The following is a 115,343-nucleotide window of genomic DNA, read 5'->3' as shown; positions in this document are numbered from 1 at the left end:
TCGTTTAGTGGCGGATGTGGCTGGCTGGCTGGCGCTGCATCCGGCTGAACCCCGCGCGCCGTGGTGCGAAAAGCTTACCTCGCTCGCAGCGCTTGCTTGGGAGCGCGTGCGTCTACAGCGTGATGAGTTCGGCGAAGCGCAGCTCGCACATCGTATTAGTGACTACTTACCAAACCAGGGGCAGCTTTTTCTCGGTAACAGCCTGGTGGTGCGGCTGGTGGATGCGCTGGCGCAACTGCCGGCAGGTTATCCGGTCTACAGTAACCGCGGCGCGAGCGGCATTGATGGCCTGCTCTCCACGGCGGCCGGGGTGCAGCGGGCCACCGCGCGCCCGACGCTGGCTATCGTCGGCGATCTCTCTGCGCTCTACGATCTTAACGCCCTCGCACTGCTGCGCCAGGCCTCCGCGCCTTTTGTGCTGCTGGTGGTCAATAACAACGGCGGCCAGATCTTCTCCCTGTTACCGACGCCGCCCGCCGAGCGCGAGCGCTTCTATCTGATGCCGCAGAATGTCCATTTCGATCATGCCGCCGCGATGTTCGATCTTCCTTACCATCGCCCGGAGAGTTGGGCGCAGCTGGAGCAGGCGCTGAGCGAGGCCTGGCATAAGCCGGGCGCGACGGTGATTGAGGTGGTAGTAAACGAGACGGATGGCGCGCAGACCCTGCAAAACCTTGTCGCGCAGGTCAGCCAGCTATGAGTTTACATGCAGAGATCCATGCCGGTCGACAGCCGCTGCCGTGGCTGGTTTTTCTGCACGGTTTTTCCGGTGATGGCCGCGAATGGCAGCCCGTCGGCGCAGCGCTGGCGGATTTCCCGCGTCTCTATCTCGACCTGCCTGGACATGGAGCATCTGCCACAACCTGTGTCGACTCCTTTACCGGGATGGATGCGCTGCTGCGATCGACGCTTAGTCGTTACAACATACTAAGTTACTGGCTGGTGGGGTACTCCCTCGGCGGCCGCATTGCGATGTTTCACGCTTGCCAGCAACCAACGGGGCTGCAGGGCATTATTATCGAAGGCGGCCACCCAGGTCTTGCCGATGAGCAGGCGCGCGTTGCGCGGCTGGAAGCGGATGCGCAGTGGTGTCAGCGCCTGCGTCACCAGCCGCTCAGCGAGGTGTTTGACGCCTGGTATCGCCAGCCGGTATTTGCCGCACTGACAGAGACAGAACGTGCGGCGCTGGTTGCGCTTCGTAGCCATAACGATGGCAATGCGCTGGCGCATATGCTGGCGGCGACGTCGCTGGGCCGCCAGCCCGATCTGCGTGCGGCGCTGCGTGACGCCACTTTTCCCGTTCACTATTTCTTTGGCGAACATGACCGTAAGTTTCGCGCGCTGGCGAGCGAAGTCGCACGCCACTGTTACGCCATTCCTGCCGCCGGGCACAACGCGCACCGGGAGAATCCCGCGGCCGTTGCTGCCCTGCTGGCGCGAATTCTGCCTCTTGAGATTAAGGACCGACCATGATCTACCCTGATGAAAAAGAACTCTATGCCGCCGTTGAGTGGCATGACTGCTCCGAAGGCTTTAGCGATATCCGCTATCAAAAATCCGCTGACGGCATCGCCAAAATCACTATCAACCGCCCGGAAGTGCGCAACGCGTTTCGTCCTGTCACGGTAAAAGAGATGATCCAGGCGCTGGCCGATGCGCGCTACGACGACAATATCGGGGTGATTATCCTGACCGGTGAAGGTGATAAAGCCTTCTGTGCCGGCGGCGATCAGAAGGTGCGCGGCGATTACGGCGGCTACCAGGATGACTCCGGTGTGCACCACCTCAACGTCCTCGATTTTCAGCGCCAGATCCGCACCTGCCCGAAACCGGTGGTGGCGATGGTGGCGGGCTACTCCATCGGTGGCGGCCATGTGCTGCATATGATGTGCGATCTCACCATCGCGGCGGAAAACGCGGTTTTCGGCCAGACCGGCCCGAAAGTCGGCTCCTTCGACGGCGGCTGGGGTGCGTCCTACATGGCGCGCATTGTCGGCCAGAAGAAAGCGCGCGAAATCTGGTTCCTCTGCCGCCAGTACGACGCGCAGCAGGCACTGGATATGGGTCTGGTCAACACCGTGGTGCCGTTAGCGGATCTGGAAAAAGAGACCGTGCGCTGGTGTCGTGAAATGTTGCAAAACAGCCCGATGGCGCTGCGCTGCCTGAAAGCAGCTCTGAACGCAGACTGCGACGGCCAGGCCGGGCTGCAGGAGCTGGCGGGCAACGCCACCATGCTCTTCTATATGACCGAAGAGGGTCAGGAGGGTCGCAACGCCTTCAACCAGAAGCGCCAGCCTGACTTCAGCAAATTTAAACGGAACCCGTAATGCGCCAGGCGCAGATCTACCGCTGGCAGATCCCGCTGGATGCAGGCGTGGTGCTGCGCGAGCGTCGGCTGAAAAGCCGTGACGGGCTCTTTATCCAGCTGCAGGAAAACGGTGGCGAAGGGTGGGGGGAGATTACCCCACTGCCTGGGTTCAGCGTTGAGACGCTCGATGAGGTGCAGCCTGCGGTGATAGCGTGGGTGCAAGCCTGGCGTGACGGCGCATCGCCCGCGCTGCCATCGCAACCCAGCGCGGCGTTTGGCCTGAGCTGTGCGCTGGCTGAACTGGCAGAGGAGTTGCCGCAGCCTGCCGACTACCGCGCGGCAATGCTCTGCACTGGCGATCCCGATGAGCTGTTTGCCGCACTCGCCGCGCTGCCCGGCGAGAAGCTGGCAAAAGTGAAGGTTGGTCTGTACGAAGCGGTGCGCGACGGCATGGTAGTTAATCTGCTACTGGAGTCGATCCCCGATCTGCGCCTGCGTCTGGATGCCAACCGCGCCTGGACGCCGCTCAAAGCCCGCCAGTTCGCTAAATATGTTGCACCTGCCAACCGCTCACGCATCGCTTTTCTGGAAGAGCCATGTCAGAGCCGCGAAGCGTCGCTGGCCTTTGCTGAGGAGACCGGCATCGCCATTGCCTGGGATGAGAGCCTGCGCGAGGCGGATTTCACCTTTACGCCTCAGCCGGGCGTCAGCGCGGTGGTGATCAAGCCGACTCTCACCGGCAGCCTGCAAAAAGTGGCGCAGCAGGTCGCGGCGGCACATGCGCTCGGCTTGACGGCGGTGATCAGCTCATCGCTGGAGTCGAGCCTCGGGCTAACGCAACTGGCGCGGATTGCCGCCTGGCTGACACCCGGTACCGTGCCTGGCCTTGATACGTTGCAGTTGATGACCGCACAACTAGTTCGCCGCTGGCCCGGCAGCGAACTGCCCTGCATCGCGGCGGCGGAACTGGACGCGTTACTATGATTTTCCCTGACTGGCCGTGGCGATACTGGCGCGAGCAGCGCGGCGACCAGCCTGCGCTGCGCTCAGATCAGCATACCCTGAGCTGGCAGCAGCTCTGTGCTGAGGTGGATGCGCTGGCAAGCGGCTTTGCCCGCCAGGGCGTCGGCGCGGGGGATGGCGTGATGCTGCGCGCGCGCAACCAGCCGCAGACGGTGCTCGCCTGGCTGGCGCTATTGCAGTGCGGCGCACGAGTGTTACCCATCAACCCGCAGCTTCCCGCCGCCTTGCTGGATGCGCTGCTGCCCGCCATGACCCTGCGCTTCGCCCTCGATCTGACCCCCGCGCCGCTGGCGCACGATTTTATCCCTCTGCGCTGCGCGCAAGCGCCGGGTGAGCATGCGGTTGCATGGCAGCCGCAGCGGCTGGCGTCGATGACGCTCACCTCCGGGTCAACCGGTTTGCCGAAAGCGGCGGTGCATACCTGCGCCGCCCATCTGGCGAGTGCGCAGGGCGTGCTCGCATTAATCCCCTTTAATAAGGAAGATGACTGGCTGCTTTCGCTGCCGCTGTTTCATGTCTCGGGGCAGGGCATTTTGTGGCGCTGGCTGTTGGCGGGCGCGCGCATGACGGTGCACGACAAGCTGCCGCTCGATCAGGCGCTGCGAGGCTGCAGCCATGCGTCGCTGGTGCCGACGCAGCTTTGGCGCCTGCTCAATGAGAATGCGCCGCTGTCGCTGAAAGCGGTGCTGCTTGGCGGCGCGGCCATTCCGGTCGAACTGACCGAACAGGCACGTGAGCGCGGCATCCGCTGCTGGTGCGGGTATGGTTTGACGGAGTTTGCCTCAACGGTGTGTGCAAAAGAGGCCGACGGCGCGCCGGATGTCGGTTATGCGTTGCCGGGGCGTGAGGTGAAGATTGTCGGCGAAGAGGTGTGGCTGCGTGCAGAGAGCCTCGCCGCAGGCTACTGGCGCAACGGCGCGTTGCTGCCCCTGCTTAACGATGCCGGCTGGTTTGCCACCCGCGATCGCGGCACGCTCCATGATGGGCGGCTTACTTTGCATGGCCGGCTGGATAACCTCTTTTTCAGCGGTGGCGAAGGCATTCAGCCTGAAGAGGTAGAGCGCGCCATCGCCCGTCATCCGCAGGTACAGCAGGTGTTTGTTGTGCCGGTTGATGATGTGGAGTTTGGGCAGCGCCCTGTCGCGGTAATTGAGTGCGAAAGCGAGGTCAATGCCGCGGACCTCAGCCACTGGGCGGCGGATAAGCTGGCGCGTTTTCAACAGCCGGTGCGCTGGCTGCCTCTGCCAGAGGAGCTTAAAAACGGCGGCATCAAAATCTCCCGCCGCGCCCTGCAAACATGGGTGAACCAGCAGCAGTGCTAATGCTGCAACTCTTTTTGCGAGCTGCCTCGACAGAGCGAAAGCCTGCGGCTGATATGCACTCAGAGTGTGGTAATTTGCGCTAAGGATGCAAAAGCCGAGCAGCAGCAAAAGGAGACGTTAATGAACATTGCACAATATCTTCGTGAGGAGGGGCTGGTTAAAGGTCTGGCTCAGGGGCGAGCCGAGGGCGTTCAGCAGGAAGCGATGCGCATCGCGAAAGTGATGCTGGAAAAGGGGATGGAGCCTGACGTTGTGGCCTCCCTGACCGGTATTCCGGTTGAGATGGTAGAGAAAGCCCGCCACTGACACGCTCCGGTGCAAGGCTTTTCGTCCTCAGGCCGAAAGCGTATTTGCCTCAGGCCGTGCATGCTATTAGGCGTTCTGCTGTCGGGAAAATAAGCGTACAATCAGACGCTTTGGGGCGCTGCCCCGTTTCGTGCGGAACGTGAAAATGAAAAAGTTAGCTCTATTAGGATGTGCTGGCATGTTGCTGGCCTCCGCCGGTGCGCAGGCGATTAGCCTGAATGGACAGATTGGTAAAGATTACAGCAGCCTCGGTTTCGGTCTGGGAACCGAAACCAGCGGTATCGCAGTCAGCGGTAACTGGGCGCATAGCGAAGATGATGGTGACACCGCAAGCCTTGGGCTCGGTTACAACCTGCCGCTCGGGCCGTTCCTGGCAACCGTGGGCGGTAAAGGCATCTATCTGAACCCGGATGAGGGCAGCGAAGGTTACGCCATCGCTGTCGGCGGCGGTTTGCAGTGGGAGATCGCCCGCAGCTTCAACATTTTCGGCGAGTATTACTACTCTCCGGACTCGCTCTCAAGCGGCGTCAAAGAGTACCAGGAAGCCAAGGCCGGTGCGCGTTATACCATTATGCGCCCGTTCACCGTCGAAGCCGGTTATCGCTACATTGAGATGGCAGGCAAAGATGGTCGCCGCGACAGCATTGTTGCGGATGGTCCTTATCTCGGCGCCAGCGCCAGCTTCTGATCCCCCGGCGCGGCAGCCGCCGCGCCCGTTTCCCCTCTTTAGTCTGCGCATGCGCTATAGTGTTTCAACCCCGATTGCAGGAGCGAACGATGTTAAATGTGGAGATGTTATCGACCGGCGATGAAGTGCTGCATGGCCAGATTGTCGATACCAATGCGGCCTGGCTGGCCGACGTATTTTTTAACCAGGGGTTGCCGTTAACGCGCCGCCATACCGTTGGCGATAACCTCGACGATTTAATTGCGATTTTGCGCGAGCGCAGCGAACAGGCCGATGTGCTGATCGTCAATGGCGGTCTTGGACCGACCAGCGATGATTTGAGCGCGCTGGCAGCAGCCACCGCCAAAGGCGAAACGCTGGTGCTGCACGACGCGTGGCTTAAGCAGATGGAGCGCTTTTTTACCGATCGCGGCCGCGTCATGGCACCCAGCAACCGCAAGCAGGCGGAGATCCCCGCCAGCGCCGAGCTGGTCGATAACCCGGTTGGCACCGCCTGCGGGTTTGCATTGCAGTTCAACCGCTGCCTGATGTTTTTTACCCCCGGCGTCCCCTCTGAATTTAAAGTGATGGTCGAGCAGGAGATCCTGCCGCGTCTGCGTGAGCGTTTCACTCTGCCGCAGCCGCCGGTCTGCCTGCGTTTGACCACCTTTGGTCGCTCCGAGAGCGATCTGGCAGAAAAACTCCAGCATCTCGATCTGCCGCCCGGCGTGGTGATGGGTTACCGCTCATCGATGCCGATTATCGAACTGAAACTGACCGGTCCGGCGGAGCAGCGTACGGCGATGGAAGCGCTGTGGCCGGAAGTGAAAAAAGTGGCGGGGGAAAGCCTGATTTTTGAAGGCACCGAGGGTTTACCGGCCGCGATTGCCTCCGCACTGCGCGAGCGTCAGCTGAGCCTGACTCTGAGCGAGCAGTTCACCAGCGGGCTTATCGCCTTGCAACTCTCCCGCGCCGGTGCGCCGCTGCTCGCCAGCGAAGTACTGCCGTCGCAGGCAGAAGCGCTGGCACAAACCGCGCGCTGGACAACCGAGTCACGCAACCGGCATCTCGCCGGGCTGGCGTTGACCGTTACCGGGCTGGAAGAGGATCACCTCAACTTTGCGCTGGCGACGCCGGAAGGCACCCGCGCCCTGCGGGTGAAGTTCAACAGCAGCCGCCACAGCCTGGCGGTGCGCCAGGAGGTCTGCGCGATGATGGCGCTTAATATCCTGCGCCGCTGGCTGGCGGGCAAAGATATCGCCAGCGATCACGGCTGGATTGCGGTGGTTGAAACCCTCGCTGTGGAATAAATCAACAGGAGAGGTGCTGGCGTTAGCCTAGTGCCCGCGCCAGCAGCGTAATGGGATGTTCGCAGGGTTTGCCGGTGGACATCTCAATCTGCCACTTGCAGGTCTCACAATCCGTTACCACCAGATCTGCACCGCTGGCCTCGATTTGCGCAAACAGCGGTGCGCCAATGGCCTGCGAGGTGGCGTAGTTCTCCCGCTTAAAGCCATAGGTGCCCGCGATGCCGCAGCAGGCAGAATCGAGCACCGTCAACTCTAAACCCGGAATGCGCCGCAGCAGATCCAGCGTGTAGTGCGTCCAGCCCATCTTCTCCATATGACACGGCGTGTGATAGACCACTTTCAGCGGCATCTCTCTGAGCCGCAGAGTGTGCCCCTCATCGAGCTGTCGCCAGATCCAGCGGGTGGCTAAATCAATATGTGTGCGCAGGTGGCTGTTATCGACCTCCAGCAGATGTGGATACTCGTCGCGCAGGGTGAAGGCGCAGGTGGAGGAGGTGGCGAGCACCTGCATTCCATCCATGCCAATCGCCTGCTCTAATGCATTGAGGTTGAACTGCGCCTGCTTTTTCGCCTTTGCGAAGTAGCCGTTGGCAATCAGCGGGACGCCGCAACACTTCTCACGCTGCAATAACTGCACGCCAATGCCCATCTGGTTCAGCACGCGGATCAGGTCTTTCCCTAGCTGCGGATGGTTGTAATTGACATAGCAGCCATGGAAAAACGCCACCTGCTCGCCGTAGGCACGCTGCTGCGGCGCCACGCTGCGATACCAGTGGCGAAACGTGCCGCCGCTGGCATATTTCGGCAGCGTGCGGTGATGATCGATTTTTAATGCTTTATCCAGCAACTGGCGCACCGGCTTCAGGGAAGTCGCGGCATTGACCAGCGGCGCGAGAGGCGTCGACAGGGTACCCATCAAATCCGTATGGCTGAGAATCGCATTACGTACCGACAGCGGTTTTGCCCCATGCTGCGCGCGGGCGCGCTGGATCAGATCGCCAATTTTCACCCCGGATGGGCATGCGGTTTCGCAGCGCTTGCAGTTGGTGCAATATTTCAGCGCATCGTCATACAGCGCGGCATCTTTCAGCCGCAGCCGCTCGCCATCCGGCCCCGCCTGTTTTGGCCCGGGGTAGGCGGGGTTAACCCGGCTTACCGGGCAGGCGGTGGTGCAGGCGGTACATTTGATACAGCTTTCGAAAGAGTTATGCATTAGGGTTTTCCTCCCTGATCGAGGATCTGCTGCGCGGCATGCAGCGCCGTCACGGCGCAAACACCGCCGCCGCAGCCCTGGGCGATGGCGTCATAGCCGCCAAGTAGCGAGCCGATCGCATAGAGATTTTCAAGCGGTTGCCCGTCGCGCAGACCACGAAGCTGTTCATCGGTGCGCACGCCAAACTGGTGCCATGGCTGCGGGGCAAAGAGATCGTCGCCATACCACTCCCGGCGCGAAGCGCTTTGCAGAACATCGAGATTGAACACCGCTTCGCGCACGCGATCGTGCCCGGCGACCAGCCCGTTACTGAAAAACCTGCCGCTGGCCAGCACAATATGGCGCGCGCGCAGCGGCAGATCGTCATGCTTGCGCGTCCAGAGCTGCGTTACCTGGCCGTGATTGATATCGGCGCGCAGTACCTCATCGCCTGGCATCCAGCTGCCGCCGCTGCGCGTAAACCGCTGCTGTAAGGCGTGCTGTAAGCGCATGCCCAGCACCGAAGGCGGTAGCGTGGCGATCAGCCGCAGCGGGCAGGCCAGATCTTCGCTCAACTGCGTAAACACTTTACTCTCCGTCAGACCAAAACAGGCGGGGAGCCACAGCATCTCGTAACGCGCACTCAGCGGTCGCAGGGCGGCGCAGAGATCGGCGTAATGTTCAGGACGATCGAGCTGGCGCGCGATGGTCACGGCGCGAAACTCGCTGGGGTTATCGCGAAGCGTGTCGAGAAGCGGGAGCGCAATCTCTTCAGCCCCGGCAGCAACACCGCGCTGGCGCAGCGCTTCCACCGCCAGTTCGGGCTGAAAGTCGAGAAAACCGCTGATGCCAATAACACCGACGCGCAGCCCCTGCGGTGGTTTCAACGCAATCTCTTGCGGGCTGAGCCACGCCCGGCGATAAGTGCCCAGCGGCGTGACGCGCAGGCGCGGCGTATCGACATCGCCCTGCATATTTAGCCCGCAGTCGGCGAGCAGAGTTTGGGTTTGCTGCGCATAGTGGCGCACGCGCTCAACGCCAAGCCGCGCATAGGGATGCTCGGGGTGATGATGTTGCAGATGCGAAATGGACTCTGTCAGCGTGCCGGCCGGTTTGCCCTCCGGCAGACGGGAGAGCAGATCGAGAGAGCCGGAAGAGAAGCTCAGCCCACTCTGGCCGCGGCTGACAATCGCGCAGCGCTGGCCGCTCTCACTCAGACGAATGCCGCACAGTAGTCCCGCCAGCCCGCCGCCGATAATCACCGTATCAAATCTCATCATCCTGCTCCTTCTCCAGCCCGCACAGCCCCTGGTAAACCCAGCGGGTAAACTCGCTTTCGCGCAGCGCATCGCCCCAGGCAATGGGTTTGATGCCCTTCCAGCGCTCGTTCAGAAACTCCGCCAGCTGCCTGCGCGCTTCGTTGTCGCGCGTGACATGCAGCCGGTTAAGCTGCCCGGCGGCGCGGCAGGCGCAGAGCTCGCCCTGGCAGGTGCCCATACCGACGCGGGTGCGGCGGCGCAGATCGAGCAGTGAGGTGACATTGAGGTTTTCCACCGCGTACTGCACTTCACCGGCGGTGACGGCTTCGCACTCACACACCAGGCTGCGGTTGTGTCGGTCGCTGGCGAGCCACGTCGGGGCACGATCGCCGTGACGGTAGACCGCTGAACCGCGCAGCGGCGTCGGCAGAGAGATGATCTTCTTCAGTGCCTCGTCTGGTGAACCCAGCGATCCCGGCAGCGCTTTTGTCGCCGTGGTGCAGGCTACGTTATGGTTGAGCTTGCGGCAGACGGCATCCGTTGCCCACTCAGCCATCAGGCGGTAGGTCATTAGCTTGCCGCCGGTAATGGTGATAAACCCCTCCAGCCCGTCGCGCGCAGCGTGGTCGAGCAGCACAATGCCGCGGCTGACGTTGCGCCCGCTGGGATCGTCATCGCTTGCCACCAGCGGACGCACGCCAGCATAGGCGCGCAGGATGCGCGTTTGCCCCATTACCGGCGCCAGTTTCTCCCCTTCGCGCAGCAGAATATCCACCTCATCCGCCGTGACGCGCACGTTATCGATATCGGCATAATCAATCTGCGTTGAAGTGGTACCAATCAGTGAAATGGTGTCGCCGGGCACAAGAATATCGGCGTCGGCAGGTTTGCGGCAGCGGTTGATGACATGCTGGTTAATGCGGTGATCGAGGATCAGCAGCGCGCCTTTTGCCGGGAACATGCGAATGCGCAAATCGGCATACTCCGCGATGCGCTGGCCCCAAATCCCGGCGGCATTGACCACTACCGGGGCATGCAGGTCGCGGATTTCACCGCTGGCGAGATGGCGCAGGCGCACGCCATACACCGTGTCGCCTGTGCGCAGCAGGCCGCAGACTTCGTGGCCGGTAAGGATTTTTGCACCGTGCTCGCGGGCATCAAGCATATTGCTGGCGGTCAGGCGGAAGGGGTCGACAGTGCCGTCCGGCACGCGCACCGCGCCGATAAGTTGCGGATTGACGCTCGGCTCCATGCGCCTGGCTTCCTGTGGACTAATGGCCTGCGCGGCAATCCCGGCGCGGGTGCAGGCATCAATGAAGTGTGCCTGGTAGCTCAGATCGTCTTCCGGCAGGGTGATAAATAGCCCGTCGGTCGCTTCAATACAGTGGCGGGCAATACGTTTGAGGATCTGGTTTTCGGCGATGCATTCACGCGCTGATTCGTTGTCGGTCACCGCATAACGCGCGCCGCTGTGCAGCAAACCGTGGTTGCGGCCGGTGGCACCGGTGGCAATGTCGTGGCGTTCGAGCAGAACAGCGCGCAGGCCGCGCAGGGCGCAATCACGGGCGATACCGGCACCCGTTGCGCCGCCGCCAATAATGATCACATCGTAGTCGTTTGAGTAGGGCACGGTCGTCTCCTGGCTGGTCGACGTTCTTTACCGACCATTTAGCCATACCCTTACTGTGGTTTGTTTGATATCGCGCATATACGAACAAGAAACGAAAGTGAAATGCACTTTTCCGCACGAAGTTAGAGCTTTGTCATATTTCTGTAACATTATATGTGGCATTTCGTTCTTTCTCGTCAAAACTTTCTCTACAATCCGCCGCGAACAACTCAAGCGATTTTCGTTTTCACTCATGACGCCTGATGTCATGACTTTTACCGTGCCACGGAGGCAGTTTATGTTGAGCATTTTCAAACCCGCCCCCCACCAGTCTCGCGTGCCCGACGCGCAGGTTGATCCTCTGTACCGCCGCTTACGGTGGCAAATCTTTCTGGGCATCTTCTTTGGCTACGCCGCCTACTATCTGGTGCGTAAGAACTTTGCGCTGGCGATGCCCTATCTGGTGGAGCAGGGCTTCTCGCGCGGCGATCTGGGCTTTGCGCTGTCGGGGATCTCAATTGCCTACGGCTTCTCAAAATTCATTATGGGCTCGGTGTCGGATCGCTCGAATCCGCGCGTCTTCCTGCCCGCTGGTCTGATCCTCGCAGCGGCAGTAATGCTGTTTATGGGCTTTGTACCGTGGGCCACCTCAAGCATTGCGGTGATGTTTGTGCTGCTGTTCCTCTGCGGCTGGTTCCAGGGGATGGGCTGGCCGCCGTGCGGACGCACGATGGTGCACTGGTGGTCGCAGAAGGAGCGCGGCAGCATTGTGTCGGTGTGGAACTGCGCCCATAACGTCGGCGGCGGTCTGCCTCCGCTGCTGTTCCTGCTGGGGATGGCGTGGTTTAACGACTGGCATGCGGCGCTCTATATGCCAGCCTTTGGTGCCATTCTGGTGGCGATTATCGCTTTCGCACTGATGCGCGATACGCCGCAATCCTGCGGCCTGCCGCCGATTGAAGAGTACAAAAACGACTACCCGGATGATTACAGCGACAAGCATGAAGAGGAGCTGACGGCGAAGCAGATCTTTATGCAGTACGTGCTGCCGAACAAGCTGCTGTGGTATATCGCCATCGCTAACGTCTTTGTCTATCTGCTGCGCTACGGCATCCTCGACTGGTCGCCGACCTACCTGAAAGAGGTGAAGCATTTCGCGCTGGATAAATCCTCCTGGGCCTACTTCCTCTATGAGTATGCGGGCATTCCCGGCACGCTGATCTGCGGCTGGATGTCGGACAAAGTCTTTAAGGGTAACCGCGGCGCGACCGGCGTCTTCTTTATGACGCTGGTGACCATCGCCACTATCGTTTACTGGCTCAACCCGGCGGGCAACCCGGGCGTGGATATGGCCTGCATGATTGTCATTGGCTTCCTGATTTATGGCCCGGTAATGCTGATTGGTCTGCACGCGCTGGAGCTGGCACCGAAGAAGGCGGCCGGTACCGCGGCGGGCTTTACCGGCCTGTTTGGCTACCTCGGTGGCTCGGTGGCGGCGAGCGCCATTGTTGGCTATACCGTCGATTTCTTCGGCTGGGATGGCGGTTTCATGGTGATGATTGGTGGCAGCGTGTTAGCGGTTCTGCTGCTGATCGTGGTGATGATTGGCGAAAAACGCCATCACGCTGACGTGCTTGCGCGTCGTCAATAACAGGAGATGTTATGAAATTGTCCTTTAGCCGCATTACGGCAGGCCTGCTGCTGGCGGGCCTGATGGCAGGCCAGGCGCTGGCCGCGGAGAAGCTGGTGATCGCCCATCGTGGCGCCAGCGGTTATCTGCCGGAGCATACGCTGCCCGCCAAAGCGATGGCCTATGCCCAGGGCGCGGATTATCTGGAGCAGGATCTGGTGATGACCAAAGATGATCGTCTGGTGGTGCTGCATGACCACTATCTCGATCGCGTCACCGATGTTGCTGAGCGTTTTCCCGACCGCGCCCGCAAAGATGGCCGCTATTACGCCATCGATTTCACGCTGGATGAGATCCGCTCGCTGAAATTCACCGAAGGGTTTGAGTTAAAGAACAGCAAGAAAGAGCAGGTTTTCCCGGGCCGTTTCCCGATGGGCAAATCCGATTTCCGTATTCATACCTTTGAAGAGGAGATTGAGTTTGTGCAGGGGCTGAACCACTCGACCGGCAAAGATATCGGGATCTACCCGGAGATCAAAGCCCCGTGGTTCCACCATCAGGAAGGGAAGGATATTGCGAAGGCGACCCTTGAGGTGCTGAAGAAGTATGGTTACAGCAGCAAGAAGGATAAGGTCTATTTGCAATGTTTCGACGCTGATGAACTTAAGCGCATCAAAAATGAGCTTGAGCCGAAGATGGGGATGGATCTCAATCTGGTGCAGCTGATTGCTTATACCAAATGGAATGAAACCCAGCAGAAGCAGCCGGACGGCAAATGGGTCAATTACGATTATGACTGGATGCTGAAACCCGGCGCGATGAAGCAGATTGCGCAGTACGCAGATGGTATCGGCCCCGATTACCATATGCTGGTGGCGGATGGTTCGAAGCCGGGCCACGTGCAGCTAACCGCAATGGTGAAAGAGGCGCATGCCAGCCATTTGCAGGTGCACCCGTTTACGGTGCGCGCCGATCAGCTGCCGCCGTATGCCACCGATGTGAATCAGCTTTATGAAGTGTTGTACCACCAGGCCGGGGTCGACGGGTTGTTTACCGATTTCCCCGATAAAGCGGTGCAGTTTTTAAAGCGTAAATAAGAGTGGAACCCGATAAGCGAAGTTGCCTGATGGCGCTTCGCTTATCAGGCCTACAAAGGATATCAGGCCTGGGAAGGATGAGTGTGCAGAAACTGTAGGCCGGGTAAACGCAGTGCCACCCGGCATTTTTTTACATCTCGATCTCGATATCGCCTTTCGCCCGGCAGCAGCAGGGCAAAATTTCCCCTTCGTTGATAAAGGCCAGCGGCTCGCTAATCCAGTCCACCTGGCCTGCTACCAGCCGACAGCGGCAGGAGCCGCAGTAGCCTTCACGGCACTGGTATTCAACTTCCACCTGCTGGGACTCCAGCGCCACCAGCAGGGAAGGGTGCTCTTCCTGGCAATGCACCTGCGTGCCGGAAAGGCGGAGCGTAACCCGGCTCATCACAGCTGGAAGTTGCTCAGATCGTCGGTATCGACCTGTGAGTCGATCTGCCCGACGAGGTAGGAACTCACTTCCACTTCCTGCGGCGCCACCTGCACGTTATCGGACACCAGCCAGGTGTTGATCCACGGAATCGGGTTGGAGCGGGTCTGGAATGGCAGATCAAGACCCACCGCCTGCATACGGATGTTGGTGATGTACTCAACATACTGGCAGAGGATATCTTTGTTCAGACCAATCATTGAGCCGCCGGAGAAGAGATACTCCGCCCACTCTTTCTCCTGCTGCGCCGCCTGCACAAACAGGTCGTAGCACTCTTTTTTGCACTCTTCGGCAATCTCCGCCATCTCCGGATCGTCAACCCCGGAGCGCAGCAGGTTCAGCATATGCTGGGTGCCGGTCAGGTGCAGGGCTTCATCGCGGGCAATCAGGCGGATGATTTTAGCGTTGCCTTCCATCAGTTCGCGCTCGGCGAAAGCGAAGGAGCAGGCGAAGCTGACATAGAAGCGAATCGCTTCCAGCGCGTTCACGCTCATCAGGCAGAGATAGAGCTTCTTCTTCAGTTCGCGCAGGCTGATGGTGACGGTTTTGCCGTTCACGCTATGGGTGCCTTCGCCCAGCAGATGCCAGTAGTTGGTCATCTCAATCAGCTCGTCATAGAAGGAGGAGATCCCTTCCGCGCGCTTGAGGATCTGCTCATTGGTGACGATATCGTCAAATACCACCGCCGGATCGTTAACGATATTGCGGATGATATGGGTGTAGGAGCGCGAGTGAATGGTTTCTGAAAACGCCCAGGTTTCAACCCAGGTTTCCAGCTCCGGAATGGAGATCAGCGGCAGCAACGCAACGTTCGGGCTACGACCCTGAATCGAGTCCAGCAGCGTCTGGTACTTCAGGTTGCTGATAAAGATATGCTTTTCATGTTCCGGCAGTGCCTGGAAGTCGATGCGATCGCGGGAAACATCAACTTCTTCCGGACGCCAGAAGAAGGAGAGTTGCTTTTCGATCAGCTTTTCGAAGATGTCATATTTTTGCTGGTCGTAGCGCGCCACGTTCACCGGCTGGCCAAAGAACATCGGCTCGAGCAGCTGATCGTTTTTCTTCTGAGAAAAGGTGGTGTATGCCATGAATGTGAGTCCTGTCTTGCGAAAAAAAGGGCGGGTTTCCCCGCCCCTTAGTTAGATCTTACATGCGCCGCTTTCGCAGCCATCGTCCTGGATAGAAGGGACCAGGTCATCCTGCGCATCTTCCGCGCCGTCGCGGGTGTTTTGATAGTAGAGCGTCTTCACACCAAATTTGTAGGCGGTCAGCAGGTCTTTCAGCAACTGCTGCATCGGCACCTTGCCCGACGGGAAGCGGGTCGGATCGTAGTTGGTGTTTGCTGAAATCGACTGGTCGATAAACTTCTGCATAATGCCGACCAGTTGCAGGTAGCCGTCGTTGTTCGGCATTTCCCACAGCAGCTCGTAGGCATCTTTCAGCTCTTCATAATCCGGCACCACCTGGCGCAGGATGCCATCTTTCGACGCTTTGATGCTCACGTGGCCGCGCGGCGGCTCAATGCCGTTGGTGGCGTTGGAGATCTGCGACGAGGTTTCAGACGGCATCAGGGCAGAGAGCGTCGAGTTACGCAGGCCGTGCGTGGTGATATCGTCACGCAGCGCTTCCCAGTTGTAGTGCAGCGGCTCGCTGGTAATGCCATCGAGATCCTTTTTATAGGTATCGATCGGCAGAATGCCTTTGGCGTAGGTGGTTTCGTTGAACCACGGACAGGCGCCTTGCTCTTTCGCCAGCTCGTTGGAGGCTTTCAGCAGCCAGTACTGAATTGCTTCGAAGGTCTGATGCGTCAGGTTGTTGGCGCTGCCGTCGGAGTAGCGCTTGCCGTTTTTCGCCAGCCAGTACGCGAAGTTGATCACGCCGATACCGAGGGTACGACGACCCATCGCGCCACGTTTTGCGGCCGGGATCGGGTAGTCCTGGTAATCAAGCAGGGCGTCAAGGGCGCGCACCGCAAGCGTAGCCAGCTCTTCCAGCTCGTCGAGATTCTTAATCGCACCAAGGTTAAAGGCAGAGAGCGTGCAGAGCGCGATCTCGCCATTTTCATCGTTAACGTCTTCCAGCGGCTTGGTCGGCAGAGCGATCTCAAGGCACAGGTTGGACTGACGCACCGGCGCAACAGCCGGATCGAACGGGCTGTGGGTGTTGCAGTGGTCGACGTTCTGGATGTAGATACGGCCGGTCGAGGCGCGTTCCTGCATCATCAGCGAGAAGAGCTCGACCGCTTTAATACGCTGTTTGCGGATGGAGTCATCTTTTTCGTACTGCGTGTACAGACGCTCGAACTCATCCTGATCGGCGAAGAAGGCGTCATAGAGGCCAGGCACGTCGGACGGGCTGAACAGGGTAATATCTTCACCTTTCAGCAGACGGGTATACATCAGTTTGTTGATCTGTACACCGTAGTCCATATGACGCACGCGGTTGCCTTCGACGCCGCGGTTGTTTTTCAGCACCAGCAGGCTTTCCACTTCCAGATGCCACATCGGGTAGAAGAGGGTTGCCGCGCCGCCGCGAACGCCGCCCTGCGAGCAGGATTTCACTGCGGTCTGGAAGTGTTTGTAGAACGGCACACAGCCGGTGTGGAACGCTTCACCGCCGCGGATCGGGCTGCCCAGCGCACGGATGCGACCGGCGTTGATGCCGATACCGGCGCGCTGGGAAACGTACTTCACAATCGCACTGGAGGTGGCGTTGATGGAGTCCAGGCTGTCGCCGCACTCGATCAGTACGCAGGAGCTGAACTGGCGCGTCGGCGTACGCACGCCGGACATGATCGGCGTCGGCAGCGAAATTTTGAAGGTCGAGACCGCGTCATAGAAACGCTTCACGTAGTCCAGACGGGTTTCGCGCGGGTAGTTAGAGAAGAGGCAGGCAGCAACCAGAATGTAGAGGAACTGCGCGCTCTCGTAGATTGCACCGGTGACGCGGTTCTGCACCAGGTACTTCCCTTCCAGCTGCTTAACGGCCGCGTAGGAGAAGTTCATATCACGCCAGTGATCAATAAAGCCGTCCATCTGCTGGAACTCTTCTTCGCTGTAGTCTTCCAGCAGATGATGATCGTATTTACCCAGCGCAACCATGTTCTTCACGTGGTCGAACAGCGCAGGCGGTTCAAACTGGCCGTAAGCTTTTTTACGCAGGTGGAAAATCGCCAGGCGCGCGGCAAGGTACTGATAATCCGGCGCATCGCGGGAGATAAGATCCGCAGCGGCTTTAATAATGGTCTCGTGGATATCGGAGGTTTTGATACCGTCGTAAAACTGAATATGTGAACGCAGCTCCACCTGAGAGATGGAAACGTTGCTCAACCCTTCTGCGGCCCAATCCAGTACTCGATGAATTTTGTCGAGATTGATGCGCTCAGTGCCACCATCACGCTTTGTCACCAGCAGACTCTGATTCATTTGCTTACCTGTCCGTGAAATAAAAGTATCCCCCGTATTATCCACAAATCAGCACTGTGACTAACTCTGTGGATAAATACTATATATAGGGGGTTTGCGATAAGAGAAACGCTATATGGTGAGTATTCTAGTAAGGATTCTTTTGAGTACAAGAGTTGATTTTGACGTTAACTTGAGGTTGCGAAAGCGTAATAAACGCTAAGTCCTCGTCGCATAAGGCTTGCAGAGGTTGTCAATAATCTGAAAAAAAAAATGAAATTTTGATCGAGTGCTGATTTCTTCGACGGCAGGGAAGATTGCGCGATTTGCGGCTGCGCAATCTTCATAACATTAACGCATGACGTTAGCGATTTTTCGCCGTTGTATGCAACATATAGTTAACATCAACGCCCGGTCCGAGGGTGAACTTATTCAGCAGCGGGTTAAAGTGTAACCCGGTGATGTGACGCTCCTGTAACACCGTATCGTCGATCCAGGTTAACAGTTCGGCAGGTTTGATAAACTTCTTCGCGTCGTGGGTGCCTTTCGGCACCATGCGCAGCACATACTCTGCGCCAACCACCGCCATCAGCCACGCTTTCCCGTTACGGTTGATGGTTGAGAAGAAGACGTGACCGCCGGGTTTCACAAGCTTTGCGCAGGCTCTGACCACCGATTGCGGGTCCGGCACGTGCTCCAGCATCTCCATACAGGTGACAACGTCGTAGCCCTGCGCCTGTTTTTCGGCATGCTCTTCGACCGTCTCCTGCACGTAGTCGACCTGCACGCCCGACTCCAGCGCGTGCAGACGCGCAACCTGCAACGGCTCCGCGCCCATATCCAGCCCGGTCACCTGCGCACCCTCTTTGGCCATGCTCTCGGCGAGAATACCGCCGCCGCAGCCGACATCCAGCACGCGTTTGCCAAACAGGCCGCCAGCATGTTCGGCGATATAGCCGAGGCGCAGCGGGTTAATACGGTGTAAAGGTTTAAATTCGCCTTCTGTGTCCCACCAGCGTGAAGCGACGGCTTCAAACTTGGCGATTTCTGCATGATCAACGTTCTGAGTAACCGACGGTTTTTCGGCATTCATGGGCGCATTTACTCCTCTCTCAATAAGACCTGTGAGTATATCAGGCCAACGGCATGAATAAACCTTTGCCGGGGTGTTATAGGTTTACCTGTATCAAACCGGTTGTGTTATAATTTGCGACCTTTGAATCCGGGATACAGTAGAGGGATAGCGGTTAGATGAGCGACCTTGCGAGAGAAATTACACCGGTTAACATCGAGGAAGAGCTGAAGAGCTCCTATCTGGACTATGCGATGTCGGTCATTGTTGGCCGTGCGCTTCCGGATGTCCGAGATGGCCTGAAACCGGTTCACCGTCGCGTACTTTACGCCATGAACGTATTGGGCAATGACTGGAATAAAGCCTACAAAAAATCTGCCCGTGTCGTTGGTGACGTAATCGGTAAGTACCATCCCCATGGTGATTCCGCGGTGTATGACACCATTGTTCGTATGGCACAGCCGTTTTCGCTGCGTTATATGCTGGTCGACGGCCAGGGGAACTTCGGTTCCATCGATGGCGACTCCGCCGCGGCAATGCGTTATACGGAAATCCGCCTGGCGAAGATCGCCCATGAGCTGATGGCCGATCTGGAAAAAGAGACCGTTGATTACGTTGATAACTACGACGGCACTGAGCGAATCCCAGATGTGATGCCAACCAAGATCCCGAACCTGCTGGTTAACGGCGCTTCCGGGATCGCTGTCGGTATGGCGACCAACATTCCGCCGCACAACCTGACGGAAGTGATCAACGGCTGCCTGGCCTATATCGATAATGAAGAGATCAGCATTGAAGAGCTGATGACCCATATTCCGGGGCCGGACTTCCCGACCGCCGCGATCATCAATGGTCGCCGTGGGATTGAAGAAGCCTACCGCACCGGTCGCGGCAAAATCTATATTCGCGCCCGCGCGGAAGTGGAAACCGACGCGAAAAACGGCCGCGAAACGATCATCGTGCATGAGATTCCCTACCAGGTGAACAAAGCGCGCCTGATCGAGAAGATTGCCGAGCTGGTCAAAGAGAAACGCGTTGAAGGTATCAGCGCGCTGCGCGATGAGTCTGATAAAGACGGTATGCGCATCGTGATTGAAGTGAAGCGCGATGCCGTCGGTGAAGTAGTGCTGAATAACCTCTACTCCCAGACGCAGCTGCAGGTCTCCTTCGGTATCAACATGGTTGCGCTGCACCATGGCCAGCCGAAGATCATGCCGCTGAAAGATATCCTGGCCGCGTTTGTGCGCCACCGCCGTGAAGTGGTGACGCGCCGTACTATTTTCGAACTGCGAAAAGCCCGTGACCGTGCGCACATCCTTGAAGCGCTTGCTGTTGCGCTGGCGAACATAGACCCGATCATTGAACTGATCCGTCGTGCGCCGACGCCGGCCGAAGCGAAAGCTGGCCTGATCGCGCAGCCGTGGGCTCTGGGCAACGTCTCTGCGATGCTGGAGCGTGCCGGTGATGACGCCGCGCGTCCTGAGTGGCTGGAGCCGGAGTTCGGTATTCGTGATGGTCAATACTACCTGACCGAACAGCAGGCACAGGCGATTCTGGATCTGCGTCTGCAGAAACTGACCGGCCTTGAGCATGAAAAACTGCTCGAAGAGTACAAAGAGCTGCTGGAGCAGATCGCTGAATTGCTGCACATCCTCGGTAGCGCTGAGCGCCTGATGGAAGTGATCCGCGAGGAGCTTGAGCTGGTTCGCGAGCAGTTTGGCGACGAGCGCCGCACCGAAATTACCGCTAACACCGCAGATATCAACATTGAAGACCTGATCAACCAGGAAGATGTTGTTGTAACGCTGTCGCATCAGGGCTACGTGAAGTATCAGCCGCTGACCGATTACGAAGCGCAGCGTCGCGGTGGGAAAGGGAAATCTGCCGCGCGCATTAAAGAAGAGGACTTCATCGACCGTCTGCTGGTGGCCAACACCCACGACACGATCCTCTGCTTCTCCAGCCGTGGCCGCCTCTACTGGATGAAGGTCTACCAGCTGCCGGAAGCGAGCCGTGGCGCGCGCGGTCGTCCGATCGTCAACCTGCTGCCGCTGGAGCCGAACGAGCGTATTACCGCCATTCTGCCGGTACGTGAATATGAAGAGGGCGTGAACGTCTTTATGGCGACCGCCAGCGGTACCGTGAAGAAAACCGCGCTCACCGAGTTTAGCCGTCCGCGCTCTGCCGGTATTATCGCCGTCAATCTGAACGAAGGCGATGAGCTGATTGGCGTAAACCTGACCGACGGCAGCGACGACGTGATGCTCTTCTCCGCTGCCGGTAAAGTGGTGCGCTTTAAAGAGAGCGCTGTGCGTGCGATGGGTCGTACCGCGACCGGCGTGCGCGGTATTCGCCTGGCGGAAAAAGACAGCGTAGTTTCGCTGATCGTGCCGCGCGGCGAAGGCGCAATCCTGACGGTGACGCAGAACGGTTACGGTAAACGTACTGCGGAAGCGGAGTACCCGACCAAATCCCGTGGTACGCAGGGCGTTATCTCTATCAAGGTAACCGAGCGTAACGGTTCCGTGGTCGGCGCGGTCCAGGTCGATGATTGCGATCAGATCATGATGATCACCGATGCCGGTACGCTGGTGCGTACGCGCGTGTCGGAGATCAGCGTGGTAGGTCGTAACACCCAGGGCGTGATCCTGATCCGCACCGCGGAAGATGAAAACGTAGTGGGTCTGCAGCGTGTCGCTGAGCCGGTGGATGATGAAGAGCTTGACTCCATCGACGGCAGCGTTGCGGAAGGCGATGAGGACATCGCGCCGGAAGTCGATACTGACGACGACGCGGCGGACGACGAAGACGCCGAATAACGCGTTATAAAGGGCCGGGTTTCCGGCCCTTTTTCATTGCCTTGCGGCATCTGCGATTTATCGCTACTTTAAGCACACTCTTTTTTAACTTCCTTGTGGCGGAGTTTCCCCAGGTTGAAATACCTCGTCTCTTTTCGCAGTACCCTGAAAGTCTCCCGCTATCTGTTCAGGGCGCTGGCGCTATTACTCTGGCTGTTAATTGCCTTTTTTTCCGTCTTTTACATCGTTAATGCCCTGCATGACAAAGAGTCGGAGATCCGCCAGGAGTTCAACCTCAGTTCCGATCAGGCGCAGCGCTATATTCAGCGCACCTCTGATGTGATGAAGGAGTTGAAGTATATTGCTGAAAATCGCCTGACGGCGGACAACGGCATCCTGACGTCGCGCTCCCGCGGCGATAAAACCGACGTGCCGGCCTTCTTGCCGCTCTTTCCTGATTCCGACTGCTCGGCGATGGGCAGCGCCTGGCGCGGCTCGCTGGAGTCGCTGGCGTGGTTTATGCGCTACTGGCGCGATAATTTCTCCGCGGCGTACGATCTGAACCGCGTCTTTTTGATTGGCAGCGACAACCTCTGTATGGCCGATTTCGGCCTGCGCGATATGCCGGTCGAGCGGGATGACACGCTGAAGAGCCTGCATGAGCGGATCGTCAAATACCGTAATGCGCCGCAGGATGAGCGCAGCAACAACGTCTACTGGATGAGCCAGGGGCCGCGCCCGGGCATCGGCTATTTCTACGCGCTGACGCCGGTCTATCTCGGCAACCGCCTGCAGGCGCTGCTTGGCACCGAGCAGTCGATCCGGATGGAGAACTTCTTCACGCCGGGTACGCTGCCGATGGGTGTCACCATTCTTGATGAGAATGGCCATACCTTGCTTTCGCTGACCGGGCAGGAGAATGGCATTACCGCCGATCCGCGCTGGCTGCAGGAGCGCTCCTGGTTTGGGTACACTTCCGGTTTCCGCGAGCTGATCCTCAAGAAGACGCTGCCGCCATCCTCCCTGAGCGTGGTCTACTCCGTGCCGGTGGACGTGGTGCTGGAGCGCATCCGCATGCTGATCCTCAACGCGGTGCTGCTTAATGTGCTGGTCGGGGTAGCGCTGTTTACCCTGGCGCGCCTCTATGAGCGGCGCATATTTATTCCGGCGGAGAACGATGCGCAGCGGCTTGAAGAGCATGAGCAGTTCAACCGTAAGATTGTCGCCTCTGCGCCGGTGGGGATCTGTATCCTGCGTACCCAGGATGGCACCAACATACTGAGTAACGAGCTGGCGCATAACTATCTCAATATGCTGACCCATGAGGATCGGCAGCGGCTGACGCAAATTATCTGCGGGCAGCAGGTTAACTTTGTCGATGTGTTAACCAGCAACAACACTAACCTGCAAATCAGCTTTGTGCATTCGCGCTATCGCAATGAGAACGTGGCGATCTGCGTGCTGGTGGATGTCTCCGCCCGCGTCAAAATGGAGGAGTCGCTGCAGGAGATGGCGCAGGCGGCGGAGCAGGCGAGCCAGTCGAAGTCGATGTTCCTTGCGACGGTCAGCCATGAGCTGCGCACGCCGCTGTACGGCATTATCGGTAACCTCGATCTGTTGCAGACCAAAGAGCTGCCGAAAGGGGTCGACCGACTGGTTACCGCGATGAACAACTCCTCGAGCCTGCTGCTGAAGATCATCAGCGATATTCTCGACTTCTCGAAAATTGAGTCTGAACAGCTGAAGATTGAGCCGCGCGAGTTCTCGCCGCGCGAAGTGATGAGCCATATCACCGCCAACTATCTGCCGCTGGTGGTGCGCAAACAGCTCGGGCTTTACTGCTTTATCGAGCCGGATGTGCCGCTGGCGATTAATGGCGATCCGATGCGCCTGCAACAGGTGATTTCTAACCTGTTAAGTAATGCGATTAAGTTCACCGATATGGGCTGCATCGTGCTGCATGTGCAGTGTGATATGGAGTATCTCAGCATTCGCGTGCGTGACACCGGGGTTGGTATTCCGGGCAAAGAGGTGGTGCGCTTATTCGATCCCTTCTTCCAGGTCGGCACCGGCGTACAGCGTAACTTCCAGGGCACCGGGCTGGGGCTGGCGATTTGTGAAAAGCTGGTCAACATGATGGATGGCGATATCGCCGTCGATACGGAGCCGGGCATGGGCAGCCAGTTCACCATCCGCATTCCGCTCTATAGCGCGGTGCCAACGGCGCAGGCCGACGTGGATGGGCTGGCGGAAACCTGCTGTTGGCTGGCGGTGCGCAACGCCTGGCTGTCGGAGTATCTGCATAACCTGCTGGAGTGGAATGGTATTCAGGTTAAACAGTATGACGGCCATGAGTTGGGCAATCAGGATACGCTGATCACCGACGATGAGCTGCCGCAGCCCTGGACCGGGCGCGCGGCGATCATCTTCTCCCGCCGACATATTGGTATTCCGCTTGAGCGCGCGCCGGGCGAGTGGCTGCACAGCGTCGCCTCGCCGCACGATCTGCTGGCGCTGCTGGGCCGTATCTATCGCGTTCAGGTGATTGAGCCACAGGCAGCTAACGCCTTAACATCGGATTCCGGTGAGATGGAGAATAACGAGGATATGATGATCCTCGTGGTGGACGATCATCCTATCAACCGCCGTCTGCTGGCCGATCAGCTGGGATCGCTTGGCTATCAATGTAAAACCGCCAATGACGGTGTCGATGCGCTCAATGTATTGAGTAAGAACCCGATCGATATTGTGCTCAGTGACGTGAACATGCCGAATATGGATGGTTACCGTCTGACGCAGCGCATACGCCAGCTTGGGCTGACGTTGCCGGTGATCGGCGTGACGGCGAACGCTCTGGCGGAAGAGAAGCAGCGCTGTCTGGAGTCGGGTATGGATAGCTGTCTGTCGAAGCCGGTAACGCTGGATGTGCTGAAGCAGACGCTGGCTGCATACGCCGCGCGGGTAAGAAAAAGCAGGAAGTAGGGCTAAGAAAAACGAACCCCGGCGAGTGCCGGGGTTACGGGGATTACTCTTTTTCCGTCTGGGTGAGCGTCACGGAAGAGAGGTAGTTCAGCAGGGCGATATCGTTATCGACACCCAGTTTCATCATCGCTGATTTCTTCTGGCTGCTGATGGTCTTAATGCTGCGGTTCAGCTTCTTGGCAATCTCCGTCACCAGGAAACCTTCTGCGAACAGGCGCAGCACTTCACTCTCTTTCGGCGACAGGCGTTTATCGCCATAACCACCGGCGCTGATCTTCTCCAGCAGACGGGAGACACTCTCCGGGGTGAACTTCTTACCCTTTTGCAGTGCCGCCAGCGCTTTCGGCAGATCGGTCGGCGCGCCCTGTTTCAGCACGATACCTTCGATATCGAGATCCAGAACGGCGCTGAGAATTGCCGGGTTATTATTCATGGTAAGCACAATAATCGACAGCGCCGGGAAGTGGCGCTTGATGTATTTGATCAGCGTAATGCCATCGCCGTATTTGTCGCCCGGCATTGACAGATCGGTGATCAATACATTGGCCTCAAGTTTCGGCAGGTTGTTGATAAGCGCTGTAGAGTCTTCAAATTCACCGACTACATTTACCCATTCGATCTGTTCAAGTGACTTGCGAATACCGAACAGTACAATCGGATGGTCATCGGCAATAATTACGTTCATATTGTTCATGTATTAGGCTACCTTGCTACAGCAAGCTTTTGACGTAAGCGTCAATGTCGCTGATGTAATTTTCTATGCCTGGAGCATCACTCTCGCGAATTAATTGCTCCAGCGTTTCACACAACTGCTTACCAGGTACCAGATTAAGCATGGCAAACACCCCCTTAAGGCGGTGGGCCGTCTGTGCCAGCGCAGCGAAATCGCGCGAAGCCGATTCAGTATACAACCTCTTAACATCATCGGGAACTGTGTCGACAAACAGCGCGTAATAGCCGCTGGCATGGAGTTCGGCATTCTCATCGCCGCCTAAAGGCGACTCCGTGACTTCCTCCTGCGCCAGCTGCTCCTCAATGAGCTGCAATATTGCTCCCTGCATTGCGTTGCTCATATTAAAATTGACGCGCAACTGGCCTGGACCAATTTTCCGCACGCCGACCTCATCATCGCTTAAAAGCAATCCTGAAGCTGTAAGATTTGACGGATTATCTGTTAAAAAGAGATCGTATTCTTGATTTGATAATCGTTCATCGGGCGAAATGCAGCTCGCCCCCCAATTCTCAAGCTGACGCACCACAATATTACGAATTTCGTTCGACGTAATATCAATCATCGCCACCACATCATCGAGCAATTTCTCTTCGCTCTCGCCCTGCTGCGCGCGTACGGCCATTTTCACATGCAGAGAGTAGCGGGTGCCGAGATCTTCACGCGCTTTAATATTGAGATGTCCGCCCAGTTTACGGGCCAACTGATCGCAAAGCCAGAAGGTGAGGGCATTTGCCTTGCCAAACTGATCGCCCTGCGTTTCGTTAAGGAACGGGAAGTGCAGATTATCAATCTCGCTGGCGTTAACGCCGACGCCGGTATCAAGGATGCGGAAGGTCAGCCGGTCATCTGCGGATTCGTCCATGCTCACTTCGAGGGTGATTTTGCCCATCTGCGTGGTGGTCACCGCATACTGAATCAGCAGCAACATGATGCGACGCAGCGCATCGCGATCGCCATGACGCTCCTCATTGGCCGGAAGATGGTTGTTGATAAGCAACTGCAACCCTTTACGCTTGATCACCGGCAGCACTTCCGGCACTACTTCATCAATCAGATCCTGAATGGAGAAGAGGGAAGAGGAGCCTTTCCAGGTATCATTCTCCAGCATGTTTGCCAGCTGGAGTTCATCCACAAGTTGCACCAGTCGGTCGGCGTGATCGGCAAGGCGGTTAGCTTCATTGCTCTCAATCGCCGCAGCGTCACTGGCCAGCGCTTTCACCGGCTGTTTGAGCGCCTCGGCGAGATTATTCATAAACGCCGCGCGACCCTGCTGGTTCTTCTCATACAGCCGTTGTGCCTGCTTGAGTTTCTTGTTGACCAGCACTTCACGATCCTGGTCGCGAATAATAAAGATCTGCGTACGCGACGCCACCTGGCTGCGGAACTGGCGGATCTCATAGAGCTCGTTGTTGATGGTCGCCTGGATCACGCCCTGGTGCTGATCCGCCATCGCAGTAATGTTCTGCAAATTGAGGTGCGGCAGCAGATGGTCGGCAATTTTATTACTCAGCACCGTGCGGTTGGCTTCCTGATCGTGAACCAGCAGACCCAGCGGCAGCAGAGAGACAATCTCTTCATTAAAGGCACGCAGCACGCGCAGCTCATTATTCGCGCCCGGTGTCGCGAGCGTATCGCTCTTGCGCCCCGGCATCTGGCGAAAGGTGGTGTAACCAAACAGCGCCAGCGCCAGCAGACCAATATTCAGCAGTAGCGGCAGCAGAACGTTTTGCAGGGTATCAAGCAGCAGTGTGCCGAACGGCACTTGCCACACCAGGCGTAAACCGGTGCCGTTTAGCGCAGAGGAAATCTCAATGCGCGAGCTGTTGAAGTTTACTGAGACGCTGTCGGTGTTCTCTTTATCCTGCGCGCGTGCGCTGCCCGGCGCGGTATCGGGATCGAGGCGGAAGCTGTCCAGCGTCATGCCGGGCGGAATCAAATCATTGATTGGCAGATCGAAGGCGACGACGGTCGCCAGATGGCCTGGCTGGTTAAAGGTGGTGCGCAGCGTAAAGTAGTGGCCATTCTGCCAGGCAAGACGGCGCAGCGAGGAGAAGCTTTCGCGCTCATCAAGGGCGTTCGCCTGCTGGAGCATCTCCGCGCGGCGGGTATCGACGATATTGCTGATCATCGAATCTTTAAAACCGGAGGTAAGATCCTTAAGCGGCAGCGTCGAGATAAGGATCATGCTGTTATCCTGGCCGTTAAGGTAGTACATCGACCACGGCACGGTTTCCGCGCCCCACAGCGTATCAAGATAGGTCGAAATGCGCTGGGTCATCTCCAGCGTCGAACTGTCATGGGAGCCGAAAATCAGCGCTTCTGTCTTGCGGCGCGGTTTTTCGAGGTAGTAGACGTCCTGCTTTAAACGCGTCTCCTGCAGCCCTTCACCGGAGGAGGCGGGGGCCGCAGCGATATTGTCGTAAATCTGCCAGGTCGCATAGCGCCAGATATCGATGCGCTTATGAATGGCATGGGTGGTATCAACAATTTGATAACTTTTGTCCTTCAGCCACGCGTTGACCGCGCTCTGGATCATCACGCCCATGGTGACCAGCAGGACAATAATCAATAAAAGGAAGTAACGGGTAATGTTGCCCGGTATCAGGGAAAATTTGCCAGGAATCATTGTGTCCGATTGACTCATTCGTGTGTGTAACCCGTTATGACAACACGGCTGATAACTTTCAGCCTGCGCTGAGACAATGTTGCTGCCATGCCGTTAGCGTCGCGTTTTGGGGGCCGCGGGCGTAAAGGTAGTGTGCTGCAGAGTAATGTTCAGCAGGCAGTATATCGGTAAATGGGTGAATTTCCAGACTCTCTTTTCAGGAAATGCCTGGGGAGTGCATGAATATGCATTCTTTACCTGAGGCGCAGGAAAAATGTACAGATGCGCAGCGCCGCCAGCCTATTTACCGTCTCGTCAGTAAAATATCGCACGAAATAACAAGATATTAACTTTCTAAATATGTTTAAGGATCAACTCTGGTACGATAATTGATTAATTAATAGTCATTACAAATGGCGACTATATAAATCTTAAGTATCAACTGATGTAAAGAAAGGTAAAAAAAAACCGAATGCAGGGCATCCGGTTTGAAGAGGGGTAAACAGACATTCAGATTCGAATGACGGTAATAAATAAAGTTAATGATGATAGCGTCGATTATTTTAGACACCAATTCTGCTTTCGGTTTGGCATTCAGTGCTCTCATTTTAAATTTTAGTAAGCTGCTGTTTTTATAGGTAAATAACTGTATTTCATCCGCTGTTTTTCTTATTTATTGGCTTTTAGTGCTTTCAAAAAGTTCCCGCAAAATTACAAATGGAAACATTTAGCTTTAGATATGAAACATCTTCAAAGTTTTCGTATCATATTCCTGTTGGATTATTTTTGATTTTTGCGCACAATGAATCGCCAGCTGATTTGAGGGTTAATCAGCATGCAGTGGCAATAAAAATGCATATAACAGAGGGTTAATAAAATGAAAGTTAAAGTTCTGTCCCTCCTGGTACCGGCTCTGCTGGTAGCGGGCGCAGCAAATGCGGCTGAAGTTTATAATAAAGACGGCAACAAATTAGATCTCTACGGTAAAGTAGACGGCCTGCACTATTTTTCTGACGACAACGGCTCCGATGGCGATAAGAGCTATGTACGTTTTGGCTTCAAGGGCGAAACCCAGGTTAACGACCAGGTAACCGGCTACGGTCAGTGGGAATACAACGTTCAGGCGAACAGCTCAGAAAATGAGAGCGATCAGGCATGGACCCGTCTGGCCTTCGCAGGTATCCGCGTAGCTAACACCGGTTCGTTCGACTACGGTCGTAACTACGGCATCATCTATGACGTGACCTCCTGGACCGACGTCCTGCCGGAGTTCGGCGGCGACACCTATGGCGCAGATAACTTCATGCAGTCTCGTGCCAACGGTGTAGCAACTTACCGTAACACCGACTTCTTCGGTCTGGTTGATGGCCTGAACTTTGCTCTGCAGTACCAGGGTAAAAACGGCAGCGTCAGCGGTGAAAACACCAATGGCCGTAGCCTGCTGGACCAGAACGGTGACGGTTACGGCGCGTCTCTGACCTACGATCTGGGCGAAGGCTTCAGCGTTGGTGGCGCAATGTCCTCCTCTAAACGTACTGCCGATCAGAACAGCATCAATGCGAACCTGTACGGTGACGGCGACCGCGCTGAAGTTTACAGCGGCGGCCTGAAATACGATGCCAACAACGTTTACCTGGCAGCACAGTATTCTCAGACTTACAACGCGACCCGTTTCGGTACCTCTAACGGCCGTACCCCAAGCTCTGCTTTCGGCTTTGCTAACAAAGCGCAGAACTTCGAAGTGGTTGCACAGTACCAGTTCGACTTCGGTCTGCGTCCATCCATCGCTTACCTGCAGTCCAAAGGTAAGGACATCACCAACAACACCGGTACTGCTAACTTCGGCGACCAGGATCTGGTGAAATATGTTGATGTTGGCGCGACTTACTACTTCAACAAAAACATGTCCACCTATGTTGATTACAAAATCAACCTGCTGGACGACAACACCTTTACCCGCGCGGCCGGTATTGCTACCGACGACATTGTTGGCCTGGGCCTGGTTTACCAGTTCTAAGTCTGCAACAACGCGTATTGAAGGGGGCCGCAAGGCCCCTTTTTTATTGCCTGTTTCGGGCAAATCCCTTTTTTCGTGTACGCTTGCGCCAGCAAGGAGATAACAACTATGGCGATCGCTTCTCTTCGTGCCGCGCTGATGGCGGCACTTTTTCTGTTAGCCGGCTGCGACACGGCAAGCCAGGCCACACCGACGGTGCTTGAAGGTAAAACCATGGGCACCTCCTGGCGCGTCAGCGTGGTGGATATCACGCCGCAGCAGGCGGCAGCACTACAAAAGAAAATCCAGGCGCAGCTTGATGGCGACGACTGGCTGATGTCGACCTGGAAAAAAGATTCAGCGCTGATGCGCTTTAACCGCAGCAGCAGCACCGCGCCGTGGCCGGTCAGCGAAGCGATGGCGGATATTGTCACCACCTCGCTGCGCGTCGGTAAAAAAACCGATGGCGTGATGGATATTACCGTTGGACCGCTGGTGAATTTATGGGGCTTTGGCCCCGATCAGCAGCCGGTCAAGACGCCAACGCAGGCGCAGATCGACGCGGCGAAAGCGCGTACCGGGCTGCAACATCTCACGGTAATCAATCGCGCCGGTGAACAGTTCCTGCAAAAAGATCTGCCCGATCTCTATGTCGATCTCTCGACGGTTGGCGAAGGTTACGCCGCCGATCATCTGTCGCACTTAATGGAACGAGAGGGGATTAGCCGCTATCTGGTCTCCGTCGGCGGCGCCCTGGTCAGCCGCGGGATGAATAGTAAAGGGCTACCGTGGCGTGTGGCGGTACAGAAGCCAACGGATCGCGAAAACGCCGTCGAGGCGGTGGTCGATATTAATGGCCACGGCATCAGCACCTCCGGCAGCTATCGCAACTACTATGAGCTGGACGGTAAACGCATCTCTCACGTCATCGATCCGCGCAGCGGGCGGCCAATCGATCACAAGCTGGTGTCGGTGACGGTGATCTCGCCAACCGCGCTGGAAGCGGATGCCTGGGATACGGGCCTGATGGTGCTCGGCCCTGAGCGGGCAAAAGAGGTAGTGACGCGCGAAGGGCTCGCGGTGATGATGATCATGAAGGAGGGGGATGGCTTCACGACCTGGATGTCGCCGCAGTTTTCCGCCTTCCTGGTGAAGGATAAAAATTAAAGCGCAAGATTGCGGGTGTTTGCGCGCGCGCTAACCGCCACAGTAAGGCTAAGCTTAGATAAGGAGCCTGCGATGAACAATGCGATGTTAACCGATGATCAATGCTGGCAGGCGGTGCTGGCGCGCGACCCGAACGCCGACGGTCAGTTTGTTTTCGCCGTGCTGACCACGGCGATTTTTTGCCGCCCCTCCTGCACAGCGCGGCGCGCCCTGCGCCAGAATGTGCGTTTCTATAAAGATGTCGCCAGTGCGCTGGAGGCGGGTTTTCGTCCCTGCAAACGCTGCCAGCCGGATAAAACACATCCGCAGCAGCAGCGTCTGGAGAAGGTCGCCGCCGCGTGCCGTTTGCTGGAGCAGGATCAACCCGTGACGCTGGCAGAGCTTGCTGCGGCGGTTGCCATGAGCCCTTATCATTTCCACCGTCTGTTTAAAGCGGTGACCGGCGTGACGCCAAAAGCGTGGCAGCAGGCGTTTCGCGCCCGGCGCTTACGCGAAACGTTGGCGAACAGCGAGACCATTACCGATGCGGTGCTGGCGGCCGGGTTCCCGGACAGCAGCAGCTACTATCGAAACGCGGATGCGGCGCTTGGCATGACCGCCCGCGCCTTTCGCCGCGGCGGCTCGTCCTGCCCGGTCTGGTTTACGCTGACGGACTGTACGCTGGGCCGCTGCCTGGTGGCGGAGAGCGAACGCGGGATCTGCGCCGTGCTCTTGGCCCAGAGTGATGACGCATTACTGGCGCAGCTCAGCAACCTGTTTCCACATGCCCGCCAGGCAGAAGATGATCCACAATTTACCGCGCGCGTGCAGCAGGTGGTTGCGCATATAGAGAGACCCGATTCGCCCTTTACCCTGCCGCTCGATTTACGCGGCACCGCGTTTCAGCTACAGGTGTGGCAAGCGCTGCGCCAGATCCCGGCAGGGGAGAGGGTCAGTTACCAGGCGCTGGCCCACGCCATCGGCAAGCCCGGCGCGGTCAGAGCCGTCGCCAGCGCCTGTGGGGCGAATAAGCTTGCGGTTATTGTTCCCTGCCATCGCGTGGTGCGCCAGAGCGGGGCACTCTCCGGCTACCGCTGGGGAGCCGAGCGCAAAGCGCAATTGCTGGCGCGCGAAGCTAATCAACAGGAGACCTGATGCTCGATCTGTTTGCCGATGAACAACCGTGGCAGGAGCCGCTGGCGCCGGGCGCCGTGGTACTGCGCCGCTTTGCCCTTGCGCACAGCGAGGCGCTGATGCGCGGTATCGCCGATGTGGTCAGCGTTGCACCGCTGCGCCATATGGTGACGCCCGGCGGTTACACCATGTCCGTTGCCATGACCAACTGTGGGCAGCTTGGCTGGACGACGGACAAGCGCGGCTATCTTTACGATGCCGCCGATCCGCAGACGCAGCGCCCGTGGCCCGCCATGCCGCAGGCCTTTGTGACGCTCTGCAATGCGGCTAGCGCCGCTGCCGGCTACCCCGATTTCCGCCCGGATGCCTGCCTTATCAACCGCTACGCACCGGGAGCCAAACTCTCGCTGCATCAGGATAAGGACGAGCCGGATCTGCGTGCGCCAATTGTCTCTGTTTCGCTCGGTCTGCCGGCAGTCTTCCAGTTCGGCGGGCTGAAACGCAGCGATGCGTTGCAGCGGCTGCTGCTGGAGCATGGCGATGTGGTGGTGTGGGGCGGGGAGTCGCGCCTCTTTTATCACGGCATTGCGCCACTGAAGCCGGGCTACCATCCGCTGACCGGCGAGTGTCGCTATAACCTCACTTTTCGCCAGGCAGGCAATAGCGAACAAAAATAAGAATTATTCTTGATGAAAACAGGTAGCCGTTTAAACTGCTGGCTGTTTTTATTGACCGGATACGCTTATGGAACTTCTCCTTCTTGTCTGGCGGCAGTATCGCTGGCCGTTTGTGGCGGTACTGGCGCTGTCGCTTGCCAGCGCGGCAATGGGCATCGGCCTTATTGCCTTTATTAACCAGCGCCTGATTGAATCTGTCGATCTCTCTGTTGCCGTGCTGCCGGAGTTCCTTGGCCTGCTGCTGCTGTTAATGGCCGTCACTCTCGGCTCGCAGCTGGCGCTGACAACACTGGGTCACCACTTTGTCTACCGCCTGCGTAGCGAATTTATCAAGCGTCTTCTGGATACGCCGATCGAGCGCATCGAACAGCTTGGCAGCGCCTCGCTGCTGGCCGGGCTGACCAGCGATGTGCGTAATATCACCATCGCCTTTGTGCGCCTGCCGGAACTGGTGCAGGGGATTATCCTCACCGTCGGCTCCTGCCTCTATCTCGCCATGCTCTCCGGCAAGATGTTGCTGATAACCGTGATCTGGATGGCGCTGACCATCTGGGGCGGGTTTATGCTGGTGTCGCGCGTCTATAGACATATGGCGACCCTGCGCGAGACGGAAGATAAGCTGTATGCCGATTTCCAGACGGTGCTTGAGGGGCGCAAAGAGCTTACGCTCAACCGCGAGCGCGCCGAGCATGTGTTTGAAAAGATGTACCTGCCGGATGCGCGCGAATATCGCCACCATATTATCCGCGCCGATACCTTCCACCTGAGTGCGGTGAACTGGTCAAACATCATGATGCTGGGCGCGATTGGCCTGGTGTTCTGGATGGCGAACGGGCTGGGCTGGGCGAATACCAATGTCGCGGCGACCTACTCGTTGACGCTGCTCTTTTTGCGCACGCCGCTGCTCTCCGCCGTGGGCGCGCTGCCAACGCTGCTCACCGCCCAGGTGGCGTTTCGCAAGCTCAAGCAGTTCGCGCTGGCACCTTATCGCCCGGAGTTTCCGCGCCCGCAGGCCTTCCCCGGCTGGCAAACCCTTGAGCTGCGCGATGTTACCTTTAAATATCAGGATAATGACTTTGCCATCGGGCCAATCAATATGACCCTCACGCGCGGCGAACTGGTGTTTCTGATTGGTGGCAACGGCAGCGGGAAATCGACGCTGGCGATGCTGCTGACCGGCCTCTATCAGCCGCTCTCCGGCGAGATCCTGCTCGATGGCAAACCGATGGCGCAGGATAAACCGGAAGATTACCGCAAGCTCTTCTCGGCGGTGTTTACCGATGTCTGGCTGTTTGACGAACTGCTTGGCCCCGAAGGGCAGCAGGCCGATCCGGCACTGGTGGCGAAGTGGCTGGAGCAGTTAAAGATGTCGCACAAGCTGGAACTGGAAAACGGCAAAATCCTCAACCTGAAGCTGTCGAAGGGGCAGAAGAAGCGCGTCGCGCTGCTGCTGGCGCTGGCGGAAGAGCGCGATATCCTGCTGCTGGATGAGTGGGCGGCAGATCAGGATCCGCACTTCAGGCGCGACTTCTATCAGGTGCTGTTGCCGCTGATGCAGCAGATGGGTAAAACCATCTTTGCCATCAGCCATGACGATCACTACTTTATTCACGCCGATCGCCTGCTGGAGATGCGCAATGGTCACTTAAGCGAGCTGGAAGGTGAAGAGCGTCAGCTCGCCTCCCGCGACGCCGTTTCCCGCACTGCGTAACAACAACGCTCCCTGCTGAACCGGGGAGCGTTGCCGTTTTTTTACCCAAACAACCGCACCGTTGAGCCTTTTTTTAGCACCTGGCGCTATGCTTAAGGCTATTCCGCCCGGATGAGAGGGCGCTTTCGATTCAGGATTGTCATGCCGGTTATTAAAAAGAACAGTGTCAAACTGCGCGAAGAAGAGCGCGCGCGCCTTATCTGGTTGCTCACCACTCATAAAGCCCTGACCGCCACGCTGTTGGGCGAAATCACGCTGGTAGAGCAGGTTAACAGTGAAGTGCTCGATCAGCACCTGCTCGAAGTACGCGCCCTCGCCGCACACCTGCCGCCGCCGGATCTGGCCGATACCCTCGAAGCGCTGCCGGTGGTTGAACGCCATGCGCTGTGGCGGGTGATTGAAGATGACAAGCGCGGCAAAGTGCTGCTCGAAGCCTCGGAAAATGTCTGGGACGATCTGATTGATGAGATGAGCGACCGCGCGCTGCTGGATGCGCTGGAAACCCTCAATATCGATGAGCAGATCTACCTGGTGCAGCACCTGCCGCGCAACCTGACCGGGCGCATGATGGCGACGCTGCCGCCGAAAGAGCGCGCGCGGGTGCGCCAGGTGATGCGCTATGGCAAAAACTGCGTCGGCGCGATCATGGAGTTTGAGGTGATCACCATCCGCGCGGAGGTGACGCTGGCCGCCGTTCAGCGCTACTTACGCCGTCTGGGAAAGATGCCGGAGAACACCGACAAGCTGTTTGTGGTCGATCGCGATAACCGCCTTGTTGGCGAACTGACGCTGCAAACTCTGCTGCTTAATGCCACCAGTCGTGAAGTGGGCGAGGTGATGGAGAGCGATCCCGTCACCTTCCTGCCGGAAGAGGAGGCGGAGCGTGTCGCGCGCACCTTTGAGCGTGACAACCTGCTCAGCGCAGCGGTGGTGGACGAGAACGGCATTCTGATGGGGCGGCTGACCGTCGATGAGATCCTCGACGTGGTCTATGAAGAGACCGATAACGATATGCGCCAGATGGGTGGCCTGAGTACCGAAGAGGATGTCTTCGCACCCGTCACCAAAGCGGTAAAGTCACGCTGGGCGTGGCTGGCGCTTAACCTCTGCACCGCCTTTATTGCCTCGCGGGTGATTGACGGTTTTGAACACACCATCTCGCAGTTGGTGGCACTGGCCTCGTTGATGCCGATTGTCGCCGGTATTGGCGGTAACACCGGCAATCAGACCATCACCATGATTGTGCGCGCGCTGGCGCTGCAAAACATTCAGCCGGGTAACTTCTCGTTTCTTATTCTGCGCGAAATGGGCGTGGCATTAATTAACGGCGTGGTGTGGGGCGGCTTAATGGGCTGCATCACCTGGTGGCTGTATGGCGACCCGGCGCTGGGCGGCGTGATGATGCTGGCGATGGTGCTTAACCTGCTGATGGCGGCATTAATGGGTGTGCTGATCCCGATGCTGATGATCCGGCTGGGGCGCGACCCGGCGGTCGGCTCCAGCGTGATGATCACCGCCATTACCGACACCGGCGGCTTCTTTATTTTTCTTGGTCTGGCGACGCTGTTTTTGCTGTAAACAGCGACTTTTCCCGCCACTTCGCTGGTGTTATCGCCAGCGTCACCACTCCGGCAACCACGCCAATCGCCAGGTTGCCGGTGCTGACGGTGGCAATCACCGTTATCACCATTACCACGCTCTCGACGAAAGGCGCCTGCTTCAGGGTGCCAGGCTTGAGGCTTCCCCAGTTAAAGGTCTTGAAGGCGACAATCGCCATAATCCCGGCCAGCACCACCATCGGGATTTTCGCCATCACCTCGCTTAACGCCGTAACCAGTAGCAGCAACACCAGCGCGGCGGCAACGGTTGAGAGGCGCGTGCGGCCTTTGCCCATCTCAACGTTAACGATGGTTTGACCAATCATCGCGCAGCCAGCAATGCCGCCGTAGAAACCGGCAAGGATATTGGCGATGCCAAGCCCGGTACTTTCGCGCCCTTTATTCGACGGCGTATGGGTTAAGTCATCAACCAGTTTGGCGGTCAGCAGCGACTCCATCAGCCCGACAAAGGCGATGCTCAGCGCGCAGGGCCAGATAATACTCAGCGTATGCAAATCAAACGGCACCAGCCATTCGGTCAACCCCGGCAGGCCGCCCTGCATCGGGCCTTCATCGCCGACGGTCGGTAATAGCTGACCGCTGAAGATGGTATAGGCGGTAAGCACGACAATCGCCACCAGCGGCGCGGGAACGCTTTTCAGCCAGCGCGGCAACCACAGCACAATCAGCAGCGTCAGGGCGAAGAGCGCCAGAATAAGCGGATTTTTGCTCCAGAAGTGCGGCACCTGGGCAAAGAAGATCAGAATACCGAGGGCGTTAACAAACCCCGTCATCACCGCATGGGGAATAAAGCGCAGCAGGCGCGCCATGCCGGTCAGGCCAAAGATTATCTGGATCACGCCTGCCAGTAATACCGCAGGCAAAATGTATTCCACACCGTTCTGGTTGACCATCGGACCGATAACCAGTGCGACTGACCCGGCAGCCGCCGTTACCATCGCCGGGCGACCGCCGAGAATGGACATCGCGAAGCAGAGCACCACCGAGGCGATCAGGCTCACTTTCGGGTCAACACCAGCAATCACCGAGAAGGAGATCACTTCCGGGATCAGCGCCAGCGCAGTGATCACACCGGCTAAAATTTCACGTGTAAACAGCTTCGGCGAGCGCAGTACGGCGCTTACCTGAGAAGAGGAGGGGGTAGTGTTGTCGGTCATAACATTCCGCAAGTGGAGAGTGCCATAGAAGCAGAGGCAAACGGCATCCATGCGTTTGGCAAAGCGCAGGATAATAGCAGATTTCCGCGTCAGGCGGGCAACAATTATTGTTAAAACTAATGCATAAAAGCAACTTATTAGTAACATTTATATAATTATTATTTAATGTTTAAACATTATTTAAATCTCGACTTTTAAGTGCTACGTTAGACGAGCTAACGACTTAACCCTCTATAAATGCGAATAAAGCAGCACTAAAAGTAAGGCAATATCATCATGAAAAGAATGACTGCCAGGCTGTTTTCGATGGCTGTCGGGCTTAATGCTGTCTCAAAAGCAGCAGATGCGTCCGCATCGAAAGAGCAGGAAACAGATGTGCTTTTAATCGGTGGTGGGATCATGAGTGCCACGTTGGGAACCTGGCTTTCGGATCTTGAACCGGACTGGTCAATTACGATGGTGGAGCGTCTCGACGCCCTGGCGCAAGAGAGTTCAAACGGCTGGAACAACGCCGGTACCGGGCATGCTGCCCTGATGGAACTCAACTACACCCCCCGCAGCGCGGACGGCTCTGTCAGCATTAAAAAAGCGATTGAGATCAACGAAGCGTTTCGCATCTCTCGCCAGTTCTGGGCGCACCAGGTAAAAAGCGGTGTGCTGCGCGACCCGCGCTCCTTTATCAATACCGTGCCGCATATGAGCCTCGTCTGGGGCGACGACAACGTCAACTTCCTGCGCGCGCGCTATAAAGCGTTGCAGCAGTGCTCCCTGTTTCGCGGCATGCGCTACTCCGAAGACCCTGAGCAGATCAAACAGTGGGCACCGCTGGTGATGGAAGGGCGCGATGCCACGCAAAAAATTGCCGCGACCCGCACAGAGATTGGCACTGATGTTAACTTTGGCGAGCTGACGCGCCAGATGATTGGCTCGTTGCAGAAGAAGGCGAACTTCGCCCTGCAACTGGCGACCGAAGTGCGCGGCTTAAAGCGTAATGCCGACCAGAGCTGGAGCGTGACGCTGCATAACCTGAACAGCGGCGCTGAGCAGGTGATCAAAGCGAAATTTATCTTTATCGGTGCCGGTGGCGCAGCGCTGAAGCTGTTACAGCAATCCGGCATTCCGGAAGCGGCCGATTACGCCGGTTTCCCGGTAGGCGGCCAGTTCCTGGTGGCGGAAGATCCGGCGGTGGTGAATCACCATCTGGCAAAAGTCTACGGTCAGGCGACCGTTGGCGCGCCGCCAATGTCGGTGCCGCATATCGATACGCGCATAATTGATGGCAAACGCGTGCTGCTCTTCGGGCCATTCGCCACCTTCTCGACGCGTTTTTTGAAAAACGGATCGCTGTGGGATCTGCTGCGCTCAACCAACTCATCCAATATTTTGCCGATGCTGACGGTCGGAATGACCAACTTCAGCCTGGTGAAATACCTGGTAAACCAGGTGCTGCAAAACGAGGATGACCGCTTTGATGCGCTGCGTGAATACTATCCGCTGGCGCAAAAAGAGGACTGGCGCTTGTGGCAGGCAGGGCAGCGGGTGCAGATTATCAAGCGCGAAGCCGGGAAAGGCGGCGTGCTGCGTCTGGGCACCGAAGTAGTCAGCGACAAAGAGGGCACCATTGCCGCGCTGCTTGGCGCGTCGCCGGGTGCCTCAACCGCAGCGCCGATCATGCTCGAGCTGATGGAGAAAGTGTTTACCGAGCGCTTCGCTTCAGAGGCCTGGCAAACCAAGCTGCGGGAGATTATTCCCTCGTTCGGTACCGAGCTGAATGGCAATATCGAAGCCGCTGACGCAGAGCTGCGCTACACCAGCGAAATCCTCGGTCTGAAGTGCGATGAATCGATGGTGGCGGACATTACCCCGCCGGTGCAGAAGCCGGTGACGCAACCGCATCACGACGATGAGCAGGTCGCGGATATCGCGCTGTAATGCAAACAATCCCGGTCAGATGGCCGGGATTGTTCATCTCTATTCCTGATCGTCACCGTAATAGAGCTTACCGATTTTAATCAGCGGTCGGCCCTGGGATTTACGGTGCAGGTTGCTGTCGCGCAGGGAGTAGACGCAGCCGCAGTACTCCTGCTGGTAGAAGCGCTCCCGTTTGCTGATCTCAATCATCCTTGCCGAGCCGCCCTGTTTGCGCCAGTTGTAATCCCAGTAAACCATCTCCGGATAGTGCCCCGCCGCGCGCTGGCCGCAGTCATTGATTTGCTGCATGTTTTTCCAGCGAGAAATGCCCAGCGAACTGCTGATGGCTTTGAAGCCGTGCTCATGGGCATAGAGCGCCGTGCGCTCAAAGCGCATATCAAAACACATTGTGCAGCGCACGCCGCGCTCAGGCTCCCACTCCATCCCTTTCGCCCGCTCGAACCAGTTGTCGGTATCGTAATCCGCATCGACAAAGGGCACGCCGTGCTTCTCAGCAAAGCGGATATTCTCCTCTTTGCGCAGTTCGTACTCTTTTTGCGGATGGATGTTCGGGTTATAGAAGAAGATGGTGTAGTCGATACCGGAAGCCTGGATCGCTTCCATCACTTCACCCGAGCAGGGCGCGCAGCAGGAGTGGAGCAGCAGTTTATCGGCCCCGTTGGGCAACTGGAGTTGTGGACGGTTTAAGTCGGACATAGGTTTCACTCATCATAACAGGCATGAATTTGTCTCTATGTTAACATCCTGATTACGAATTGCTTACCCGTTTACCGGAATAAAAGGGGTTTTGGCGGGCAAAAAAAAACAGCAAGTTAAAATAACTTGCTGTTTTTTCTCGTCTTGCCGGAATGAAGCAGGCAAGGCGGTGGGGAATTTTGGTCGGCACGAGAGGATTTGAACCTCCGACCCCTGACACCCCATGACAGTGCGCTACCAGGCTGCGCTACGTGCCGACATGTGGCGCTAATACTACCCGTTTCTTGCCTGATTGCAAGTACAGGGCAGGCTGAGTGATTCATAAATAATCAATCAGTTAGCGATAAACCGTTTTTCATCGGTCAGCACCTGCAGCAGTAAACTGAGCTGCGGTTTCTGATCGCGGATCTTCTCGCCCTGCGCATCCCAGGACTTATAGTTGCCGTTCTGATCGAGCACCAGCGTCATCTGCGGCGTGGTAATCGCCAGCGTATTGCTGTTAGCGGCGGTCACCCAGTTGTGGCGGCGCGTGGCGGTAAAGAGATCCTGACCCTGCGAATACTCATTAGCCGGCGTGCTGACATGCAGCAGACGCTGCATCAGAGTGGTCATCACATCCTGATGATCCGTCAGCCTGGTAATACGCTGCGCCGGCGTGCCCGGCCAGTGTACGACCAGCGGCACATGCAGGCGGCTGCGCGACCAGTCGAAGGTCGTGTCCTGTTGATTTGCCGGGATGCCGCGACCAGCGGTGATCACCACTACCGTGTTGTCCATTTTGCCGGAGGCGCGCAGCGCATCCAGCACGCGGGCAATCTGCGCATCGACATCGGCGGCAGCGCGGGTGTACTTACGTGCAAAGCCCGGTGTGTCGATGTCAAACGTCGCGGTACCGTTAAAGGAGACCCATGAGAACCAGCGGGTATCGTCCTGCGCATCATGGGACAGCCATTTGATCCACTGATCGGCCGTCTGCGCATCACTCTGGCTTTTCGCCGGCGGCAGCGAGAAATCTGACAGCAGCGCCTGGCGATTGAGCGGGCTGCTGAAGCCATCTGACGAGAAGAGACCCAGCTGATAACCCTGATGATTCAGTGCGGTGATCAGCGCGGGCGGAATGCGCGACGACATCACGCCATCCATATAGCTTGGCGAAATACCGTAGAAGAGGCCGAAGTAGCCATTATCCGCGTTATTCCCGGCGCTCATATGCTGGGTAAATTTAACATTCTGCCCGGCAAAGCTCGCCAGTTGCGGCATCTGTTTTTCATAACGGGCGTAGTTCAGCCCATCGACGGTAATCAGCAGCACATTCTGCCCGGAGCCCATATCGAGATAGCGCAGATCGCTTAACGGATACTGCACCGATACCGCTTCCGGATTGCCTTGCTCCACCAGGCGACGCTGGTAATCCTGCGCATCCAGCAGACCATGTTTTTCAAGGAAGCGGCGCGCGGTCATCGGGTAAGAGAGCGGCAGGTTGGCGCGCTGCATGGTGATCGGGCGATAGAAATTGGCGTCCGCCCAGATATACATCACGTGGGTGGCAATAAAGGAGACAAAAAAGAGGGCGGCCACCGGTTTGGCGAAGTGGCGGCGGCGCGTGAGGCTGCGCAGCTTCTGCCAGCTCCACGTCGCAAACAGCATCTCAATCAGCAAAATGACCGGCACGCTGATAAACATCAGCTGCCAGTCGCGGGCCATCTCGTTCTGATCGGGATTAATGACCAGTTCCCAGACCACCGGATTGAGGTGCAGGTGAAAACGGGTAAAGACTTCGCTGTCGATAAGCAGCAGCGTCATGCCTGCGGTGGCGAGGATCGCCGAGAGCACGCGCATCAGCCGCTGCGACATCACAATAAAGGTCAGCGGGAAGAGGATCAGCAGATAGGTGGCAAACACCACAAAGCTGAAGTGGCCCACCAGGCTCAGCCAGGAGTAAATACGCCCGGAAAGCGTGGTCGGCCAGTCGGCAACAAACAGGTAACGGCTACCGAGCACGATGGACAACAAAATGTTGAACAGCGCAAACCAGTGCCCCCAGCTCACCATCTGGGAGACTTTTTCACGGTAGCGTTGACGATTAGTCACCATAAACTGTTGTGATTTCCCTTAGTGCGCTTTGTCGTCGCCAATGGACGATTGCAGTGCCTTTGCGAAAGATGTCGCGATGGCCTGACGCTGCGCGGGGGCGACGCTGCTGTTAATCAGGTTGGTCACCATATTGCCCAGCACCATCAAAGAGAGGTCGGCCGGTGCTTTGTGTTTTTCCAGTACGTTGGCCAGCTCACTGAGCAGTTGTTCAACGTGTTCATCACTGTAGCGGGAGATTTGTGGCATAAATCGAAATCAGTCTGTTCATGAAAGGGCAACATCTTACCGTAGGAAGAGCTTTTTTTCTGCTTTTTTATCAGCAGTTGCACCGCGGCGTTGGTGGTGGTTGAATACCGCCGGTCAAAAAGGAGAGTTTATCATGAGTCTGGACATCAACCAGATTGCCCTGCACCAGCTTATCAAGCGCGATGAGCAAACCCTTGAGCTGGTGCTGCGCGATTCTTTGCTCGAACCCACCCCGCCCGTCGAAGAGATGGTGGCGGAACTGCACCGGGTCTATAGCGCAAAAAATAAAGCCTATGGCCTGTTTAATGAAGAGAGCGAGCTGGCACAGGCGCTGCGTCTGCAACGTCAGGGCGAAGAGGAGTTTCTCGCCTTCAGCCGCGCGGCGACCGGGCGCTTACGTGATGAACTGGCGAAATACCCTTTTGCCGACGGCGGTATTGTGCTGTTTTGCCACTACCGTTATCTGGCGGTGGAGTATCTGTTAGTGGCGGTGCTGAACAACTTAAGCAGCATGCGCGTCAATGAAAACCTCGATATCAGCTCGACGCATTATCTTGATATCAATCACGCCGATATCGTTGCGCGCGTCGACTTAACCGAGTGGGAAACTAACCCGGAGTCAACGCGTTACCTCACCTTCCTGAAAGGGCGGGTAGGGCGCAAGGTCGCGGACTTCTTTATGGATTTCCTTGGCGCCAGCGAAGGGCTGAACGCGAAAGCGCAGAACCGTGGGCTGCTGCAGGCAGTCGATGATTTTACTGCCCAGGCAGAGCTTGATAAATCCGAGCGTCAAACTGTGCGTCAGCAGGTCTACACCTACTGTAACGAGCAGTTGCAGGCGGGCGAGGAGATTGAGCTGGCGTCGCTCTCAAAAGAGCTGGCGGGCGTGAGCGAAGTGAGCTTTGAAGAGTTTACCGCAGGCCAGGGCTACGAGCTGGAAGAGAGCTTCCCGGCGGATCGCAGCACCCTGCGGCAGTTGACCAAATATGCCGGCAGCGGCGGCGGGTTGACCATCAATTTTGATGCGCTGCTGCTTGGCGAGCGTATCTTCTGGGATCCGGCTACCGACACGCTGACCATCAAAGGTACGCCGCCGAACCTGCGCGATCAGCTGCAGCGTCGGCTGAGCGGCGGAAAATAGGCCATAAAAAAACCCCGCCAGAGCGGGGTTTTTTCTTCAACTTGTCAGCGATTACGCGCGAACGAAGTCGATGTGAGTCAGTTTCGGCTTGAACGGGTGACGCTGAACAGCCTGAATCTTAACTTTAACTTCTTTGCCATCGAGAGCCAGGGTCAGAACGTCGCTGTAGAAACCAGGCTTAGTCTGCATGTTCCACACTTTGTCGTGATCCAGTTCGATAGCAACCGGCGCTTCAGTTCCACCGTAGACGATAGCCGGGAACTTGTTCGCGGTGCGCAGGCGGCGGCTCGCACCCTTACCCTGCTCATTACGTACTTCTGCGTTAATAGTAAACATTTGAATCTCTCTTAAATAAATCCTGTTACAGGCGACCCAGCAACAGGCAGATGATCGGCTTTGCGGATGCAAAAGCGGGCGGTATTCTATCCCCTAATGATTGATACAGCAATCAAAAGTGCGCTTAGCCGCGCAATTCATGCGCCCGGCGAAAGCGACCTTCGTAATCAAACACTTTTTCCCGCACCTGCCAGTACTGCCCTTTCATACGTGCGACGACAAAATCGGGGTGACGCAGCAGCGCCTGCTGGGCAACGATATCCGCCGCCACAATCCAGCGTAACGGCACGCCGGGCGTGCGCGTATGCGGGCGCATAAAGAGCTGCTCAAAGGCGGTGCGCTGCGCCGGGCTCTGCAGGCGAAAGCGCTCGCTGACATCGGCGCCATCTTCATCGTAATAGGTGATTTTCAGCCATTCGCCTTTCTCATCCGCGCCGTGCTGCAATGTCATGCCACTGCAACGTAGCACCAGCGCATCTTTCAGCTTCAGCGCGGCTTTCAGCATATCGTCCGGGTCGACGAGAATCGCATCGCAGCTGCGGCAGCGGCGCGCGGCGATATCATTCTCCGCATTGCAGTGCGGGCAGTTTTTAAAGCGGAAACGGTAATCGCACTGCTCGCGATGCCCTTCATCATCTTCAAACCAGCCCTGGCAACGGCGGCCAAAGTGCTCAATCAGCGTACCGTCAGCGGTGGTTTTACCCCAGAAAGTATTAGCGAAGCCGCAGCCCGGGCAGAAAACCTGCACCGGCACGTTATCGCTTTTGCCTTTCGGCGCGCCAATCTCCGGGGCGTAGAGATCGTGCGGGTTACCGGCGTAATCCAGAATCAGGCAGTCGGTTTTCCCCGGTGCCAGGCGCAGGCCGCGACCGACGATCTGCTGATAGAGGCTGACGGATTCCGTCGGGCGTAAAATGGCAATCAGATCGACATGCGGCGCATCAAAGCCGGTGGTCAGCACCGCGACGTTGACCAGAAAGCGGAACTGCTGCTGTTTGAAAGCCTCAATTAAGGCATCACGCTGCGGGCCGGGGGTTTCGCCGGTGATCAGCGCCGCGTCGTCCGCGGGCAGCAGGCCGGTGATCTCGCGGGCGTGCTCCACCGTGGCGGCAAAAATCATCGCCCCTTTGCGCGTCTGCGCAAACTCAACAATCTGGCTGACAATGTGCGGCGTAATGCGCTTCTGCTTCTTCAGTTCGCGGTTCAGCTCCGCTTCGCTGAACAGGCCGTTACTCTGCGTCTGTAAGCGGCTGAAATCGTACTGCACCACCGGCATATCCAGCCGCTCCGGCGGCGTCAGATAACCATGTTTAATCATATAGCGCAGCGGCAGTTCATAAATACAGTCGCGGAACAGCGCTTTTTCATCGCCGCGTACCATGCCGTGATAGTGAAAGCGGTAAATCCACCCTTTACCAAGACGGAAGGGGGTTGCCGTCAGGCCGAGCAGGCGAATGCGTGGATTCACCTCCTTCAGATGGGAAAGGATTTGCTGATACTGGCTGTCGTCGTCATCGCTGATGCGATGGCACTCATCCACCACCAGCAGGGAGAACTCACCCTGGAACTGATCAAGGTTGCGCGCCACCGACTGCACGCTGCCAAACACCACTTTGCCGTGGCTCTGCTTGCGCTTCAGCCCGGCGGCAAAAATATCTGCATCCAGCCCAAGGGCGATATATTTAGCGTGGTTCTGCGCAACCAGCTCTTTCACATGTGCCAGCACCAGCACGCGACCACGTGCCAGCCGCGCCAGCTCGGCAATCACCAGGCTTTTCCCGGCGCCGGTTGGCAGCACAATCACTGCGGGTTCAGCGTGTTGACGAAAATGGGCGAGGGTGGCATCCACCGCTTCGCGTTGGTAGGGGCGTAGCGTAAAAGTCATTGTCTCAACGGCGTTACAGATTGACGGCAGACAGTATGCCACGAAACTTTGCTTTAAGCGGTTTATGATGCTCGTTATACTTCAGGCTGTTCATCTCTTTTGTGGGCGCATTGCCCCCATTCAGCACCATACAGGCTAGAAAATTTCATGCGACTTGATAAGTTTATCGCTCAGCAGCTTGGCGTCAGCCGCGCCATTTCCGGGCGCGAAATCCGCGGCAGCCGTGTTACGGTCAATGGCGAGATCGTTCGCGATGCCGCCTTTAAACTGCAACCGGAACACGAGGTTGAGTACAACGGCAATACCCTCGTTCAGCAGACCGGCCCGCGCTACTTTATGTTGCATAAACCGGAAGGGTACGTCTGTTCTACCGAAGATCCCGATCACCCGACGGTGCTCTACTTCCTCGACGAACCGGTCGCGCACAAGCTTCACGCCGCCGGGCGTCTCGATATCGACACCACCGGTCTGGTGCTGATGACCGATGATGGCCAGTGGTCGCACCGCATTACCTCGCCGCGCCATCACTGCGAAAAGACCTACCTGGTGACGCTGGAGTCGCCGGTTGCAGAGGATACCGCTGACCAGTTCGCTCACGGCGTCCAGCTGCATAATGAAAAAGATCTCACCAAACCCGCCGTGCTGGAGGTGATTACGCCGACGCAGGTGCGCCTGACCATTAGCGAAGGACGCTATCATCAGGTGAAGCGCATGTTTGCCGCCGTGGGCAACCACGTGGTCGGCCTGCATCGCGAACGCATTGGTGGCATCCGTCTGGATGACGACCTGGCGCCGGGTGAGTACCGCGCGCTTACCGAGGATGAAATTGCCAGCGTTGGCATGCTCACCCGCTAACTTCAGGAGATTGCTGCCGTGACCAGCAGGCCACACTCATCACTGAGTATTGTCTTTATCCTTGGCCTGTTGGCCATGCTGATGCCGTTGTCGATTGATATGTATCTGCCCGCCTTGCCGGTGATTGCCGGGCAGTTCGGCGTACCGGCCGGCAGCGCGCAGATGACCCTGAGCAGCTATATTCTCGGCTTTGCCATCGGCCAGCTCTTCTATGGACCGATGGCAGACAGCATCGGGCGCAAGCCGGTGATCCTTGGCGGCACGCTGGTGTTCGCCGTGGCGGCGGTGGCCTGCGCATTGGCGCAGAGTATCGAGCAGCTTATCTTTATACGCTTTTTGCACGGCCTCGCCGCCGCGGCAGCCAGCGTGGTGATTAACGCCCTGATGCGTGATATCTACCCGCGCGAAGAGTTCTCACGCATGATGTCCTTTGTCATGCTGGTGACCACTATTGCGCCGCTGCTGGCGCCGATGATTGGCGGCGCGGTGCTGATATGGTTCAACTGGCACGCCATCTTCTGGATCCTCGCGCTGGCGGCGCTGCTGGCATCAGGGATGATCGCCTTTTTCATCCGCGAAACGCTGCCGGTAGAGAAGCGGCATAAGTTCCATTTCCGCACCACCCTTGGCAACTTTGCCTCGCTGTTTCGCCACAAACGCGTGCTCAGCTATATGCTCGCCAGCGGCTTCAGCTTTGCCGGGATGTTCTCCTTCCTCAGCGCCGGGCCGTTTGTCTATATCGAAATTAACCACGTCTCGCCGCAGGATTTTGGCTACTACTTTGCACTCAATATCGTCTTCCTGTTCATTCTGACCATTATCAACGGCCGCTTTGTGCGCCGGGTTGGCGCGCTGAATATGTTCCGCAGCGGGTTGTGGATCCAGTTTGTGATGGCGTTATGGATGGTGGTGACCGCGCTGCTCGGTGTTGGCTTCTGGGCGTTGGTGGTGGGTGTGGCGGCGTTTGTCGGCTGCGTCACGCTGGTGGCGTCGAACGCGATGGCGGTGATCCTCGACGAATTCCCGCATATGGCCGGCACCGCCTCATCGCTGGCGGGCACCTTCCGTTTTGGTATCGGGGCGATTGTTGGCGCGCTGCTGTCGCTCGCCACCTTCAACACCGCCTGGCCAATGATCTGGTCGATGACCTTCTGCGCCACCTGCTCGGTTCTCTTCTATCTCTATGCCAGCCGCACCAAAAAAGCGGCATAACCCCTCTCAACAGGGAGCGTAACCCGCTCCCTGCGTTGATGCATATCAAGCAAAAGCCGTTCTCTTTTTGGGCTTTTTGTTTCTTTTATGTAAAATCCTGTCGTGTAAAAAGTCACATCTTTGTAGTGAAAAAGGTTGAGTTAGATCTCATAAACGGGTACATATAGCCGAAAAGTTGGCCTGCCGACGCGTTCATAACATGCTGATAAAAGCGCGGCAAACCCACACACTACGCGGGGTGCAACCTTTTCTCTGCCACTGGCAGGATGAAATGTGAATAGTGTGTTAATCTAGATGTGAAATATTTGTGAAGTGAAAGTACTTCTGGGGAAAGAAAGTGAATACATTACAGCTCTCAATCATCCACCGTTTGCCCCAGTGCTATCGCTGGCGAGAGGGTTTTGCAGGTGCCAAAGTTGAACCGATTCCGCAAAATGGACATGCGGCGGATGACGCGCTGGTGGCATTAAAATTGCTCAGCCCGGACGGCGATAACGCCTGGCCGGTGATGCATAAACTCAGCCAGGCGCTCAGCGATATCGAAGTCGACTGCTCGGTGGTTGAGTGCGAAGGCGAGCCGTGCCTTTTCGTTCACAGCCAGGATGAGTTTGCCGCGACCTGCCGCCTGAAAAACTTCGGCGTCGCTATCGCGGAACCTTTCTCCAATTACAACCCGTTCTGAACCTCAGCTCAGCGACAGCAGCTGGCGTGTATACGCCTGCTGAGGTTCGTCAAACACCCGCCGACACTCGCCCTGTTCCACCACTTCACCCTGTTTAAGCACAATCACCTGGTGGCAGAGGGTGCGCACCAGATGCAGATCGTGACTGATAAAGATATAGGCCAGCCGGTGCGTCTGCTGAAGCGACTTCAGGAGCGCGAGGATCTGCGCCTGCACGGTGCGGTCCAGCGATGAGGTTGGTTCATCCACAATAATCAGCTCCGGCTTCATAATCAGCGCACGGGCAATGGCGATACGCTGGCGCTGGCCGCCGGAAAACTCCGCCGGATAACGCTGGCGTGTCTGCGCATCCAGCCCTACCTCCTGCATCACCTCGATCACCCGCTGCTCGCGGGCTTCGCGCGACAGCTCAGGCTGATGCACGCGTAGCCCCTCTTCGATAATCTGCTGCACATTGAGGCGCGGATTCAGCGCCGAATTGGGATCCTGAAACACCACCTGAATCCGGTGGCGCACCGGCAGCATCTGCTTGCGGTTCCACTTATGCAGCGGTTTGCCGTCGAACAGAATCGTGCCCTCGGCGTTGACCAGCCGCAGCAGCGCAAGGCCGGTGGTGCTTTTCCCGGAGCCGGATTCGCCCACCAGCCCCAGCGTTTCACCCGCTCGCAGGGTAAAGGAGATCCCTTTCACCACCGCGTTTTGCGCGACAACGCGGCGGAAAATGCCTTTACGCACCGGGAAGCTGACGCCGAGTTTCTCCACCTGCAACAGCGGCTGATCGACGGGCGGGAGCGGCACCGGCTCACCGTGCGGCTCGCTGTTGATCAGCTTTTGCGTATAGGGATGATTCGGCGCGCTGAACAGGGCTTGCGCACGGTTCTGCTCCACGCAGCGGCCGTTTTGCATCACCGCCACGTTATCCGCCAGCTTGCGCACAATGTTCAGGTTATGGGTGATAAACAGCAGCCCCATATTCAGCTCGTCGCGCAGCTCCCGCAGCAGGGTGAGGATCTGCGCCTGCACGGAGACGTCCAGCGCGGTGGTTGGTTCATCGGCAATTAGCAGCTCGGGGCGCGTCAACAGCGCCATGGCGATCATCACACGCTGGCGCTCGCCGCCGGAGAGCTGATGAGGGAAGTCGCTGAGGCGGCTACGCGCATTACGGATGCCGACGCGATCGAGGCAGTCGAGCATCTCGGCCCGCGCCGCTTCCCGGCTCATTCCCCGGTGCAGGGAGAGCACTTCATAGAGCTGCTTTTCCAGCGTATGCAGCGGGTTGAGAGAGACCATCGGCTCCTGAAAGATCATGGCGATCTTGTTGCCGCGCACGCCGCGCAGGGTGCGCTCGCTGGCATGCAGCAGGGATTCGCCATGAAACAGAATATCGCCTGCGGGATAGATCACCGGCGGCGAGGGGAGCAGGCGCAGGATCGACAGCGCGCTGACGCTCTTGCCGGAGCCGGACTCGCCCACCAGCGCCAGCGTTTCGCCCGCGTCAATGCGCAGGGAGAGATCCTCCACCACCGTGCGGGTCGTCGTCTGCTGGCGAAAGGCGATGGTTAACGCGTCAATAGTCAGTAACGGGGAAGCCATTTACACCGCCTTATTAGGATCAAACGCGTCGCGCACCGCTTCGCCGATAAAGATCAGCACCGACAGCAGCAGCGCCGTTGAGACGAACGCCGCGATGCCGAGCCACGGAGCCTGCAAATTATTTTTACCCTGCAGCAGCAGTTCGCCGAGAGACGGGGAGCCAAGCGGCAGCCCGAAACCAAGAAAATCGAGGGAGGTGAGGGTGCTGACCGAGCCGCTGAGAATAAAGGGGAAGAAGGTGAGCGTCGCCACCATCGCATTAGGCAGCATATGGCGCAGCATAATCGCGCCATCGCTGACGCCCATCGCCTGTGCGGCGCGGATATAGTCAAAATTACGCGTGCGCAGAAACTCGGCGCGCACCACGCTCACCAGCGTCATCCAGCCGAACAGCACGGTAATGCCGAGCAGCCACCAGAAGCCGGGCTGGATCACGCTTGAGAGCAAAATAATCAGAAACAGCGTCGGTAGCCCGGACCACACCTCAATAAAGCGCTGGCCGAAGAGATCGATCTTACCGCCGTAATAACCCTGCACGGCACCGACCACGATGCCGATGACGCTGGAGCAGAGCGTCAGCAGCAGGCCGAACAGCAAAGAGATGCGCGTGCCGTAGAGAATGCGCGCCAGCACATCGCCGCCGTTGGCGTCGGTGCCGAGCCAGTTTTGCGCTGACGGCGGAGAGGGGAAGGGCTGCGTGGTGGCGTAGTTAATGCTGCGTGCGCCGAAACGCACCGGCGCCCACAGCGCCCAGCCATGCTCGTTAAGCTGTTTTTGCAGCCACGGATCCTGGTAATCCGCCGGTGTGGCAAACGGGCCGCCAAAGTCGCTCTCGCTGTAGTTTTTCACCAGCGGCACAAACCACTCGCCATGATAGCGCACCAGCAGCGGCTTATCATTGGCGATCAGCTCCGAGCAGAGGCTTAAGACAAAAATCACGACAAAGATCCATAACGACCAGTATCCACGGCGGTTATGGCGAAAACGCGCCCAGCGCGCCTGGTTAACATAACTGAGTCTGAACATCAGCGCCCCTCGAAATCAATACGCGGATCGACCAGCGTATAAGTGATATCGCTGACAATATTCAGCAGCAGGCCGATAAGGGAGAAGATATAGAGCGTGCCGAACATCACCGGGTAATCCCGCGAGACGGTCGCTTCATAGCCCAGCAAGCCGAGACCGTTGAGGGAGAAGATCACCTCGATCATCAGCGAACCGGTAAAGAACATGCTGACAAAAGTCGCCGGGAAGCCGGCAATCACCAGCAGCATGGCGTTGCGAAAGACATGTTTACGCATGATATTGCGCTCGCTCACCCCTTTGGCGCGCGCCGTCACCACGTACTGCTTGCGGATCTCATCGAGAAAGGAGTTTTTGGTGAGCATCGTCAGCGCGGCAAAGCCGCCAATCACCGTCGCCAGCACCGGCAGGGTAATGTGCCAGAGATAATCAGCGGCCTGCTTATACCAGGGCAGCGTGGCGAAATCCGTCGACACCAGCCCGCGCAATGGGAAGAAGTCATAATAGCTGCCACCGGCGAAGAAGATGATCAGCAAAATGGCGAACAGAAACGGCGGAATGGCGTAGCCGACAATAATCAGCGCGCTGCTCCAGATATCAAACCGGCTGCCGCTGTAGACCGCTTTACGTATCCCAAGCGGAATCGACACCAGATAGATAATCAGCGTGCCCCACAGGCCAAGGGTGATGGAGACCGGCAGGCTCTCTTTGATCAGTTGCAGCACCGAGGCGCTGCGAAACAGGCTGTCGCCGAAATCGAAGCGTGCATAATCCCACAGCATCTTAAAGTAGCGCTCGGAGAGCGGTTTATCGAAGCCGTAGCGCTTTTTGATCTCCTCAATCACCTGCGGGTCGAGGCCGCGCCCGCCGCGATAGTGGCTATCGTTGGTCAGCGCATCACCGACCCCGGTGCGCGCATGGCCTGCACCCATACCGCCATCACCTGTGCCGGGCAGCCGCCCCTGATCGCCAAACTCAATGGCGGCAATCGCCTGATCGACCGGGCCGCCGGGCGCAATCTGCACGATAAAAAAGTTGATGGTAATAATCGCCCACAGGGTGGGGATCAGCAGCAGTAAGCGGCGAATGAGATAAGCACCCATCCCGTCTCCTTAACGTCTGGCGGCGGGCAGTTTCGCCGCCTTGTTTACGTCATACCACCAGGTATCAAACCCAATTGAGTAGACGGGGCGAATGCCGGGCATGGAGAACTTGTCCCAGTACGCAAGGCGATCGGCCGCCATATACCACATCGGCAGCATGTAATAGTTCCACGTCAGCACGCGATCCAGCGCGCGTCCGAGCGGCAACAGCTTCTCTTTGTTCCCCTGCCAGCGGGCAATCTGTTCAAGCAGAGTGTCGATAGCGGGGTTTTTTACCCCGGGCGCATTGTAGGAGGAGTCGATATAAGCGGAACCCCAGGAGATTTGCAGGTCGCCGCTCGGCCACGGCTGCGCGCGCCACAGACGCGGCATCATGTCGTAATCGCGGCTGCGCATGCGGTTGGTCGCCTGTGAGTTATCCACCTGGCGTAACTCCATGGTGATGCCGAGCCGGGCGAGATTGTGCTGGAAGGGCAGCACCCATTGCACATTTCCGCCGGAGGGGAGCAGCAGTTCAAAAACAAAGGGCTTGCCGGTTTTGGCATTCACCCGCTGCTGATTTTTCAGCACCCAGCCCGCATCGTTCAGCAGCTTATCGGCTTTCAGCAGGTTCTGGCGATCGTAGCCGTCGCCGCTTGAGGTGGGCGGGGAGTAGATCTGCGTAAAGACTTCAGGCGGGATCTGATCTTTTAACGGTGCCAGCAACGTTAGCTCGTCGGCATCCGGGTAGTTACGCGCGGCATATTCTGTGTTGATAAAGTAGCTGTCCGCCCGGCTGTAAGCACCATAAAACAGGGCTTTGTTCATCCACTCGAAGTCGAAGGCCAGCGAGACCGCTTCACGTACCCGCCGGTCGGCGAACACCGGGCGCTGGATATTAAACGCCAGCCAGCGCGCATCCTGCGCCGAGTGGTTGGTCTGTTCATCTTTAACAATATAGCCGCGCGCGAAATTGGTGCCGATATAGCGCGTGGCCCAGTTTTTCGGGCTATCTTCGCTGCGCAGATCGTAAGATCCGGCTTTAAACGCCTCAAAGGCGACATTGTCGTCGAGATAGTAGTCATAGCGAATATTGTTGAAGTTCCAGCGGCCGCGGTTGACCGGCAGGTCGGCAGCCCAGTAATCGCGCACGCGGGTATAGGCAATATACTGCCCCATACGCCAGCTGCTGATGCGATAAGGCCCGCTGCTCAACGGCGGGCGGGCAAGCGGCTCGCTAAGGTTATGATCTTTCCAGAACTTCTCCGGCATCACCGGCAGCGTCAGCAGGCTGAGCATATCCTCTTTGCCCGGCTTCGCCAGCTCAATGCGCACGGTCAATGGCGAAATGGCTTTTACCGTCGTGCCTTTATAGACAATGCGAAACTGCGGCACCCCCTGAGTCATAAACTTCTGGAAGGTGAAGGCGACATCGCTGGCGCGGATAGGCGAGCCGTCATGGAAGCGGGCGCGGGGATTGAGTGAGATCTCCATCCACGAGAAGTCATCAGCATAGCGTGTGGTTTCGGCAATCAGCGGATAGTAGCTGCCAGGCTCATCGTCGGAGGTGGTAAACAGGGCGTCGTACAGCGCATCGGTGCGCACCGCCGGGTTGCCGCGCAGGGCGAAACGGTTGAAGTTATCAAAGGTGCCGATATTGGCGAGCGTCACGTTACCGCCTTTCGGCGCAGCAGGGTTCACATAATCAAAATGGGAAAAATTAACGGCGTATTTCGGTTCGCCGATAATCGCAAAGCTGTCACTCTCTTTAATGGTCTGCGCCTGGCAGGCGAGGGCGATAAACGCCAGTAACAGAGCAACAATGCGCACACACTTCATTTGCTGGATCCCTTTTACCGCAATGCGACGGAGGCGTGAATTTTTCTGTTTGAATAATAGGGGAGGGATCGGCGGTTGTGAACTCTTTCCGCCTACAGCCGGGCAGTAAATGTCGGCGGTCGCCAGTCGATAAACTGCTGTAGCGTCATCGGGCGACTAAAAAAGTAGCCCTGCAGGTAGTGCACGCCGCGATCGCGCAGCCAGCGCACCTGCTCCGGCGTCTCCACCCCTTCCGCCACGGTGCGCATATTGAGCCGTTTCGCCAGCGTCAGCACGGCGTCAAGCACCGGTGAGGTGACGGTCTCCGTGCCGATGGCGTTAACAAAACCGCGATCGATCTTCAGGAAATCGAGGGTGAAGCGCTCAAGGTAGATCAGCGCGCTATGACCGGTGCCGAAATCATCAATGGCGATCTCAAACCCTTCATCATGCAGCCACTGGAAGATCTTATTGACCTCATCATGGTTGAGCATATCGCGCTCGGTGATCTCCAGCACCACGCTGAAGTGGTGAGGGGGAAGCGAGAGGGCAAACTGCTGCATATCTTCTTTAAAGCTCGGCGCATGCAGATGACCGGGCGCAATATTGATGCCCATTTTGACCCCTTCCGGTAGCAGCGTTTTTAAAACCGGCGCATCGCGGGCGATAAGCTTAAACAGGTGCAGGGTCAGCGGCACAATTAACTGCTGCGCCTCGGCAAAATGAATAAAAGCATCGGGCGGGATTTCGCCGGCGGTCGGGTGCTTCCAGCGCATTAATACTTCAAAACCGGTCACTTTTAACTCCGCGCCGCTCACCACCGGCTGGTAAACAACGTAAAACTGGTCGCGCTTAATTGCCGTGAGGATCTCCCGGCCGGGGCGCAGATGTATCGCGAGCATCGCAGCGCTCAGCAAACCGGCAAGCATACCGACAGTGGCACCCAACAGCAGTGCGAACTGCAGATCTTCCACTCGCCATTTATCGGCGTAGAGGTAGAGCCTGACCGGCGAGCCTTCAACCTGCACGCTCAGGTAGGGCGTTTGATGCAGAGTACTTAACAGCAGTGGTCTGCCTGAAAAGGTGGTCAGCGCGCGATCGCCGATACCGAGCGCAAGGCCGTTAAGATCGGGCATCTGCGTGGTGTAAAGCATATAGGGCGCGAGGTTGATATTGAGCGTGGCGAGCACGCCACGGTTATCGAGCAGCGGGCTGCGAAACCAGAGCGCAATCACCGGTTGCGTCGGCATCATCGGCGTACCGGGTAAAATCACCATATCGGTAGTTTTATTAATATCGATACCTGGAATCAGCCGTTTCATCGGCTCATCCATATCGCCGGTAGCCGATGAACAGTAGGCGTGCTGATCTTTTACCAACAGAAAGGCGCGCACATTCTGGCTGAAGGCGGCTTTCGAGGTAAGTTCGCTGGCAGCCTCTTCGCAGCTGTTGAGCGTAAGCGGGTGCAGCGATTCTGCCGCGGTGCGGATAGTGCTGAAGTAACTGGCATAAGAAGCCTGAATGCTGCTCAGCAGGGTATCGTAGCGCGCTTCACGTTTTTGCTGCTCCAGCCAGAACTGAATACCGCCGACCAGCAGGGCGACAAGCGCGCCGGTCAGCAGGCTGATAAGCACAACGCGTCGATTAACGGTGACGTTACGGGTAAGCATGATGCTGAGCCTATGTGAGCGGTTCATCATATTTCGCCTATAAAGCGGGGGATATAAGCGAAATAAAACCCGGAAAGTTTCGTATAGCATATTGCAGGCACAAAAAAACACCGCCGAAGCAGTGTTTTTTATAACTTTACGCCAGCCAAGGGTAACTGGCATAAAGCGATTAGCTGCGTGTCAGGATCCGTCGCGCTTCGTTATAGCGCTTCTTCCAGTATGGCTCATCAAGGTTGGAAATCATCACACCACTGCTGGTGGAGGCATGAACGAATTGGTTATTACCAATATAAATGCCGACATGACGTCCGGTAGAGCCTGCGCGGAAGAGAACCAGATCGCCGGTGCGCAGACTGGTGCGCGAAATAGACTTACCGGTTTCCTGCTGTTCCCAGGTGGAACGCGGCAGCTCTAAACCAAACTGTTCGCGGAAGGTGCGCTGCACAAAGCCAGAACAGTCGATGCCTTTCTTGGTGTCGCCGCCGAGACGGTAGCGAACGCCTTTCCAACTTGCATACTGATCCATAAGCCGGTTTTTAACATCCAGATTACGTACCAGGTTTTCAAATTCATCCTGAGAGGCTTGCAGTGAAGAGCTATCTTCGGGCACAGCATGCGTCTCAGGATGCATATTCTTGGCGGTATTTGTTGAACAAGCTGAAAGCAGAACCGCTACTGCGATCGCGGGTATCGCCCGCACGATATATCTCAAGATCGGCTGAGACTTGACCATGTTGCTTATTTTCCCTTGAAGTCCTTAACGATAATATCGTTATGAAAAATGCTAAACGCAGCGAGATTAATTATCTGAATGTTTCAAGACAAATACTCGAGCCAGAATTTGTGGCGAGACGCACAAATTACCGCGCAGAGAGTAAAAGAGCACTCTTTGCGACAAGACGGACCGAGGTTACCTGAACATCTAATGCAAGGCGAGTGCTTTTCATCACTTTTTTATAAGAAATTGTGATACAGAAAGTGAATTCATGCGTTTGGTCAATAAATGGACAAATAAAGAGAAATAGCAGGCAAAATGCTCTTTTTAAAGGCGATTGAGTTGGCTAAAAAGTGACACAATCAGGCATCCGCCGGGAATTTACATTAAGGACGCTAATGATCGCCTCTTCCCGGCGGCGCTAAATGTTACTTAAGTGTTTAAATTTTGTTTTTCCCAGGCAAATAGCGATCAAATAACGCCACGATCTTATCGCTCAGTGGCGTCATCAGACACCAGGGCAGGCCAATCAACACCGCAGAGAGTGAACCGACGGCAATATCCGTAAACCAGTGCGCGCCAATCATTACCCGGGGGAAAGCAAATATGACAAATATAAGGATCCCGATGGCGAATGCTTTTTTACCGAAATAACGCAGCATCACCGAGGCAAAAATCAGCAGCATCATTCCGTGGTCGCCCGGGAAGCTATCTTTCGAGGCATCTTTCGTCGGGAAGTTGAGCAGATCGCTCACCCGATAGGTGTCGGTAAAGGAGATCGACGGGCTGGCGCGCTTCACCGGCATCATATGCTGCGCAAGCTGGTTGATCACCAGTGCCAGCAGCAGCATGGTCAGGCCAATCATCACCACACGCCGACGTCCGGCCGGATCTGCCGGCAGCCAGAAAGAGAGCATCAGACAGCCCATTGCCACCAGCGAACAGGCATCAAACGCGCGGTTGTTAGTGAGCGCCACAAACCATAAGTAGGCGCGATTCTCCGCCAGCCCATGGTTGAAAAAGTGAAAAATCGCTGAATCCAGCGGGAACCAGAAACCATGATTCACCGGCAGATACCAGGAGAAAAACAGCGCGAGGCCAGCAGCATTCAGCAGCACGATGAGAGGCAGTCGGGTTTTCATTTTGCAGGCTCTTTTAGGTTTAAGGGACGCCACGGTAGTCCGGCTAACTTAAACGAAGCTTCAACAACGCTGATTGAAGCGTGTTCCAGTCAGCCTCGCTGTCGGTGATTAACTCTATCCGGCTATCGGGCGGCGCAACGTTTTGCGTCTCAATATGCAAATCCTGACCCTGACGGTTTACGCGCAGCAACCCTTCGGGAATACGCATTACCCCTTTTACCCGCGACACTGGCGCAAGCCGCGCCCACTCCAGCAGGCCAATGGTGTCGAAAACCGTATCGGCATCGAAAATCCAGCCGCAGGCATGGTGCCCCTGGCCACTATTCAAATTGCGACGCCAGCGCTGATGCGCCGGTAAACTCAGTGCCGCCAGCCCCTTTTTCTCACCGTGCGCGTGATCGTGCGCGGCGCTCTCTGGCAGGGCGCGCAGATTACGGCGCGGTTGGTCGAGCAGGCTGCCGTCAATCGCTCCCTGCGTAGCGTTCACCCGCAGGCGATCGCCGCCAAACTCAGCCCACCATGCCTCAAATGTCTGCTGGCTCTCGGCGCTGGCGCGATCCTCTTTATTAGCAACGATAATATCCGCTGCCGCTAACTGGTCGCGGAAGTTCTCATTGTTCAGCGCTTTCTCATCGAGCAGCTGGCGCGGGTCGAGCAGGCAGAGCGTAGCGCGCAGATCGATCCACGGCTCGTAGACCGGGGCGGTAAGCATATCGAGGATCTGCTTCGGGTGGCCCAGCCCGGTCGGCTCAATCAGCAGGCGATCGGGTTTGCCCTGGCGCAGCAGGGTGTTGAGACCGACCTGCATAGGCAGGCCGTTGACGCAGCACATGCAGCCGCCGGGGATCTCTTTAAGCAGCGCGCCGCTGTCGCTGAGCAGGGCACCATCAATGCCGACTTCGCCAAACTCATTCACCAGCACCGCCCACTTCTCCTGCGGATCTTTATGGGCCAGCAAATGCAGAATGGAGGTGGTTTTGCCGCTTCCGAGAAAGCCGGTAATCAGATTGGTCTTCGTCACAGGAACTCCGCGTCATCAAAAAGCACAAGCGGACAATCCTGGCGAAAAAAAGCCAAAAAGAGAAGAGCGCGGACGGCGCATCGCACTATCCGTCCGCGTTGAGGGCAAAAAATGTTAAGGGTTGACCGCCTGCTGCACCGCGCCGTGTGCGCCGAGGGTCTCAATAGCGCGCCAGGCCTGGCTGACGGCATCGACAAACACCGGGTTATGCGGCAGATCGTTACCGAAGATCTCTTTCAGCGTCAGCAGCGCCGTCACGCGCTCGTCGCTGCTGCTGGTCTCAACGATGGCACGGATTTTATCCGCCAGCGGATCGCGAATATCAATGGTCTCGCCCGCATCATCGACGCCGCTGACATAGCGCATCCAGCCCGCGACGCCGAGCGCCAGCAGCGGCCAGTCGCTCTGGCGCTGAAGATGAATACGGATCCCATCCAGCAGGCGCTGCGGCAGCTTCTGGCTGCCATCCATCGCAATCTGCCAGGTGCGGTGTTTCAGCGCCGGGTTAGCAAAGCGCTCAAGCAGGCTGTCGGCATAGGCATTGAGATTGACGCCTTTGATGCGCAGCGTTGGCGCTTGCTCATTGAGCATCAGCTGGCGCGCTGCCTCCCGGAAGGCCGCGTCCTGCATACACTCATTAATATGGGCAAACCCGGCGAGATAACCTAAATAGGCGAGGAAGGAGTGGCTGCCGTTAAGCATGCGCAGCTTCATCTGCTCCCACGGCTGCACATCTTCCACCAGCTGCACGCCTGCCGTTTCCCACGCCGGACGCCCGGCGACAAAGTTATCTTCTATTACCCACTGAATAAATGGCTCGCAGCTGATGGCGCAGGGATCGAAGACGCCGATTACGTCGGCAATCTCCGCCAGCGACTCGTCGGTCGCCGCCGGGACAATGCGATCGACCATGGTGGCCGGGAAGCTGACATGCTCCGCTATCCACTGTGCCAGCTCCGGCGAGCGGGTTTGCGCCATCCCGAGCACGGCGTTTTTCACCACGTGGCCGTTGTCAGGAATGTTGTCACAGGAGAGCACGGTAAAGGGCGGCAGCCCGCGTTCGCGGCGGCGGTGCAGGGCTTCTACCAGAATGCCCGGTGCGGAGTGCGGCTCGTGCGGGTATTTCAGATCGTGCTCAATACGCGGCTGGGTGAGATCAAGTTCACCGCTGGCCGGATCGATGCAGTAACCCTTTTCGGTGATGGTCAGGGAGACAATCGCCACCTGCGGCTCGCAGAACTTCTCAATAATCGCCGCCAGCGTGTCGAGTTTGGCATTCAGGCACTCGTTGACCGCGCCAATAATAATCGGCTTATTTCCGTCCGCGCCTTTCTCCAGCACCGTATAAAGATGTTCCTGCTCGCGCAGCTGCGACATTAAAACATCGCCGCTAAACAGGCTGATTTCGCAAATGCCCCAGTCGCCTCCTTGCGCATTCAGCACCCGGTCGGTTAATAACGCCTGATGGGCGCGGTGAAAGGCACCAAAACCGAAGTGAACGATGCGCGAACGGAGCTGGCTGCGATCGTACTGAGGCTGTTGCACCGAAGCGGGCAGCATGGCGGAGGCAATTGTTTTCATCTCTATACACCTGATTAACCAATAATTAACAATAGCAGTGTAAAGTTATATGACAGCAAAAAGAATTGGTATGCCTTAAATATCCGGGGAATGTGAGCTGGATCAATCATTGCTGTGGCAGGATTTGACCGCTTTCCATAAGCATGTATGGTAGTCGTCATGTTTCACGCGGTATTGGTATAACAACTTTTTTGAGGGGAAGACGATGGAACAAACCTGGCGTTGGTATGGGCCGAACGATCCGGTTTCTCTTGATGATGTTCGTCAGGCAGGCGCGACCGGCGTGGTCACCGCTCTGCACCACATTCCGAACGGCCAGGTGTGGCCGGTGGAAGAGATCAAAGCCCGCCAGGCCCTGCTGGCTGAAAAGGGGCTTTACTGGTCCGTTGTCGAAAGTATCCCGGTACATGAAGAGATCAAAACCCACTCCGGCGACTGCGACAAATGGATTGCCAACTATCAGCAGAGCATTCGTAACCTCGCCGCCTGCGGGATTGATACCGTCTGCTACAACTTTATGCCGATCCTCGACTGGACGCGCACCGACCTGGAATACCAGTTGCCGGATGGTTCACGCGCGCTGCGCTTCGACCAGATAGCCTTTGCCGCGTTTGAGCTGCATATTCTTAAACGCGAAGGGGCGCAGGCCGATTACAGCGAAGAGGAGCAGCGCCAGGCGCAGGCCTATTTCAATGCGATGAGCGATGCGGAAGTGGAAAAGCTGACGCGCAATATCATTGCCGGTCTGCCGGGGGCGGAAGAGGGCTATACGCTGGATCAGTTTCGCGCGCGTCTGGCGGAGTATGACGGCATCGACAAAGCACAGCTGCGCGAAAATATGGCCTGTTTCCTGCGCGCCATTGTGCCGGTGGCGCAGGAAGTGGGCGTGCGGCTGGCGGTTCACCCGGACGATCCGCCGCGTCCAATCCTCGGTCTGCCGCGCATTGTCTCCACCATTGAAGATATGCAGTGGCTGAAAGAGGCGGTGGACAGCATCAACAACGGCTTCACCATGTGTACCGGCTCCTACGGCGTGCGGGCGGATAACGATCTGGTGCGGATGATCGAGACCTTCGGCGATCGCATTCACTTCACCCATCTGCGCGCCACCTGCCGCGAAGAGAACCCGAAAACCTTCCACGAAGCGGCGCACCTGCAGGGCGATGTGGATATGGTGTCAGTGGTGGCGGCAATCCTTAGCGAAGAGCAGCGTCGTAAGAAAGCAGGCGATCTGCGCCCGATCCCGTTCCGCCCGGATCACGGTCACCAGATGCTTGACGATCTGCATAAGAAAACCAACCCCGGTTACTCGGCGATTGGCCGCCTGAAAGGGATGGCGGAAGTGCGCGGCGTTGAGCTGGCGCTGAAGAAGACGCTGTTCCGCGACCTGCTGTAATAGCCGCGGGTAAATGCTCTGCTCGCTTTTGCGGGCGAAAAAAAAGCCTCCATGCGGAGGCTTTTTTATTTAATCAGCGCGGCCCATATAGCGGCGCTCTTCAATATGAATGCGGATCTTCTCGCCGGTGGTCAGGTACTCCGGCACCTGCACCACCAGGCCAGTGTTCAGCGTGGCAGGCTTGGTACGGGAGCTGGCAGATGCGCCTTTGATGCCCGGTGCGGTTTCAACGATTTCGAGATCCACGGTCTGCGGCAGCTCGAGCGCCAGCAGCTGGCCATCCCACAGCAGCACCTGCATATCCGGCATGCCACCTTCCGGAATAAACAGCAGCTCATCTTCAATCTGATCTTTGGTAAAGGTATAGGGCGTGTAATCTTCTTTATCCATGAAGACATATTCGTTGCCGTCTACATAGGAGAAGTCAACGAAACGGCGGTTCAGGGAGACGGTATCAACAATGTCGTCGCCTTTAAACGCTCTTCAACTTTCAGGCCGGTGCGGACATCAGCAAAGCGCATTTATACAGCGTTGCTGCGCCACGGGCGCCGTGACTGAATATCAATGCTTTACAATCAGCAGCTTGCCGTTGTAGCCATACCTTTTTTGATTTCGTTCGCTCCTTGGCATTGCCCAGGTTCCTGTAAAAAAGAAATTCACCACAAATATCGCGACAAACTACTCGCGAGGGCCTTTCAGGCAAGGGGAATTGCTGAGTTTTGCGTTGCATGGGTAAAAGATGATAGCGTGCCCGGCAGCGTGCTATTTCAGCGCGCCGACGCCAATAAGAGAGCCGCTATGCACTGCCGCCCGGACTGCGGAGCCTGCTGTACCGCCCCGTCCATTACCAGCCCGATCCCCGGCATGCCCAACGGTAAACCGGCCAACACGCCCTGCGTTCAGCTTGATGAACATCAGCGCTGCAAGCTTTTTGGCTCACCGTTGCGACCAAAAGTGTGCGCCGGCCTGCAGCCAGGCCTGGAGATGTGCGGTTCAACGCGCGAACAGGCGATGATCTACCTCCTCGATCTCGAACAGCAAACCGCGCCGTAATTCCTTTCAAAGCTGAACAGGCTGAAGGCGATAAGCTGACGGCCAAATCCGCGTCAGCAAATTTCCCTTAACGGACTGTAAAATGTGCAGTGCCTCAAAATTCTTAAATGCCAAATGAGAGATTTCTTGATCGTCGGGCAAAAAAGGTCAAGACTCCTTGAAACGTTTCAGCGTCATCGCATTGTCTCTGAACCACGGCGGTGACGTAACCTTTCTTATGTAAGCTGAAACGATTCAATTTCAGCGGGAGACGAGTCACATGTTCCAGTTATCCGTTCAGGACATCCATCCAGGCCAGCAGGCCGGTAATAAAGAAGAGGCCATCCGCCAGATCGCGGCGGCACTGACCGAAGCCGGCAACGTGGCTGAAGGCTACGTCAATGGCATGCTCGCACGCGAGCAGCAAACCTCCACTTTTCTTGGCAACGGCATCGCCATTCCGCACGGCACCACCGACACGCGCGACCAGGTGCTGAAAACCGGCGTCAAAGTGTTCCAGTTCCCGCAGGGCATTCTGTGGAGCGAAGGGCAGGTGGCTTATGTTGCCATCGGTATCGCTGCCAGCTCTGATGAACACCTCGGCCTGCTGCGTCAGCTGACGCACGTGCTGAGTGATGACGCCGTCGCCGCGCAGCTGCAATCCGCGACCACCGCTGAAGAGCTGCGTGCGTTGCTGATGGGCGAAAAGCAGAGCAGCGCGCTGAAGCTGGATAACGAAACCCTGTCGCTGGACGTCAACGCCAGCTCGCTGATGATGCTGCAGGCGCTGAATGCCGCGCGTCTGAAAGAGGCGGGCGCGGTAGACAGCGTCTACGTCACCCGTGCTATTAACGAACAGCCGCTGAACCTCGGCCAGGGCATCTGGCTGAACGACAGCGCCGAGGGCAACCTGCTGAGCGCTGTTGCCGTCAGCCGTGCCGCCACGCCGTTTGAAGTAGAAGGTGAAAACGCCGCCGTGCTGGTGAGCGTCGCCATGGCCGATGAGCAACCCGTTGCTGTGCTGAAGCGCCTGAGCGATCTGCTGCTGGCAAATAAAGCTGACCGTCTGCTGAATGCCGATGCCGCCACGCTGCTGGCGCTGCTGACCAGCGACGACGCGGTCACGGACGATCTGCTCAGCGAAGAGTTTGTCATTCGTAACGAGCACGGCCTGCATGCCCGCCCGGGCACTATGCTGGTTAACACCATTAAACAGTTCAACAGTGAAATCACCGTCACCAACCTCGATGGGTCAGGCAAACCGGCAAATGGCCGCAGCCTGATGAAAGTGGTTGCGCTGGGCGTTAAGAAAGGACACCGCCTGCGCTTTACCGCACAGGGCGAAGATGCTGAACAGGCGCTGAAAGCGATTGGCGACGCCATCGCAGCGGGCCTGGGAGAGGGAGCGTAAATGAGCAGAAGAGTCGCAACAATTACTTTAAACCCGGCCTACGATCTGGTGGGTTTCACCCCGGAAGTTGAGCGTGGCGAAGTCAACCTGGTGCGCACCACCGGGCTGCACGCCGCCGGTAAAGGGATCAACGTCGCCAAGGTGCTGAAAGATCTGGGCATCGATGTCACCGTGGGCGGTTTCCTCGGTAAAGATAACCAGGACGGTTTTCAGCAGCTGTTCAGCGAGCTGGGCATTGCCAACCGTTTCCAGGTGGTGCAGGGGCGTACGCGTATCAACGTTAAGCTGACCGAGAAAGATGGCGAAGTGACCGACTTTAACTTCTCCGGTTTCGAAGTCACCCCGGCCGACTGGGAGCGTTTCGTCGCCGACTCGCTCACCTGGCTTGGCCAGTTCGATATGGTCTGCGTCAGCGGCAGCCTGCCGTCCGGCGTCAGCCCGGAAGCCTTTACCGACTGGATGACGCGCCTGCGCAGCCAGTGCCCGTGCATCATCTTCGACAGCAGCCGTGACGCGCTGGTCGCCGGGCTGAAAGCCGCACCGTGGTTAGTAAAACCTAACCGCCGCGAGCTGGAGATCTGGGCCGGTCGTAAACTGCCGGAATTGCAGGACGTTATTGAAGCCGCTCACGCGCTTCGCGAGCAGGGGATCGCCCACGTGGTGATTTCGCTGGGCGCAGAAGGGGCGCTGTGGGTCAACGCTTCGGGTGAATGGATCGCCAAACCGCCGTCAATGGAAGTGGTAAGCACCGTTGGCGCAGGGGATTCGATGGTTGGCGGCCTGATTTACGGCCTGCTGATGCGTGAGTCCAGTGAGCACACTTTACGCCTGGCCACCGCTGTCGCTGCACTGGCGGTCAGTCAGAGTAACGTAGGGATTACCGATCGTACCCAGTTAGCCGCGATGATGGCGCGCGTTGACTTAAAACCCTTTAACTAACAGCAGGAGAGGCATAATGAAAACGCTGCTGATCATCGACGCTGAACTCGGACAGGCCCGTGCCTATATGGCAAAAACCCTGCTGGGCGCGGCGGCGCAAAAAGCGAATCTGCAATTTGTTGATAACCCAGGCGACGCGGAACTGGCGATCGTATTGGGAAGCCAGCTGCCAAACGACGCGGCGCTGAATGGGAAAAAAGTCTGGCTGGGCGATATCAATCGCGCGGTCGCGCACCCGGAGCTGTTCCTGAGCGAAGCGAAGAACCACGCCGCGCCTTACAGCGCTCCGGCTGCTGCACCTGCGGCGGCGGCTCCGGCCGCTGGGCCGAAACGTATTGTTGCCGTGACCGCCTGTCCGACCGGCGTCGCGCACACCTTTATGGCGGCAGAAGCTATTGAAACCGAAGCGAAAAAACGCGGCTGGTGGGTGAAGGTTGAAACGCGCGGCTCCGTGGGCGCAGGCAATGCCATCACCCCGGAAGAGGTTGCGCAGGCGGATCTGGTTATCGTTGCGGCGGATATCGAAGTGGACCTGGCGAAGTTTGCGGGCAAACCGATGTACCGCACCTCGACGGGTCTGGCGCTGAAGAAAACGGCGCAGGAGCTGGATAAAGCGGTAGCGGAAGCAAAGCCGTATCAGCCATCCGGCAAAGGGCAGTCTGAATCTTCAGAAGGCAAAAAAGAGAGCGCGGGCGCCTATCGTCACCTGCTGACCGGCGTCTCTTACATGCTGCCGATGGTGGTGGCGGGCGGTCTGCTGATTGCACTCTCCTTTGCCTTTGGTATTACCGCGTTTAAAGAAGAGGGCACGCTGGCGGCGGCGCTGATGAAGATCGGCGGCGGTACGGCGTTTGCGCTGATGGTGCCGGTACTGGCGGGCTTTATCGCCTTCTCGATTGCTGACCGTCCGGGTCTGACGCCGGGTCTGATCGGCGGTATGCTGGCGGTGAGCACCGGGTCTGGCTTTATCGGCGGTATCATTGCCGGTTTCCTTGCCGGTTACATCGCGAAAGCGATCAGCAAAGGCTTTAAGCTGCCGCCAAGTATGGAAGCGCTGAAACCGATTCTGATTATTCCGCTCTTCTCCAGCCTGATTGTTGGCCTGGCGATGATCTACCTTATCGGTACGCCGGTAGCGAAAATCCTGGCGGGTCTCACCTCCTGGCTGCAAACCATGGGCACGGCGAACGCCGTTCTGCTGGGCGCGATCCTCGGTGGCATGATGTGTACCGATATGGGCGGTCCGGTGAACAAAGCGGCCTACGCCTTTGGTGTCGGGCTGCTGAGTACGCAAACCTACGCGCCGATGGCGGCGATTATGGCGGCCGGTATGGTGCCACCGCTGGCGATGGGTCTGGCGACGCTGGTTGCACGCAACAAGTTCGACAAAGGTCAGCGTGAAGGGGGCAAAGCGGCGCTGGTGCTGGGTCTGTGCTTTATCTCTGAAGGCGCGATTCCGTTTGCGGCGCGCGATCCGATGCGTGTTATTCCGTGCTGTATTGCCGGTGGCGCGCTGACGGGTGCCATTTCGATGGCGATTGGCGCCAAACTGATGGCACCGCACGGTGGTCTGTTTGTGCTGCTGATCCCGGGTGCTATCACTCCGGTGCTCGGTTACCTGCTGGCGATCGTTGCCGGTACGCTGCTGTCGGGTCTGCTTTATGCCCTGCTGAAACGTCCGGAAACGGAAATGGCCGCGAAAGTTGCCTAAGCCGTAGAAACAGAAAAAAGGCCGCTCAGCGGCCTTTTTTTATGCCCGCAAAAGGGCAGGTTTTTGTAGGCCTGATAAGCGCAGCGCCATCAGGCATAACGCCATTGCCGGATGGCGGCTGACGCCTTATCCGGCCTACGGTTTGCAGAGGATTTTGCTTTTGTAGGCCTGATAAGCGAAGCGCCATCAGGCATAACGCCATTGCCGGATGGCGGCGAACGCCTTATCCGGCCTACGGTTTGCAGGTGATTTTGCTTTTGTAGGCCTGATAAGCGCAGCGCCATCAGGCATAACGCCATTGACGGATGGCGGCGAATGCCTTATCCGGCCTACGGCTCGCAGGTGATTTTGCTTTTGTAGGCCTGATAAGCGCAGCGCCATCAGGCATTGCGACTTTGCCGGATGGCGGCGAACGCCTTATCCGGCCTACGGCTCGCAGGTGATTTTGCTTTTGTAGGCCTGATAAGCGCAGCGCCACCAGGCATAACGGCATTGCCGGATGGCGGCGAACGCCTTATCCGGCCTACGGCTCGCAGGTGATTTTGCTTTTGTAGGCCTGATAAGCGCAGCGCCATCAGGCATTACACTCTTGCCGGATGGCGGCTAGCGCCTTATCCGGCCTACGGGTGGGGGATGGTTTGGTGTTGTAGGCCTGATAAGCGCAGCGCCATCAGGCATAACGGCATTGCCGGATGGCGGCATATGCCTTATCCGGCCTACGGTTCGCAGGGGATTATCCGGCGGTGGTTTCCGCGTACTGCTGCGCTTTAAGCCAGGCAATCTCTTCCACCCAGATATCCGGGTTAACGGTCTCGAGGATCAGCGGAATGCCGTCGAAGCGCGCGTCGCGCATGATCCAGCGAAACGCATCGTGGCCGATGTTGCCTTCACCGAGGCTGTGATGGCGGTCAACCCGGCTGGCAAAACCACTTTTTGCATCATTCAGGTGCATTCCGCGCAGGTATTTAAAGCCCACCACGCGGTCAAACTCGGCAAAGGTGGCGGCGGTCGCCTCTTCGCTACGCAGATCGTAACCGGCAGCAAACGCATGACAGGTATCAATGCAGACGCCAACGCGGGTTTTATCTTCAACCCCATCGATGATTGCCGCTAAATGCTCAAACCGGAAGCCGAGGTTGCTGCCCTGACCCGCGGTGTTTTCGATCACGGCGGTGACGCCTTCGGTCTGCGCCAGCGCAATGTTGATGGATTCGGCAATGCGCGCGAGACACTTCTCTTCCGGGATCTGTTGCAGGTGGCTGCCGGGGTGGAAATTGAGCAGCGTCAGCCCAAGCTGCTGACAGCGGGAAAGCTCATCAATAAACGCCTCGCGTGATTTTTCCAGCGCCTCTTCCACCGGATGACCGAGGTTAATCAGGTAGCTGTCGTGGGGCAGGATTTGCGCCGGGGAGTAGTTGTGCGTTTCGCACGCGGCTTTAAACGCATCAATCGTTTCCGTGGTTAACGGCGCGGCGCGCCATTGACGCTGATTTTTGGTAAACAGCGCGAACGCCGTTGCGTCCAGCTCGGCGGCGCGGATGGCCGCATTTGCGACGCCGCCTGAGGCGCTAACATGCGCACCAATGTATTTCATAAACACTCCTGTTGAGACCCGCCGGGGGAAAACCGACATCATAGCGGGTCTGCAGGGCAGAGATGTAGTGCTTTATGCCATCACCGTGTGAACCAGCAGATTGATAGCGCCGCCGCCGACAATCAGCCAGATAAAGAGCAGCAGCCCCATCACCAGCGGTTTCGCTCCGGCGTTTTTCAGCGCACTGATATGAGTAGTCACGCCCAGTGCTGCCATCGCCATCGCCAGCAGCAGCGTATCCAGCGTGTTGAGCATATTCACCGCTGCGGGCGGCAACAGGTGAAAGGAGTTAAATACCGCCACCGCCACAAACCCCAGGGCAAACCACGGGATCGTCACCTTGCTTTTCTCGTTACCCTCTTGCGGGCTGAGCTGTTTCACCCGCGCAGCCAGCAGCAGTAAAAAGGGAGCCAGCATCATCACGCGCAGCATTTTCGCAATTACTGCCGCGTTCTCTGCCTCCGGGCTGACGGCGTGACCGGCGGCGACCACTTGCGCCACTTCATGCACTGTCGAGCCAATCCAGATGCCATAGGTTTGTGGGCTGAACCACGGCGCAAGCAGCGGCCATAGCGCCGGGTAGATAAAGATCGCCAGCGTGCCGAAAATCACCACCGTGGCGATGGCTACGGTCACTTTGCTTGCCTCCGCTTTTACTACCGGCTCCGTTGCCAGCACCGCCGCCGCGCCGCAGATACTGCTGCCCGCGCCAATCAGCCAACTGGTTTTTTTATCCAGCCCGAAAACTTTTTGCCCCAAAAAACAGGCCAGCATAAAGGTGCTGGAGAGGGTCAGCACATCAATCAGCACGCCGCTGACGCCCACGTCAGCAATCTGCGAAAAGGTCAAACGAAAGCCATAAAGAATAATGCCGAGCCGGAGCAGATGCTGTTTGGCAAACAGCACGCCGCCGTCGCAATGGCGATGCAGTGCCGGGTAGAGCGTGTTGCCCAGCACCATGCCGAGCAGGATCGCCAGCGTTAACGCGCTCAGGCCAAGGCCAGCAACAGCGGGCAGGGAGCCCAGCCACAGCGCCGCCGCAGTAATCGCGCCGCTCAACAGCAGGCCGGGCATCACGCGCCAGACGCGCGAGTGATGAGAGTGTAATGTGATGTCGGTCATAGCCTTCTCCTCTTGTTGCTGAAAAGGGTACGGCGCGCTGGCTTAAAGGTAAAATTGATTATATATTTATAATTAATCTTTATAAGTGGTAAGCGACTCCCTATGCACATAACCCTGCGCCAGCTTGAAGTGTTTGCTGAAGTGCTGAAAAGCGGCTCCACCACCCAGGCCTCCCAGCGTCTGGCGCTGTCGCAATCTGCGGTGAGCGCCGCATTGACGGATCTGGAAGGCCAGCTTGGCGTGCAGCTGTTTGATCGCGTCGGTAAACGTCTGGTGGTGAATGAACACGGGCGGCTGCTCTATCCGCGCGCGCTGGCGGCGCTGGAGCAGGCCAGCGAAATTGAACAGCTGTTTCGCGAGGCCAATGGTGCTATCCGCGTCTTCGCCAGCAGCACCATCGGTAACTACATTCTGCCGGAGGTCATCGCCCATTACCGGCGTGATTTTCCCGAGCTGCCGCTGGAGTTAAGCGTCGGCAATAGCCAGGATGTGATCACCGCCGTGGCCGATTTTCGCGTTGATATTGGGCTTATCGAAGGGCCGTGCCATGCAGCGGAGATCATTGCTGAACCCTGGCTGGAAGATGAACTGGTGGTGTTTGCGCCGCCTTCCTCGCCGCTGTTGCAGCGGGAGGTGACGCTGGAAGCCCTTGCCGCTGCGCCGTGGATCCTGCGCGAGCGCGGCTCCGGTACCCGCGAAATCGTCGACTATCTACTGCTCTCACACCTGCCGCAGTTTCAGCTAGGCATGGAGCTTGGCAATTCAGAAGCGATTAAACATGCGGTGCGCCACGGGCTGGGCATCAGCTGCCTGTCGCGCCGTGTGATTGCCGAACAGCTGGAAACCGGCACGCTGGTGGAAGTCCCGCTGCCCTTACCCCGCCTGGTGCGTACCTTGTGGCGCATTCATCACCGCCAGAAACATCTCTCCAGCGCGTTGACCCGTTTTATTCGCTACTGCGATATCTGATTGCACCATCAGCAGGCACCTGCACCGTTTTAGGGGTGCAGGCCTCCTCCCGTTTACCCGCACTCCCGCTGAATAAGGCACTGGCTTCGTTGGCACATTAGTTGCAAAAAGTGATTCAAAGAATCTTTTGTTTCATGGGCGATGAGGTGTTGAGATGAAAAAGTGGATGATGGCGACGGCCAGTGCAGCAGTAATGATGATCTGTTCCGCCCAGGCGCTGGCGGATCAGTTGCAGGATATTCAGCAGCGCGGCGTGCTGCGCGTGGCCGTCCCGCAGGATTTCCCGCCGTTTGGCTCGGTAGGCACCGATTTGCAGCCGCAGGGCTACGATATCGACATGGCTAACTACCTGGCGAAAGGGATGAAAGTGAAGCTGCAACTGGTGCCGGTCACCAGCGCAAACCGTGTGCCCTACCTGCAAACCAACAAAGTCGATTTGGTGATCTCAAGCCTCGGTAAAAACGCCGAGCGCGAGCGGGTAATCGATTTTAGCCGCGCCTATGCGCCGTTCTTCCTCGGCGTCTTTGGTCCGAAAGACGCAACCCTTGCCGATGCGAAAGCCCTGAGCGGCAAAACCATCGGCGTCACGCGCGGCGCGGTGGAGGATATGGTGCTGAGTGATATCGCGCCAAAAGATGCCCAGGTGAAGCGCTATGAAGATAACAACACCACGCTCTCGGCCTATCTTTCCGGCCAGGTTGCCTTCCTTGCCACGGGCAACGTGGTAGTGGCGGCAATTGCCCGCCAGAACCCGCAACACGCGCCGGTAAGCAAATTTATGCTTAAAGACTCTCCCTGCTTTATCGGGCTGATGAAAAACCAGCCGGCGCTGAAGGCCGAGGTCGATAAGCTGGTCGATCAGGCGCAGAAAGAGGGCACGCTGAACAGCTTCTCGCAGAAGTGGATGCAGGCACCGCTGCCCGCAAACTTTGGCGCATAAGCGATGACGGTGACGCTTGATTTCGCCGCGCTCTGGCCCTTCTGGCCGGAACTGCTGGCCGGATTGTGGACAACCATCACCCTGACGCTGCTGGCAACGGTAGGCGGCGTCGCGCTTGGCATCCTCGGCGCGGCGCTGCGCAGCGGCAAACCGGGCGTGCTGCGCACGCTGTGGGGAATTTATGTTGAGGTGATCCGCAATACGCCGTTTGTTGTGCAGCTCTTCTTTATTGTTTTTGGTTTGCCGGGGCTGGGGCTGAAACTTACCGCCGGGCAGGCGGCGCTGCTCGCCATGCTGATTAACCTCGGCGCCTACAGCACGGAGATTATCCGCGCGGGCATTCAGGTGACGCCAAAAGGGCAGTGGGAAGCGGCGCGCGTACTTGGCCTGACAAAGGTTCAGACCTTCCTGCGCGTAGTGCTGCCGCCCGCGCTGGCGCGGATCTACCCGGCGCTGGTCAGCCAGTGCGTGATGGTAATGCTCGGCTCGTCGGTGGTGTCGCAGGTCTCTTATGAGGAGCTGACCTTTATGGCGAACCTTATTCAGTCGCGCACCTTTTTAAGTTTTGAAGTCTATTTCGTCACCACGCTGCTCTACCTCGCGCTCTCGCTGCTGATGCGCCAGGCGCTGCTGGCGATTGGGCGCAAATGGTTAGGGAGCGGAGCATAATGAGTACCTTTACCGACTGGGATATTGTGCGCAACCTGCTGCTGGCCGCCCGCTGGACGGTGCTGCTCTCGCTGATTGCCTTTTTCTGCGGCACACTGGTCACCCTACCGCTGCTAATGGTACGCCTTGGCCGCTGGCGCTGGCCGCAGCGTTTTGTCAGCGCCTATGCCGCGCTGTTTCAGGGCACGCCGCTGCTGATGCAGCTGTTCCTCGCCTTTTTTGGCCTTGGGCTGTTCGGCATTGATGTCAGCGCCTGGACTGCCGCCACGCTTGCTTTAACGCTCTTCACCAGCGCCTTTCTGCTCGATATCTGGTACGGGTCGATTCGCGCCCTGCCAAAAGGGCAGTGGGAAGCCAGCCGCTGTCTCGGGCTGAGCTTTGGTCAGACGCTGTTTCGCGTTATCGCTCCGCAGGCAATCCGCATTGCCATTGCGCCGACGGTGGGTTTTTCCGTGCAGGTGGTGAAGGGCACGGCGCTGGCGTCAATTATCGGTTTTGTCGAGCTAACCAAGGCGGGCACCATGCTGAACAACGTCACCTTTGCGCCGTTTAAGGTCTTCGGCCTCGTCGCCGCGGGCTACTTCCTGCTGTGTTATCCGCTGTCGCGCTACAGCCGCTATCTGGAGAAAAAGTTCCATGCCGCTCATGACCATTAATGATGTTCAGAAATATTATGGCGACAACCATGTGCTGAAGGGCGTAAGCCTGGATATTGAGATGGGCGAAGTGGTGTCGATTATCGGGCGCAGCGGCTCGGGCAAAAGCACCCTGTTGCGCTGCATGAACGGGCTGGAGGGCTACCAGGATGGCAGCATCAAACTCGGCGGCATGACGGTGACCGACCGTGAATCGCAGGCGCGGGAGATCAGCCGATCCGTCGGGATGGTGTTTCAGAGCTTCAACCTCTTTCCGCACATGACGGCGCTGGAAAATGTGATGCTGGCGCCGCGCCGGGTGCTGAAAATGCCAGCTGAAGCCTGCCGCGAGCTGGCGGTGGAGATGCTGGAGAAAGTCGGGCTGGGCGATCGCATCGATTATGCGCCGTCCAGCCTCTCCGGCGGTCAGCAGCAGCGCGTTGCCATTGCCCGCGCGCTGGCGATGAAGCCGAAAGTGTTGCTCTGCGATGAGATCACCTCCGCGCTCGATCCCGAGCTGGTCGGTGAAGTGCTGCGCGTGCTCGAAAAGCTTGCCGCAGAAGGGATGACGCTGATTCTGGTCACCCATGAGATGAATTTCGCCCGTGAAGTGGGCGATCGGGTGGTGTTTATGCATCAGGGCAAAGTGTGGGAGCAGGGGGCGAGTAAAACCTTCTTCAACCAGCCACGCACGCCTGAGTTACAGCAGTTTATCGCTTCGGTACGCGGTCTCGCCTGACCGCGCGTTTTCGCCTCGCAACATCCTCCATTCACTGCTTTACTTATAATTCGCGGCCAATTATGAAGGTCTCTAATAAGAGACCTTTTCCACCGGAAGGGCCGCGTTTCGTCTGCTACAATCGCGCCTCATTTTTTGGATGGATAGCTTTTTCTTATGGTTTCCGAAACAAAAACCACAGAAGCGACCACGCTTCGTCGTGCACTGAAAGCGCGTCATCTGACGATGATCGCAATTGGCGGCTCCATCGGGACCGGTCTGTTCGTCGCCTCCGGGGCGACCATCTCCTCAGCGGGGCCGGGCGGCGCGCTGCTCTCCTATATGCTGATTGGCCTGATGGTCTATTTCCTGATGACCAGCCTTGGCGAACTTGCCGCCTTTATGCCGGTTTCCGGCTCCTTTTCGACCTACGGGCAGAAATATGTGGAAGAGGGCTTCGGCTTCGCCCTCGGCTGGAACTACTGGTACAACTGGGCGGTAACCATCGCCGTTGACCTTGTCGCTTCCCAACTGGTGATGACCTGGTGGTTCCCGGATACGCCGGGCTGGATCTGGAGTGCGCTCTTCCTGGTCGTGATCTTCCTGCTTAACTACATCTCGGTGAAAGGCTTTGGCGAAGCGGAATACTGGTTTTCGCTGATCAAAGTGACCACTGTGATCATCTTTATCATCGTCGGTGTGATGATGATTGTCGGCATTTTCCAGGGGGAAAAACCGGCGGGCTGGAGCAACTGGAGTATCGGCGATGCGCCGTTTGCCGGCGGTTTCTCGGCGATGATTGGCGTGGCGATGATTGTTGGCTTCTCCTTCCAGGGCACCGAGCTTATCGGTATCGCGGCTGGTGAATCGGAAGATCCGGAGAAGAACATTCCGCGCGCGGTGCGTCAGGTCTTCTGGCGAATCCTGCTTTTTTACGTCTTCGCGATTTTGATTATCAGCCTGATCATTCCCTATACCGATCCAAGCCTGCTGCGTAACGACGTGAAAGATATCAGCGTCAGTCCGTTCACGCTGGTGTTTCAACATGCTGGCCTGCTTTCGGCGGCGGCGGTGATGAATGCGGTGATCCTGACGGCGGTACTCTCGGCGGGCAACTCGGGGATGTATGCATCGACCCGTATGCTCTACACGCTGGCCTGCGACGGTAAAGCACCGCGCATCTTCTCTAAACTGTCGAAAGGCGGCGTGCCGCGCAACGCGCTGTATGCCACCACGGTGATTGCCGGTCTCTGCTTCCTGACCTCGATGTTTGGCAACCAGACGGTCTACCTGTGGCTGCTTAACACCTCCGGTATGACGGGCTTTATCGCCTGGCTGGGCATTGCCATCAGCCACTACCGTTTCCGCCGCGGCTACGTTGCGCAGGGCCACTCGCTGGATAACCTGCCGTACCGCTCCGGTTTCTTCCCGATTGGGCCGATCTTCGCCTTTGTGCTCTGCCTGATTATTACCCTTGGGCAGAACTACCAGGCCTTCCTCGAAGACTCTATCGACTGGGGTGCGGTAACGGCGACCTATATCGGCATTCCGCTCTTCCTGGTGATCTGGCTGGGCTACAAGTTCAGCAAAGGAACGCGCTTTGTGCGCTACAGCGAGATGGAATTCCCGGAACGCTTTACCAAATAACGCCTGCTTGACGCCCTCTGCTCAGAGGGCGTTTTTTTATCCCTCTCTTCCACTTTTCCCTTCCGCTCTTTACATAACTTTAAGTTCTCGAAATTGATAATCATTCTCGTTTACATTAAGGTAAGCGCCTGAAAAGAAAGGGAACCCGGCGGAATTCACGCGCCTGATGTTTCCGCAATCAATAACGCTGCCGTCAATGTAACGGGCGCGGTTTTGCAATACGTGAGCAAATTTTTCAATCTTTTTCAGACCTCATGGAGTTACGGAATGTTTACCTTGAATCCCATTATGCGGGGAGGCCTCTGTGCGTCCGCGTTAACGCTGGCGCTGCCGGTGATGGCCGCCGCAGGGGAGGGTGAAACGCTGGTGGTGACCGCTTCGGCCAGCGAGCAGAACCTGAAAGATGCGCCCGCCAGCATCAGTGTTATCACGCAGCAGGATTTACAGCGCAGGCCGGTGCAAAACCTGAAAGATGTGCTGAAAGAGGTGCCCGGCGTGCAGCTCACCAATGAAGGGGATAACCGCAAAGGCGTCAGCCTGCGCGGGCTGAACAGCAGTTACACCCTGATCCTGATTGATGGCAAGCGCGTCAACTCGCGCAATGCCGTCTTCCGCCACAACGATTTTGACCTCAACTGGATCCCGGTAGAAGCGATTGAGCGCATTGAAGTGGTGCGCGGCCCGATGTCGTCGCTGTATGGCTCCGATGCCCTCGGCGGCGTGGTGAATATCATCACCAAAAAAATCGGCCAGCGCTGGAGCGGCTCAATTACCGCGGATACCACCATTCAGGCGCACCGCGATCGCGGCGATACGCAAAATGGACAGTTCTATACCAGCGGGCCACTGATTGACGGCGTGCTCGGGCTGAAGGCCTTTGGCGGCGTGGCGAAGCGCGAAAAAGATAGTCAGCAAGCGTCGCAAACCGCCGCCAGCGGTGAGTCACCGCGCATCGAGGGCTTTACCAGCCGCGATGGCAATGTTGAACTGGCCTGGACGCCAACCAAAGATCACGACTTTACCGCTGGTTACGGTTATGACCGCCAGGATCGCAACTCTGATTCACTCAATAAAAACCGCCTCGATCGCCAGAACTACTCGCTGGCGCACAACGGGCGCTGGGGCAGCGCTAACAGCGAGCTGCGTTTCTACGGCGAGAAGATTGATAACAAAAACCCCGGCAACGCCAGCGCTATCCGTTCGGAAAGCAACACTGTGGATGGCAAAGTAGTGCTGCCGCTGGGCGAGATTAATCAGTTAGTCACCCTTGGCGGGGAGTGGCGTCATGACAAGCTCAGCGATCCCGTTAACCTGACCGGCGGCAACAGCAGCAAAACCTCTGCTAATCAGTACGCGCTGTTTATTGAAGATGAGTGGCGCATTGTCGAGCCGCTGGCGCTGACCACCGGCATTCGCATGGATGACCATGAAACCTATGGCGATCACTGGAGCCCGCGCGCCTATCTGGTGTGGAGCGCCACCGATACCATAACGGTGAAAGGGGGCTGGGCAACGGCCTTTAAAGCGCCGTCGCTGTTGCAGCTAAGCCCCGACTGGGCGACCAACTCCTGTCGCGGCGGTTGCCGGATTGTCGGCAGCCCGGAGTTGAAACCGGAAACCAGCGAAAGCTTTGAACTGGGGCTTTACTACAGCGGCGAAGAGGGCTGGCTGGAGGGCGTTCAGGGCAGCGTTACCGCCTTCCAGAACAATATTGAGGATATGATCAATATCAGCCGCACTCGCAGCCTGACCGAGGCGCCGGGCTACCCTAACTTTGTCGGCTTTGAGCGTAACGCCCAGGGCGTGCGGGTGCCGGTATTCCGCTATTACAACGTTGATAAAGCACGTATTCAGGGCGTAGAGACGGAGGTGAAAATCCCGTTCGATGAAGCGTGGAAGCTGACCCTGAATTACACCTATAACGACGGGCGCAATCTGAGCGGCGGTGGCAATAAACCGTTGCAGGATCTGCCATTCCACACCGCTAACGGCACGCTGGACTGGCAGGCTAACGACGCGTGGTCGTTCTATGTTTCGGCGAACTACAGTGGCGAAAAACGTTCGGTGTCACAGGGCGCAACGCCGGGCGGGTATGTTATCTGGAATGCGGGCGGCGCATGGCAGGCGACGAAAAACGTCAAACTGCGCGCGGGCGTGCTCAACCTCGGCGATAAAGATCTTAGCCGGGATGACTACAGCTTTAACGAAGATGGACGTCGCTACTTTGCGGCGATTGATTACCGCTTCTGATGAGAGACCCCGGCGCGAAAACGCCGGGGTGACGCTTAGCGGAAGAGGTGCTGCGCATGGAAGCGCAGATGATCTTCAATAAACGAAGCGATAAAGAAGTAGCTGTGATCGTACCCTGGCTGAATGCGCAGGGTCAGCGGCCAGCTTTTCTGCCGCGCCACTTCTGCCAGCCGCGCCGGCTGCAATTGATCGGCGAGGAACTGATCGCTATCCCCCTGATCGATAAGGGTCGGAATGGCGTCACCGTCGCCGCTTTCCAGCATCAGCGCGCAGCTGTCCCACTCGCGCCACTGGCTGGCATCCTCACCTAAATAGGCAGTAAAGGCTTTCTGCCCCCACGGCACCTGCAGCGGGTTCACAATCGGCGCGAAGGCGGAGACGCTGGTGTAACGGCCGGGGTTTTTCAGTGCCATGATCAGCGCGCCGTGGCCGCCCATGGAGTGACCGCTGATCGCCGCCTGGGTGCTGACGTTAAACTCGCTCTGGATAAGGGCCGGGAGTTCGTCGCGCAGATAATCAAACATCCGGTAGTGCGTGGCCCACGGCTGCTGCGTGGCGTTAAGATAGAAGCCGGCCCCTTTACCCAGATCGTAGCTGTCGGCATCAGCCACCTCATCGCCGCGCGGGCTGGTGTCCGGCATCACCAGCACAATGCCCAGTTCAGAAGCGACGCGCTGCGCCCCGGCTTTGGTGGTGAAATTCTCATCATTGCAGGTCAGGCCGGAGAGCCAGTAAAGCACCGGCGGGCGCGCATCGCTACGCTGCGGCGGTAAAAAGATGCTGAACGTCATGGCGCAGTTCAGGACGCTGGAGTCGTGACGCCAGCGCTGCTGCCAGCCTTCAAAACAGCGGTGCTCTTCGAGCAATTCCATGCGGGGCTCCTCAGGTTTCACAGAGATAAACAGAGTGATAACCCTGCATAATACAGATAATTCACGCCGCTGTGAGTAACTTTCACTTCCGCACTTGCGCAACATACTGCATCATAAACATAACTTTACATTAACATTTGGAGGCGGAGATGGCGTTACGCGTCGCGCTTTGCGGTTTTATCGTACTGGTGGTGGTGATGGGTATTGGCCGCTTTGCCTTTACCCCGCAGGTGCCGTTGATGATCCGCGACGGCCAGCTCACCCTCACCAGCGCCGGGCTGGTGGCAGCCATTAACTACCTGGGTTATCTGCTCGGTGCCTGGGATGCGATGCGCGCGAAGCGGCATATCGAAGTGCGCCTGTGGCTTGGCATTGGCGGCGCGGTGCTGCTCACCTTCCTCTCTGCGCTGGCAGACAACGCGCTGCTGCATGGTGCGATTCGGCTTATTATCGGCGCGATGAGCGGCTGGGGAATGGTGCTGATTGCCGCGTGGACCAATGAGCGGCTGGCCCATGCCGGAAAGCCGGGCCTCAGCGCGGCGGTGTTTGCCGGGCCGGGCGCGGGCATCGCGTTAAGCGGATTGCTGGCGGTAGCGATTCAGGCCAAAGGCTTAAGCGCTGCGTCAGCATGGCAAGTTTATGGCGTGCTGGCGCTGCTGCTGGTGGCGCTGATTGCCCGCTACTTACCGAAGCCCGGTGAGTGGCACCGCCCGGAGGTGAAGACGCAGCCTCTGCACCTGACCACCGATCTGAAACGGCTGGTCTGGAGCTACAGCCTGGCCGGGTTTGGCTATATTCTGCCCGCTACCTTTTTGTCGCAGATGGCAGCGCTGCGCTTTCCCGGCAGCCTGTTTGCCCAGTTTGTCTGGCCGGTTTTCGGCCTCGCGGCAGTGATCGGCATTGGTCTCAGTATTCTGCTGCGCCACTGCGGGCAGAGCCATCAGCGGCTGGCGATAGTCCTCTGGTTGCAGGGCGCGGGCGTGCTGGCAGCCTGGCTTCTGCCGGGGTTGAGCGGGCTGGTGTGCGGCGCGGTGCTGGTCGGCGGCGGTTTTCTCTGCGCAGTGCAGCTTTCACTGCTCTATGGTCGCGAGCTGGCACCCTATCACGCGCGTTATATGGCGGGCCTGCTCACCACCGGCTATGCCGTCGGGCAACTGGTCGGCCCGATGACCTCTGCGCTCTCGACCTGGCTTACCGGACGCCTTGAACCGGCGCTCGGCATTGCGGCGGTTGCGCTGGTAATTGGCGGTGTTCTGGTGTGGAAACGTCGCGCCTGAAAGGCAGCGGCAATTTCAATAATTATCCCCGGCGGGCTGGATTATGTGCGCGACCTCACGCACAATGTTGCCTCACTTCGCCGCAACACGCGAAGCACGCCATACCTGCAGGAGAAGAAGAAAATATGTCATCACTCAGTAAAGAAGCGGCGCTGGTGCACGAGGCGCTGGTTGCCCGTGGTCTGGAAACCCCGCTGCGCCCCCCGGTGCAAATGGATAATGAAACCCGTAAACGCCTTATCGCCGGCCATATGACCGAGATCATGCAGCTGCTCAATCTCGATCTGAATGATGACAGCCTGATGGAAACGCCGCATCGCATCGCCAAAATGTATGTCGATGAGATCTTCTCCGGCCTCGATTACGCCAATTTCCCGAAAATCACCGTCATTGAAAATAAGATGAAGGTCGATGAGATGGTGACCGTGCGCGACATTACGCTCACCAGCACCTGCGAACACCACTTTGTCACTATCGACGGCAAAGCGACGGTGGCTTACATCCCGAAAGAGTCGGTGATTGGCCTGTCGAAAATCAACCGCATTGTGCAGTTCTTCGCCCAGCGCCCGCAGGTTCAGGAACGCCTGACCCAGCAGATCCTCACCGCGCTGCAAACCCTGCTTGGCACCAATAATGTCGCGGTATCGATTGATGCGGTCCATTATTGTGTGAAAGCGCGCGGCATTCGCGATGCGACCAGTGCGACCACCACCACCTCGCTCGGTGGCCTGTTTAAGTCGAGCCAGAACACCCGCCAGGAGTTCCTGCGCGCCGTTCGCCACACTAACTGATTGCAGGAGCCGCCGACATGGGAAGGAGCGTCACGCTCGATTTTATCCGTGGCCTCGCCATCCTCGGCATTCTGCTGCTCAATATCACCGCCTTTGGTCTGCCGAAGGCGGCCTATCTCAATCCCGCCTGGTATGGCGACATCACCCTGCATGATGCCTGGACCTGGGCGCTGCTCGACCTTTTTGCGCAGGTAAAATTTCTCTCGCTGTTCGCCATTCTCTTTGGTGCCGGGTTACAGATGCTGCTGCCACGCGGCAAGCGCTGGATCCAGTCGCGCCTGACGCTGCTGGTGCTGCTCGGTTTCATTCACGCACTCTTCTTCTGGGAAGGCGATATTCTGCTGGCTTATGGCCTGGTGGGGCTTATCGGCTGGCGAATGATTCGCGATGCGCAGAGCGTGAAAGCAATGTTTCATACCGGCGTGGTGCTCTATCTCATCGGCATTGTCGTCTTGCTGCTGCTGGGCGCCATCTCCGGTACGACGCCGAACAACTTCTGGCTGCCGGACGCCGCTAACGTGCAGTATGAAGCCTGGTGGCGCACCAGCGGCACGCTGATGGAGGGGTTGAGCAACCGCAGCGATCTCTTGTCAAACGCCTTACTGGCGCTCGGCGTGCAATATGGCTGGCAGCTGGCCGGGCTGATGTTGATTGGTGCTGCACTCATGCGCAGCGGCTGGATGAGAGGGCAGTTCCCGCTGCGCCACTACCGGCGCGTCGGCGCCGTGCTGGTGGTGACGGGAATGGCAATGAATATTCCCGCCATTGTCGCCCAGTGGCAACTGGGCTGGTCGTACCGCTGGTGCGCCTTCTTTTTGCAGGCCCCGCGCGAGCTGAGCGCACCGGTGCAGGCCATCGGCTATGCGTCACTGGCGTGGGGCTTCTGGCCGCAAATCTGCGCCAGCAAACTGGTGAGCGCAATCGCCTGCGTCGGGCGCATGGCGCTCACTAACTATCTGTTGCAAACCCTGATCTGCACCACGCTGTTTAACCATTTCGGTCTGTTTATGCGCTTTGACCGCCTGCAACTGCTGGCGATCGTCCCCGCCGTCTGGGCGGTTAATATCCTCTTCTCCGTGCTGTGGCTAAGGCGTTTCCGCCAGGGCCCCGTCGAATGGCTATGGCGACAACTGACCGCCCGTGCGGCGGGCAGCGCATTACCGCCTACAAGCAGATAACGATCTGGATCACAATCGTTAACAAATGCGATGTAACCGTTTCCATTGATGTGATGCCTCTCACGTAGCAAAGCCACCGCGACTGCCAGAATAGCCTCCTTACTTTACCCAGGGGGTGCCTGTGACGTGCCGCCATTCAGACAAGGTGGGAAAAAATGATCACCATTCGTGACGTTGCCCGTCATGCGAACGTCTCCGTCGCGACGGTTTCCCGCGTACTCAACAACAGCGCCCTGGTCAGCCAGGAGACGCGCGAAACCGTGATGCAGGCTGTTGCCCAGCTGGGTTATCGCCCGAACGCCAACGCCCAGGCGCTGGCGACGCAGGTGAGCGACACCATCGGCGTGATCGTGATGGACGTCTCCGACGCCTTCTTCGGTGCGCTGGTCAAAGCGGTGGATACCGTCGCGCAGGAACATCAAAAGTATGTGCTGATTGGCAACAGCTACCATGAGGCGGAAAAAGAGCGGCACGCCATTGAGGTGCTGATACGTCAGCGCTGTAACGCCCTGATTGTGCACTCAAAAGCGCTCAGCGATGAAGAGCTGACGGGCTTTATGGAGCAGATCCCCGGCATGGTGCTGATCAACCGCGTGGTGCCCGGTTACGCCCACCGCTGCGTCTGCCTTGATAACGTCAGCGGGGCGGTGATGGCGACGCGCATGCTGCTGAATAATGGCCATCAACGCATCGGCTACCTCGCCTCCAGCCATCAGATAGAAGATAACGATTCACGCCGAGAGGGCTGGTTCCGCGCACTGGAAGAGCAGGGCATTGCCGCGCCGGACAGTTGGGTTGGCACCGGTTCGCCGGATATGCAGGGCGGGGAGGCGGCGATGGTAGAGCTGCTGGGTCGCAATCTGCAATTGACCGCCGTTTTTGCTTACAACGACAGCATGGCAGCGGGTGCGCTGACGGCGCTGAAAGACAACGGCATTGCGGTGCCGCAGCATCTGTCGCTGATTGGTTTCGATGATATCCCCATTGCCCGTTACACCGATCCGCAATTAACCACCGTGCGCTACCCTGTGGCGTCAATGGCACGGCTGGCAACGGAGCTGGCGCTACAGGGGGCGGCGGGCAAGCTCGATCCGCAGGCCGCACACTGCTTTATGCCTACGCTGGTACGTCGTCATTCTGTGGCGTTGCGACAAAGTGTGGCGCCGATCACTAACTCGTAATGCGTCGCGATGTAACCGTTTTCAATCTGTGAGTAAATTCACAGTATCTTAACAAGGCGCTGACTATGATGTCAGCGTTTTGGAAGCTGAAACACGATGTAACGGTGAGTATTCATTTTTAATGAGACGTTCACGTAAAAGCATCGGATAAAGCGATCTTCTGGAGCGTTACCGAACACGGACGATTGAATTTTTTTAGCGTGAACGTCGGGTGTCAGTAACCTCTTCTTAACATACTGACCCGCCGAGCACTATTCACAAGCACTACCCTGCATATAATAAAACCGGAGATACCATGAATAAGAAGGTGTTGACTCTGTCTGCTGTCATGGCAAGCATGCTGTTTGGCGCAGCCGCACACGCAGCGGATACCCGTATTGGTGTGACCATCTATAAATATGACGACAACTTCATGTCCGTTGTGCGTAAGGCGATTGAGAAAGACGGTAAAGCAGCACCGGATGTTCAGCTGCTGATGAACGACTCCCAGAACGACCAATCCAAACAGAATGATCAGATCGACGTCCTGCTGGCAAAAGGGGTTAAAGCCCTTGCCATCAACCTGGTTGACCCGGCTGCGGCGGGCACGGTGATCGAGAAAGCGCGCGGCCAGAATGTGCCTATCGTATTCTTCAACAAAGAGCCTTCCCGCAAAGCGCTGGATAGCTATGACAAAGCTTACTACGTCGGCACCGACTCCAAAGAGTCCGGCGTGATTCAGGGCGACCTGATTGCCAAACACTGGGCGGCTAACCCGGGCTGGGATCTGAACAAAGATGGTCAGATTCAGTTCGTGCTGCTGAAAGGCGAGCCGGGCCACCCGGATGCTGAAGCGCGTACCACCTACGTGATTAAAGAGCTGAACGATAAAGGCATCAAAACCCAGCAACTGGCATTAGATACTGCAATGTGGGACACCGCCCAGGCGAAAGACAAAATGGACGCGTGGCTCTCTGGCCCGAACGCTAACAAAATCGAAGTGGTGATTGCCAACAACGATGCGATGGCAATGGGTGCGGTTGAAGCGCTGAAAGCCCACAACAAATCCGCGATTCCGGTATTTGGCGTCGATGCACTGCCAGAAGCGCTGGCGCTGGTGAAATCGGGCGCGATGGCCGGTACCGTGCTGAACGATGCCAACAACCAGGCGAAAGCGACCTTCGATCTGGCGAAAAACCTTGCTGATGGCAAAGGTGCGGCAGATGGCACCACCTGGAAAATTGAGAACAAGATTGTCCGTATTCCTTACGTCGGCGTTGATAAAGACAACCTGGCGCAAATTACCGGTAAATAAGATTTAGTTCGACCGTTCTCACTGGGCGTATTGTTTAATACGCCCTTTTATAAAAATGATATGCCAGGCCAACAAGGTAGAATTATGGTCAGCAATAATACTCAGTCGTCAGGTGAATTCTTGTTGGAAATGAGCAATATCAACAAGTCCTTTCCCGGCGTAAAGGCGCTCGATAATGTCAATTTAAAAGTCCGTCCTCACTCTATTCATGCATTGATGGGTGAAAACGGTGCGGGTAAATCGACATTATTAAAATGCCTTTTTGGGATCTACCAAAAAGATTCCGGCAGCATTCTATTTCAGGGTAAAGAGATCGATTTCCACTCCGCTAAAGAGGCGCTGGAAAACGGTATTTCGATGGTGCACCAGGAGTTGAACCTGGTATTACAGCGTTCGGTGATGGATAACATGTGGCTCGGGCGTTACCCGACCAAAGGCGTGTTTGTCGATCAGGATAAGATGTACCACGACACGAAAGCCATCTTTGATGAGCTGGATATTGATATCGATCCCCGCGCGCGAGTCGGGACATTATCCGTTTCCCAGATGCAGATGATCGAAATTGCGAAAGCATTCTCCTATGACGCCAAAATCGTCATTATGGATGAGCCGACCTCATCGCTGACCGAAAAAGAGGTCAACCATCTGTTTAAAATTATCCGCAAGCTGAAAGAGCGTGGCTGCGGTATTGTTTATATCTCGCATAAGATGGAAGAGATATTCCAGCTGTGCGATGAAATTACCGTTCTGCGCGACGGGCAGTGGATTGCTACCCAGCCGCTGGAAGGGCTGGATATGGATAAGATCATCGCCATGATGGTCGGCCGCTCCCTGAACCAGCGCTTCCCGGACAAGCACAACACGCCTGGCGAGACCATTCTGGAGGTGCGTAATCTTACCTCCCTGCGTCAGCCGTCGATCCGTGATGTGAGCTTTGATTTACGCAAGGGCGAAATTCTCGGTATTGCCGGGCTGGTGGGCGCGAAACGTACCGATATCGTGGAGACGCTGTTTGGTATCCGTGAAAAATCGGGCGGCACCATTAAGCTGCACGGTAAGGCGATTAATAACCATACCGCCAACGAAGCTATTAATAACGGCTTTGCCCTGGTCACCGAAGAGCGCCGCTCAACCGGTATTTATGCCTATTTAGATATTGGATTTAACTCATTAATCTCTAATATCCAGAATTATCGTAACAAAGTGGGCTTGCTGGATAATAGCCGCATGAAGAGCGATACCCAATGGGTTATTGACTCGATGCGGGTAAAAACGCCTGGCCACCGCACGCAGATTGGTTCCCTTTCCGGCGGTAATCAGCAGAAAGTGATTATTGGACGCTGGTTGTTAACCCAGCCGGAAATTTTAATGCTTGATGAACCGACGCGCGGTATTGACGTGGGTGCGAAGTTTGAAATTTATCAGCTGATTGCTGAGCTGGCGAAAAGAGAGAAGGGGATCATTATTATCTCCTCTGAAATGCCTGAGTTGTTAGGCATCACTGACCGTATTCTGGTAATGAGCAATGGCCTCGTCGCTGGAATTGTTGATACTAAAACGACAACGCAAAACGAAATTCTCCGTCTTGCGTCTTTGCACCTTTAAGATCAGGGGCTCCTCATGAGTGCGTTAAATAAAAAGACTTTTCTCACTTATCTGAAAGATGGCGGTATTTACGTCGTTCTTTTAGTGTTGCTGGCCATTATTATTTTCCAGGACCCTACGTTCTTAAGCCTGCTGAACTTAAGTAATATTCTGACCCAGTCTTCGGTGCGTATTATTATCGCGCTCGGCGTCGCGGGCCTGATTGTTACCCAGGGCACCGACCTCTCTGCCGGACGTCAGGTCGGTCTGGCGGCGGTAGTGGCGGCTACGCTGCTGCAATCGATGGAGAACGCCAACAAGGTGTTCCCGGAGATGGCAACAATGCCGATTATCGTGGTGGTGCTGATCGTCTGCGTTATCGGCGCGATTATCGGCTTAATCAACGGTATTATCATCGCTTACCTCAACGTGACGCCGTTTATCACCACGTTGGGTACGATGATTATCGTGTACGGTATCAACTCCCTGTACTACGACTTTGTCGGCGCATCGCCAATCTCGGGCTTCGACAGCGGCTTCTCCACCTTTACCCAAGGCTTTATTGCGCTCGGTAGCTTCCGCCTCTCTTACATCACCTTCTACGCGCTGATTGCCGTGGCGTTCGTCTGGGTGCTGTGGAACAAAACCCGCTTCGGTAAGAATATTTTCGCTATCGGCGGCAACCCGGAAGCGGCAAAAGTTTCTGGTGTGAACGTCGCGCTGAACCTGCTGATGATCTATGCCCTCTCCGGCGTCTTCTACGCCTTCGGCGGGCTGCTGGAAGCGGGCCGTATTGGCTCGGCGACCAACAACCTCGGCTTTATGTATGAGCTGGATGCGATTGCCGCGTGCGTGGTGGGCGGCGTCTCCTTCAGCGGCGGTGTTGGTACCGTGCTGGGCGTGGTGACCGGTGTGATCATCTTCACCGTTATCAACTACGGCCTGACCTATATCGGCATCAACCCTTACTGGCAGTACATCATCAAGGGCGGGATCATTATCTTCGCCGTGGCGCTGGACTCCCTGAAATACGCGCGCAAGAAGTAATCCTTCTGTGCTGCTCTCAAGCCCGCCTTGTGCGGGCTTTTTTATTGTTCTGCTATTAGAAAACTTCATCTATTCGGCATGGAGAAATCCGGCGTCGCTGCTACGCTTTATGTAGTCCCAACGTTTATAAGGAGATTAGGATGAAGAATGAATTCGCTTTTCCGGCATTCCCCGTCACTGGATGGCAAGTTGGCGCGGTAGACAAGCAGCAAAGCATCGTTGTGAAATTTGGTTACAGCACTTCGCCTTATGGCCCGGGTGCATCGACTTTCGACTCGCAGTTTTTCAGCTTAACCCCCGATATGGTTCGCAGCCTGATCTACGATTTGCAGCGCAGCCTGACGGAGCATGAAATCGAGCACGAAAAAGTCGCCTGATTTACCCCCCTTTTTACCTCTGCAAAGGCACGGGTCATGCAGCTTGCGCTGTGTTGTCGTGTGCCTTGTTATGACCTGTAAACCCCCGTCCTGCGCGCATCCTATTGAAGAACCGATCAAATTTAAGGGGATTCTGAAGGTCTTCATCGCAGCGGCTACATACGCTTAAAGGACAATCTTTGAGAGTTGTGATGGCAGCTCAAGGGGCGCTTATGAATTTTGTTTTTTTAGAATTGACCACGCACCGCATGAAAAAACCAGCCAGGTGAATTTCGTCTTAAAAAATGTTGAACTGCTTCGTGATGGCGAAGTGATTGCCGTACCCGGCGATCTCACCGTCACGTCGTTGCCTTTTTTCTACTTCTGCTCGGTGCAAACCGGGTTTCGCAAGATCGAGTACAGAATGGCCAACAACCCGCCGGCACGGATCACCTGCAGCGCAGGCTATCTGAAAACGGGAGACTATCTGGTTGAGACACCGGAAGGGGAGAAGGTGATGCAGTTTAACGCGCTTAACGGCACATGGACGCTGGATAAGAACACCTCTGCTGTTATCGACCACCAGGCCTTTATCGCCCGTGACTTTATGCTCCTGCGTCCGGTGAAAAGCAGTGGCCGTACGGTGCCATTCACGTAATCCGCTCTGCTACCTCTTTTTTTGCATATCAATTAACTGCTCGGCCGTGACTGCCGGGTAGCCCTGAGCATCTTCGGGCACTTCATGCATCGCAGGGATCGGCACTAAAGGCCCAAGGAAACGGGGTTCACGTTTAAACAGATAGAGATCCGCAATTGTCCCGAGCCGGGCGCCAAATTCGCGCGCCCGCACGCTCCACATATCTTTAGGCGACGGCACGGCGTAGCACTGCGCCTGAATGCCTAAGTGGCGGGCAATAAACAGCGCGCGTTCACAATGGAAGCGCTGGGTGATGATAATGAAGTCATTGGTGTCGAAAACCTTGCGGGTGCGCACAATTGAGTCCAGCGTGCGGAAACCGGCATAATCGAGCACGATATCCGCAGGGTCAACGCCGCCGGCGATCAGATCCTTACGCATCGTCACCGGCTCGTTATAGCTCTGCTGGGCGTTATCGCCGCTCAACAGCAGGTAGTTCACCTTGCCGCTGTTATAGGCGTTAAGAGCGCCCTGAATGCGGTAGCGGTAATACTGGTTGATGACACCCGTGCGGTAATATTTTGCGGTACCAAGCACCACGCCGACCTGGCGCCAGGGGAGATCCTGCAGGTCGTCGTAGATATAGGGGGCGGTTTTCCAGCTCATCCAGCGATCGAGACCCAGCGCGGTTAACACCAGCAGACCAATCAGGACTATCAGGCTGTAAAAAACACGCTTTAACATGAAGCTGGCTCGGTAAGGGATTGAAATTGCACTCAGGCTACTTTACCCACACCGCAAGCGCAAGAAACGGCAGCTCAATCGCGCTGTTTTTCATCACTGCGGCCTTAACCGCAGTGATGCGCATCATAGCGTTACGCGCTCAACCGCGTCGCAACCTAACGCACGCAGCGTTGCCGTTGTTGCATCCCACTGCGTTAACGGCGCGTCAGCGCGTTCCGCCAGCACGGCGCGCGTAATGTCCTGGTAGTCGAAACCGCTCAGGCTGAGCAGGTTAAGCGCGCCCTGCAACGGTGGCAGGGTCGGGTTAAACGCCGCGTTCTCCGCATAACGTCCGCTGATGATCTGCCCATCGCGGCAGAGCAGAGCAACGCCGGAAGGGGAGTGGGTATAAGGGGAGTGGCTCTGGCTGGCTGCGGTAATCGCCGCCTGCGTCAGCGCATCGCCGCGCGGGGCGAAACCGTGATCCTGGGCGTCCATCAGCAGGGTTTTAATCTCAAGATCTTTCGGCCCGAAGGCATCCGGCAGGTAATCACCGAGCGTATGCGGCGCGCGGCCTGGCAGATTAATGCGCAGCGAAAGTCCGCTGTTGAGCTCATTCATAAACTGTCGGCAGTGGCCGCACGGCGTGTAGTTTACGGTCACCGATTCGAGTGCGGTCTCACCGCGCAGCCAGGCGTGGCTGATGGCGCTCTGCTCGGCGTGCACCGTCTGCTGCATGGTGGCACCGATAAACTCCATATTGGCACCGAAATACCAGTTGCCGCTGACGCCGCGGGCAATCGCGCCGACATTGAAATGGGAGAGATCCGTGCGCGCGCAGGCGGCAGCGAGGGGCAGCAGCGCGAAGGCCAGCGCATCGGCATCGAGCTGTGTCGCGCTTTGCAACGTTGCCACCTGCTCCGCGCTCAGCATAGCGGGGAAGTGTTCATCCGCCAGCAGAGGCGCCAGCGCGGTCTGAAGTTCACCCGGCAGGCCGGAAAAAGCAGTGTGAAAACGGGAATGCATAGCAGTGCCTCATAGCAGTGTATTGGAGAGACAGTGTACGGGCCTGCTTCGCTTTTATATGTGATTCAAATCACACTATTTATGCAACTAATGAAACGCATTGAAGAATTGCGCGACACATCGCAAATTTTAACCCCACAGCGCAATCAGCAGCGGAAAGAGGAACGGCGCGATAAGCGAGGTGATAATCCCGCAGATCACCAGCGCCAACGAGCTGAAGGCGCCCTCCTGGTAATCAAGTTCCGCGCTGCGCGCGGTGCCCAGCGCGTGCGAGGCGGTACCCATTGCCAGCCCGCGTGCCGATTTGGTCTTAATGCGCATCAGGTTCAGTAAGGTGTGCCCAAAGACTGCGCCAAGCACGCCGACAAAAATCACGCACACCGCGCTGATTGCCGGAATGCCGCCAATGCTGCCACCCACCGCCATGGCAATCGGCGTGGTGACGGACTTTGGTAATATCGAAGCAGCAATCTCCGGCGTGGCCCCCATCAGCAGCGCGATAAGCGTTCCGCTGATCATCGCCACCAGGCTGCCGATAAAGCAGATGGTAATAATCGATTTCCAGCGTGCACGAATCTGATGCAGCTGTTCATAAAGAGGAAACGCCAGCGCCACGACTGCGGGTTGCAGCAGATCGTTGAGCACTTTACTGCCCTGGAAGTAGTGATCGTAGGGCGTACCGGTCAGCAACAGCAGCGGTATGATCACCACCATCGCGATCAGTAAAGGGTTAAGCAGCGCCAATTTAAAGCGCGCGGCCAGTTTGCGGGCGGCGAAAAAGACCGCCAGCGTTAACGGCAGGGACCACCAGATATAGGCCATCACTCTTTTGTTTCCTCACGACCGGCTACTTTACGCTCGCCGTGTACCAGATGGGTACTCCAGCTCACTACCAAAAAGACCACCAGCGTGCTCACCGCGCACGAGACCACAATCGGGCCGAACTGTGCGCGCAGCACGTCGTAATACTGCATGACGCCGACGCCGATAGGGACAAACAGCAGCGCCATGTAGCGAATAAGCAGAAAACAGCCGGGATTGACCCACTTCGCTGGCAGGATCTGCAGCGCCAGCAGGACAAACATAATCAGCATGCCAATAATGCTGCCTGGAATGGCGATCGGCAGCAGAGAGGCGACAAAAATACCCGCATATAAGCAGGCATAGATGAGTGCGAAGGCTCGCAGGTACTGCCAGATGATTATCAGTGATTTATTCATGGTGGAAATCCTTGCTGAAACGCATTCATCATACAATTAAAGCTAAAAACGTGCTACCGATCACATCATGAATTTTGAGCATACCAGACATTCCATTTGGTTAAATTATGTGTTCAAACCAGCCAGAGTGTGAAAAAAAGGGACGCTAAGCCTTCAGCGCTCGATGATAATGGCACTTTCCTCGCTACCGGAGAGCGGCTACTATGTCGCCTCATTTTTTCGGGGTGATTTATGCGTGTATTACTGGCTCCAATGGAGGGCGTGCTCGATTCTCTGGTGCGCGAGCTGCTGACTGACGTCAATGATTATGATCTCTGCATCACCGAGTTTCTGCGCGTGGTCGATCAGCTGCTGCCGGTAAAATCCTTCCATAAAATCTGCCCGGAATTGCAGCGCCAGAGCCGCACCTCCTCAGGCACATTAGTGCGCGTTCAGCTGTTGGGTCAATATCCGCAGTGGCTGGCGGAAAATGCTGCCCGCGCGGTTGAACTCGGCTCGTGGGGGGTTGATCTGAACTGCGGTTGCCCGTCGAAACTGGTCAACGGCAGCGGCGGCGGGGCGACATTACTCAAAGATCCGGAGCTGATTTATCGCGGCGCGAAGGCGATGCGTGAAGCGGTGCCGTCGCATCTGCCGGTGACGGTGAAAATTCGTCTTGGCTGGGAGAACTCCGCCCGCCAGTTTGAAATTGCCGATGCGGTACAGCAGGCGGGTGCCAGCGAACTGACGGTGCATGGCCGCACGAAAGAGGATGGCTATAAAGCCGAGCGCATTAACTGGCAGGCGATCGGTGAGATCCGACAGCGCCTGTCGATCCCGGTTATCGCCAACGGTGAAATCTGGGACTGGCAGAGTGCGCAGGCCTGCATGGCGGCGACCGGCTGCGATGCGGTGATGATTGGCCGCGGCGCGCTCAATGTGCCAAACCTCAGCCGGGTGGTGAAATATAACGAGCCGCGTATGCCCTGGCCTGAAGTGGTTGCGCTGCTGGCGAAATACAGCCGGCTTGAGAAGCAGGGTGATACCGGTTTGTATCATGTTGCCCGCATCAAGCAGTGGCTGGGCTATCTGCGCAAAGAGTACGCTGAAGCTGGTGAGCTATTTGCGGAAATTCGCACCTACAAAACCTCTCAGGATATTGCGGCAGCCATTGCGCGCGCCGAAATATAGGATCCTGCAACGCTACGATGTAATTGCCTCAATTCGTAGCGTTATCTGAGTCACACTTTTACGCTCTTACCTAAATTGCTCGTAGATTATTTCCATGTGGGATGGTATTTATTTACCCACACCATCGCAGGGTTGTTACTGTTAAACAGGCAAAACCTAAACCATCAAATTCACCACTTGTGAATTTCGGGTTTGGGTTTTTTTGTTTTGATGGTGTGAATAAATAAAAGCTGTAAAGCAAATAACTATAAGGAATTGTCTGAGCCTTACGCGTTAGCACTATTTTTAACGCGGCAGTTGCGGCCAGCAATATAAAAATGGAATAGAAATGGCACATATTAAATTCGCCTTACCTTTGGCGTTCCTGTCAGGTATTAGTGGCACTTGCGCTTTTGCCAATAGTGAACTGCCCAACACTCAGGGTTTTATTGAAAATAGTCGATTCGATGTCACGTTAAAAAATGTCTGGATGATTAATACTAATAACCAGCTCTCAGAAGCCGGTATTGGTGACCAGAAAGCGTGGGCGCAGGGCGCGCTGCTTGATTATCAAAGCGGCTGGTACCGGGATGCCATCGGTATCGATGCCTCATGGTATAGCGTGGTCAAGCTCTACGCGAACAAAGACTTTGCCGGGCGCGATCTGCTGCGCGATAACAACGGTCATGCGGAAGGGTTCAACAAAATTGGTCAGCTTTACGCCAAGCTCAAATGGGAGGATGAGCATGCGTACGCCAGGCTCTATGCGGGCTGGAAGCAGCTTTATAAGTTCGGTACGCTCAGCGTCACGCGCAGCCGGGCCGCACCAAGTTCATGGCAGGGGGTAAGTCTCGAGAGCGGCCTGGGCGATCTCTCTGCCCGCGCCGCCTGGGTCACCCGTTTTTCAGAACGTGATGAACCGGAAAAGCGCCGCTTTTATACTTTAAAAACTAATAAGCCCATCGATTACATTGTTACCGGTGATATAAGCTGGAGTCCTGATAAAAATACCCGCGTAAGCTGGCTGGCAGGCGAAAGTGATAATTATCTTTTCCGTCAGGGAATAGAGGCGCAATTCACATTGCCACTGGCTGAAAAAGAGTCGCTGTTATTACGCAGTGCCTGGTATTACAATCGCGGGCTGGCAGAGTGGGAAGGTGCGCGCGGATTTACCCATAGCGCGCAGCATATTTTTGCGCTGATGGGCTACCAATATTACGCAATGGAGTCAGGTGTCGCTTGGTCAAAAACAAAAGCGCCGTTGGATAATGGCCTCGGGCACTTTTATTGGCATATGGGTAAAAACACCCGTGGCGCATTTAATAGCCCGGCGGATGGCGAAGGCAATGATTACGTCAATGATAATGAGCAGATGATTTATTGGTACGGTAAATATGTTCTCTCGCCGGAATTGACCACAGGTATTTTCGCTAATTATGGTTTTGGGGCGAAATATCAGGGCGTCAAATTAAATCAGTGGGAGTATGGCGGTTTTATTGCGTGGACGTCGAAAGCTGTCTCTGGCTTATCGCTGTTTGCCGGCTTTGGCCCAAGCTACAGCTGGAAGCTGGTAAAAGGCAAACCCTGGCTGACGGACGATAAGCGCGATTTCCATCGTTCCCATGGCCTCGGCGGCGGCATCACCATGGAATACAAATTTGGTCTGCATAATCAATAAGGAGATTCACCGTGAATAAAACGTTACTGGCACTTTTGCTCACCGCATTTGCCTCTACCGGCGCACAGTCGGCTGAACGCGCAACGCGCATTTTACTGGTCAACGACGACGGCTGCGACTCTATCGGCACGATCTCCTTACAGGAAAAACTGTCCGCCAAAGGCTTTGATGTCTGGATGGTGGCACCCGCCACCAATCAGAGCGGGATCGGCTCGGCAATTACCTTCAAACCCAACAAAATCTTCGATGTGAAGAAAGTGGCGGAAAAACGCTACTGCTTCCCCGGCACGCCTGCGGATGCCATCGATTTCGGCCTGCTTGGCATTCTGAAAGAGAACCCGCCGGACCTCGTCATTTCCGGTGTCAACGATGGCCCGAACACTGGCGTTACGCAACTTAACTCCGGCACCGTGGGCGCAGCGGTGCGCGCCGTGCGCTACGGCTACCCGGCGATTGCCGCCAGCATCGGTTACCTGTTCACGGCAGAGGAGCAAAAAGCGGGCTGGCCCAGCACGCATAAATACTGGCCGGACTCGGTCGATTATGTGGTCTCGCTGGTCGATAAGCTTCAGGCAAAACGCCAGCCCGGACAGCCGCTGCTGCCAGCCGGCTCCGGCCTGAGCATCAACTACCCTCCGCTGGCGAAAAGCGCGGTGAAGGGCGAGAAATTTATTGGTAATGAATCCTTCCCCGAAGCGCAGCACAGCTATGTGCTGCTGGAAGATGGCCGTGCACAGCAGGTGATCAATGAAAAGATACTGACGCCGAACGAGTCGGACACGGATACCGGCTGGCTCAACAAAGGCTATATCACCCTGACGGTGTTCGATGGCCAGTGGAATGCGCCGCAGTATGAAGCCCAGTATCAGGCCCTGTTCCGCTGATGGTGTCACACATCGGCGAGGCAGGTTTCTCTTCCGGTCTGGTTCCGGCGGGCGGCATGCGTATCGCCAAAATATTAAACAATAACGTCGCCGTGGTGCTGGACGAGCAGCAGCGCGAGCAGGTGGTGATGGGGCGCGGTATTGCATTTCAGAAGCGTCCCGGCGATCGGCTCGACGAGGGGGCGATTGAAAAGGTCTTCGCACTGCAAAGCGACGATCTGGTGCGCCGCCTGGGTGAGTTGCTCAATCAGATCCCACTGGAGGTGATGACCACCTGCGATCGCATTATTGCGCTGGCCAGCGAACGGTTGGGGAAGTTGCAGGAGAGCCTCTATATCACGCTCACCGATCACTGTTACTTCGCCATCGAACGGCAGAAAAAAGGGCTGCTTATCCGCAACGGGCTGCTGTGGGAGATCAAGCGTCTCTACCCGAAGGAGTTTGCGCTGGGCCATGAAGCGCGCGCGATTATCGCCAGGCGGCTCGGTGTGACGCTGCCGGAAGATGAAGCGGGCTTTATTGCGCTGCATCTGGTGACGGCACAGTTAAACAGCGCGATGCCGGAGGTGATGCATATCACCCGCGCGATGCAGGAGATCCTGCATATCGTGCAGTATCAGCTAAAGCTGGAGTATGACGAAGAGGGGCTGAGCTATCAGCGCTTTGTAACCCATCTGAAGTTCTTCTCCCAGCGCATGCTGAACAGCACGGTGGTTGACGACGACGATCTCAGCCTCCACCAGGCGGTGAAAGATAACTACCCGCTGGCGTGGAAGTGCGCCGAGAAAGTGGCGCTTCACCTGGCCAGCACCTATCAGCGGCGGCTGACCAACGAAGAGACAATGTTTCTCGCGCTCCATATTGAGCGCGTGAGGAAAGAGCAGCGCTAACTGCACCTATGGGTTGTTACTGCATTAACGTGTGCAGGCAAAACCTGAGTCCGTCGCCGCAAGGTGACGTGGCTCAGGTTTTTTTTTTACTCAGACACAAGAGGTAAGGACACAAGCATGGATTATCAAACGCTGGCGAACGTCATTCTCAGCCACGTTGGCGGCAAGGAGAACATCAGCAGCGTGGTGCATTGCGCTACGCGGTTACGCTTTAAACTCAAAGAGATGAAAAAGGCCGATGCCGACGGGCTAAAAAAAGAGCCCGGGGTCATCATGGTCGTGGAGAGCGGCGGACAGTTTCAGGTGGTGATCGGCAACCACGTGCACGACGTCTGGCTGGCGGTATGCGACGCGGCCGGGCTAAAGGAGGATGCGCCGGTCGTCGCAAGCGATGAAAAAAGTTCGCTCTTTAGCCGCCTGATTGACATTATTTCGGGCATCTTCACCCCCTTTATTGGCATCCTGGCCGCGTCCGGGATCCTGAAAGGCATTCTGGCGCTGGCGGTGGTCTGCAACTGGCTGACGCCAGAGAGCGGCACTTATAAAATCTGGTTCGCCGCCAGCGATGCGCTCTTCTTCTTCTTCCCGCTGGTGCTGGGTTATACCGCCGGGAAAAAATTTGGCGGCAACCCCTTTATCACCATGGCAATTGGCGGAGCGTTAACCCATCCGCTGATGATCGCCGCCTTTGACGCTGCGCAGATGACCGGGGCGGTAAGCGAAACCTTCCTCGGCATTCCGGTCACCTTTCTCAACTACAGCGGCTCGGTGATCCCGATTATTCTCGCCTCATGGGTCAGCTGCTGGCTGGAAAAGCAGGGCAACCGCTTTTTGCACTCTGCCGTGAAGAACTTCTTCTCGCCGGTGCTCTGCATTGCCGTCACCGTCCCGCTCACCTTTTTGATTATCGGCCCGGTTGCCACGTGGCTGAGTCAGGGGCTGGCGAACGGTTATCAGGCCATCTACACCCTCTCTCCCTGGCTGGCGGGTGGCGCGATGGGCGCACTGTGGCAGGTGTGCGTGATATTTGGCCTGCACTGGGGATTAGTGCCGCTGATGATCAACAACATGGCCGTCTTTGGTCAGGACTCAATGCTGCCGATCCTGCTGCCTGCGGTGCTTGGACAGGTGGGTGCCACGCTGGGTATTTTTCTGCGCAGCCGTGACAAACAGCAAAAAACGCTGGCGGGTTCAGCCGTGGCGGCGGGCATTTTCGGCATCACTGAACCGGCGGTCTATGGCTTAACCCTGCCGCTGCGCCGTCCGTTTATTTTTGGTTGCCTGGGCGGCTCGCTGGGCGGAGCGATTGTCGGCTTTAGCGGCACGCACACCTACTCCTTCGGCATGGCGAACGTTTTCTCTTTTGCTCAGATGATCCCGCCAGGCGGCATCGACGCCACCCTGTGGGGCGGTATTGTCGGCAGCGCGGCGTCGTTTATGCTGGCATTACTGCTGACCTGCATTGCCGGGCTGCCGAAAGCACCGGCAGCCGTTGCGGCCCCTGCGCAAAAACCAGAGGCTGATGGGATGACGCTGCTAGCACCGATGAGCGGCAGCGTGCTGGCGCTGGATCAGGTGACGGATGCTACCTTCGCCAGCGGTGTTCTGGGGGATGGCGTGGCGATTATTCCGGTGGACTGCCGGGTTGTCGCACCGTTTGCCGGGGAGGTGGCCTCACTGTTTGAAACCAAACATGCGATTGGCCTGCTTAGTGATAGCGGGGTAGAGATGTTGATCCATGTCGGTATCGATACCGTCAAGCTGGACGGGAAACCTTTCACCGCGCATGTCAGCGTCGGCGACAGAGTAGAGCCAGGCGATCTGCTGCTTGAATTCGATCGCGCCGCGATCCTTGAAGCCGGCTTCGATCTCGCCACGCCCATTATCATCAGTAATAGCGAAAACTTTGCCAGCGTAAATAACGTGGCACCCACCTCTGTTCAGGCCGGGAAACCGCTTCTGGCGGTAGCCGTGTAATCAAAGGAGAAGAGAATGAAAGCATTTCCAGCAGGATTTTTATGGGGCGGTGCCATTGCCGCCAATCAGGTTGAAGGCGCATGGCAGGAGGATGGCAAAGGCCCTTCGACATCCGATATGCAGCCGAACGGCGTATTTGGGGAGCTTGTTGAGCGCAAAGAGGGCGACAGCGCGCTGAAAGATGTGGCGATCGACTTCTACCACCGCTACCCGGAAGATGTCGCCCTGTTTGCCGAAATGGGCTTTAACTGCCTGCGTATCTCCATCGCCTGGACGCGTATTTTCCCTAACGGCGATGAGAGTACGCCAAATGAAGCGGGGCTGGCATTTTACGACGACCTGTTTGATGAGCTGGCGGAGCACGGCATCACGCCGCTGGTGACGCTGTCGCACTACGAAATGCCGTGGGGATTAGTAAAAGAGTACGGCGGCTGGGGCAGCCGGGAGACGATCCGCTGCTTTGAACACTATGCCCGCACGGTGTTTAGCCGCTATCAAAACAAAGTGAAGCTGTGGCTCACCTTCAATGAGATCAATATGTCGCTCCATGCGCCGATGACCGGCGTCGGGTTGCCAAACAGCAGCAGCAAAGCGGAAGTCTACCAGGCGATTCACCATCAGCTGGTGGCGAGCGCCCTGGCGGTTAAAGCGTGCCATGAGATTATCCCGGACGCCAAAATCGGCAATATGCTGCTCGGCGGGTTGATGTATCCACTCAGCTGCAAGCCGGAAGATGTGTTTGAGACGCTGCAGCAGAACCGTAGCTGGGCCTTCTTTGGCGACGTACAGTGCCGCGGGGCCTATCCCGGCTATATGCTGCGCTACTTCCGTGATAACGGCATTGAGATTGAGATCACCGACGCGGATCGCGAAGCGCTGCGCACCACGGTCGATTTCATCTCCTTCAGCTACTACATGAGCGGCTGCGTCACCGCCGATGAAGCGCTTAACGAGCAGCTGCGCGGCAATATTCTCAGCATGGTGCCGAATCCGCATCTGCCCAGTTCCGAATGGGGCTGGCAGATCGATCCGCTTGGCCTGCGCACGCTGCTGAATATGATGTGGGATCGCTGGCAGAAGCCGCTGTTTATTGTTGAGAACGGGTTGGGCGCGAAGGATCATGTGGAGGCGGACGGCAGTATTCATGATGATTACCGCATCGCCTACATGAACGACCATCTACTTCAGGTGCGTGAAGCGATTGAGGATGGCGTCGAGATGCTGGGCTACACCAGTTGGGGGCCTATCGATCTGGTGAGCGCCTCGAAAGCGGAAATCTCCAAGCGCTACGGTTTTATCTACGTTGACCGCGAAGATGATGGCAGCGGCACGCTGGCGCGCAGCCGCAAGAAGAGCTTCTTCTGGTATCGCGATGTGATCGCCAGCAACGGCGCGAACCTGGAGTAAACGCTCTGGCAGAGCGTCAGACGATAAGCGCAGCGATAAAGGTTTTGAGCCACATCACCGCCGGATCGCTGCTGTGGCGCTGATGCCAGAGCATGGCGACTTCAATTGGCTCCGCGTCGAGCGGTAACGGGCTGCGCATCAATCCACGGGTGCGCTGCCACTCATCCGCCAGCCCGGCGGGCACCGTTGCCAGCGCGGGCATCGTCTCCAGCAAACCAGGCAGCGCGGCGAAGTGCGGCGTGGTGTAGTGGATCTGCCGTTGATAGCCGCTTTTTGCCAGCAGAGTATCAAAATGGCTGCTGCTCGCTTCGCGATAGCTGACCATCAAATGTCGCTGCGCGGCAAAGGTCTGCACATCCAGCGGGGCGCTGAGCGTTAACTGCTGCGGATGCCAGAGGGTGGCAAACGGCATGGTGGTTAACACTTCGCGCTCCAGCCAGCGCGGCCCGCCAACCGCGACGCTGACCGCCATATCCATTTCTCCGCCCTCAAGCCGTGTGGCATCGCTGAAGGGATCGCTTGCCACCACGTTCAGGCGGATGCCGGGCGCATGCTGCATCAGCGCCGGAATTAGCTTTGGCATCAGCCATATCTCGACCCAGTCCGCCATGCCCAGCGTCAGCGTCGCCTTTGCGGTTTGCGCATCGAACGCCGCCTGTTGAAACAGCGCGCTCTGCAACTGCTCCAGCAGCGGCAGGAGTTCACTGTGCAGTTCGCTGGCGCGGGCGGTGGGCTGCATTTTATGGCCGCTGCGAATAAACAGCGGATCGTCAAACAGCGTACGCAGACGCGACAGCACGCCGCTCACCGCCGGCTGGCCCAGATGCAATTTATCCGCTGCCGCAGAGACGCTCTGTTCGCGGTACAGTACGGCAAAGGCGATCAACAGGTTCAGATCGATCTTGCGGAAATCATTCTCTTTGATAGTCATTATTGCTCCAATCAATTGGAGTGATAGTAGCGGGCGAAGCATACTGGCGCAATGCAAAACAGGAGAGAAACAATGAAATATTATCCGCTACTGCTGGCGTTTACTGCCGCCGGGCTGACTATGCAACACGCCATCGCCACACCGCTTTCCACTCAGCAGGCACAGGCACCGGGCTACTACCGGATGGCGTTGGGCGACTGGCAACTTACCGCCGTCTCGGATGGGACGGTTAAGGTGCCGCTGGACAAGCTGCTGATCAATATTACGCCGCAACAGTTACAGACGCAGATGGCGCAGGCCAATATGGCAGTGCAGGCCGAAACTTCCATCAACGCCTTTGTCATCAACACCGGTAAAGAGCTGATTCTGGTCGATACGGGTGCCGGGGCGCTGATGGGCGACGCGGGCGGTCATCTGCCGGAGAATCTGCGCGCTGCGGGGATCGATCCGGCCGCCATTGATCTGGTGCTGCTGACCCATATTCATGGCGACCACTCCGGTGGCGTGCAGCGTGATGGCAAACCGGCGTTCCCGAATGCCACCGTGCACGTCGACCAGCGCGATGTCGATCTGTGGCTTAATCCGAAGCGGGCGTCGGAGGTGGAGGAGGGGCAGCGCCACACCTTCGCCGAATCGGAACGCTCGCTTCGCCCGGTGATCGATGCCGGTAAGCTAAGCACGTTCCATGCACCAACAACGATCCTCCCCGGTATTGAGGCGATCCCGGCAGCGGGACATACGCCGGGCAGCGTCATTTATCGCGTTACGCACGGCGGAAAAACCGTGATGCTGTGGGGCGACATTATTCATGCTCAGCCAGTGCAACTGCCCGACCCAAAAGTGGCGATTCATTTTGATGTCGATAGTAAGCAGGCGGTAGCAACGCGCGAGAAGGTGCTGGCGCAGGTGGCGCGTGAAGGGGAGTGGGTAGCGGCGGCGCATATCGCCTTCCCGGGGATTGGCAAAGTGATAAAAGCCGGGAACGGTTATCGCTGGGTGCCGATCAATTACAGCGCGAAGGGCGAGTAACATTTGCAAAAGGCCCGGTGGCATTAACGCGCACCGGGCCTCAATTTATGGCTGTGTTTCCCAGGCCGGATAAGGCTTCGTCGCCATCCGGCAATGTCGCAATGCCTGATGGCGCTTCGCTTATCAGGCCTACAACACCCGCATCATCATGCGTTTTATTCGGCAAAAGGCCCGGTGGCATCAACGCGCACCGGGCCTCAATTTATGGCTGTGTCTTGTAGGCCGGATAAGGCTTCGCCGCCATCCGGCAATGTCGCAATGCCTGATGACGCTTCGCTTATCAGGCCTACAACACCCGAGTCATTCCGCTGGAGCCGCCATCCGGCAGGGCTCTTAGAAAATCATCTTAAAGACGCCGGTCACCACCAGCAGGCCAATCAGGAAAATAATCAGGATCGCCCAAAGTAAAAATTTCATCATTTTCGTCTTCCTTCTCATGTGTTAGTTACAGCAAGCCTAGTCAATCTCTCAACATTGCGCCTTTTTTCTATACTTAACTGCTTATTAAATAATCGGAGAGAAGCGCATGTCGGCAAACAAAGTAGCAATCGTCACCGCCGCAGACTCGGGCATCGGCAAGCAGAGCGCGCTGATGCTGGCTGAGCGGGGGTTTGATATTGGCATTACCTGGCACTCGGATGAGCGCGGCGCGCAGGAGACAGCGCAAAAAGTAGAAGCTTTTGGCCGCCGGGCTGAGACCATCCAGCTCGATCTCAGCCATCTGCCGGAAGGCGCACAGGCGATTGAAACGCTCATTGCCCGCTTCGGGCGTATCGACGCGCTGGTCAACAACGCCGGTGCAATGAGCAAAGCCCCGTTTCTCGATCTCACCTTTGAAGACTGGCGCAGCATCTTCACCGTTGATGTCGATGGCGCGTTTCTCTGCTCGCAGATTGCCGCGCGACATATGGTGCAGCAGGGGCAGGGCGGGCGCATCGTCAATATCACTTCCGTTCACGAGCACACGCCGCTGCCGGAAGCGACTGCCTATACCGCAGCAAAACATGCGCTTGGTGGCCTGACCAAATCGATGGCGCTGGAGCTGGTGCCGCACAACATTCTGGTTAATGCCGTTGCGCCCGGTGCCATCGCCACGCCGATGAACAACATGAGCGATGACGATGCCAAACCCGGCTCGATGCCGAACATCCCCCTGGCGCGACCAGGCACAACGCGGGAGATCGCCAGCATGGTCGCCTGGCTCTGCGCCGATGATGCCAGCTACACCACCGGCCAGTCGTTTATCATCGATGGCGGCTTTATGCTGGCGAACCCGCAGTTCAAACCGCAAAAAGCTTAGTTATCGCCCGGATTCTCTTCACGCTTTTCCTGCGGTGGCGAAACCACCACCGCAGGCAGAAGACCAGCGCAATGGCGATAACCACCCAGATCCAGCGCTTCGCATGCTGATCGAAGGACTCCAGCCACGGCGTAATCACCTCTCCGCCAACATAGCCCAGCGTGGTGAAGATCAGCGCCCAGATAAAGGCACCTAAGATATTCAGTGGCAGAAAGATTTTCGGTTTTAAATGGCTGGTACCAATCAATATCGGCCCGATAATACGAAAGCCATACATAAAGCGTGTACCAATCACAAACAGATAGGGGTGACGGCGAATAAGCGCCTGCGCCTGATGGATCTTGCCGCGGTAGCGGGTGAAGCGGCGCAAAATTTTAACGCCATAGCGGCGGCCAACAAAGTAGAGCAACTGATCGCCAATAATGCCCCCCAGGGCAACCGCGAGCACCACCAGCGGAAAGCGCAGCAGCCCCTGATGCACCGCCACACCGCCAAGCAGGGTGATGGTTTCGCCCTCGGCGAGGCTGCCGACCAGCAGCGCGGCGTAGCCATACTGGCTAATAAGCTGATTGATATCCAGTGTCATTACATCCTCCTGTAAAACGTCTTTAAGCATATACCTGCATCCGGCTTTGCGCTGCGTTCAATCATTTCGGCTTTTTTCTGCTGTACAAAAAATAATCATAAAAGTGACGTATACTTACAGCTCGATGTTCGGGCTTTCAGTGAGGGGGCGTTATGAACCATGTCTGGGGACTCCTGTCCCATCCCGATCGTGAAATGCAGGTGATCAAACGCGAAAACGAGACCGTTTCGCACCACTACACCCACCATGTGCTCATCATGGCGGCCATTCCCGTAATCTGTGCATTTATCGGTACCACGCAGTTTGGCTGGAGCTTCGGCGAGAACGTCGTCGTGCCTCTGTCGTTATCTACCGGTTTTTACCTGGCAATTCTCTTTTATGGCCTGATGCTGGCGGGCGTCGCGGTGATGGGGCGTGTCATCTGGTGGATGGCGCGTAACTATCCGCAGCGTCCGTCGCTGGCGCGCTGCATGGTGTTTGCCGGTTATATCGCAACTCCGCTGTTTCTCAGCGGCATTGTTGCGCTCTATCCGTTAGTGTGGCTCTGCGCGCTGGTCGGCACCGTCGCGCTCTTTTACACCGGTTATCTGCTCTATGTCGGCATCCCGACCTTCCTTAATATCAACAAGGAAGAGGGGCTCAACTTCTCCAGCTCAACGCTTGCCATCGGCGTGCTGCTGCTGGAGATCCTGCTGGCGCTGACGGTGATCCTCTGGGGTTACGGCTACCGCCTGTTTTAACTCTCCCGGCGTTGCTGGCGCACCATGCTGGCAACGCAATTTCTCGCAACGATTCTTCTCTGGCGGCAACCCTGCGCGGCGGCTATTATGCCAGAGCCAGCCCTGTTATAACTCTCATGAACAGAAGCGGTGTGCGTTATAACGCGCGTGAATAATTTTCAGAAGCCTCACCATGCAGAAATTTCGAGTCTCTCTTTTAAGCCTGGCCCTTGCACTGAGTGCGCCCTTCGCGCCGATGGCGCAGGCAAAAACAGCCGTCACGGTTGCCGCAGCCCAGCCGGAAATCGCCTCCGGCAGCGCGATGATTGTCGATCTGCAAACCAATAAGGTGATCTACTCAAGCCACCCCGATCTGGTGCGCCCGATTGCGTCTATTACCAAGTTGATGACCGCGATGGTGGTGCTGGATGCGCGCCTGCCGCTGGATGAAAAATTAAAAGTCGATATCAGCCAGACGCCAGAGATGAAAGGGATCTACTCCCGCGTGCGGCTGAACAGTGAGATCAGCCGCAAAGATATGCTGCTGCTGGCGCTGATGTCGTCGGAGAACCGCGCGGCCGCAAGCCTCGCGCACCACTATCCCGGCGGCTATAAAGCCTTTATCGCCGCGATGAACGCCAAAGCCCGCGCGCTGGGCATGACCCATACGCGCTACGTCGAGCCGACCGGCTTGTCGATCCAGAACGTCTCCACCGCCCGCGATTTAAGCAAGTTGCTGATCGCCACCAAACAGTACCCGCTGATTGGCCAGCTGAGCACTACGCGTGAAGAGATGGCGACCTTTGCTAATCCGGCCTATACGCTGCCGTTTCGCAACACCAACCATCTGGTCTACCGCGATAACTGGAATATTCAGCTGACGAAAACCGGCTTTACCAACGCTGCGGGCCACTGCCTGGTAATGCGCACGCTGATTGGCAACAAACCGGTGGCGCTGGTGGTGATGGATGCCTTTGGCAAATATACCCACTTTGCCGATGCCAGCCGCCTGCGTACCTGGATTGAGACCGGCAAAGTGCAGCCGGTGCCCGCTGCCGCGTTAAGCTATAAGCGGCAGAAAGCGGCGCAGATGGCACAAACGCCGCCAGGCTCGGCGGGCGAATTGACCGCGCAGAACGATTAATTACTCCGGCAGCGTCCAGTCACCGTCGTTGAGTGGACGCTGCATAATCAACGTATCCCGCCAGTCTCCCTGCTTATAGCCGACGCTGCGCAGCTGTCCGGCCACTTCAAATCCATGTTTTTTATGCACTCTTAGCGAACCGGCATTGTTATGCCCGTCGCCAATCACCGCGACCAGTTGCCGCCACGGCCCCTCTTCACAGCGGGCGATCAGCGCGCCAAGCAGCGTCGAGCCGATGCCGCGCCCGGTCATACTGGCATCGACATAAATCGACTCTTCAAGGGTGTAGCGGTAGGCCGGACGCGGGCGATAAAAACCGGCGTAGCAGTAGCCGACGATCACGCCGTGAAAGAGCGCCACCAGCCACGGCAAACCGTCGGCGGCGAGCTTGCTCATGCGGCTGCGCATCTCATCGATAGTGGGGGGCACTTCTTCAAACGAGGCGCGGCCATTCAGCACGTGCCAGGCGTAGAGGGAGGCAATGGCGTGTACATCATCTGGGCGGGCGTCACGCACCTCGACCGCAGGACCAGAGAGAATATCAACAGCTGACATCGGGCGCGCTCCTTTCAACGCAACGCGCCAGAGAGAGGATTCTCTGGCGCTGTCGCTACTCTATTACGAAAGGCGCGCGCAGCACAAAACGGCGAGGGGCTACTTTATCGCCGGATCGGCGGGATGCTCTGCCTTAGCGGTCTCCTGCCAGAATTTGCGCTTACTCGTCTTACCAATACCGGGGTTCATGCTGTTAGTCGGATCATTTTCCCGATAAAAACGTTTCAGCGCATCCGGCGCCTCATAGAGATGGCCGACGTTATGCTCGGCGGGATATTGCGCGCCGCGCTGCGCCAGCAGTGCCAGCATCTGCTCCTTCAGGGCGTGTACATCGACGCCTTTTTTAACGATGTAATCCTGATGGAAAACGTGGCACATAAAGTGACCGTAATAGAGCTTGTGCACCAGCTGGCTGTCAATCTCTGGCGGCAGGTGCTCAAACCACTCGGTGTCGTTGCGGCGCAGAGCGATGTCGAGCGCCAGAATATCCTCCACCTCGTCGGCATGCACCGCCTGATAGCGGATAGCGGCTCCGGCGGCGGCAAAACGGTGCAGAAACGCTTTGCTCCCTTCCTCTGGCGTACAGACAAAGAACTCCCCTTCGGCGTCAGCGAAAAAGGCCTTCAGCCAGTTCTGCGCCTCATCAATGCCGCCGCCGGACATCTTCAGCAGCAGATGGTGCTCATACTTATCGCGCCACTCCTTCATGCGCGAGGGGAGGTGCGAAGGGAAGAGACCACTGATTTTTTGCAATGAACGATCGATAAAGTGCGGTTTAAACACCGTCGCTTTATCGAGCAGCGCATCGGTGCGCCCTTTAATGTTGAAAAAGAGCGGCATCTTATCGGTGCCAAGTTTGTCGATCATCAGGAAGGTGTCTTTGCCGTAGCGCTCGGCGATATCGTAAATATCGCGGTGCATATACTCCCCGGCCACCGGCAGATGGTCGAAATTGGCCAGAATATGGCGGCGGATCTCCGTTAACACCGCAGTCTGGTTGGTGCCGATATAGAACACCTGCTGGCGCGCTTCTGCCGGGAATGTGTCGAGACGCACGGCAAATACCGCCAGCTTGCCCGCGCAGCCGGAGGATTCGAACAGGCGATCGGGGTCGGCGTTATAGCGCGCCGGGGTTTCGGCTTCAACATCGCGCACGCGGTTGATGTAATCATGATCGTGGCCGTGGCGCTGGTCGTGAAGCACATCGCCAGGTTGTATACGATCGTCATCCAGCTTGCCGAGGATCTGCTCCGGCGTTTCGCCAAGCTTGATGCCGAGGTGATTAACCAGTTGCAAGCGGCCCTGATCGTCAATGCGTGCAAACAGCGACATCTCGGTGTAGGCCGGGCCGCGCTGCACCAGCGATCCGCCGGAGTTATTGCAGATGCCGCCAATCACCGACGCGCCAATACAGGAGGAGCCAATCACCGAGTGCGGCTCGCGTCCCAGCGGTTTCAGCGCTTTTTCCAGCGAGTAGAGCGTGGTGCCAGGGTAGGCCAGCACCTGCTCGCCGTTATCCAGCAGGTGCAGTTTGTCGAGGCGCAGGGTGCTGATAATTACGATATCGCGGTCGTAATCATTGCCGTTCGGCGTCGAGCCTTCTGTCAGGCCGGTATTTGCCGCCTGCATCAGAATAATTTTGTCGGCAATCACGCAAGCGTTGAGAACGCGCCATAATTCAACCAGCGTGCCGGGAAAGACCACCGCCAGCGCATCGCCCTGGCCGGAGCGGAAACCTTTACGGTAGCGGGCGGTTTTGGCCGGATCGGTAAGCAGGTGAGAAGCACCTACTAATCGTTTGAGTTCGTTAATGAAAGTGTTATTTGACTGGGTCACGATCCACTCCTTGTGGCGAAGCATAAATAAAAAGGATGCTCTGCTTCACGCCGGTTGCAGGCTGCGTGAATGATGTTGTGAATATTTCGTTACTAATGTTAGCTCCAGAGGATGCCCGAAGGGGAGCGAATTAACATAAAAATCAGAGCCTGGCGCTGCAAGACGTGCCAGGATTATGGCACACTGCGTTTTTCCGCGGCCCGTTACCGCGGTTTTTGCTGAAAATACAAGAGAGTAAACGACATGAAATGGCTATGTTCTGTAGGTGTCGCTGTGAGCCTTGCGCTGCAACCCGCGCTGGCCGAAGAGATGATTGCTAACCATCCTTTGACGCCGCAAGCCAGGGACGCCTTTGTCACTGACCTGCTTAAAAAGATGACCGTGGATGAGAAAATAGGCCAGCTGCGCCTGATAAGCGTCGGGCCGGATAACCCGAAAGAGGCGATCCGCGAGATGATTAAGGCAAGCCAGGTCGGGGCTATTTTCAACACCGTCACCCGCCAGGACATTCGTGCCATGCAGGACCAGGCGATGCAGCTTAGCCGCCTGAAAATCCCTCTCTTCTTTGCCTACGATGTGGTGCACGGGCAGCGCACCGTTTTCCCTATCAGCCTTGGCCTCGCCTCCAGCTTTAACCTCGACGCGGTGAAAACCGTCGGGCGCGTCTCCGCTTATGAAGCCGCTGATGATGGCCTGAATATGACCTGGGCACCAATGGTCGACGTCTCGCGCGATCCGCGCTGGGGACGCGGCTCGGAAGGCTTCGGGGAAGATACTTTCCTGACCTCTGAAATGGGCCGCACCATGGTGGAAGCGATGCAGGGCAAAAGCCCGGCGGATCGCTACTCGGTGATGACCAGCGTCAAACACTTCGCCGCTTATGGCGCGGTAGAGGGCGGTAAAGAGTACAACACCGTCGACATGAGCCCGCAGCGTCTGTTCAACGACTATATGCCGCCCTACAAAGCGGCACTCGACGCTGGCAGCGGCGGGGTGATGGTGGCGCTTAACTCTTTGAACGGCACACCGGCTTCCTCCGATTCGTGGCTGCTTAAAGATCTGCTGCGCGATGAGTGGGGCTTTAAAGGCATCACTATTTCCGATCATGGCGCGATTAAGGAGCTGATTAAACACGGCACCGCCGCCGATCCGGAAGATGCCGTGCGCGTGGCGCTGAAGTCCGGCATCAACATGAGCATGAGCGACGAGTACTACAGCAAATACCTGCCGGGGCTGATCAAATCCGGCAAGGTGACGATGGCGGAGCTGGATGACGCCACGCGCCATGTGCTGAACGTCAAATATGATATGGGGCTGTTTAACGATCCCTACAGCCACTTAGGGCCGAAAGAGAGCGACCCGCAGGATACCAACGCCGAAAGCCGTCTGCATCGCAAAGAGGCGCGGGAAGTGGCGCGCGAAAGTATGGTGCTGCTGAAAAACCGTCTGGAAACGCTGCCGCTGAAAAAATCGGGCACCGTGGCGGTGATTGGGCCGCTGGCGGACAGCAAGCGCGACTCGATGGGCAGCTGGTCTGCCGCTGGTGTTGCCGATCAGTCGGTCACCGTGCTGACCGGTATTCGTGACGCGATGAAGGACAAAGGCGAGGTGATCTACGCCAAAGGGGCGAATATCACCAATGATAAAGGCATTGTCGATTTCCTTAACCTCTACGAACCGGCTGTGGTGGTTGATCCGCGTTCTCCGCAGGCGATGATCGATGAAGCGGTAGCCGCAGCGAAGAAATCTGACGTCGTGGTGGCGGTAGTCGGTGAAGCGCAGGGGATGGCGCATGAAGCCTCCAGCCGCACCGATATCACCATTCCGCAGAGCCAGCGCGATCTGATTACCGCCCTGAAAGCGACCGGCAAGCCGCTGGTGCTGGTGCTGATGAACGGGCGTCCGCTGGCGCTGGTGAAAGAGGATCAGCAGGCTGACGCCATTCTGGAAACGTGGTTTGCAGGAACCGAAGGCGGCAACGCCATCGCCGATGTGCTGTTTGGTGATTACAACCCTTCCGGGAAATTGCCGATGTCCTTCCCGCGCTCCGTGGGTCAGATCCCGGTCTACTACAGCCACCTGAATACCGGTCGTCCTTATAATGCCGATAACCCGAACAAGTACACCTCCCGCTACTTTGATGAAGCCAACGGCCCGCTCTATCCCTTTGGCTATGGTCTGAGTTACACCACCTTTAAAGTGTCGGATGTGAAGATGTCTGCGCCAACGCTGACCCGCGGCGGCAGCGTGGATGCAAGCGTCGAGGTGACCAACACCGGCAAGCGCGAAGGGGCGACGGTGATCCAGATGTACGTGCAGGATGTTACGGCGTCGATGAGCCGCCCGGTGAAACAGCTGCGCGGCTTTAAGAAGGTCAACCTGAAACCGGGTGAGACGCAGACCGTCAGCTTCCCGATCGATGTCGATGCGCTCAAGTTCTGGAACCAGCGCATGAAGTACGACGCCGAGCCGGGCAAGTTCAACGTCTTTATCGGCGTCGACTCCGCACGCGTCAACCAGGGCGAGTTTGAATTAAAGTAACCACTCATCAGGCCGGGCAACCGGCCTTTTTTATTACCCGCTTTACCGTTTCGCACCGCTTCACCTTCGCGTCGCTATTTTTCAGCTACGCTTTTTTCTCAAGCTGCTGATAAAGGCAGTAAAAAAATGAGGGATAAATTATGACACTCAGCCGAAAACTTGCCTGCTCAGTGGCGCTAATGGCCGCCGTAAGCTTACCGTTGCAGGCCGCAGAACCGATCAAAGTGGGATCGAAAATCGATACCGAAGGGGCGCTGCTGGGCAATATCATTTTGCAGGTGCTGGAGAGCCACGGCGTAAAAACCGTCAATAAAGTGCAACTCGGCACCACGCCGGTAGTGCGCGGCGCCATCACTTCTGGCGAGCTGGATATCTACCCGGAGTACACCGGCAACGGCGCATTCTTCTTTAAAGAGGAGAACGATCCGGCGTGGAAAAACGCGCAGCAGGGCTACGAGAAGGTGAAAAAACTCGATGCTGAGAAGAACAAGCTTATCTGGCTGACGCCTGCACCGGCCAATAACACCTGGACCATCGCCGTGCGTCAGGATCTGGCGCAGAAGAACAAACTCACCTCCCTCGACGATCTCAGCCGTTACCTGAAAAACGGTGGCGAGTTCAAACTGGCCGCCTCGGCGGAGTTTATTGAGCGTGCCGATGCGCTGCCTGCCTTTGAAAAAGCCTACGGCTTCGATCTGAAGCAGGATCAGCTGCTGTCGCTGGCCGGTGGTGATACGGCGGTGACCATTAAAGCGGCGGCGCAGCAAACATCCGGCGTTAACGCTGCGATGGCTTACGGCACCGACGGCCCGGTGGCGGCGCTCGGCTTACAGACATTAAGCGATCCGAAAGGCGTACAGCCGATCTATGCCCCGACGCCAGTAGTGCGTGAAGCGGTGCTGAAAGCCTACCCCGAGCTGGATAGCTGGCTGAAACCGGTCTTTGCCAGCCTCGATGAGAAGACCCTGCAGAAGCTGAATGCCAGCATCGCAGTTGAGGGGCTGGATGCGAAGAAAGTCGCAGCGGACTACCTGAAAGAAAAAGGCCTGGTGAAATAAGGCGTGATGGAGGGATCGAAACGCTGCCACAACCGCGTGCTGTTGCTGCTGGTTGTGCTGGGAGGGCTGGCGGCGTGGCTGCCGTTTATCAACTATGCGCCAAACCGGCTGGTTTCCGGCGAAGGGCGCGCGCTGTGGCAGCTGTTTAGCGGCCTGTGGCTGTTTGCGCCCGCTGTTCTGCTGATCCTCTGCTTTATACCGGGGCGCAGTGCACAGGCGGCAACGCTGGTTCTGGCTGAACTCCTCTTCTGCCTGCTGGTGTGGAGCGCAGGCCGCGCGGCAACGGATCTGGCGCAGAGCGGCAGCGCTCTGGCGCGTACCTCGCCCGGCAGCGGCTTATGGTTATGGCTGGCGCTCAGCCTGCTCGCCTGTAGCGATGCCATTCGCCGCCTTGTTGCTCACCCGGTGTGGCGCTGGCTGCTGCATATGCAGATTTGGCTGCTGCCGCTCTGGCTGCTGCTTAGCGGCGAGCTGGATAACCTCTCGCTGCTGCATGAGTACCGCAACCGCCAGGAGGTGTTTGATGACGCGCTGGCGCAGCACTTAACCTTGTTGTTCGGCACGCTGCTTCCGGCATTAGCCATCGGTTTTGCGCTCGGGCTGTGGTGCTATCGCCATCCGGCGCGGCAGGGGCCGGTCTTTACCGCGCTCAACATTATTCAGACTATCCCCTCCGTTGCGCTGTTTGGCCTGCTGATTGCACCGCTGGCCGGGCTGGCGCAGCACTTCCCGTGGCTCGCATCGATAGGCATTGCCGGTACCGGCATCACCCCGGCGCTGATTGCGCTGATTCTCTACGCGCTGCTACCGCTGGTGCGCGGCGTGGTTGCCGGGCTGAACGAGGTCTCTGCCGATGTGCTGGAGAGCGCGCAGGCGATGGGCATGAGCGCTGCGCAGCGCTTCTGGCAAGTGCGTATTCCGCTGGCATTGCCGCTCTTGCTGCGCAGCCTGCGGGTGGTGGCGGTTCAGACGGTTGGCATGGCGGTGATTGCTGCGTTAATTGGCGCAGGCGGCTTTGGCGCGCTGGTCTTCCAGGGGCTGCTCAGCAGCGCGTTGGATCTGGTGCTGCTCGGGGTGATCCCGGTTATCGGCCTGGCGGTGGTGATTGACGCCCTGTTTGATCTTGCCCTCGCGCTGTTGAAGGTAAAACACCATGATTGAATTTCACAACGTTTCCAAAACCTTTGCCGGGCAGCGGGCGGTTAATCAGCTCAATTTGCAGATGAAAACCGGCGCGTTTTCGGTGCTGATTGGCACCTCCGGCTCGGGAAAATCGACCACCCTGAAGATGATTAACCGCCTTGTCGAACACGACGAGGGAACGATCACCTTCGCCGGGGAGGAGATCCGCAGCCTGCCGGTGCTCGAACTGCGCCGCCGCATGGGCTACGCCATTCAGTCGATTGGGCTTTTCCCCCACTGGACGGTGGCACAGAACATCGCCACCGTGCTGCAACTGCAAAAGTGGTCGCGCAGCAAATGCGACGCGCGGGTAGATGAACTGATGGCGCTGCTCGGGCTGGAGCCGGGGCTGCGCGATCGCTTTCCGCACCAGCTTTCCGGCGGGCAGCAGCAGCGTGTTGGCGTTGCCCGCGCGCTGGCCGCCAACCCGGAAGTGCTGTTGATGGATGAACCCTTCGGCGCGCTCGACCCGGTCACCCGCAGCGCTCTACAACAGGAGATGGTGCGCATACACAGCCTGCTCGGGCGCACCATTGTGCTGGTGACCCACGATATTGATGAAGCGCTGCAATTAGCCGATCACCTGGTTTTGATGGATGGTGGCAATGTGGTGCAGCAGGGGACGCCGCTGGAGATGCTGACCGCGCCGCAGAATAACTTTGTGCGCGAATTTTTTGGCCGCAGCGAGCTGGGCGTACGCCTGCTCTCCCTGCGCCAGGTGAGCGACTATCTGCGTGACGAACCGGTCAGCCACGGCGAGCCTTTGCAGGCACAGATGAGCCTGCGCGAGGCGCTCTCCGCTTTTGTCGCCCAGCGCTGCGAGGTATTGCCGGTGCAGGATGCCGATGGGCAGCCCTGTGGCAGCCTCCATTTCCGCGATCTGTTACGCGGGGAGGCGGGGCGTGAAAATATTGCGTGATCCACTGCTCTGGCTGCTGGCGCTATTTATCGCACTGCTGATGTGGTTGCCCCACAGCGCACCGCTGTTTAGCGCACTCTTTCCGCAGTTGCCGCGCCCGGTCTATTTGCAGGAGAGCTTTGTCGCGCTGACCCTTGCCCACTTCTCTTTGGTAGCGCTCTCAAGCGTTATTGCGGTGGCGATTGGCATGGGCGTCGGCATTGCCGTGACGCGACCCGGTGGGGGAGAGTTTCGCCCGCTGGCAGAGACCATTGCCGCCGTCGGGCAGACCTTTCCGCCGGTGGCGGTGCTGGCGATTGCGGTGCCGGTGATGGGGTTTGGCAAAGCGCCCGCCATTATTGCGCTGGTGCTCTATGGCGTACTGCCGATTTTACAGGGGACGCTGGCGGGGATCGCTGCGGTTCCGGCAAGCGTACAGAGCGTGGCGCAGGGGATGGGCATGAGCGGCTGGCAACGGTTGCGCAAAGTAGAGTTACCGCTGGCCGCACCGCTGATTGTCGCCGGGGTTCGCACATCGGTGATTATCAATATCGGTACGGCAACCATTGCTTCTACGGTCGGGGCAAGCACGCTGGGAACGCCGATTATCATCGGGCTAAGCGGGTTTAATACGGCCTATATTGTGCAGGGGGCAGTGCTGGTGGCGCTGGCGGCAATCATTGTCGATCGGGGCTTTGAACGGCTGGCGCTGCGGCTCAACCGGCACCGCCGCGCACGATAAACGAATAACCAGCCAGCATTACGCCGCCGATCCCGCCGATGGCCATCAGCAGAAAGATCGCGATGACAAGAATTTTACCAGGCTTCATCTCAGGCTCCTTTTAAGTGAGGCCGGCATTATAAAGGCATTGTGAGTTGTTAATGAAACATTAAATGCCGAGAAGCCACACCTGATGCCCCGTCTCCTGCCAGGCCTGCAATTGCTGCTGCTGCGCGGGGGAGGGGGAGTCGCCGCACCACACCAGCAGCATCTTGCCTTTGAACATCTCCGGATGAAACTGAGTGAAGGGGTGCGCAAGAATGCCGACCTGCCACTCCTGCTGGCTGGCGATCCAGCCTTCAATCCACAACCGCGTGTTATCCTGTACACCCCAGCCGACCACCAGCGCCGGACGGCCATGTGCCTGCTGCTGCGACGCCGATAAGTTGCCGGCAATCAGGTTTATCAGAATGCCATCCAGCAGGCTAAGCTTGGCCTGGTAAGCGGGGCGCGTGCCCTGCAAGCGTGCGCGTAAGGGGTTAATCAACTGCTGTGTCAGCGTTTTTGCCGGGTGGTCGCGCATCAGTTCGCTCAGCCACTGCTGGAGGGTATGACCATCTCGCTGTTGCAACAGATGCATCGCCCGCTCCTGATGGCTCTGCCAGACGTGGTGACGCTTGTCGCTGCTGTTCGCCAGCAGCGCCTGAACTTTACTCACCTGCACGCCCGATTCAACCCAGTGCTGGATCTCTCGAATACGATCGATGTCCGCCTCGCTGAAGAGCCGGTGGCCGCCATCCGTGCGTTGCGGGGTTAACAAACCGTAGCGGCGTTGCCACGCACGCAGTGTGACGGGGTTGATATCGCATAACAGAGCGACTTCACCAATAGTGTAAAGCGCCATGATCTCTCCTTTGCTTCCCGAATGCCGGTATAACTGTAGACCTTTCTTAGGGGTGAAGACAACAACAGTAACGTTTTGTTTACTCTTTATTCATAACTGCGTATACCCAGGCACAATATGTGACTCAGAGCACGAATTTCTCTTTTTTTAACGTCTGTCGAAGAAACCGCTGCCGACTCGCTGTATGTTACGCGCTTTATGTGATGCGGTGTGGCGGGTATGTACGAGTTCAATCTGGTGTTGCTGCTGCTTCAGCAGATGTGTGTGTTTCTGGTGATCGCCTGGCTGATGAGCAAAACGCGCCTCTTTATTCCGCTGATTCAGGTCACCGTGCGTCTGCCGCACAAGCTGCTCTGTTATGTCACCTTCTCCATTTTCTGCATTCTCGGCACCTATTTCGGTCTGCATATTGAAGACTCCATCGCCAATACTCGTGCGATTGGCGCGGTGATGGGCGGCCTGCTTGGCGGCCCGCTGGTCGGCGGGCTGGTGGGGCTGACCGGCGGATTGCACCGCTACTCAATGGGCGGCATGACCGCGTTGAGCTGCATGTTCTCGACCTTTATCGAAGGGCTGCTTGGCGGGCTGGTGCACAGTTTTCTCATCAAGCGCGGGCGTACCGACCGCGTGTTTAACCCCTTTACCGCAGGGGCGGTCACCTGCGTGGCGGAACTGTTACAGATGGTGATCATCCTGCTGATTGCCCGCCCCTTCGAAAGCGCGCTGCATTTAGTGCAGAGCATCGCCGCGCCGATGATGGTGACCAATACCGTTGGTGCGGCGCTGTTTATGCGCATCCTGCTCGACAAGCGCGCCATGTTTGAGAAATACACCTCGGCTTTTTCCGCCACGGCGCTGAAAGTGGCGGCCTCCACCGAAGGGATTCTGCGCCAGGGCTTTAATGAAGAGAACAGCATGAGGGTGGCGCAGGTGCTCTATCAGGAGCTGGATATCGGCGCGGTGGCGATCACCGATCGCGAACGGCTATTAGCCTTTACCGGCGCGGGGGACGATCACCATCTGCCGGGGCGGCCTATCTCCTCCGTCTGGACGCAGCGGGCGATTGAGACCGGCGAAGTGGTCTATGCCGACGGCAATGAGGTGCCGTATCGCTGTTCGCTGCACCCGCAGTGCAAGCTCGGCTCGACGCTGGTGATCCCGCTGCGCGGTGAAAACCAGCGCGTGGTCGGCACCATCAAACTTTACGAGGCGAAAAACCGCCTCTTTAGCTCCATCAACCGCACGCTGGGGGAGGGGATTGCGCAACTGCTCTCGGCGCAGATCCTTGCCGGGCAGTATGAGCGGCAAAAAGCGCTGCTGACCCAGTCGGAGATCAAACTCCTGCATGCGCAGGTTAACCCGCACTTCCTGTTTAACGCGCTCAACACCATTAAAGCGGTGATCCGCCGTGATAGCGATGAGGCCGGGCTGCTGGTGCAGTATCTGTCGACCTTTTTTCGTAAGAACTTGAAACGCCCCGCAGAAATCGTCACCCTTGCGGATGAGATTGAGCATGTGAATGCCTATCTGCAGATCGAAAAAGCGCGTTTTCAGGCGCGGTTGCAGGTACGGCTCGAGGTGCCGGAAGTGCTGGCGCACTTACACTTGCCCGCTTTCACGCTGCAACCCATTGTCGAAAACGCGATTAAACACGGCACGTCTCAGCTGCTGGGCGTGGGCGAGATCACTCTGCGTGCCAGCCAGCAGGCGCAGCATCTGGTGCTGGATATTGAGGATAACGCCGGGCTGTATCAGCCGAAAAACGATGCCGGTGGCTTAGGGATGAGCCTGGTGGATAAGCGGCTGCGCGCCCGTTTTGGCGACGAG

Annotated in this window: 97 protein-coding genes, 1 tRNA gene and 2 pseudogenes (2 of these 100 only partly in view); 60 read left to right on the top strand and 40 right to left on the bottom strand. The window is 57.2% G+C overall.

Features of this window, described 5'->3' with window-relative positions; genetic code table 11:
- From menD to BWI95_RS20910, 8 genes are all read left to right on the top strand, one after another.
- Positions 1–700, top strand: the 3' portion of a protein-coding gene (gene menD, locus BWI95_RS20945) for a 2-succinyl-5-enolpyruvyl-6-hydroxy-3-cyclohexene-1-carboxylic-acid synthase (protein WP_054803350.1). 971 nt of this gene lie to the left of the window's left edge; the window shows 700 of its 1,671 coding nt (coding positions 972–1,671); the start codon falls outside the window, past its left edge; the stop codon is at positions 698–700.
- On the top strand, positions 697–1,473 hold the full coding sequence (gene menH, locus BWI95_RS20940) for a 2-succinyl-6-hydroxy-2,4-cyclohexadiene-1-carboxylate synthase (protein WP_076770188.1): 777 nt from the start codon (positions 697–699) through the stop codon (positions 1,471–1,473). The genes menD and menH overlap by 4 nt, the downstream gene beginning before the upstream one ends.
- On the top strand, positions 1,470–2,327 hold the full coding sequence (gene menB / locus BWI95_RS20935; protein ID WP_054803352.1) for a 1,4-dihydroxy-2-naphthoyl-CoA synthase: 858 nt from the start codon (positions 1,470–1,472) through the stop codon (positions 2,325–2,327). The genes menH and menB overlap by 4 nt, the downstream gene beginning before the upstream one ends.
- The gene (gene menC / locus BWI95_RS20930; protein ID WP_054803353.1) at positions 2,327–3,292 is read left to right on the top strand and encodes an o-succinylbenzoate synthase; all 966 of its coding nucleotides are present in this window, start codon (positions 2,327–2,329) and stop codon (positions 3,290–3,292) included. The genes menB and menC overlap by 1 nt, the downstream gene beginning before the upstream one ends.
- Positions 3,289–4,653: an o-succinylbenzoate--CoA ligase gene (gene menE, locus BWI95_RS20925; protein ID WP_076770187.1), complete on the top strand. Its 1,365-nt coding sequence runs from the start codon at positions 3,289–3,291 to the stop codon at positions 4,651–4,653. The genes menC and menE overlap by 4 nt, the downstream gene beginning before the upstream one ends.
- Before the next feature lie 120 nt (positions 4,654–4,773).
- A complete protein-coding gene (locus tag BWI95_RS20920; RefSeq protein WP_054803354.1) occupies positions 4,774–4,959 on the top strand; it encodes an RpnC/YadD family protein in 186 nt (61 codons plus the stop codon).
- 145 nt (positions 4,960–5,104) lie between these two features.
- Positions 5,105–5,647, top strand: a complete 543-nt coding sequence (locus BWI95_RS20915; RefSeq protein WP_076770186.1) for a YfaZ family outer membrane protein — start codon at positions 5,105–5,107, stop codon at positions 5,645–5,647.
- 89 nt (positions 5,648–5,736) lie between these two features.
- A complete protein-coding gene (locus BWI95_RS20910; RefSeq protein ID WP_076770185.1) occupies positions 5,737–6,936 on the top strand; it encodes a nicotinamide mononucleotide deamidase-related protein YfaY in 1,200 nt (399 codons plus the stop codon).
- A 22-nt stretch (positions 6,937–6,958) separates the two neighbouring features.
- Here the strand turns inward: BWI95_RS20910 and glpC are convergent, their stop codons facing one another.
- Genes glpC through glpA form a run of 3 tightly spaced genes read right to left on the bottom strand, consistent with a single transcriptional unit; the run spans position 6,959 to position 11,017 of the window.
- Positions 6,959–8,149 carry an anaerobic glycerol-3-phosphate dehydrogenase subunit GlpC gene (glpC, locus tag BWI95_RS20905; RefSeq protein WP_076770184.1) on the bottom strand — a complete coding sequence of 397 codons (1,191 nt, stop codon included), beginning with the start codon at positions 8,147–8,149 and terminating at the stop codon, positions 6,959–6,961.
- Positions 8,149–9,405, bottom strand: coding sequence for a glycerol-3-phosphate dehydrogenase subunit GlpB (gene glpB / locus BWI95_RS20900; RefSeq protein WP_054803355.1), 1,257 nt, complete (start codon positions 9,403–9,405; stop codon positions 8,149–8,151). The genes glpC and glpB overlap by 1 nt, the downstream gene beginning before the upstream one ends.
- Positions 9,395–11,017, bottom strand: coding sequence for an anaerobic glycerol-3-phosphate dehydrogenase subunit A (gene glpA / locus BWI95_RS20895; RefSeq protein ID WP_076770183.1), 1,623 nt, complete (start codon positions 11,015–11,017; stop codon positions 9,395–9,397). Before glpA ends, glpB begins: the two co-directional genes overlap by 11 nt.
- Positions 11,018–11,294: 277 nt before the next feature.
- Here glpA and glpT point away from each other — a divergent pair, with 277 nt between their 5' ends.
- Positions 11,295–12,647 carry a glycerol-3-phosphate transporter gene (glpT, locus tag BWI95_RS20890; RefSeq protein WP_023479895.1) on the top strand — a complete coding sequence of 451 codons (1,353 nt, stop codon included), beginning with the start codon at positions 11,295–11,297 and terminating at the stop codon, positions 12,645–12,647.
- An 11-nt stretch (positions 12,648–12,658) separates the two neighbouring features.
- Positions 12,659–13,723 (top strand): glycerophosphodiester phosphodiesterase, encoded by a 1,065-nt coding sequence (glpQ, locus tag BWI95_RS20885; RefSeq protein WP_054803356.1) that lies wholly within the window; start codon positions 12,659–12,661, stop codon positions 13,721–13,723.
- A gap of 130 nt (positions 13,724–13,853) precedes the next feature.
- Here glpQ and yfaE read toward each other — a convergent pair whose 3' ends face one another.
- The 4 genes from yfaE to ubiG all read right to left on the bottom strand — a co-directional run bounded on the left by yfaE (position 13,854) and on the right by ubiG (position 18,647).
- Entirely contained in the window at positions 13,854–14,108 is a 255-nt protein-coding gene (gene yfaE, locus BWI95_RS20880) for a class I ribonucleotide reductase maintenance protein YfaE (protein ID WP_042713436.1), read from the bottom strand.
- The gene (nrdB, locus tag BWI95_RS20875) at positions 14,108–15,238 is read right to left on the bottom strand and encodes a class Ia ribonucleoside-diphosphate reductase subunit beta (RefSeq protein ID WP_023479667.1); all 1,131 of its coding nucleotides are present in this window, start codon (positions 15,236–15,238) and stop codon (positions 14,108–14,110) included. Before nrdB ends, yfaE begins: the two co-directional genes overlap by 1 nt.
- Positions 15,239–15,289: 51 nt before the next feature.
- Positions 15,290–17,575, bottom strand: a complete 2,286-nt coding sequence (gene nrdA / locus BWI95_RS20870; protein ID WP_054803357.1) for a class 1a ribonucleoside-diphosphate reductase subunit alpha — start codon at positions 17,573–17,575, stop codon at positions 15,290–15,292.
- A 343-nt stretch (positions 17,576–17,918) separates the two neighbouring features.
- Positions 17,919–18,647: a bifunctional 2-polyprenyl-6-hydroxyphenol methylase/3-demethylubiquinol 3-O-methyltransferase UbiG gene (ubiG, locus tag BWI95_RS20860; RefSeq protein WP_076770182.1), complete on the bottom strand. Its 729-nt coding sequence runs from the start codon at positions 18,645–18,647 to the stop codon at positions 17,919–17,921.
- 158 nt (positions 18,648–18,805) lie between these two features.
- On the opposite strand from ubiG, the gene gyrA reads away from it, so the two are divergent.
- A complete protein-coding gene (gene gyrA / locus BWI95_RS20855) occupies positions 18,806–21,445 on the top strand; it encodes a DNA topoisomerase (ATP-hydrolyzing) subunit A (protein WP_054803358.1) in 2,640 nt (879 codons plus the stop codon).
- A gap of 114 nt (positions 21,446–21,559) precedes the next feature.
- Positions 21,560–24,406, top strand: a complete 2,847-nt coding sequence (gene rcsC, locus BWI95_RS20850) for a two-component system sensor histidine kinase RcsC (protein ID WP_076770181.1) — start codon at positions 21,560–21,562, stop codon at positions 24,404–24,406.
- A 43-nt stretch (positions 24,407–24,449) separates the two neighbouring features.
- Here the strand turns inward: rcsC and rcsB are convergent, their stop codons facing one another.
- Together rcsB and rcsD are read right to left on the bottom strand one after the other, a co-directional pair.
- Complete coding sequence (gene rcsB / locus BWI95_RS20845; RefSeq protein WP_007371125.1) at positions 24,450–25,100, bottom strand: response regulator transcription factor RcsB; 651 nt, start codon at positions 25,098–25,100, stop codon at positions 24,450–24,452.
- Positions 25,101–25,116: 16 nt separating this feature from the next.
- A complete protein-coding gene (gene rcsD / locus BWI95_RS20840) occupies positions 25,117–27,783 on the bottom strand; it encodes a phosphotransferase RcsD (protein ID WP_083699431.1) in 2,667 nt (888 codons plus the stop codon).
- A gap of 838 nt (positions 27,784–28,621) precedes the next feature.
- Here rcsD and BWI95_RS20830 point away from each other — a divergent pair.
- The 6 genes from BWI95_RS20830 to mgtE all read left to right on the top strand — a co-directional run bounded on the left by BWI95_RS20830 (position 28,622) and on the right by mgtE (position 35,986).
- Positions 28,622–29,761 (top strand): porin OmpC, encoded by a 1,140-nt coding sequence (locus BWI95_RS20830; RefSeq protein WP_076770180.1) that lies wholly within the window; start codon positions 28,622–28,624, stop codon positions 29,759–29,761.
- Between the two features lie 108 nt (positions 29,762–29,869).
- A complete protein-coding gene (gene apbE / locus BWI95_RS20825) occupies positions 29,870–30,907 on the top strand; it encodes an FAD:protein FMN transferase ApbE (protein ID WP_076770179.1) in 1,038 nt (345 codons plus the stop codon).
- A gap of 72 nt (positions 30,908–30,979) precedes the next feature.
- Entirely contained in the window at positions 30,980–32,041 is a 1,062-nt protein-coding gene (gene ada, locus BWI95_RS20820) for a bifunctional DNA-binding transcriptional regulator/O6-methylguanine-DNA methyltransferase Ada (RefSeq protein ID WP_076770178.1), read from the top strand.
- A complete protein-coding gene (gene alkB / locus BWI95_RS20815; protein ID WP_054803361.1) occupies positions 32,041–32,697 on the top strand; it encodes a DNA oxidative demethylase AlkB in 657 nt (218 codons plus the stop codon). Before ada ends, alkB begins: the two co-directional genes overlap by 1 nt.
- Positions 32,698–32,764: 67 nt before the next feature.
- Positions 32,765–34,408: a multidrug ABC transporter permease/ATP-binding protein gene (locus BWI95_RS20810; RefSeq protein ID WP_076770177.1), complete on the top strand. Its 1,644-nt coding sequence runs from the start codon at positions 32,765–32,767 to the stop codon at positions 34,406–34,408.
- Positions 34,409–34,549: 141 nt separating this feature from the next.
- Entirely contained in the window at positions 34,550–35,986 is a 1,437-nt protein-coding gene (mgtE, locus tag BWI95_RS20805) for a magnesium transporter (protein ID WP_023479683.1), read from the top strand.
- Here the strand turns inward: mgtE and BWI95_RS20800 are convergent.
- Positions 35,949–37,184 carry a SulP family inorganic anion transporter gene (locus tag BWI95_RS20800; RefSeq protein ID WP_054803362.1) on the bottom strand — a complete coding sequence of 412 codons (1,236 nt, stop codon included), beginning with the start codon at positions 37,182–37,184 and terminating at the stop codon, positions 35,949–35,951. The genes mgtE and BWI95_RS20800 overlap by 38 nt on opposite strands.
- 276 nt (positions 37,185–37,460) lie before the next feature.
- On the opposite strand from BWI95_RS20800, the gene mqo reads away from it, so the two are divergent.
- Positions 37,461–39,116: a malate dehydrogenase (quinone) gene (mqo, locus tag BWI95_RS20795; RefSeq protein WP_076770176.1), complete on the top strand. Its 1,656-nt coding sequence runs from the start codon at positions 37,461–37,463 to the stop codon at positions 39,114–39,116.
- 39 nt (positions 39,117–39,155) lie between these two features.
- Here mqo and BWI95_RS20790 read toward each other — a convergent pair whose 3' ends face one another.
- The 4 genes from BWI95_RS20790 to BWI95_RS20775 all read right to left on the bottom strand — a co-directional run bounded on the left by BWI95_RS20790 (position 39,156) and on the right by BWI95_RS20775 (position 42,152).
- On the bottom strand, positions 39,156–39,812 hold the full coding sequence (locus tag BWI95_RS20790) for an epoxyqueuosine reductase QueH (RefSeq protein WP_054803363.1): 657 nt from the start codon (positions 39,810–39,812) through the stop codon (positions 39,156–39,158).
- 180 nt (positions 39,813–39,992) lie between these two features.
- Positions 39,993–40,069 (bottom strand) — tRNA-Pro (locus tag BWI95_RS20785).
- 76 nt (positions 40,070–40,145) lie between these two features.
- Entirely contained in the window at positions 40,146–41,906 is a 1,761-nt protein-coding gene (gene yejM, locus BWI95_RS20780) for an LPS biosynthesis-modulating metalloenzyme YejM (protein WP_076770175.1), read from the bottom strand.
- A gap of 18 nt (positions 41,907–41,924) precedes the next feature.
- Entirely contained in the window at positions 41,925–42,152 is a 228-nt protein-coding gene (locus tag BWI95_RS20775; protein WP_023479697.1) for a YejL family protein, read from the bottom strand.
- 133 nt (positions 42,153–42,285) lie between these two features.
- Here BWI95_RS20775 and yejK point away from each other — a divergent pair, with 133 nt between their 5' ends.
- The gene (yejK, locus tag BWI95_RS20770; protein ID WP_076770174.1) at positions 42,286–43,293 is read left to right on the top strand and encodes a nucleoid-associated protein YejK; all 1,008 of its coding nucleotides are present in this window, start codon (positions 42,286–42,288) and stop codon (positions 43,291–43,293) included.
- 51 nt (positions 43,294–43,344) lie between these two features.
- Here the strand turns inward: yejK and rplY are convergent, their stop codons facing one another.
- On the bottom strand, positions 43,345–43,629 hold the full coding sequence (gene rplY / locus BWI95_RS20765; protein ID WP_054803364.1) for a 50S ribosomal protein L25: 285 nt from the start codon (positions 43,627–43,629) through the stop codon (positions 43,345–43,347).
- A gap of 124 nt (positions 43,630–43,753) precedes the next feature.
- Positions 43,754–45,514: a DEAD/DEAH box helicase gene (locus BWI95_RS20760; RefSeq protein ID WP_054803365.1), complete on the bottom strand. Its 1,761-nt coding sequence runs from the start codon at positions 45,512–45,514 to the stop codon at positions 43,754–43,756.
- 147 nt (positions 45,515–45,661) lie between these two features.
- Between BWI95_RS20760 and rsuA the strand changes: the two genes are divergently transcribed.
- The 3 genes from rsuA to BWI95_RS20745 all read left to right on the top strand — a co-directional run bounded on the left by rsuA (position 45,662) and on the right by BWI95_RS20745 (position 48,263).
- A complete protein-coding gene (gene rsuA / locus BWI95_RS20755; RefSeq protein WP_054803366.1) occupies positions 45,662–46,369 on the top strand; it encodes a 16S rRNA pseudouridine(516) synthase RsuA in 708 nt (235 codons plus the stop codon).
- 18 nt (positions 46,370–46,387) lie between these two features.
- The gene (locus BWI95_RS20750; RefSeq protein ID WP_076770173.1) at positions 46,388–47,581 is read left to right on the top strand and encodes a Bcr/CflA family multidrug efflux MFS transporter; all 1,194 of its coding nucleotides are present in this window, start codon (positions 46,388–46,390) and stop codon (positions 47,579–47,581) included.
- Positions 47,582–47,918: 337 nt separating this feature from the next.
- The gene (locus tag BWI95_RS20745; RefSeq protein WP_023479706.1) at positions 47,919–48,263 is read left to right on the top strand and encodes a YejG family protein; all 345 of its coding nucleotides are present in this window, start codon (positions 47,919–47,921) and stop codon (positions 48,261–48,263) included.
- Between the two features lie 3 nt (positions 48,264–48,266).
- Here BWI95_RS20745 and yejF read toward each other — a convergent pair whose 3' ends face one another.
- From yejF to BWI95_RS20700, 9 genes are all read right to left on the bottom strand, one after another.
- Positions 48,267–49,856, bottom strand: a complete 1,590-nt coding sequence (yejF, locus tag BWI95_RS20740) for a microcin C ABC transporter ATP-binding protein YejF (RefSeq protein ID WP_076770172.1) — start codon at positions 49,854–49,856, stop codon at positions 48,267–48,269.
- A complete protein-coding gene (locus BWI95_RS20735; protein ID WP_054803368.1) occupies positions 49,857–50,882 on the bottom strand; it encodes a microcin C ABC transporter permease in 1,026 nt (341 codons plus the stop codon).
- A complete protein-coding gene (gene yejB / locus BWI95_RS20730; RefSeq protein ID WP_023479694.1) occupies positions 50,882–51,982 on the bottom strand; it encodes a microcin C ABC transporter permease YejB in 1,101 nt (366 codons plus the stop codon). The genes BWI95_RS20735 and yejB overlap by 1 nt, the downstream gene beginning before the upstream one ends.
- Before the next feature lie 9 nt (positions 51,983–51,991).
- Positions 51,992–53,800, bottom strand: coding sequence for an extracellular solute-binding protein (locus tag BWI95_RS20725; protein ID WP_076770171.1), 1,809 nt, complete (start codon positions 53,798–53,800; stop codon positions 51,992–51,994).
- A 92-nt stretch (positions 53,801–53,892) separates the two neighbouring features.
- The gene (locus tag BWI95_RS20720) at positions 53,893–55,449 is read right to left on the bottom strand and encodes a cyclic di-GMP phosphodiesterase (protein ID WP_076770170.1); all 1,557 of its coding nucleotides are present in this window, start codon (positions 55,447–55,449) and stop codon (positions 53,893–53,895) included.
- Between the two features lie 169 nt (positions 55,450–55,618).
- Entirely contained in the window at positions 55,619–56,182 is a 564-nt protein-coding gene (mepS, locus tag BWI95_RS20715) for a bifunctional murein DD-endopeptidase/murein LD-carboxypeptidase (RefSeq protein ID WP_023479708.1), read from the bottom strand.
- Between the two features lie 422 nt (positions 56,183–56,604).
- Complete coding sequence (locus BWI95_RS20710; RefSeq protein WP_076770169.1) at positions 56,605–57,306, bottom strand: phosphatase PAP2 family protein; 702 nt, start codon at positions 57,304–57,306, stop codon at positions 56,605–56,607.
- A 43-nt stretch (positions 57,307–57,349) separates the two neighbouring features.
- Positions 57,350–58,327: a CobW family GTP-binding protein gene (locus BWI95_RS20705; RefSeq protein ID WP_076770168.1), complete on the bottom strand. Its 978-nt coding sequence runs from the start codon at positions 58,325–58,327 to the stop codon at positions 57,350–57,352.
- A 114-nt stretch (positions 58,328–58,441) separates the two neighbouring features.
- Positions 58,442–59,908, bottom strand: coding sequence for a mannitol dehydrogenase family protein (locus BWI95_RS20700; RefSeq protein ID WP_054803369.1), 1,467 nt, complete (start codon positions 59,906–59,908; stop codon positions 58,442–58,444).
- Between the two features lie 205 nt (positions 59,909–60,113).
- Here BWI95_RS20700 and uxuA point away from each other — a divergent pair, with 205 nt between their 5' ends.
- Positions 60,114–61,304 carry a mannonate dehydratase gene (gene uxuA, locus BWI95_RS20695; RefSeq protein WP_054803370.1) on the top strand — a complete coding sequence of 397 codons (1,191 nt, stop codon included), beginning with the start codon at positions 60,114–60,116 and terminating at the stop codon, positions 61,302–61,304.
- A gap of 69 nt (positions 61,305–61,373) precedes the next feature.
- Here uxuA and yeiP read toward each other — a convergent pair.
- Positions 61,374–61,934, bottom strand: a pseudogene (gene yeiP, locus BWI95_RS20690) (elongation factor P-like protein YeiP).
- 168 nt (positions 61,935–62,102) lie between these two features.
- On the opposite strand from yeiP, the gene BWI95_RS20685 reads away from it, so the two are divergent.
- From BWI95_RS20685 to fruA, 4 genes are all read left to right on the top strand, one after another.
- Complete coding sequence (locus BWI95_RS20685) at positions 62,103–62,357, top strand: YkgJ family cysteine cluster protein (protein WP_054803372.1); 255 nt, start codon at positions 62,103–62,105, stop codon at positions 62,355–62,357.
- 259 nt (positions 62,358–62,616) lie between these two features.
- Positions 62,617–63,747 carry a fused PTS fructose transporter subunit IIA/HPr protein gene (fruB, locus tag BWI95_RS20680; RefSeq protein ID WP_054803373.1) on the top strand — a complete coding sequence of 377 codons (1,131 nt, stop codon included), beginning with the start codon at positions 62,617–62,619 and terminating at the stop codon, positions 63,745–63,747.
- A complete protein-coding gene (fruK, locus tag BWI95_RS20675) occupies positions 63,748–64,686 on the top strand; it encodes a 1-phosphofructokinase (RefSeq protein WP_023479738.1) in 939 nt (312 codons plus the stop codon).
- Positions 64,687–64,702: 16 nt separating this feature from the next.
- Positions 64,703–66,397, top strand: a complete 1,695-nt coding sequence (fruA, locus tag BWI95_RS20670) for a PTS fructose transporter subunit IIBC (RefSeq protein ID WP_076770167.1) — start codon at positions 64,703–64,705, stop codon at positions 66,395–66,397.
- Positions 66,398–67,130: 733 nt separating this feature from the next.
- Here the strand turns inward: fruA and nfo are convergent.
- Together nfo and BWI95_RS20660 are read right to left on the bottom strand one after the other, a co-directional pair.
- Complete coding sequence (gene nfo, locus BWI95_RS20665; RefSeq protein WP_054804185.1) at positions 67,131–67,991, bottom strand: deoxyribonuclease IV; 861 nt, start codon at positions 67,989–67,991, stop codon at positions 67,131–67,133.
- A gap of 72 nt (positions 67,992–68,063) precedes the next feature.
- A complete protein-coding gene (locus BWI95_RS20660) occupies positions 68,064–69,113 on the bottom strand; it encodes a YeiH family putative sulfate export transporter (protein WP_076770166.1) in 1,050 nt (349 codons plus the stop codon).
- Positions 69,114–69,215: 102 nt separating this feature from the next.
- On the opposite strand from BWI95_RS20660, the gene yieE reads away from it, so the two are divergent.
- The 7 genes from yieE (at position 69,216) to cirA (ending at position 76,941) form a co-directional block, all read left to right on the top strand.
- A complete protein-coding gene (gene yieE / locus BWI95_RS20655) occupies positions 69,216–70,082 on the top strand; it encodes a DNA-binding transcriptional regulator YeiE (RefSeq protein WP_042712342.1) in 867 nt (288 codons plus the stop codon).
- A gap of 154 nt (positions 70,083–70,236) precedes the next feature.
- On the top strand, positions 70,237–71,022 hold the full coding sequence (locus tag BWI95_RS20650) for a transporter substrate-binding domain-containing protein (protein ID WP_076770165.1): 786 nt from the start codon (positions 70,237–70,239) through the stop codon (positions 71,020–71,022).
- A gap of 3 nt (positions 71,023–71,025) precedes the next feature.
- Positions 71,026–71,691 (top strand): amino acid ABC transporter permease, encoded by a 666-nt coding sequence (locus tag BWI95_RS20645; protein WP_054804184.1) that lies wholly within the window; start codon positions 71,026–71,028, stop codon positions 71,689–71,691.
- Positions 71,691–72,347: an amino acid ABC transporter permease gene (locus BWI95_RS20640; RefSeq protein WP_076770164.1), complete on the top strand. Its 657-nt coding sequence runs from the start codon at positions 71,691–71,693 to the stop codon at positions 72,345–72,347. Before BWI95_RS20645 ends, BWI95_RS20640 begins: the two co-directional genes overlap by 1 nt.
- Positions 72,328–73,065 (top strand): amino acid ABC transporter ATP-binding protein, encoded by a 738-nt coding sequence (locus tag BWI95_RS20635; RefSeq protein ID WP_054804183.1) that lies wholly within the window; start codon positions 72,328–72,330, stop codon positions 73,063–73,065. Before BWI95_RS20640 ends, BWI95_RS20635 begins: the two co-directional genes overlap by 20 nt.
- A gap of 156 nt (positions 73,066–73,221) precedes the next feature.
- Entirely contained in the window at positions 73,222–74,691 is a 1,470-nt protein-coding gene (locus tag BWI95_RS20630) for an amino acid permease (protein WP_023479655.1), read from the top strand.
- A 267-nt stretch (positions 74,692–74,958) separates the two neighbouring features.
- Positions 74,959–76,941 (top strand): catecholate siderophore receptor CirA, encoded by a 1,983-nt coding sequence (gene cirA / locus BWI95_RS20625; RefSeq protein ID WP_076770163.1) that lies wholly within the window; start codon positions 74,959–74,961, stop codon positions 76,939–76,941.
- Between the two features lie 35 nt (positions 76,942–76,976).
- Here cirA and fghA read toward each other — a convergent pair whose 3' ends face one another.
- Positions 76,977–77,813, bottom strand: a complete 837-nt coding sequence (fghA, locus tag BWI95_RS20620) for an S-formylglutathione hydrolase (protein WP_054804182.1) — start codon at positions 77,811–77,813, stop codon at positions 76,977–76,979.
- 149 nt (positions 77,814–77,962) lie between these two features.
- On the opposite strand from fghA, the pseudogene BWI95_RS20615 reads away from it, so the two are divergent.
- The 9 genes and pseudogenes from BWI95_RS20615 to BWI95_RS20575 all read left to right on the top strand — a co-directional run bounded on the left by BWI95_RS20615 (position 77,963) and on the right by BWI95_RS20575 (position 87,179).
- Positions 77,963–79,112, top strand: a pseudogene (locus tag BWI95_RS20615) (YbfB/YjiJ family MFS transporter).
- A gap of 103 nt (positions 79,113–79,215) precedes the next feature.
- Positions 79,216–79,881: a GTP cyclohydrolase I FolE gene (gene folE, locus BWI95_RS20610; protein WP_023479844.1), complete on the top strand. Its 666-nt coding sequence runs from the start codon at positions 79,216–79,218 to the stop codon at positions 79,879–79,881.
- A 17-nt stretch (positions 79,882–79,898) separates the two neighbouring features.
- Complete coding sequence (gene yeiB, locus BWI95_RS20605) at positions 79,899–81,059, top strand: DUF418 domain-containing protein YeiB (RefSeq protein ID WP_054804181.1); 1,161 nt, start codon at positions 79,899–79,901, stop codon at positions 81,057–81,059.
- A 155-nt stretch (positions 81,060–81,214) separates the two neighbouring features.
- Positions 81,215–82,240, top strand: coding sequence for an HTH-type transcriptional regulator GalS (galS, locus tag BWI95_RS20600; protein ID WP_054804180.1), 1,026 nt, complete (start codon positions 81,215–81,217; stop codon positions 82,238–82,240).
- 295 nt (positions 82,241–82,535) lie between these two features.
- Entirely contained in the window at positions 82,536–83,534 is a 999-nt protein-coding gene (gene mglB, locus BWI95_RS20595) for a galactose/glucose ABC transporter substrate-binding protein MglB (protein WP_023479914.1), read from the top strand.
- 84 nt (positions 83,535–83,618) lie between these two features.
- Positions 83,619–85,139: a galactose/methyl galactoside ABC transporter ATP-binding protein MglA gene (mglA, locus tag BWI95_RS20590; protein ID WP_042715899.1), complete on the top strand. Its 1,521-nt coding sequence runs from the start codon at positions 83,619–83,621 to the stop codon at positions 85,137–85,139.
- A gap of 15 nt (positions 85,140–85,154) precedes the next feature.
- The gene (gene mglC, locus BWI95_RS20585; RefSeq protein ID WP_023479719.1) at positions 85,155–86,165 is read left to right on the top strand and encodes a galactose/methyl galactoside ABC transporter permease MglC; all 1,011 of its coding nucleotides are present in this window, start codon (positions 85,155–85,157) and stop codon (positions 86,163–86,165) included.
- A 140-nt stretch (positions 86,166–86,305) separates the two neighbouring features.
- Positions 86,306–86,542: a bssS family protein gene (locus BWI95_RS20580; protein ID WP_023479777.1), complete on the top strand. Its 237-nt coding sequence runs from the start codon at positions 86,306–86,308 to the stop codon at positions 86,540–86,542.
- Positions 86,543–86,807: 265 nt separating this feature from the next.
- Positions 86,808–87,179, top strand: a complete 372-nt coding sequence (locus BWI95_RS20575; RefSeq protein ID WP_232374396.1) for a hypothetical protein — start codon at positions 86,808–86,810, stop codon at positions 87,177–87,179.
- A gap of 9 nt (positions 87,180–87,188) precedes the next feature.
- Here BWI95_RS20575 and sanA read toward each other — a convergent pair whose 3' ends face one another.
- The 4 genes from sanA to BWI95_RS20555 all read right to left on the bottom strand — a co-directional run bounded on the left by sanA (position 87,189) and on the right by BWI95_RS20555 (position 90,127).
- Entirely contained in the window at positions 87,189–87,902 is a 714-nt protein-coding gene (gene sanA / locus BWI95_RS20570; protein ID WP_023479806.1) for an outer membrane permeability protein SanA, read from the bottom strand.
- 123 nt (positions 87,903–88,025) lie between these two features.
- The gene (cdd, locus tag BWI95_RS20565; protein WP_076770161.1) at positions 88,026–88,907 is read right to left on the bottom strand and encodes a cytidine deaminase; all 882 of its coding nucleotides are present in this window, start codon (positions 88,905–88,907) and stop codon (positions 88,026–88,028) included.
- Positions 88,908–89,036: 129 nt separating this feature from the next.
- Positions 89,037–89,732, bottom strand: a complete 696-nt coding sequence (locus tag BWI95_RS20560) for a CidB/LrgB family autolysis modulator (RefSeq protein ID WP_076770160.1) — start codon at positions 89,730–89,732, stop codon at positions 89,037–89,039.
- Positions 89,729–90,127: a CidA/LrgA family protein gene (locus BWI95_RS20555; protein WP_054804179.1), complete on the bottom strand. Its 399-nt coding sequence runs from the start codon at positions 90,125–90,127 to the stop codon at positions 89,729–89,731. Before BWI95_RS20555 ends, BWI95_RS20560 begins: the two co-directional genes overlap by 4 nt.
- Before the next feature lie 231 nt (positions 90,128–90,358).
- Here BWI95_RS20555 and dusC point away from each other — a divergent pair, with 231 nt between their 5' ends.
- The 6 genes from dusC to BWI95_RS20525 all read left to right on the top strand — a co-directional run bounded on the left by dusC (position 90,359) and on the right by BWI95_RS20525 (position 98,112).
- Positions 90,359–91,297, top strand: a complete 939-nt coding sequence (gene dusC, locus BWI95_RS20550) for a tRNA dihydrouridine(16) synthase DusC (protein WP_054804178.1) — start codon at positions 90,359–90,361, stop codon at positions 91,295–91,297.
- 328 nt (positions 91,298–91,625) lie between these two features.
- Positions 91,626–92,954, top strand: coding sequence for an OprD family outer membrane porin (locus tag BWI95_RS20545; RefSeq protein WP_054804177.1), 1,329 nt, complete (start codon positions 91,626–91,628; stop codon positions 92,952–92,954).
- An 11-nt stretch (positions 92,955–92,965) separates the two neighbouring features.
- The gene (gene surE, locus BWI95_RS20540) at positions 92,966–93,838 is read left to right on the top strand and encodes a 5'/3'-nucleotidase SurE (protein ID WP_054804176.1); all 873 of its coding nucleotides are present in this window, start codon (positions 92,966–92,968) and stop codon (positions 93,836–93,838) included.
- 56 nt (positions 93,839–93,894) lie between these two features.
- Positions 93,895–94,728 (top strand): transcriptional antiterminator BglG, encoded by an 834-nt coding sequence (gene bglG, locus BWI95_RS20535; protein ID WP_076770346.1) that lies wholly within the window; start codon positions 93,895–93,897, stop codon positions 94,726–94,728.
- A gap of 117 nt (positions 94,729–94,845) precedes the next feature.
- The gene (gene bglF / locus BWI95_RS20530) at positions 94,846–96,705 is read left to right on the top strand and encodes a PTS beta-glucoside transporter subunit IIABC (protein WP_076770159.1); all 1,860 of its coding nucleotides are present in this window, start codon (positions 94,846–94,848) and stop codon (positions 96,703–96,705) included.
- Between the two features lie 15 nt (positions 96,706–96,720).
- Positions 96,721–98,112, top strand: coding sequence for a glycoside hydrolase family 1 protein (locus tag BWI95_RS20525; RefSeq protein WP_076770158.1), 1,392 nt, complete (start codon positions 96,721–96,723; stop codon positions 98,110–98,112).
- 16 nt (positions 98,113–98,128) lie between these two features.
- On the opposite strand, the gene BWI95_RS20520 is transcribed toward BWI95_RS20525, so the two are convergent.
- Positions 98,129–99,043: a LysR family transcriptional regulator gene (locus BWI95_RS20520; protein WP_054804175.1), complete on the bottom strand. Its 915-nt coding sequence runs from the start codon at positions 99,041–99,043 to the stop codon at positions 98,129–98,131.
- A gap of 72 nt (positions 99,044–99,115) precedes the next feature.
- On the opposite strand from BWI95_RS20520, the gene BWI95_RS20515 reads away from it, so the two are divergent.
- Entirely contained in the window at positions 99,116–100,072 is a 957-nt protein-coding gene (locus tag BWI95_RS20515) for an MBL fold metallo-hydrolase (RefSeq protein WP_054804174.1), read from the top strand.
- Positions 100,073–100,405: 333 nt separating this feature from the next.
- Here the strand turns inward: BWI95_RS20515 and yohP are convergent, their stop codons facing one another.
- Positions 100,406–100,489: a small membrane protein YohP gene (yohP, locus tag BWI95_RS23440; RefSeq protein WP_071789508.1), complete on the bottom strand. Its 84-nt coding sequence runs from the start codon at positions 100,487–100,489 to the stop codon at positions 100,406–100,408.
- 109 nt (positions 100,490–100,598) lie between these two features.
- Here yohP and BWI95_RS20505 point away from each other — a divergent pair, with 109 nt between their 5' ends.
- A complete protein-coding gene (locus BWI95_RS20505) occupies positions 100,599–101,372 on the top strand; it encodes an SDR family oxidoreductase (protein WP_076770157.1) in 774 nt (257 codons plus the stop codon).
- Here BWI95_RS20505 and BWI95_RS20500 read toward each other — a convergent pair.
- Entirely contained in the window at positions 101,353–101,952 is a 600-nt protein-coding gene (locus BWI95_RS20500; RefSeq protein WP_076770345.1) for a DedA family protein, read from the bottom strand. The two genes, BWI95_RS20505 and BWI95_RS20500, sit on opposite strands and share 20 nt — an antisense overlap.
- 158 nt (positions 101,953–102,110) lie before the next feature.
- On the opposite strand from BWI95_RS20500, the gene BWI95_RS20495 reads away from it, so the two are divergent.
- Complete coding sequence (locus BWI95_RS20495; protein WP_023479716.1) at positions 102,111–102,698, top strand: Yip1 family protein; 588 nt, start codon at positions 102,111–102,113, stop codon at positions 102,696–102,698.
- A 172-nt stretch (positions 102,699–102,870) separates the two neighbouring features.
- Positions 102,871–103,821, top strand: coding sequence for a D-alanyl-D-alanine endopeptidase (gene pbpG, locus BWI95_RS20490; RefSeq protein WP_054804173.1), 951 nt, complete (start codon positions 102,871–102,873; stop codon positions 103,819–103,821).
- On the opposite strand, the gene BWI95_RS20485 is transcribed toward pbpG, so the two are convergent.
- Both BWI95_RS20485 and dld read right to left on the bottom strand, forming a co-directional pair.
- Positions 103,822–104,376, bottom strand: coding sequence for a GNAT family N-acetyltransferase (locus BWI95_RS20485; protein ID WP_054804172.1), 555 nt, complete (start codon positions 104,374–104,376; stop codon positions 103,822–103,824).
- A 99-nt stretch (positions 104,377–104,475) separates the two neighbouring features.
- A complete protein-coding gene (gene dld / locus BWI95_RS20480) occupies positions 104,476–106,236 on the bottom strand; it encodes a D-lactate dehydrogenase (protein WP_139568222.1) in 1,761 nt (586 codons plus the stop codon).
- 219 nt (positions 106,237–106,455) lie between these two features.
- On the opposite strand from dld, the gene bglX reads away from it, so the two are divergent.
- The 5 genes from bglX (at position 106,456) to BWI95_RS20455 (ending at position 112,633) form a co-directional block, all read left to right on the top strand.
- Positions 106,456–108,753 carry a beta-glucosidase BglX gene (gene bglX / locus BWI95_RS20475; protein ID WP_076770155.1) on the top strand — a complete coding sequence of 766 codons (2,298 nt, stop codon included), beginning with the start codon at positions 106,456–106,458 and terminating at the stop codon, positions 108,751–108,753.
- A gap of 140 nt (positions 108,754–108,893) precedes the next feature.
- Complete coding sequence (osmF, locus tag BWI95_RS20470; RefSeq protein WP_076770154.1) at positions 108,894–109,811, top strand: glycine betaine ABC transporter substrate-binding protein OsmF; 918 nt, start codon at positions 108,894–108,896, stop codon at positions 109,809–109,811.
- A gap of 6 nt (positions 109,812–109,817) precedes the next feature.
- Positions 109,818–110,972, top strand: a complete 1,155-nt coding sequence (locus tag BWI95_RS20465) for an ABC transporter permease (protein WP_054804171.1) — start codon at positions 109,818–109,820, stop codon at positions 110,970–110,972.
- Positions 110,965–111,912 (top strand): ABC transporter ATP-binding protein, encoded by a 948-nt coding sequence (locus BWI95_RS20460; RefSeq protein WP_076770153.1) that lies wholly within the window; start codon positions 110,965–110,967, stop codon positions 111,910–111,912. The genes BWI95_RS20465 and BWI95_RS20460 overlap by 8 nt, the downstream gene beginning before the upstream one ends.
- Entirely contained in the window at positions 111,896–112,633 is a 738-nt protein-coding gene (locus BWI95_RS20455; protein ID WP_054804170.1) for an ABC transporter permease, read from the top strand. The genes BWI95_RS20460 and BWI95_RS20455 overlap by 17 nt, the downstream gene beginning before the upstream one ends.
- Here the strand turns inward: BWI95_RS20455 and BWI95_RS20450 are convergent.
- Complete coding sequence (locus BWI95_RS20450) at positions 112,608–112,721, bottom strand: protein YohO (RefSeq protein WP_023479821.1); 114 nt, start codon at positions 112,719–112,721, stop codon at positions 112,608–112,610. The genes BWI95_RS20455 and BWI95_RS20450 overlap by 26 nt on opposite strands.
- A 60-nt stretch (positions 112,722–112,781) precedes the next feature.
- Entirely contained in the window at positions 112,782–113,516 is a 735-nt protein-coding gene (locus tag BWI95_RS20445; RefSeq protein ID WP_054804169.1) for a MerR family transcriptional regulator, read from the bottom strand.
- Positions 113,517–113,735: 219 nt separating this feature from the next.
- Between BWI95_RS20445 and BWI95_RS20440 the strand changes: the two genes are divergently transcribed.
- Positions 113,736–115,343, top strand: the 5' portion of a protein-coding gene (locus tag BWI95_RS20440) for a sensor histidine kinase (RefSeq protein WP_076770152.1). It continues 81 nt past the right edge of the window; only the first 1,608 of its 1,689 coding nucleotides appear in the window; its start codon is at positions 113,736–113,738; the stop codon falls past the right edge of the window.

It is taken from the genome of Kosakonia cowanii JCM 10956 = DSM 18146, from assembly GCF_001975225.1.
GTDB classification, from domain to species: Bacteria; Pseudomonadota; Gammaproteobacteria; order Enterobacterales; family Enterobacteriaceae; genus Kosakonia; species Kosakonia cowanii.
Note: the sequence above shows the minus strand (reverse complement) of the source record. Positions and strands in the feature narration are given on the sequence as shown.

Excerpts from the sequence above, each read along its gene's own strand:
- menH (WP_076770188.1), top strand. The coding sequence starts at position 697 with ATGAGTTTACATGCAGAGATCCATGCCGGTCGACAGCCGCTGCCGTGG.
- menB (WP_054803352.1), top strand. The coding sequence starts at position 1,470 with ATGATCTACCCTGATGAAAAAGAACTCTATGCCGCCGTTGAGTGGCAT.
- menC (WP_054803353.1), top strand. The coding sequence starts at position 2,327 with ATGCGCCAGGCGCAGATCTACCGCTGGCAGATCCCGCTGGATGCAGGC.
- menE (WP_076770187.1), top strand. The coding sequence starts at position 3,289 with ATGATTTTCCCTGACTGGCCGTGGCGATACTGGCGCGAGCAGCGCGGC.
- BWI95_RS20920 (WP_054803354.1), top strand. The coding sequence starts at position 4,774 with ATGAACATTGCACAATATCTTCGTGAGGAGGGGCTGGTTAAAGGTCTG.
- BWI95_RS20915 (WP_076770186.1), top strand. The coding sequence starts at position 5,105 with ATGAAAAAGTTAGCTCTATTAGGATGTGCTGGCATGTTGCTGGCCTCC.
- BWI95_RS20910 (WP_076770185.1), top strand. The coding sequence starts at position 5,737 with ATGTTAAATGTGGAGATGTTATCGACCGGCGATGAAGTGCTGCATGGC.
- glpC (WP_076770184.1), bottom strand. The coding sequence starts at position 8,149 with ATGCATAACTCTTTCGAAAGCTGTATCAAATGTACCGCCTGCACCACC.
- glpB (WP_054803355.1), bottom strand. The coding sequence starts at position 9,405 with ATGAGATTTGATACGGTGATTATCGGCGGCGGGCTGGCGGGACTACTG.
- glpT (WP_023479895.1), top strand. The coding sequence starts at position 11,295 with ATGTTGAGCATTTTCAAACCCGCCCCCCACCAGTCTCGCGTGCCCGAC.
- glpQ (WP_054803356.1), top strand. The coding sequence starts at position 12,659 with ATGAAATTGTCCTTTAGCCGCATTACGGCAGGCCTGCTGCTGGCGGGC.
- yfaE (WP_042713436.1), bottom strand. The coding sequence starts at position 14,108 with ATGAGCCGGGTTACGCTCCGCCTTTCCGGCACGCAGGTGCATTGCCAG.
- nrdB (WP_023479667.1), bottom strand. The coding sequence starts at position 15,238 with ATGGCATACACCACCTTTTCTCAGAAGAAAAACGATCAGCTGCTCGAG.
- nrdA (WP_054803357.1), bottom strand. The coding sequence starts at position 17,575 with ATGAATCAGAGTCTGCTGGTGACAAAGCGTGATGGTGGCACTGAGCGC.
- ubiG (WP_076770182.1), bottom strand. The coding sequence starts at position 18,647 with ATGAATGCCGAAAAACCGTCGGTTACTCAGAACGTTGATCATGCAGAA.
- gyrA (WP_054803358.1), top strand. The coding sequence starts at position 18,806 with ATGAGCGACCTTGCGAGAGAAATTACACCGGTTAACATCGAGGAAGAG.
- rcsB (WP_007371125.1), bottom strand. The coding sequence starts at position 25,100 with ATGAACAATATGAACGTAATTATTGCCGATGACCATCCGATTGTACTG.
- rcsD (WP_083699431.1), bottom strand. The coding sequence starts at position 27,783 with ATGAGTCAATCGGACACAATGATTCCTGGCAAATTTTCCCTGATACCG.
- BWI95_RS20830 (WP_076770180.1), top strand. The coding sequence starts at position 28,622 with ATGAAAGTTAAAGTTCTGTCCCTCCTGGTACCGGCTCTGCTGGTAGCG.
- apbE (WP_076770179.1), top strand. The coding sequence starts at position 29,870 with ATGGCGATCGCTTCTCTTCGTGCCGCGCTGATGGCGGCACTTTTTCTG.
- ada (WP_076770178.1), top strand. The coding sequence starts at position 30,980 with ATGAACAATGCGATGTTAACCGATGATCAATGCTGGCAGGCGGTGCTG.
- alkB (WP_054803361.1), top strand. The coding sequence starts at position 32,041 with ATGCTCGATCTGTTTGCCGATGAACAACCGTGGCAGGAGCCGCTGGCG.
- BWI95_RS20810 (WP_076770177.1), top strand. The coding sequence starts at position 32,765 with ATGGAACTTCTCCTTCTTGTCTGGCGGCAGTATCGCTGGCCGTTTGTG.
- mgtE (WP_023479683.1), top strand. The coding sequence starts at position 34,550 with ATGCCGGTTATTAAAAAGAACAGTGTCAAACTGCGCGAAGAAGAGCGC.
- BWI95_RS20800 (WP_054803362.1), bottom strand. The coding sequence starts at position 37,184 with ATGACCGACAACACTACCCCCTCCTCTTCTCAGGTAAGCGCCGTACTG.
- mqo (WP_076770176.1), top strand. The coding sequence starts at position 37,461 with ATGAAAAGAATGACTGCCAGGCTGTTTTCGATGGCTGTCGGGCTTAAT.
- BWI95_RS20790 (WP_054803363.1), bottom strand. The coding sequence starts at position 39,812 with ATGTCCGACTTAAACCGTCCACAACTCCAGTTGCCCAACGGGGCCGAT.
- yejM (WP_076770175.1), bottom strand. The coding sequence starts at position 41,906 with ATGGTGACTAATCGTCAACGCTACCGTGAAAAAGTCTCCCAGATGGTG.
- BWI95_RS20775 (WP_023479697.1), bottom strand. The coding sequence starts at position 42,152 with ATGCCACAAATCTCCCGCTACAGTGATGAACACGTTGAACAACTGCTC.
- yejK (WP_076770174.1), top strand. The coding sequence starts at position 42,286 with ATGAGTCTGGACATCAACCAGATTGCCCTGCACCAGCTTATCAAGCGC.
- rplY (WP_054803364.1), bottom strand. The coding sequence starts at position 43,629 with ATGTTTACTATTAACGCAGAAGTACGTAATGAGCAGGGTAAGGGTGCG.
- BWI95_RS20760 (WP_054803365.1), bottom strand. The coding sequence starts at position 45,514 with ATGACTTTTACGCTACGCCCCTACCAACGCGAAGCGGTGGATGCCACC.
- rsuA (WP_054803366.1), top strand. The coding sequence starts at position 45,662 with ATGCGACTTGATAAGTTTATCGCTCAGCAGCTTGGCGTCAGCCGCGCC.
- yejF (WP_076770172.1), bottom strand. The coding sequence starts at position 49,856 with ATGGCTTCCCCGTTACTGACTATTGACGCGTTAACCATCGCCTTTCGC.
- BWI95_RS20735 (WP_054803368.1), bottom strand. The coding sequence starts at position 50,882 with ATGTTCAGACTCAGTTATGTTAACCAGGCGCGCTGGGCGCGTTTTCGC.
- yejB (WP_023479694.1), bottom strand. The coding sequence starts at position 51,982 with ATGGGTGCTTATCTCATTCGCCGCTTACTGCTGCTGATCCCCACCCTG.
- BWI95_RS20725 (WP_076770171.1), bottom strand. The coding sequence starts at position 53,800 with ATGAAGTGTGTGCGCATTGTTGCTCTGTTACTGGCGTTTATCGCCCTC.
- BWI95_RS20720 (WP_076770170.1), bottom strand. The coding sequence starts at position 55,449 with ATGCTTACCCGTAACGTCACCGTTAATCGACGCGTTGTGCTTATCAGC.
- mepS (WP_023479708.1), bottom strand. The coding sequence starts at position 56,182 with ATGGTCAAGTCTCAGCCGATCTTGAGATATATCGTGCGGGCGATACCC.
- BWI95_RS20710 (WP_076770169.1), bottom strand. The coding sequence starts at position 57,306 with ATGAAAACCCGACTGCCTCTCATCGTGCTGCTGAATGCTGCTGGCCTC.
- BWI95_RS20700 (WP_054803369.1), bottom strand. The coding sequence starts at position 59,908 with ATGAAAACAATTGCCTCCGCCATGCTGCCCGCTTCGGTGCAACAGCCT.
- uxuA (WP_054803370.1), top strand. The coding sequence starts at position 60,114 with ATGGAACAAACCTGGCGTTGGTATGGGCCGAACGATCCGGTTTCTCTT.
- BWI95_RS20685 (WP_054803372.1), top strand. The coding sequence starts at position 62,103 with ATGCACTGCCGCCCGGACTGCGGAGCCTGCTGTACCGCCCCGTCCATT.
- fruB (WP_054803373.1), top strand. The coding sequence starts at position 62,617 with ATGTTCCAGTTATCCGTTCAGGACATCCATCCAGGCCAGCAGGCCGGT.
- fruK (WP_023479738.1), top strand. The coding sequence starts at position 63,748 with ATGAGCAGAAGAGTCGCAACAATTACTTTAAACCCGGCCTACGATCTG.
- fruA (WP_076770167.1), top strand. The coding sequence starts at position 64,703 with ATGAAAACGCTGCTGATCATCGACGCTGAACTCGGACAGGCCCGTGCC.
- nfo (WP_054804185.1), bottom strand. The coding sequence starts at position 67,991 with ATGAAATACATTGGTGCGCATGTTAGCGCCTCAGGCGGCGTCGCAAAT.
- BWI95_RS20660 (WP_076770166.1), bottom strand. The coding sequence starts at position 69,113 with ATGACCGACATCACATTACACTCTCATCACTCGCGCGTCTGGCGCGTG.
- yieE (WP_042712342.1), top strand. The coding sequence starts at position 69,216 with ATGCACATAACCCTGCGCCAGCTTGAAGTGTTTGCTGAAGTGCTGAAA.
- BWI95_RS20650 (WP_076770165.1), top strand. The coding sequence starts at position 70,237 with ATGAAAAAGTGGATGATGGCGACGGCCAGTGCAGCAGTAATGATGATC.
- BWI95_RS20645 (WP_054804184.1), top strand. The coding sequence starts at position 71,026 with ATGACGGTGACGCTTGATTTCGCCGCGCTCTGGCCCTTCTGGCCGGAA.
- BWI95_RS20640 (WP_076770164.1), top strand. The coding sequence starts at position 71,691 with ATGAGTACCTTTACCGACTGGGATATTGTGCGCAACCTGCTGCTGGCC.
- BWI95_RS20635 (WP_054804183.1), top strand. The coding sequence starts at position 72,328 with ATGCCGCTCATGACCATTAATGATGTTCAGAAATATTATGGCGACAAC.
- BWI95_RS20630 (WP_023479655.1), top strand. The coding sequence starts at position 73,222 with ATGGTTTCCGAAACAAAAACCACAGAAGCGACCACGCTTCGTCGTGCA.
- cirA (WP_076770163.1), top strand. The coding sequence starts at position 74,959 with ATGTTTACCTTGAATCCCATTATGCGGGGAGGCCTCTGTGCGTCCGCG.
- fghA (WP_054804182.1), bottom strand. The coding sequence starts at position 77,813 with ATGGAATTGCTCGAAGAGCACCGCTGTTTTGAAGGCTGGCAGCAGCGC.
- folE (WP_023479844.1), top strand. The coding sequence starts at position 79,216 with ATGTCATCACTCAGTAAAGAAGCGGCGCTGGTGCACGAGGCGCTGGTT.
- yeiB (WP_054804181.1), top strand. The coding sequence starts at position 79,899 with ATGGGAAGGAGCGTCACGCTCGATTTTATCCGTGGCCTCGCCATCCTC.
- galS (WP_054804180.1), top strand. The coding sequence starts at position 81,215 with ATGATCACCATTCGTGACGTTGCCCGTCATGCGAACGTCTCCGTCGCG.
- mglB (WP_023479914.1), top strand. The coding sequence starts at position 82,536 with ATGAATAAGAAGGTGTTGACTCTGTCTGCTGTCATGGCAAGCATGCTG.
- mglA (WP_042715899.1), top strand. The coding sequence starts at position 83,619 with ATGGTCAGCAATAATACTCAGTCGTCAGGTGAATTCTTGTTGGAAATG.
- mglC (WP_023479719.1), top strand. The coding sequence starts at position 85,155 with ATGAGTGCGTTAAATAAAAAGACTTTTCTCACTTATCTGAAAGATGGC.
- BWI95_RS20580 (WP_023479777.1), top strand. The coding sequence starts at position 86,306 with ATGAAGAATGAATTCGCTTTTCCGGCATTCCCCGTCACTGGATGGCAA.
- sanA (WP_023479806.1), bottom strand. The coding sequence starts at position 87,902 with ATGTTAAAGCGTGTTTTTTACAGCCTGATAGTCCTGATTGGTCTGCTG.
- cdd (WP_076770161.1), bottom strand. The coding sequence starts at position 88,907 with ATGCATTCCCGTTTTCACACTGCTTTTTCCGGCCTGCCGGGTGAACTT.
- BWI95_RS20555 (WP_054804179.1), bottom strand. The coding sequence starts at position 90,127 with ATGAATAAATCACTGATAATCATCTGGCAGTACCTGCGAGCCTTCGCA.
- dusC (WP_054804178.1), top strand. The coding sequence starts at position 90,359 with ATGCGTGTATTACTGGCTCCAATGGAGGGCGTGCTCGATTCTCTGGTG.
- BWI95_RS20545 (WP_054804177.1), top strand. The coding sequence starts at position 91,626 with ATGGCACATATTAAATTCGCCTTACCTTTGGCGTTCCTGTCAGGTATT.
- bglG (WP_076770346.1), top strand. The coding sequence starts at position 93,895 with ATGCGTATCGCCAAAATATTAAACAATAACGTCGCCGTGGTGCTGGAC.
- bglF (WP_076770159.1), top strand. The coding sequence starts at position 94,846 with ATGGATTATCAAACGCTGGCGAACGTCATTCTCAGCCACGTTGGCGGC.
- BWI95_RS20525 (WP_076770158.1), top strand. The coding sequence starts at position 96,721 with ATGAAAGCATTTCCAGCAGGATTTTTATGGGGCGGTGCCATTGCCGCC.
- BWI95_RS20520 (WP_054804175.1), bottom strand. The coding sequence starts at position 99,043 with ATGACTATCAAAGAGAATGATTTCCGCAAGATCGATCTGAACCTGTTG.
- BWI95_RS20515 (WP_054804174.1), top strand. The coding sequence starts at position 99,116 with ATGAAATATTATCCGCTACTGCTGGCGTTTACTGCCGCCGGGCTGACT.
- yohP (WP_071789508.1), bottom strand. The coding sequence starts at position 100,489 with ATGAAATTTTTACTTTGGGCGATCCTGATTATTTTCCTGATTGGCCTG.
- BWI95_RS20505 (WP_076770157.1), top strand. The coding sequence starts at position 100,599 with ATGTCGGCAAACAAAGTAGCAATCGTCACCGCCGCAGACTCGGGCATC.
- BWI95_RS20495 (WP_023479716.1), top strand. The coding sequence starts at position 102,111 with ATGAACCATGTCTGGGGACTCCTGTCCCATCCCGATCGTGAAATGCAG.
- pbpG (WP_054804173.1), top strand. The coding sequence starts at position 102,871 with ATGCAGAAATTTCGAGTCTCTCTTTTAAGCCTGGCCCTTGCACTGAGT.
- BWI95_RS20485 (WP_054804172.1), bottom strand. The coding sequence starts at position 104,376 with ATGTCAGCTGTTGATATTCTCTCTGGTCCTGCGGTCGAGGTGCGTGAC.
- dld (WP_139568222.1), bottom strand. The coding sequence starts at position 106,236 with ATGCTTCGCCACAAGGAGTGGATCGTGACCCAGTCAAATAACACTTTC.
- bglX (WP_076770155.1), top strand. The coding sequence starts at position 106,456 with ATGAAATGGCTATGTTCTGTAGGTGTCGCTGTGAGCCTTGCGCTGCAA.
- osmF (WP_076770154.1), top strand. The coding sequence starts at position 108,894 with ATGACACTCAGCCGAAAACTTGCCTGCTCAGTGGCGCTAATGGCCGCC.
- BWI95_RS20465 (WP_054804171.1), top strand. The coding sequence starts at position 109,818 with ATGGAGGGATCGAAACGCTGCCACAACCGCGTGCTGTTGCTGCTGGTT.
- BWI95_RS20460 (WP_076770153.1), top strand. The coding sequence starts at position 110,965 with ATGATTGAATTTCACAACGTTTCCAAAACCTTTGCCGGGCAGCGGGCG.
- BWI95_RS20450 (WP_023479821.1), bottom strand. The coding sequence starts at position 112,721 with ATGAAGCCTGGTAAAATTCTTGTCATCGCGATCTTTCTGCTGATGGCC.
- BWI95_RS20445 (WP_054804169.1), bottom strand. The coding sequence starts at position 113,516 with ATGGCGCTTTACACTATTGGTGAAGTCGCTCTGTTATGCGATATCAAC.